Genomic DNA, 112,558 nt, shown 5'->3' on the forward strand with positions numbered 1-112,558 from the left:
CCAGGGCGGCGTCATGGAAGAGTTGGGTCGTCGTCGTGGTGATTTGCAAAACATGGAACCGGATGGCAAAGGTCGCGTACGTCTTGAATACCGTATTCCTGCACGTGGTCTGATCGGTTTCCAAGGCGAATTCATGACATTGACACGCGGCACTGGCTTGATGAGTCACGTGTTTGATGAATACGCACCAGTTGACAATACCAAGGCTGAATTGGGCGGTCGTCGCAATGGCGTATTGGTTTCACAAGACGATGGCGCAGCCGTTGCTTACGCTATCTGGAAACTGCAAGAGCGTGGTCGTATGTTCGTTAGCCACAATGATCCAGTGTATGAAGGCATGATCATTGGTATTCACTCACGTGACAATGATCTGGTCGTTAATCCGATCAAGGGCAAGCAACTGACTAACGTGCGATCATCAGGTACTGATGAAGCGGTGCGTCTGGTAACGCCGATCCAAATGTCTTTGGAATACGCGGTTGAATTTATTGAAGATGACGAATTGGTTGAAGTGACACCGAAGAGTATTCGTTTGCGCAAACGTCATTTGAAAGAAACAGACCGTAAGAAAGCATCGCGCGATTCTTGATTTGAGATGGCTGCTGGTGATCAACTCGCCAGCGCCTGATTGAACTGAGGGCGATGATCAACCCGATCAATTTGTGAGGCTAGCGCCACACTGGTATGTCGGGTTTTTTTACGTCTGCGGGAATGGTCCGACGGGCTGTGCTACGCGCGAAAACAGCGAATGAGGTAATCGCATTGCCCGCTTCTAACCGGAGAAAATGCCATGACAACCACTCCCATCAAGGCTTCACGTCAGCTGGGCAACTCCCCCTCTACACGTTCCCCCTCTGACATGTGGCGGCAATGTATTCAGCTGGACCGTCGACGAACCGACTTGGTTCTTGTTGCTCGACAAGATGGTCGATGCAGGCTTGAATTTCATTGATACCGCCGATGTGTATTCGCGCTGGGCGCGTACGCGCGTCTGATCGAGCAAGGCAAGGTCAGAGTGATAGGTGCATCGAATTATTCGGCAGCGCGCCTGCTGGAAGCTATTCAGGTCAGCAAAGCAGAAAACTACCCGCGTTATCAAACATTGCAACCGCAATACAATCTGTACGATCGTGCCGATTATGAAAAAACGCTGCAGCCGCTGGTGCTGGAACATGGGATTGGGGTTATCAATTACTACGCATTGGCAAGTGGTTTTCTGAGCGGCAAGTACCGCGGAACCGCCGATCTGACCAAGAACCCGCGCGGGCAGGCGGTAAAACGCTATCTGGATACGCGTGGTCTGCGCATCCTGGATGCGCTCGATCAGGTCGCGGCACGTCTCAATGCAAATCCCGCGCGGGTTGCTTTAGCTTGGTTATTTGCGCGACCCGGTATTACGGCACCGATTGCGAGTGCCACGACGTTAGCGCACCTGGATGACTTGGTCGCCGCGACCCGACTGACGTTAGACGTCGAAGCGATTTCACTATTAAATCTTGCCAGTGCCGAAAGTTAAGACGCTGACTGTGCAACCTAGATAACCGCCCCTTTCATAGCAGCATATTCGGCACGGTATGGACGGTGCGCACCAGCACAATAAAACGCATGCTATCGGCCGATGCCACATCGCCACCGTCCCAGGTACGCGCCAACGCGACTTTATTTTGGCTAGAGACCAACCTTGCGTTGCCATCGGTCAGCGTTTCATCGCGCATGTAGTTCTGCTCGACCCACGTCACTCGATCGCGCCGTAACGATGGGATGTCCTGACTGGTGAACGACTCGAAACCGGTATTGCAAGCCTGAGCCAGATTTGGAGGGCGATGGAAGCGCTGTGACGCTGGATTCCGGGCTCTGTAAATCCTTAAGTCGGTTCGCTGTTCCATTGCTCGCCAGGTCTTTTTATCTGAAATGGCATTATCGCTGACCGCTGCAACGCTATATTTTGGCCAACGCCTTGTTACGGCCGCGTATCCATTCCAGCGTCAGCAACAGACAGGTAGAAAATATGATCAGAATAGTTGCCAGCGCGGCGATCGTCGGGCTGATATTTTCCTTGATGCCAGTAAACATTTGCCGCGGCAAAGTGGCCTGCCCTGGACCTGCAACAAATAGGGTCACCACGACATCGTCGAACGACGTCGCAAAAGCAAACAACGCACCTGAAATCAACCCCGGCGCAATGACCGGCAATGTAATGCGGAAGAACGTCATCAGCGGATTGGCGCCCAGGCTGAGGCTGGCGCGCACCAGATTGTGGTTGAATCCTTGCAGCGTTGCTAATACCGTCGTCACTACAAACGGTGCGCCCAGCGCTGCATGCGCCAGAATCAGGCCGGCATAGCTGTCGGACAAGCCGATCTGCGCGAAGAACAAATAAACCCCGACCCCGATTACAACAACCGGCACCACCATCGGAGAGATCAGCACCGCCATCAGCAAACCCTTGCCGCGAAATTCCGCCTTGTTCAATCCGACCGCCGCCAGCGTGCCGAGTACTGTCGCCAGTACGGTTGCTGAAGGTGCCACGATAAAACTATTCTTGGCGGCGCTGATCCATTCATCCGAATGGATCAGATTCTGATACCAGCGAAATGAGTAGCTGTGAATCGGATAGACCAGGAAGGTACTATCGCTGAACGACAATGGGATGATCACCAGAATCGGTAGCAACAGGAACACCAGCACCAGTACATTGAATCCGCGAGACAAGAAAAACCAGGCGCGCTCGATGAACGAGAGATAGGGAGGGAATTGCGGAAATATCTTCATCATTTAAGCCATGCTCACATCAATTTTGGTAAAGCGGCGATATACCGTATACAACACTAGCGTAGCAGCAAACAGCAATGCACCGAGTGCGCAAGCCATGCCCCAGTTGATGGTGACATTGGTGAAATAAGCAATGTAATAACTCACCATCTGCTCGTTCGGGCCACCCAGCAAGGCCGGGGTAATGTAGTAACCGACCGACAAAATAAATACCAGTAATGCGCCAGCGCCAATCCCGGGATAAGTTTGCGGCACATACACGCGCCAGAAGGCGGCAAACGGATGACTGCCGAGCGATATTGCCGCGCGCAAATAGGTAGGTGGAATAGCTTTCATCACGCTGTACAGCGGCAGAATCATGAACGGCAACAGGATATGAGTCATGGCGATATACACGCCGATGCGGTTGAACAGCAACTCCAGCGGTGCCTGCGTCACGCCGATGGCCATCAGCGCCTTGTTGACCAGTCCTTCCGATTGCAGCAAGACAATCCAGGCGGCAACCCGCACCAACACGGAAGTCCAGAACGGGATCAAGACCAGGATCATGAACAAATTGGCGCGTCGGTCCGACATGCTGGATAACCAGTAGGCCAGTGGATAACCGATCACCACACAGGCCAGCGTCACCACCAGACTCATCCACAAAGTACGCGCAAAGATCTTTTGATATACCGACGCGCTGTCGTCGACTTTTTCGATATGGCCGTAGGGATTTTGCTTAAGGTCAAGCGCGGCCAATAAATAATAAGGCGAATAAGGCGTACCGTTTTTGGCGATCGCCCGCCAGTAATCCAGTTCACCCCATTGTGGATCAATATCGATCAAGGCCGGTTTTATTTGCGTGGCAGATACGGGCTGACCGTTGGCATCCACCAGTGGCAATGCTCGCGCGGTCTTCATGATGATAGAACGGGCACCGGAGATTTCCGAATTCAGGCGGCGTGCCAACGCACCAGTAGCACTATCCTGTCGCGCTTTCAGTAAATCGACCGCCAGCGCCGCATAGGCGGCGTCCGGCGGCGTACTCTTGCGATCCCAGCTCGCCAATGCGGCGACGGTATGCGGAAGCGTAGTGACAATCTCCGGGTTCTCCACTGCCCGCTTGAGCAGCATGGCAATTGGAACCAAAAATGTCAGCAGCAAAAATATCGCCAGGGGCGCAATCAGCGCCAGCGCAGCAGTACGCTTGCGAAACAGTGCCTGACGCAATTCCCGCTTGAGCTGCGTATTCGGCTGAGGGCTGGTGGGCTCGGTCGTCATATTAGGGACGGCAGCGCCGGATGGAATAGAATTCATAGTGATCTGGTATTACCAAAAAATACTGCTGCCATGATGTACGCAATGGCAAAAAGGCGACCGAAACATGGCGAGCAGTGGTCACAGGACGCCTGCGGCGTACCTCTTTGAAAAGCACTCCTCGCCACCTTTCCTCGAAGCTTAAATAGCACTACAAATTATTCCATTTCCACATCAAAGGTGAACGCGACGAAGCTAAGGACACGTTATTCATGGCAAGGATAACTCCTGCCCTATACATCCATGGGCAAGAGCGGACCTAAAACGCACGTTTGATATAAAAAAAATTACTTGGCAGCCCAGGCAGTGAAACGTTGTTCCAGCTCTTCACCGTGGTCGGTCCAGAACGACAAATTGAGTTGCAGCGCATCCTTGGCATTGGCCGCAGATGTCGGCAGGTTCGCCAGTGTTTTGGCATCCAGCATCTTCAGCGCATTATTGTTAACCGGACCGTAGGCAATGTTGCTAGCGTAATTTTTTTGCGATTCAGGGGTGCTGGCAAATGCGATGAATTTCTCTGCCTGCTCCTTGTTCGGCGTTCCCTTTGGAATGACCCAGAAGTCTAGCGTGTAAATACTGCCGAGCCAGCTCACCTTCAGGTTTTTGCCTTCGCGTTGCGCCGCGTCGATACGGCCATTGAACGCGGTCGACATCACGACATCGCCGGCCACCAGGAATTGCGGCGGTTGTGCGCCTGCTTCCCACCACTGGATGTTCGGCTTCAATTCATCGAGTTTCTTGAAGGCACGATCGACACCGGCTTTGGTGCTCAGCACCTTGTAGATATCCTTCTGGGCCACGCCATCGGCCATCAATGCGAATTCCAGCGTGTACTCGGCGCCCTTCTTCATGGCACGTTTGCCAGGGAATTTTTTGACGTTCCAGAAATCGGCCCAATCCTTCGGTGCCACTTTCAGTTTGTCGGCATCGTAAGCCAGCACGGTTGACCAAACGAAGGCGCCCATGCCACATTCATTAATTGCCGAGGGCAGGAAATCGGCTTTGTTACCGAGTTTTTTCACGTCGATTTTTTCCAGCAAGCCTTCTTCGCAAGCGCGTCCAATATCTCCAGCATCCACTTCCACGACATCCCAGCTGACTTTTTTGGCTTCGACCATGGCTTTGATTTTGGCCAGTTCGCCATTGAATTCCACCACGGTAATCTTGTCGCCGGTGGCCTTGGAAAACGGTTCGATGTAAGCAATTTTTTGCGCAGCACCGTTGGCGCCGCCGAAATTGACAATCGTCAGGTTAGCCGCGTGGGTCATGCCGACTGCTGCCACAGACAAAACTATACTGGTCAGAACAGGTTTGAATAACAATTTCATCACGTCTCCTAATGGGTGCAAATGTGGAAGTACAGATAATTAAGTGCTTACTATTGCCAAATGAAAGGTATCTCAAAAAACCGCCGCCTCAGCTGACGCTGACCTTGCCCAAGGAGTACGGCAACGTGCTATCCGGTTTCTTGCAACGCGGGGATCGGCGCAGTTGTCGAATCCCTCGGCAGGTTTTTAGAGATGCCTCAAATGAAAATACGCAAATGGTCGGGATTTATGTCCAGTACCACCTGAGTTCCTTCATGTAAACCTGCCAAGGCCGGATCGTTCAATGTCAGTTTGACAAAACAGTCCGCCTGTTGCGGGATTGCGCAGCGCACGCGCACGTGATCGCCGAAATAAATCAGGCTGGTGACATTGGCGCGCAGCGCACTCGGATGGGCACTATCGGATGGCAGTAGGCGTATGCGCTCTGGTCGTATGCAGGCGACTACCGCCTCATTAGCTCTGGCCTGGTTGGCATTGACGCCGGTCAGTTGTGCGCCGTTAGGCAAGCGCACCGTGCAGCGCTCTCCTTCGGTCGAAGCGATGACGCCGTTGAAGCGATTGTTATCGCCAATGAAACCGGCGACGAATTGATTTTCGGGATATTCGTATAAACGATCGACCACCGCCAGTTGCTGGATGATGCCCTGATCGAACACCGCGACCCGGTCCGACATTGTTAAGGCTTCGCTTTGATCGTGCGTCACATACACGAAGGTGACGCCGAGGCTTTTATGCAGCGCCTTCAGTTCGAGTTGCATGTGCTCGCGCAACTGTTTATCGAGGGCACCCAATGGTTCATCCATCAGCACCAGTTTCGGATCAAATACCAGTGCCCGTCCCAATGCAACGCGCTGTTGCTGACCACCTGACAACTGGGCTGGATAGCGGTCGCCGAACTTGCCCATCTGGACCATGTCGAGCGCCTTCTTTACCTTGTCAGCGCGTTCGCTACCGTTTATGTTGCGCACCCGCAGCGGATAGGCGACGTTTTGCGCTACCGTCATATGCGGAAACAGCGCGTAATTCTGAAACACCATGCCGATATTGCGCTTGTGTGGCGGTACTTTGTTGAGCAGTTGACCGTCAAGACGAATCTCGCCGCCCGTCGGAAACTCAAATCCGGCCAGCATCATCAAACAAGTTGTCTTACCGGAGCCGGACGGCCCGAGCAAGGTCAAAAATTCACCACGCTTGATATCCAGATTGAGATTCTTGACCACCAGACTTTCGCCGTCATAGGTTTTCTTGACACCCGAAAACTGCACCAGCGTATCCACACCGTTACGTGCGATATCGGCCAGATGGGGGGATAAATTTCCTTGTTTCAACTTGTACTCCTGCCAAATATGGAATGCCAGCGGTTTTGCGCCGCTCCGTTAGTATCTATTTTGCGCACTTTCTAATGCATTTCGAATACTAAGGCTTTCGTGGACTTACAATATAGAGCCACTTTCAATTATTTAACGGAGCCACTTTGCGCATCGCCTCTCTCTCTGAATTTCTGCTGATACGTATTGAGCGTCTTTTGGATAGCACTTTGGTAAAGCCGCGCAATACGCCGAAATCCGGGCTCTCAAGCGGCTCCTCCACCTCAAGCGCCGGCGCGCCACTGAACCGACAGATTTATCAAGCCATCCGTGAAGCCATCCTTGCGCAGCTGTTGCCATCCGGTTTGCAATTGCCATCATCGCGCGATCTCGCGCGCGAATTGGCAATATCACGCAATACCGTGACTTACGCCTATGAACAATTGATTGCCGAAGGCTATCTGGAAACGCGTGCGGGCTCCGGCACTTTCATCGCCGACACCACGCCAAATCAGATTCCCGGTGGCCGCTTAAACAAACCGCCACTGACCGATCCCAGCGGTCAATCGGAGCTCTCCGCTCATGGCGCGCAATTGATTCAACAAGCGGGTGTCAGCGATTTGCAATGGGGCGCGTTCATGCCCGGCGTTCCGGACGTGACGTTGTTCCCGAACAAAATATGGAGCCGCCTGCAAAATAAGCACTGGCGGCGTTCGCGTGCCGATTTGCTAACCTACGGTGAAGCGGGCGGCTATATGCCACTGCGCGAAGCGATCGCCGAATACCTGCGTATAGCGCGCTCGGTCAACTGTCATGCTAATCAGGTCATCATTACTACCGGCATCCACCAGTCGCTGGATATTGTTGTCAAATTGCTGGGTGAACATGGCGATAGCGCCTGGGTCGAAGATCCTTGTTACTGGGGTACCCGTAGCGTGCTCAACTCGCTCGGGATCAAGCCGGTCGCCATTCCGGTAGATACCGAAGGTATGCGCATGCGGCTGGCCAACCTGCGCCAACCGCCGCGTTTTATCTGCACCACACCATCTCATCAATATCCGCTCGGGATGGTAATGAGCCTGTCGCGGCGGCGCGCCTTGCTGGAGTATGCGGCAAGCCGCAAAGTCTGGATTATCGAGGATGATTACGACAGCGAATTCCGCTACGGAAGCCGTCCATTGGCAGCCTTGCAGGGGATGGATACGCATGACCGGGTGCTGTACATGGGGACCTTTAGCAAAACCATGTTTCCCAGTATGCGGATCGGCTTTATGGTGGTGCCAGAGTCACTGGCGGGCGCATTTGCCACCGGCGTGTCCGAACTGTATCGCGGCAGTCAGGTGTTTATGCAAGCGATCATGGCAGACTTCATGACCGAGGGACATTTTACCTCTCACATCCGACGCATGCGGATGCTGTATGCGGAGCGCCTGCAACTGCTACAGGATGCGATCGCACACCATTTCGGCGATCGCATCACGCTGACCGGCGGCGAGGCCGGTTTGCATCTGGCGATGGGCCTGCCGCCGCAATGTGACGACCTGGCCATCAGTCGCGTAGCGCGTGAGGCCGGTATCGTCGCCCGTCCTTTATCACGATATTATATGGACCCGGCCTTCTCGCAAAAAGGCTTGTTACTGGGCTACGCTTGCGTGCCGAGCGAACAGATACGACCTGCTTTCGATAAGCTGGCCACGATTATCAAGGCACACTGGAAGTGAACTCCGTCACGATACTGACGTATTTCTTCTCCTACAAGCGATCATGCGCTAGCAGTGCCCAAATCGTTTGCGTGATTTTTTTAATCAGCGCCAAACTGTTCTCTAATATGCGGTGCAGACTGGCGTGTCAGATGCCTAATTGCGCATCTAACTCTTTCAATACGGCCGCCAGCATTAGCCGGCGTTTCACAATCTTCAGACGAAAAAACCTCTACATTCCTTACGGGCTTTAGAGGGGTTTTTAATTGGCACTTAAAACCCAATACTTAGCCAGGCAGGCGCATCACGAAGGTGACAGCGCAAAAGACCAAGGTGGAATGGGCACAGTTTCTGCACGACATCGCTCAGCAGAGCCATCAGGCACCACGCATCACATTAGTCACGGACAACATCAACACCCACACGTCAGATGCATTGTACGAAGTATTTGAACCACAGCGGGTCAAGGCGCTGTGGGACCGCTTCGAGATCGGAGACCGTACAAAGCGGACGGTCAACGATGTAAGTTATCCGGCTCGGCGTAGTCGGGCCGGGGTTGAGGCGCCGAATAGTACATTCCCCAGCCGCAATTGTTGTTCACTCTTGAACCGTGTAGGTGGTCTCTTTGAACAATGCATTAATACGGTGGGCGGGAGTTTTTACATTCTCCTCGTAGCAACTCGCTGTGATCACAGTCATCAAGTCCAGATTGGGCACGACCTGTACCGCTGGATTCCGGCCTCCATAAATCCTTAAGTCGGTTCGCTGTTCCATTGCTCCCAAGTCCCAGAAACGGCGTAAAATACCTAAAGGCAATAAAATTGCTATGTTCATCTGTTGAGTGGCCCCATGTGATGGTGTCTTGTTTTTGAGAACCTCCACCGCATCCCCTCTTCAGCGATATTTTTTATTGGGGGCAGGTATGGAGTTCATTCCATTTGAAGTCGTCACGATCTCTGAAGCAAAAGCGGTCCTTGATATAGCTAGCGTAGCGGCTAAAGAAGAGCATTGGGAGACTGCGCGTAGGTTGGAGATTCCAGCCGACTTGAAGTTGAACGAGACAACTTATCAGTGGGTATTGACGCTTCCCGTTGAGGTTTGGCCTCTTTGGTTAATGAAATATTTCCCCCGTATTGCGAACCAATTTGCCAATACATGGACAAAACAATTAATCTGCGAAACTTTATTTATCCAACTTCTGATGGATCAAAGAGGTCATCGCAAAGGATTTCCGGTGGACGTATCCCGAGAAATTATGGCCTTAAAATCACACTTCGAAACATTAGCTTTCACGCCATTAAGCGAGCAATCTTTTAAAGGTTGACGCCGCGCAAACGCGGGATGCCTATACCCTCTAAAATATCTATCTGATTCGTCAATATGTGGAATCACATAAATCCAAGTTGCCTTTTGGAATGTGGGTTGCGAAGCATTCCTATGGCAAAGAACGTGATAATGTTTGGTGGCTTACATTTTAAGCAAACAGCTAAAAAAATGCTTACTCTCAAGTTTGATGAATCAGCAAATTATTCATTGCTTGAGGATGTTCGGCGCTGCTTGACCGTGCTGTCGGGTTTGATGAATGCGAACAAAATAAGACCAACAAACAGCTGATAAAAAGACAGGTGATACGATATGGAGCGAAATGAATTTGTAGAAATGATTGCCAAAGAAGGATTCGCAGAGGGCGTAATTGTAGAGAGGGAATCCAATGGATTTCTCGAAGCCCACGTGCATTCCTTTGAAGCAAAAGCACTCATCCTTGCAGGCGAATTGCGCATGCGGGTCGGAGAAGTAGAACAAGTCTATACACCTGGAAGTGTGTTTCACTTGTTAGCAAACGTATCCCATTCGGAGTTCTACGGTCCCGAAGGCCTTCAGTACCTGGTCGGCAGGAAAGAAGAGGCTAGCGAGTCGTAGAAATGTTATTTTGGGTAAATCGGCTAAGACTGGGCGATTTCGGCGTCACATGATGCGTTTACCGTTGACGACAACGCCTTGCGGCCCAAAGGTCGATTCCAGCGACAATTGCTTGCCATCGTCCTTGATATAACCTTGGTCGACATACATCTTCAACTGGTTTTCCTTCATCTGCCGTTGTGCAGATGCTGCGGCATTTTTTTGTTCGAATGCGTTCAGGAACACATCGCGCGCGAGCGTCAGCGAACCTTTGCCGGAAATTTTTTCCTTCAGCAGCACCATCACGTTGTCACCCATCAGCGCGTCCGGCGTCAAGCCTTTACCATCCATATTTATTTCAAAGGTGCCGGCTACTTCGCCGTTAGGAGTCTTCAGACTGAGGCGGTCGATGCGGAAGCTGGGGGAGCTGGCGACCAGTTCGCCGGCATGCTGCATCAGCATGGTCATCTGTGCCTTTTTCTGGGCTAGCTTGGCATCGGTGCTGTCGTTGCCCGCTGCTGGCGCTGCGACTGCAGCAACGTCGGCACCGGCGACTGGCGGGGCTTTCGCAGCCGCTTCGTAAAACGCCTTGGAAGCAGCCTGAATTTTCAGTAGCCCATCCTTGTTCAGGTTGAGATAGGAAAAATCGAAATGGATGTCGTCGGCAACAACGCCGTTGGCATCGCCGAAGATGCTCTTGTCTATCTTGGTCTGGTAAACTAGATCGAAATTGTTGCCGTGGTCTTTCAGGTCGGTCTCCATGACCAGGTTTTGTAGTTTCAGGACGGCGTTACCGTTTCTGGTAGCTTCGATACTATCTAGTTTGATGTGCCCGTCTTGTTGCCAGGTGTCAGTGGCGCTCTTCTCGTCCTTGTAGGTACCGCTCAGGTTGAGATTGCTCAGACTGACGTTGATCTGGCTACCAGCAGCAGTGGCGCTGAGGGATGGTAGATTGAGATCGTATTTTTGCGTTTCGCCGCTTTTCCCATGGAAGTTCAAGTTAAGGTTTTTACCAACGATATGCAGGCCTTCCTGGCTCTTCCAATCGATTTCCGGTGCTGCAACGCTGGTCGACAGGCCGCCGAAGAATAGCTTGTCGGTGCTGGCATTGAGCTTGATCGGTAATGGTGTTTCCACTCCTTTGTCGTCTACCAGCGCGATCGTGTGCGTGATCTTGGCCCAACGGTAAAACGGAATGGCGAATTGATTGACCTTGTGAGTTACCGTCAGGCGGACCGGCGGCACTAGCATCGAAATCGTGTATTCAGTCTTGGCTGTCGACGAGAACCAGCCGCGCTGGAACGAGGCCAGCTTGGTGCTGATCGGCAAGGAACTACTGCCCGATGTGTCCTGGCCAATTTTGCTAAATTCCGCTTTGGCGCGCATGCCGACTATGCCAGGAACCACGGCAACCCACGCGAGTACGACGACGCCGACGGCTATTTGAGAACGCTTCATGTTTTCTTTTTTTGAAAGAATAAAAGTTAATAATAAATTAAGTATTGCATTGGGTAAATGTTTTGGTGTTTTGCAGCGCGTACAGCGCCTAGGATAGCCTTGCTGGCCCAATGCGCCAACGAATTTGTATTCGGGGCAAAGCCAACATTGTAGGACCTGTACGCGAAGGTAACTGTTCAGTTCTCGCGTAATGTTGTGCCCGCGACACACGGCGGCTTAGATGGAATACGCGATAAAAATGCAGTAGAGTCCGATTTAGCTCGGCCCGAGCAACTCGAAACCTATGGCGAGCCGAAGTCGGATGCCGCCGACCTAGCTACAGCTTATGCGCATGGTTTAGTGCTCAACCATGGGTATAGCGACGGAAGCAAACGCACGGCTTGGGTTGTTGTGCGGGTTTTTCTTGCTGACAATGGCATCAAACTACGGTTTTCCGCAATCGAGGCGATTCGTGCGATGGAACAAACCGCAGCTGGCTCGCTCAGCGAGCAAGATCTGGCACAGTGGTTTCGGCAGTGTATTGTTGAATAATTTCGGAGTGCCTAAGCAAATCCTTCGCTCTTATTTGTGTGTGCCTAGCCAGCATCTTCCAATACCTGTGACCTGATACAAGTGCGACCTGCTCGATCCGATACCCTTGCTCAAATAGACGTGAAATTCCCTCATGACGTAAATCATGGAATCTTAGGTCAACAATTTTCTGAGCTAGTGCGGCCAAAAGGTTTAACGGCCTGCATTTCTCGTTTGTAACGATCAATTAGCTTTGAAACGGTAAAGGCGGACAAAGTACGACCGTCCTTAAAATCGGAGGTATGTATCTCATGTTCGATCTTGCGCGTCCATTCTTGCGCCATTGCTTTGGTCGGGAGCGACTTGCTGATAGCGCCCTGAGCCGGGCGCGGAGGGAATAGCTTTGCAATGGCGTGACGCAGTTTGATGCACCTGGAGCCTGTTATTGTGATGAGCAAAACTGCATATTACTAAATGTAGTTAAAAATATTACTTAATTTGAGTAGTGTTCGTAGCTGCAATAAATAAATGGAAATAACATTCGACGTTATCAAAGATGTTGTAAATGTAGGCCCCAACGCGTGGAGCCTTTGTTCATGCGAACAGCAGGTTTACTTGACCAGCTTACGGCGCCCCGCCACGGCCAAGCCAACTAGGCCCATGCCCAACAAGGCCAGCGAAGCAGGTTCCGGAACCACATTTGCATTCGTCGACAGGAAGTTGGCCGAAACGTATCGGTTGGAAGCGCCATTCAAGGAGGTGACGAACGTATCTTGCCCATTACTCCAAGCACCCTGCAGGTAGGAAATGTCGGAACTAGTATTGATACCGTTCACCTGATACAGCCAGTTCGCCTGGGAAACACCAACGCCCATCCGATACAGCTGACCAGCGGTGAGTGAAACCGTGTTGCTCAAGTTTGTGTAAATGAAATCGCCGATCACGTTGCCACCTACCGGAACTACCGCTGACGCAAGCAAGGTACCCGTATCGTTCCACAGGGAGACCGTTGTCGGTGCCGTCAGGCCATTGACGTCATAAGTACCAAGCGCGGTTACATTCAGATTTTGGCTTGCGGAAAACTGAAAGCCAATCGTCCAGTTGCCGCCAAAATAGCCTGAGCTGCTCTGCCAAGAATTGATGGCGGGTATCACGCTAGCGTGCGACGAACCTGCAAATCCCAACATCAGTCCAATAGCGGCCAGTAGCAGTTTCTTTTTGATTGTGTTCATAATTTTTCCTCTGGATTGGGCAGTGAGTGCTGTTTATAAAGCAATTCTTATGCCATAATATAAAACAGGAAAAATACTATACAAATCAGATGCTTAGCCGACTTACTCAGGATCGACAGGAAGCCACATGTAAAGAATTCCGACAATCAAACACTACAAGTAGTTAATACCTTTGCATCGATAGTTCCCGCCGAAATACGAACAAAATAGAAGTGCCACTTTGATGGTTAATTGTAAGGAGTGGCGACAATGGTTCGAATCATCCGGTTTCGGCTCACCATGGATCCCATAATTGTTTTGCTGCTTTTAAAACGGAACCCAAATAAGTTAGATCAATGCCAATAGTGACACCCCTAGCGCCCGGGCGATCAGAAGTAGCCGTGCTGCGCATCTTGATAAAGTCGACCAGCCTGTTTGTCGTCAGATCGGGCAAGAGGACGTCACCGAGCGCTATATTGAGCGATCCCAATACCGCGGCTTTATTTTTGCCGAAGGGTTTTTTTGCCCCAATCTCTATAGTATAACGGTCGATAAGAGTGCCTATGTCATCTCTGCTATGATACGTCCGTCCTGAAACTTCAATGAGCGCATGTCGGATTCGACCTTAGATGCCCATTCTTGGGCACGCGCTTTAGTATCGAACATGTCGCTTACAGCAGGAAAGCCTTGCTTGCGCACCCGAGCGCGCCAGCGCTTACCGATCTTTTGTATAGTTGCCATTAATATGAATTGTTGTCCAATTTGTGTCCAATGACAGATGTTAAACCATTAAATAACGTGAATTTCCGTGAGCTCTAAAATAGTTATCAATCCCTTGGAAACCCTTGCCACGCTTGATAAAGCGCCGAAATACGGGGGGCGTAAAATATCTGTTGCGCCCATGATGGACTGGGCAGACAAAACAAATTTTTCTCTATAAAACAATGGTTTAAGTTTTAGGTGATGCAAATTTGATGCAATGATTTTTTACGGCTCGCAAAAATAGAATAATCTTAAAAAAAGGCCGTTCCTGGCAGACCTTCTGCGTACCCACTAACTCAGATCATTCAATGTCTCAAGATAAAGTAAGCCAGATACTTGCGCTCCGAGTTTTGACTTTGCTCGCAGGCACGGTAAACGCGTCGCTCGACAAATTTTCTGGGTGGCTTATGGTTGGCACAGGAGGCGCTTTTTCGCTTTTGCTCACCAACATTGAAAAACTTGTTGGTTTCGTAAACGCTGGGAGCATTCGATTTGCTCTATCCCTTATGCTGGTTAGCCTGGCTGTTGGAGTCATTGCGAAATTTCTTTCTGCAATGATTTCGGCGAGCGTTGCCAGTAATGATGCAGCATTTGCAGTTGGTAAGGATGCAGTAAAGGATGGCTTCACAATAGATATTGAGGCGTACTTAATCGAATTTAAGCGAGGCTTGTTTTTTGTTCAACGTTTGGTTGCTGAAACGAGCTTTAAAAAACTCCGAGCAGGTGATTTGGCAGCAGGTGGCCGATTGGTTGCTAAACTCTCGCAGGTAAACGTGTGGATCGTATTATTTCAAGCAATATTGATATTATGGTCAGCGGTGGAGATTTTGGTGGGCGTTAAAATTTAGTCTACAACAACGGTTAAGCCAGCAGACAAAAAAAGGGCGGCTGGGAAATTTTCCCGCCGCCCTCATTAAACCTATCTGCGTATTGCGATTTTTACGTCCTGGACGTCTCTCTCAACCTGTCAAGATACTCCGCAACGTCTCTGATATCCGCAGTCAACGGATGACCCGCCATCGGTACGGGAAATTTCCCAAGTGAGCGATGGGTATAGCCAGTCGCTGTACTTATCCCAATCGATTTGCAGACCTCATCAATCGTTAAGCGTGGTTTATTGAAAATCGAAAGCAACAAGTATTCTGTCAGCATGGTGGCTCCATAACATGGAATTTTTTTAGAGGTAGGGCGACCGGAATTTGGTATGAACAATCGGTCGACGCGATCCGGGCATAGGACTGTGCGTTGCCGATGTGGCGGATAATTTCAATGACTGTTCCGGTTGCTGGTCTGTTATCGAGTTCGAAGCAGACGTTGTCGCCCACTGAGGGCGATTTATTTCCAGAAGTTGCATTATTCACTAATCGCTCCCCATAACATCCCGACCCACAGGCTGAGCCCCACGGCCACAGTCAACACCACATTAATCAGAAAGTTGAAACGCAGTTTCCATCGATCCAAGATCAAACTCAGCACGTCAGAAATCCCCCAAGCCGCAAACACCATAAATAAAAAGACGCAGGTCTGCATTAGCAATTTCATCACTCTTTCCTTTCATCAAAAATTCGGGGATACGGGCAGGCTTTTAGGGCTGCCCAGGCATCAATGAGCGCGGATCTGGCCTCCGGAGGGAATTTACTCACATCAGGAAACGACCAGTCCGGCTGTTTTTCTCTCGGTGCCGGTTCGGGGTGCGTACAGTTATTTACACGAGTCCGAGGAAGGGCAACTGCCGCCCCGTCGCATGCGGTGGCAGCCGATGCGACCGGCGTCCAGATGTGTCGCACCGACTTAAACACCACCCCAAACAACGCCGCACAATGCACACCGTATGGCGTCGACTTGATCGTCTCGCCATAGCGTCCGATGCAGGTGGTCACATCCTTGGCCAGCGTGATGACCAGATCTTTACGTGGGACGATGGGACCACCTTGTACCCGCATATACTCCGCAAAGTCAGCGCGCTTTTCGCCTTCGATCTTTTGCACAGCATTCCATGCACGCTTCATCGGTTCCGGTGCTTCCACCAGCATGTCGTCTTTGATGCGACGCAACTCACGCCAGACCGTGACCGGCGCGCCGCCCCATTGCTGAAACTGGCGAATGCCCCAACATGCGGCCCATGCTTCAATCCTTGCCGACGGGACCAGCTCTAAGTCGCCGACGCAATCCGGCACTACAACATAGCCATCCTTGGTTTTATGGTCGCCCACATGTGCGCCGTCGATATTCTTGGCGACATATTTCGCGATATATCCGGCTGCGCTACCTTTGTTCCAATCAATCCGGACGACTTCCAGCCGACGCTCAAACGCACCCGGTTCGCCCCGTTCAGCGGTCCACGCGTAGCGCTTCATCAGACGCGTGGCGCGACTGGCCACATCCACAATGTGCGTCGTTTTATACCTGGCGGTCGGTCGCACAAATAACAGCATGTGCCAATGGGGCGTGGCGTCATGATGCGGTTCGGCAATCCGAAAGCCATACAACCCAATCCCGCGCCGTGCCAGTGCCGATCGGAAACGCGCTGTTACTTTCTGTAGGTACGCATTCGCTTCGCGGGGTGTCGCCCCGCTAAATTTCGGGTTCGGCTTGCCACTATGCAACGTCGCATGAAAGTGAGAAGGACACGTCCACGTCACAAACAAGCCTTCATCTCCCAGTTCTTTTGCGATGGTTTCAAAGCCATTTAATCGCAGCATTAACTCTCCTCGTCGTATCGCTTTATTTGCCGTGGTGGTACCGGCCAGTTCAGCCAGCGTGAATTGCTGACCGAGTTCGTTTTCTAATTTCTGGCCGTCCAGCGCCAGTTCGTTACGGCGGTTTTGCGCCATTCGGGCGATCACCGTGTCGTGGCTGGCATAGGGTTCGCCGTGATAGTGGACATAGCCGAGGCGGATGTTGCCCGCCTCAAAGGCCCGACCGATGCGCTTACGTAACTGACCGCGCCACCAGTGCGGATTCACCGCCCGTGCGATCACATCTTTGAGTTCGTCAAATTCCGGTGCATCGATCCCGTACTCGGCACATTCACAGCGGATGACCTGCAACGCATGCAGGTCCGATTGCGCGCCCCATAGCGCCTCGACCACATGCGCCGCCGCTTTCTTGGCCGTCGCCACAATGTCCGCATCGTGCTGCGACAGATCGAGGCCAGCAGGCACATAGCGGTCAGCAAACTCACGAACAAAGTCCGTCGCCACCGACTCATAAATTTTGTACCAGGAGGACCACGCCATTTTGTCGAGTGCCTGACCGATGACGCGCTTGCGCCACTTGTAAGGCAACCGCGCTAATTCCGGCGCAAATCCTTCCGATTGTAAAAAGGTCAAATGCCGTTGACGGGCAGGCAGAACGACGTGTTTAGACTGCATGCATCACCCGTTCAAACATACCGACCGAGGCCACGACCGCCGCCTTAATGGCGGCCCGTTCCGATGGCTTAAAAGAATGAATCGGACTCTCCCACCGTGTCATTGACAGGCCAGCCACAAACAGCACATAGCGCCGTGCGTGTTCGGGTGTCGTTCCCCACGATTGCGCGGTCAGGCGCTGCAAGCGCGATCCATCCTGACGGGTTTTAATCTGCTGCCGCGCTAATAGCAGATTGGCCCGCGCATGATCCGGGGTAGTCAGCGTGGCCGTTGCGTCATCCCACACGGCAAACAAGTCTGTGACCGGCATAAACGACGGATGGTGATCAATCAGCGAGACGCCCATCACCAGACCCCCGCCATGCCGCCCAGCCGCGCCATGTACAGCGCCAGCTGTTCATTGAGTACCTCACCGACCGCGATGCGATGGCTGTCGCTTAACAAATGAGTTCGGGACATGAACCAGTTACGCAGGTCCAGTTTGTCTATCAGGAGGGCATGGGTACTTTTGGCGAACATGGCCTAGCCCTTAACCCAACCGAGCGCGACCGCAAAGGCCGGGGCAAACATGACGAAGCCACACAACAGGCCGGAGCCAAAAGTTTTAAGATGGGTTTTCATAGGGAGTCAGCTATCACGTGAGCTGTTTTCTTGAACATAGTTTCCTTGCGGATATACTTGCGTGCGTACCTGGCCAAGTCTGGTCGTGGTACGTCTTTTAAAACAACGGAAGGTATCTCTTGAAAACTACCCTCATCGCCACTCAACAAATTGGGAAATTTGACGCTGAAATTCTCAACAAACTTAAACCGCATTCCCTGGAAATAAGTACCGTCAGAAAAGAACGAATGATCATCGGCATCCGTAACGAACAGGGCGAGATCTACCGTGTTATCGGCGTCACCGGACTGACGCTGTTTATGGATGCCATCTATCAATTGGTTGAACTCAATATGATCGATGAGCTGGAAGCCCTGGACCACCCACAGGATGGTTATGACGCTATATTTAGCGCACGCTAACGCCATTTTTTTCGTGCTGTCCTGATCCTGCAGTACTGGGGTATTCACATATTCCATCGTGCTTTCCTTATTTAAGGGCGAAAAAATCCCGCATGCCTGATGTCAGGCATGACCGGGTACAACGTAAAAAGGGAAGCGCGCTAGCGGAAGATTACGGCGGCGCGGTAATGTGGTGAGCGGTCATGGTGTCCTCATTCACTCTTGAATAAAGCGAGTTGATTAGCGCAAGCATTACGGACGTGCTGCGACAAATGAATCCGTACATCCGGGTTCGGAATCGCGGACATCGATAACGTGCGCAATACTTCGAGACTCGCCACAAAGGTGTGACCACATTCCGGGTTCTGGCACATGTACGTGATCTCTTTCATTAGGTTGGACATCGTGCGGCTTTTAGCGGCCCGCACCCGTTCGCCGCAATGGGGGCAAGGCAAACTGATGACTCTCATAATGGCTTCCTGTCCACCGCATACAGCGCCCGGCCTCTGCCGGATATCTGCTTCGATTGCTTACGTATGCGCGACTTCACCAGCCACTCTGCCGCTTGCTCCACACTGTGCAGCCCTTGCTGCTGGCGCACACGATCCAACAAGTCATGTTCTGCATCGGTCACGATAATTTCTTGATCTGGCATCTTTTCGTCGGCTCTTTGTTAGCGCACTGCGGTCTCGGTTTAGGCCGCATTGCCGACTACTATGTCCTTGTCGCCAAGGCCTAATGCGAACGCCGCTTCGCGCAGTATCATCTGGCGTAGCAAGGTGGACGGCTGTTCGCCCTGATAATTGGCAAGTGCCTGAATCAGGTCATGCTCGTAATCATCAAAACGAAGAGTCAGCCGGTTGTGGCGAATGCGCTTGGTGTCGGGATACATGACGCGTCCTTTATGGATGACTGGAAGAGGCCAACTGGGTGGAGAGATCGGACAAACGGGCGGTTTCTTTCTCGTACGCGTCCAGACCGAGCAACGTCACGATACGTAAGAAATTAGCACGGGACCGATTGTCGGCAGCGGCATGTTGCTCGACGCGGGCCATCTCTTCGGTCCTAAGACGAAGGTATAGCGGGCCGCCCAGAATGCCTTTTGGTGAGCGACTAAGTTTTTGTTGTATTTTCATGGTGTAGAATTTGTCATTGCTAGGAATGGCTCAAATATATCACTCATTTGAGTGATTTAATAGGTTTATTATTTAAATGAGTAATATTTTTGATAGATTAAGGCTTGAACGGAAGCGCTTAGGCCTTAACCAAGACGAATTTGCGGCTATCGGTGGAGTTAAAAAAGGTGCCCAGTTTAATTATGAAAACGGTACCCGAAATCCAGATTCTTCTTATTTGGCTGCGATTGCTGAGGCCGGTGTGGATGTGCAATACGTGCTTACCGGAAAGATCGGGGCAGCAACTTTGGCAGCAGAAGAAAGTGAGCTTGTAGCAAGCTATCGTGCTTTAGACATTCGCGGTAAAGCGGGTGTACTCGGTATGATTGATGGTTTGAGCGATCCTAAACAACCGCCGGAATCACCAGCCTTTATTAATCATGGAAAAGTTGGTCAACAAATTGTTGGCGGAATAAACGCTCCCCAAACGTTTAACATGGGTGGTCGGAAAAAAAAGAAAAATACTATTCCAGAGTGACCGTCTATTGGCCAGCGATAGGCCAGCATTCCAAGGGGATGTTGGCCAAGTAGTTATCTGTGATGTACATCAATCCCACCTTCTTGATAAGCCCCTGTCCATCGTCCTGGTTGTTTTAACCTTGATCAGCAGTTGGGCGATGTATCAGATATCGCCAGACGCAGATGCAGGGGTCATGCCGCCGCTATTGGTTTGCACGGTAGAGCGCAAAGACTATCCCGTAGGGAGCGCCAAGGTGCTGGTCACCGGCCAAATTTTAGAATGTTTAAGTCCCGGTAAGAATCTCGCGCCGCAATGGCAAAAGATTGAAAGATCGCGGATTCGCTAATGTGATGGCTTTTATTGCCGTTCAACGCCGCGTACCCAATCAAACACTTGCATCACCTAGTCCCATGGTCGTAATTGAAAATGCAAAGTTGACTCAATTTTTCTGAAAGTCAGCATCTGTCAGTTTTCGCACAATTTTGCCCGCTAAGATCACCTAAGTTAGTGCTTTGCCATGATAAGCAATTACTGTGGCGGGACGGTAGATGCTCGTTAATATCACAACGGGCCGGGATTAGCCCAGTTATGAAAACTCTTTTTTCTCCGGTCCATGGCACGGAAGTAGTGCTTGCTGGCTTCGTACATTCGGGGAAAAAGCTCTACCGCTACGGGTTTTTCATACTCAAAACGTTTTGAAGTTCCCCTAACCTTTGTTTAGCCGTCCAACAGCAGTAACCGCTGCCGCTGGCCTGACACCCTTCCAACTGCCGCAACAATGTGATTACGCATTAAAAACGAGACGGTCTAAAAACTCCCCTAAAAGAAAGTATTTATGGATCAAGAAGAATTTTTCGTTATAGCTTATAAATTATATTCCAAGGAAAATCCCAATCATGGAAGCATCAAGCCTATATTTAAGCTCGATTCAATGGGCTTAACGGAAATTACAAACGAAAATTTCTGTCCTACCGGTAAAGTTTTTATCACGTCCTCCTACGACGAAATTGATAGTAAATATAAAGAATTCGAACTTTTTAAGATTCCTGTAATTGTAAGTGTTTTTCAAAGTGAAAAAGTTGATCAAACCAATGCATGTAAGTATGTGGCGCATGGAAAAAAGGCAGAGCGGTTAGTGCCAAAAGTATTAATGGAAGTGATATTTTCCGAACTACCAGACTGTAACAATAGAGTAATTGAATCTCTAACAATCACACCTAGCGTAAAGTATATATTCGTAAAATCTCCAAATAATGGTTGCTTTGGTCCTTTCGAGTGGGAAATTAATCCCGACAATGACTCAATAATTTTAGCTCTTTCAACAGCACCATTGCCAGGACGGCCATTAGAGCATGGGCAAATTTATCAGTTACAGGATGCTCAGTATGACAAGCAACTTCTTGATACTGATGTCAATCGAACCTACTTACATGACCTGGCAACAGTTATCCAAGGCGGCGGATTTTATGACTACGCGTCTGATCTTGAAATAATTCATTACTGTGGCAAGCAAGCTAGTGCATTTAAAACTTCTGCACTGGACAAGCGCAGTTTGAAGGCGTTAGAAATACAAGCCAAGGCAACGGCTAAGCCCTTAATTAAAACGCGTTGGGACCGATTTAATAACCTTGCCGCGACGATTATTAACAGTCAAGAGGATGTCACTAAATTGCTGGGAGAATATCTAAATAGCGAGAATGGTGAAATTATTGTCAAGAGCCACGTTGCACGTCATAGCGATAAATATTTGTCGGCGTTGATCGAAAAGCAGAAATTGCATATTACAGAAGAAACTGTAAAAATTTCTGATGAGTTACGGCAAGCTAGTGAGCGATTGCGTGAAATCAATGATCAGAAAAAACAGGCCACATTGGAGTTAGAAAATGCACGTGAGGAAAAAAAGAAACTTCCACAAATAACAGCAGCAGATTCTCAATTAATCCACGCTGAATATGATCAACTACTTAATAAGAAAAAAGATGAGATTACACAACTTGAGGATAAATTAAAAAAGTTAGCTCAAACTGATATTGCATTAGCCAATCTGGAATCAATCAAGCGTAAAACTTCGGAAGCTGATCGAGACTATGAGCGAATGATTGTCCTTAAGAATGAAATTGGAAAGACGATACACGAACTACAACGAGAATATAGTGATAGTGAGGACAAGATCAGTAAAAAACTTTCCATCATGACCCCAATGGTTAAAGCCATTAACGGATATACGTCGATTACGAGTAAGTCATTGCCAATAGTAAAGATTGATATAGTCAGCGCTATTAATCGAAATAATTTACGGTCAGAGCAGGAGCGTGTTTGTTCATCGATCGAGTGTTCTTTAGCAGCTCGTGGACGGTATGTTCCTTCAATCCAGGTAGCAAATCTCCTCATTTGCACTCAACAATCATTTATTACATTTCTCTCTGGCTTACCTGGTGCCGGAAAAACATCATTATCGCGTCTCTTGGCATCTTCGCAGTTTCTTAAATCTCGATTTAATGAAATATCGGTTGGCCGGGGCTGGACGAGTCAGAAGGATCTAATCGGTTTCTATAATCCGCTGGTGAATAAATTTCAAGCTTCTAATTCTGGTATGTACGAATTCTTACTGGCGTTAAAAAATGAAAGTGAAGAGAGTATCGTCTCGCCAATGGCATATATCCTGCTGGATGAAGCCAATTTGAGCCCAATTGAACATTATTGGTCTGCTTTTTTTGGAATGACAGATAGCGATGGGGTGAAGTCGTTGACGCTAGGCAATGATAATGTGGTCATCCCTCCCTACTTGCGGTTTCTGGCAACTATAAATCACGACGGTACAACTGAACCATTGAGCCCACGTACAATTGATCGCGCTCCTTTTATTGTAATGGAAAACCACACACTATTTCAGGACGATACCGTCGCGGTACAAGATTTAGCAAACGTCTTTCCCTTATCTTCTTCAGACATGGAATTGCTATTTGGAAATGAGGCGATGGTTCCTGCATTTAACGAGATGGAAGACCCAATCTTTAAATCCATTCGTCAAGTGCTATTAGATCCGGCCTCCGAGAGGGGACGGCCCATTATCATTTCAATACGTAAAGAAAATTCGATGCGCCAATATTGTCATAAGGCGCGCGCGCTAATGAATTTTGACAGTGACTTAATAGCCCTCGATTACGCTGTATTGCAGCACGTCTTGCCATTGATTCGTGGCGCAGGTACTAAATTCGCTAAGCGCTTAGAAGCATTGTTGAATATTTTTAAAGAGCAGAAACTAACAAGATCGGAACAGTATCTGACAAGAATGATTAATTTCGGTGCTGCGGAATTACATTCCTATGACTTCTTTTGTTGGTAACATCAATGGACTTTACGATAACAATCCAACTTAACGGGTTACCGATTACTTGGCAGCCCGGCGAAAACATTGCGGTTCGAGAGCGTGACGACGTTCAATTTTTCTTGAAAACACCTATTGGTATTGAACCGCCCGTTCTATATGTGGAAGACTATAAGGTTGGATTTGAGGAATCGATTATTATTGAACAAAATGCGCTCTATGTGACTCGCCGCGGGCCGCTATTTCGCGAGGTATTCGGTCTGTCAATGGTGCGTTGTCAATGTGGCTCAATAACCAAAATCCTTACCTTTGACGTTCTTATTCATAAGCTACAGGCTCACCAAATTGAAGAAATGATTCGCTATCTTTATTCACACAGCGATTCATTAATTCGTGTCTGCTTAGCGCGGTCAACACTTCCGACCGGATCTAAAGGTATAGGTAATGCCGACCCCGAAACGACGCTATCAACCGCAGAACGATTTGTTAGCACATTATTAAATAGTCGTCTGGAACTTCAGCATCAATTGCGCAAGCGGCTTGTTCCTCAAAAAATCCCCATGTGGCACGCTCGATCACATCAAGATCTTATTGATCCATTTGACGTATTGAGTCATCTTGATGTTTTAGTTTCCGTGGCAGGGGAAGGAGATATTTTTATTCAAGGAAGGCATTTCTTGATCAGCGGTCTTGACGTGACATCAATGGTCAATACAGCTAACGTATTTGAAAATTCGGTGATTGTAGGAGGCATCTATTCCATTCGATGTGGCATTGAAGCGCTTAATAATCTGATTAATGTTGGGCGAGGTGTGCATGGCGTTTCATCCCATGACCGTGAACACGAATCTTTAACCGAGGTCTTGGCACGGGTGACCATTGGTAGTATGCAATTACGTTGTACTACTCTTTTGATGCAACTTGATGATCTATTGCGTTATTTTCGTAAAGATCTGAAAATTGAATTAAAAGGTGAACTACAACCGGTCATTACCCCCTTTGTGCGGTCCTCTAGGGTGTATCGTAGCTTATTCGAGCAAATTCATGAATGGTATGGCTTAGGCGCTCCATCATTAGTCGGATTACACCTACTTTTAAAGCTACGAACTGTTTCGAAAATCTATGAATACTTTGTTTTGTTTAAATTACTTGAGTACTTCCAACAACGTAACTGGGAGTTGGTTCATGCAAAACCTCAAGCTGGTGAAGACAGCTTAATTCCAGAGCAAGTTGACTTTAATAATGGCACCTCCCAAGTGTCCTTATTTTACGACGTTCCGATTGCTCCATTTTCAAAAAATACCGCACACAATGACTTGGTGGATTTACGACACGTGTATAGCAATAGCTATTATTGGTGGCGACCTGACTTTGTCATCCGACTACATGTCGGTGAACATGTAAAATTCTTCATTCTGGATGCAAAGTACAGTACGCAAGGAACCGTCAAAAACCGCAGCCTTCCTGAGTTAATCGATAAATATTTTGTTGACACAGGAGTATTCGACGCTGCTTCTCGAACAATTAAAAGTGAACAAATTTTGGCGATTGTCGCGTTATTCCCCGGTACCCAACACATCAAGGGCATTTGGTCGCACTGGGAGACCAAATTCTTTAGTCCAGTACCACGCCTTCCTTTTGCCGCCGGTGCAACACTGTCTACGGCCGACGATACTGTCATGCATCAAGTTATGGATAAATTATTAGAAGTCGGGATAGGTGAAAATCAATCGTATAGAACAATACAAGTTACGTAGTATGTCTGGTTTAATTCGTCACGCAGCAATTTTATGGATATATAAATAGATGGATTTAAGATTGCGGTCACTTTGTAATAGTGCAACTCGCATGGGCCGCTTTGCAATCTACTAGCTTGACGTTCTAGGACGGTGCCGCGTAAAGGTGCATGCTTTGAGACAGGGATTTCGAATCCTCGGCTCATTAACCATACATATTTACTGAAGGCTATTTTCTTTAATAATCTCCCGCCACTCACGTATCTTTTCCCATTCGAGTTGGGTGGCGCGGGTGGCGCTCTGCTTGCTGACATAGAGGTGTTGCAGTGCTTTCGGATTGCCACGAGCGCCCGCCAGTTCCTCCCCTTTACGCTTGCTGAACTTATCGTGCCACGCTGCCGTGACGCCGGTGATCCCTTCATCCGGATCGGTCTGCTCTTCGCGTTCTGCTTCCGCTTCTTCTGTTTTGGTTTCCAGTTCGATAGCGGTAGTGAAGCCACTGCCATCGATGTTGTGCGTCATTTTCGCTGTCAGCCATTCGACGCTGTCTATCGCCGCTTTAAAGCCGGATACCGTGATCGGTGATTGCTGCATCAGTTCCGTATTTCCCACTGCCAATCACGTCGTAACTTCTGCCGAAACGCCGAATCACTTTCGCGGGTCTGAGCGTCTAAATAGCGGGCTGTTGACGTTGATTGTCAGAAAATATAACAATTAGTAGGCTTTTTATCATTTTTTAAAACTAATATAAATTTAGTTAGATTAGCAGCCATATTTTGATTGTGAAAAATAAAGTGGGGTCTAGTTACTTTCTGTTAGCGGCGGTTAAAAGGCTCAAACCAGACTCACCACTGTGGCATACGAGTCCACTCGATATTTACATATTGAAAAAGACTTTAAATTCAGTATTTATTAAGAAACAGGATTGCAATGAAAACCGTCTTACAATTTACGTTGCTGGCAACTGTGATAGCCGCCAGTTCCGCCGCTCACGCGACTCTTGTGACCTACGATTTCACCGATACCATAACATCGATGTTTGAATACAATGGGACCACGAAGGCAATTACAAATGTGACATCAAGTTCTATGTCAGGAGTGGCATTTTCCAATGGTGATACAGCCCATGGGACGTTTTCGTATGATACGGCTACCGTCCTTTCACCTTATTATCAGCCGCCTGCTCAGGCGCAAGGCAGTTACGTCCTTTACTATGGACCCATGTCTTCAACATTGACATTTGATAAAAGCATGTTTGTATATAATTCTGTTTCTGATGGTTTAATTCAAGTCGCTGATAATGCTTCATCGTTTTCAGGATGGGATGTGTTCTATTTAGGTACTGGGGCGGCCTACTCCCCGCTCACGTTTCAATCTATGACTCTCAACTTATTTGACTCATCAGGACAAGTATTTAGCAGCGCAGCAGTTCCACGAACGTTGCCTCTATCGGGCTTCAGCTATGCAGATGTTGACTACACTTGGCTTCGCCAAAGCGATGGAAGTCAAATGCATATTTCCAGCAAAATCACGTCTCTAGAAATGGAACCAAGTTTGCCAGTTCCTGAACCGGGTACCTACACCCTGCTGCTGGGTGGCCTCGGTTTGATGGGCTTCATGGGCAGGCGTCGCAAATTCTCATAACAACAAGTTGGTAACTCTTTGTTTCAAGACACAAGCCCCGTAAAGGGGATTTTTAACGCTTGGCAATCCATATTAATAAAAATCAAGCAAATATTTTTGTATTTATATTCGTATACATTATGGATATCAATAATCAACAGGACCATGCCGCATAAGGGTTTATGTTATTTTTTCAGTTCTTGCTTCCGCGGCAGATCCGAACTACCACACAAAAGAAACCGGTATATTGCATTCATTCAACGAATGCCTTGTTGCCGGCTATTTTCTTCAATAATCTCCCGCCGCTCCCGTATCTTTTCCCATTCGAGTTGGGCGGCACGGGAAGCGCTTTGCTTGCTGACGTAGAGGTGTTGTAGTGCTTTCGTATTGCCACGAGCGCCCGCCAGTTCCTCCCCTTGACGCTTGCTGACCTTATCGTGCCACGCTGCGGTAACGCCGGTGATCCCTTCATCCGGATCACTCTGCTCTTCGCGTTCCATTTCCGCTTCTTCCGTTTTGGTTTCCAGTTCGATGGCTGTGGTAAAGCCATTGCTGCCGATGCTGTGCGTGACTTTCGCTGTCAGCCAGTCCACGCTATCGATGGTTGCTTTAAAGCCCGATACCGTGACCGGTGACTGTGGCATAAATTCCGGATTGCCTACCGCCAGTGTCAGTTCAAACGTTGCCAGTCCGCGCTGGATGCGCAGCCATTCGGCGACCGCTGCCGTGCGGGCATCCGCTTCGTTGGCATAGGTGGTGCGCAGGCGTTTGGCGTTGCCTGCTGTCCCCGCCACCACGCTACGACGCAGGACTTGCTTGTCGTCTTGCCAGAACACCCGTACACCGGTATAGCTATCGCGTTCGGCACTGTGATAGCGGTGGCTGTCACCGAGTTGGCGCGTGATATCGATTGGGGGTAATGGTTTACCGGACATAGTCTGACTGCGGCTGGCGGGCATAAAGATCAGCGTATCGTTTTTCACGGTGGCGACCGCGTCGTAGCGTTTGCCGAGACGGCGCAGAAAGGCCGCATCACTCTCCCGCGTCTGATCGATATGCTTGATAGCAACGTTGCGCAGTGCCTCCGCGATGCCCGCAGTGAGTTGCTGTCGGAACGCGATCATTTCAATGATTGCACCCAGTGTGGTGTCATGAAAGCTATGTTCTTCGACTCGCCGGAAGGTGTCGATCAGATTCACCGTGCGGGCGCGTAACGTGATGGTATCGGGTGCGCCGCTGTGTTCGACTTCATCCACGGTAAAGGTGCCTTTGTCGACCAGGCCGCTATGTTTCCAGCCGATGTGTAAATGGATCTTTGCGCCTTTGGAGGGAATCGCTAGTTGACCGTCGGTATCGTCGAGCGCAAGGTCGAGCTGGTCGGCTGATTCGTTGCGGCATTCGGTCAGCGTGAGGCTGATCAGGCGCGGATGGATGATGGCGGTCAGGTCACGGCCATCTAAGGTGACACGGAAATCAGGGATAAGATCGGTCATCGGGTGACGAGTCCACTGAGCAAGCCGCCTATCCCATTGACCACGTTCACGTTGTTGGCCAGCCCATCAAGGGTGAGCATATCGCGCAGCGTGCCGATGTTGCCCAGATTGCGCAACGTATTGCGCACATCGTCGTCGGTGCATTTGAGCGTGATCGCAAACTCGACGCGGCCCGGATTGCCGTCGCTGCCGAGGTGGGTTTTGCCTTCGGTCATGCTGGTGATGATATAGGCACCATAAATCCGTCCGGTTCCCTGAATCAGTATCCATGACTTGCCGGTGTCGGCCATCAGGCGTAATGCATCGAGCGCATAGAGCGAGCCGGTCAGTTCGGGCGCTATCCAGCCGGAGAGCGTGATGGTGTCGTCGCCCTTGCCGGTGAACTGAAACGCGTCACGCGCTCCGACACGGGCGTTGCTGACGTGTTTCCATTCGGTTTGGCGTTGGAGTTCCTGATAGGCCAGCGTGGGGAGGCTGAAGACGAACATGCCGAGGGCCATCATCATGGTGTGCTTTCTTGTAATGGGTTAGTAGTCATGCAGGCTGGAACGCTGGCGTGCGCGCTTTTCGCGGTCGCGCTGGTCGAGTGCTTGTGCCACCGCTTGCGCAATCGCGTTGCCATCCATGGTGGGTGTGGTCTGGATGATGATCTGGATCGTGTCGCCCTGGAACACGGTGCCGCTGTTGCTACCACGCGCTGCCATTGGTGGGCGGGTATCAAACGCCATCGCGGGGATGGCGGCAGCACCGATGGCAATACCCGCGCCGAGTTGGGTTAGGCGTTTTGCCATAGTACCGATCTGCCTGACCGGTGCGTCTTCGCTGCGTTGCAGACCAAGGGCGAGGCCTTGCATCGTGTCGTCACCCAATGCCGCAAACACCCGACTCGGGCTTCGGATGCCGAGCTTGTCTTTGAACCAGCCAATGACGTTTTCCCCCGCGCCGGTGATCGTCGTTTTGACTGCCCCCAGTGCGCCGGACATGCCGTTGACTAAGCCGTGCATGATGTTGGCACCAAAACCGGTAAAGGTGGCGGGCAGATCGATCCCGAACCAGCGCAGCACGCCCTCGAACGCCCGATAGAACAATCCGACCGGCGACCAGTTCAGAATGCGGGCGCTGATGGCACCGATACCACCGCTAAACACGGCGGCAATGCCTGCCCACGCATCGGATAACACGCTCTTAATCGACGTCCAGTTGTTGACGATCAGATAGGCCGCTCCTGCGAGTGCCGCTAGCGCCGCCACAATCGCTAAGATGGTCAAGCCGATGGGATTGGTCAGTAGAAAGAGGAACGCGCCTTTCATTGCACCACCGACGAACAACAATGCCGCACCGATGCCTTTTAATACCGGGATCACGATCCCGCCTTGTAACCCGATGGCACTCAGCACAAAGCGCATGATCGCAAACGGGCCGAGTATGGCAGCGATACCGAGTGCCAGCACGCCCAGCACCACCAGTATGACGGCCAGCACGGCGGCAATTTTGAGGAGCGTACCCGTCAGTTGCGGGTTCGCCTCAATCCATACGGACAGGCGTTCGGTTACGCGCCCGACCGTCTCCATGATGTCGGTCAGTGCCGGTTTTAAGGTGCTGCCGGTCATGGCCGAGAAGCCGAATACTTTGTTTTGTAAAAGTTGCCATTTGGCCGATAAGGTATCGAGCCGCGCCTGAAACTCGCGGTCCATGCTGCCCTTGGCGGCTTCGCCGTTGGCCAGTTCCAGTTGTCGTCGGTATTCGCCGACGCCTCCGGCTAACTTGGCAATTGCGCCGCCCCAGTCTTTGCCGAATAAACGGGTCACCGCTTCCATCTTGGATTCGGTCGGTAGTGCGTTGATTTTATCGAGCACCGTCAGGATGGTCTTCTGCGCATCGGTAATCATGCCAAGTTGTAAATCTTTACTGCTCATGCCGATCATCCTGGCACCGACCTGAAACCGTTCAGGATTCATTTTCGCTATTTGCAACTGGCGCAGCATGCCGGACGAGGCGGTATCGGCCCGTTCAGGGGATTCGCCCAGTGTTAGCAGCGTGGACGCCAAGGCAGCGGCATTTTTTACCGACAGGCCGATGGTGGACGCGGCACCGGCCAGATCGCCTTGTAACACACCAATGATATCGGCCCCCTTGGAGATCGCGTTATCGTCCAGATAATTGATCGCGTCTCCGAGCTTGTCGAGGCTCTGGATTGGAATCTTAAAAATCCCTGCGATCTTGCCCATCTGGTCGCCGATTTCACCCGCAGGCATCTCGAAGGCGGTGGCCATCTTGGCATTGTTGGTGGTGAAGGCCAGCAGATTGTCTTTGCCCTGGATCCCCATGCGTGCACCGGCCACGGTCAGGTCAATCAGTTCCGTCGTCGCCATCGGAATCCGGGTCGCCAGTTCGCGCATCGCGCTACCCATGGCGTAATAGGTGGCAGTCAGTTTGCCATTGCCATCGCGTGCGCCGTCGACCTGTTTGGCAATCCCGACCATGCTGTCCTCATAGCGCATGAAGTCCTTGACCGTTTTAAGGATGGGCATGCCGCTGGCCACGCCTGCGGCGGTCATGCCTGCGCCCGCCATGGCGACATTTCCTGCGGTGGCACGGGTCGTATGCAGGCGCTGCCGTGCTGCGCCCATGCGCTCTTGCTGTCGTGCAATGCTGGTCAGTTTCTTTTGTTGCGCCGCTAATTCGGCGTTGGCATAGGCCACGCTGTCTTTGAGCCATACCTGTGCGTTGCTCAAATTTTTGGTACTCATGCCGGTGGCGGTGAGCGCGGTGTTGAGTTGTTTATTGGTCTCCAGATTAGCGCGGTAGGTCGTCTTGAGTTTCTCCACCACTGCTTGTGACTTCTTGTATTCGGTGCTGAGTTTCTTGACGGCCGCCGCCGCTGGGGACGCTTGGGCGGTCAGCGTGCCTAACTGGTCGCCGATGGCTTTGGCGTGCTGCTGCGCATTGCGTAGTTCGACCGACGTGGTTTTAAGGCCGCGCTTGAGTTCTAAAAATGCATTGAGTTTCTTTTGCTGGCCACCCAGTTCTTTGAGCCGGTCACTGGTCGCTTTGATGGCTTTCGCGGTCGGCGATGCTGCGGCCTGTATTTTTTTGAGCGGACCGGTGACTTTGTCGAGCGCGGTCATGATCACTTGGAGTCGGAGGTCCGCCATGGTTGCTTTCTATAACTTCTTTATTTATTGTTCTGCGGTGCTGCGTAGTCTGGCGTGTTCGCGCCAGTCCATCAGTTCACTTAATGTAAATGCCGCCATCGCCGCCGGGTCCCAGTGGAACACCACGGCGATATCGGCCATCGCGTTTTCTACGCGGTCGGGGAGACCATGTTCCGATCCGCTTTCTTCGCTAAAAAATACGCTACCTCGGCCCCCAACGCCATCAGATCGGCAAGGTCGAGATTATTGACATCTTGCGTGGTGAGAATTGGTTGCGTGATGCGCGGCAATACTTTTTGCAGGGCCATCACATCGAGGTTGGCAACATCGACCAGTGAGACGCCGCGTAACTCTCCGGCTTTTGGTTTGCGTAACTGGATCTCGGTGATGACGGTGTCGCCGCGCTGTAGCGGTTCGTCCAGGATGACGGTGACGTGGTTGGAGGAAACAGGTGCGGCGAAAGTTTTGACGGTGGACATGGTGTGCTCTTTTTGAATGGAATAAATAAAGGGTTGATACGGTTGACCTGGTGTTTACAAACCGATGGCTGTACGCAACGCATCGTTCATACTCACGCCATTGATGTTCTCGATACAGTTCATAAAATCGAGTTCAATCAGATCGACGTTATCGACCGTCAGTTTGTAATAACTGACGGCGGTACTGTACTTGTGGGTGGTGTCGTCGCCGACTTTACTGGATCCCATATCGATTTCTTTATGGCGTCCGCGCACCACGACTTCAACCGCCGCCACGTCGCCGGTATCGTCATTTTGGTAGCCACCGGCAAAGCGTAGTTGCACCGCGTTGTGGGCCTTGGCGGCGTACTGTTTTAAGGCGTCGACGATCAACCCGCCCGCAGTCCATTCGAGGGTGAGCGCTTCGTTCCCCATATCGACCATGATCGGGCCGCTCATGCCACCGGCACGGTATTCCTCCATCTTGCGGCTGAGTTTGGGGAGCGTCAATTCTGGCACCAGTCCCATGTAGGACGCGCCATCGTTGAACAGATTAAAATCTTTGAGTTTGTTGGGTAAGCCCATCAGTCTTTCTCCAAATAAAGGGTTGCCTGTAGTGGCTGATTACGCGGTGATCCGGCTCGCGAAATCGGCCAGATAGCGGTCGGTAATACGTTGCTGGAACACCAGATTTTCCAGCGGGGGAACGGGTGTGTAGTCGTAATCAATCGCCAGTTTTCCGGCTTTTAAGGTGTCTTTGCTGTTGAACGCTTCGTCGTACCACGCGCTGCCGTCGATGATGTAACCCTGTGCTTTCAGGTCGCGGAATTTGGCATTGATGCTTTCGATCAAGTCTTTGACCAGCGACGGATGCAGCGGTTTATCGACATACGTAAAATGCGCCTCGGCTATCGTGTCGGCCAGCACTTGGGCGGTGCGGGTGTAGTTTTCAAAAAAGAAGAATTCCGGCACTTCACAGGTGCGCGAACCCCAGAACCGGAAGCCACCATTGTTAATTAACGTGGTGACTTCTTTGCTGTTCAGGTATCCGGCGTCGGTAGCCGGATCCTGCAAGTCCCAGAACACATCGCTCGAAATCCCGGTCGGGCCGTTGACCGGCATATTCGACAAGGTTTTATGCCAGCCGATGGTCTGGTCGATCTTGGCGCGTAATCCCAATGCATAGGCGACCGCGGGAATGCTGGCTTCGGCATTGGTCGCCGTATCCCAACTCACAAAGTCCGGCCAAATCAGCATCAGTTCACGCTGACCGAAGTCTTTACGATAGGCGACCGCGTCTTCTTTGGTCAAACAACCCCACGCCGACGCATACACAAAACCACGCAACTGCTGCGCCACGCTGACCAGCGCATTCGTGACCGCCTGGGTGTCGAGTCCCGGCGCACCGAGGATGCGCGGCTTGATGCCGAGTTTTCCTTGGGCGGCCAGCAAGGCTTTGATGCCGGTGTATTTGCCGCTGGCGGTCACCGTGCCGATCACGTTGGTGGTGGTGGCTGCTTCATCGTCGCCTTCGGCCACGCGTACGACTATCGTAAATGGCTTGGTTTGCGCGCCGATGGCTTCCAGTGTGCGGCGCAGTGTTCCTTTCTTTCCGGCTTTGCCGAGGGCCGCAATCACGTTGGTCAGTAACACTGGCGTGTCGAGCGGAAACGTCATTGGGTCGGCATCGTCGGCGGTGGCAATGAGGCCAATGACGGCGGTGCTGATGGTGCGGATCGGGCGCGTGCCGTCGTTGATTTCGAGGACGCGCACGCCATGGTGATAATCGTCTGCCATAACAACTCCTGTGGGTGATAAGTAATAAGTAAAGCGTGATTAAAGAGAGATGACGTCCGGACAGACCGGCCACGTCAGACGATGCGGATAATCGGGCTGGTCGATGATCCGATTGAGACCGACACGGTAGGTTTTCCATGCTTTGAGCAAGGCGCTATCGGCCGGTGTGGCGTCGTCGATATCGACCCGGTCCTGATATTTGGTAATCGCCGTGGTGGCGATGCGCAAACCGTTGCTGATGCGCTCGATGGCGGTGGCGATCAGTTCGGTATCGCTCGGGTAATAATCCGGTACCGGTCCCCACCGACCGCTGTCACATTCGGCATAAATCGCGCGTCCATGCGGTTCGACATCGTCAGGCGTCGCTAAAAAGGACCAATAGTTTTCATTGGCGTCAAATTTGACGTCGCACCGGATCCCGTTGGCCTGCCGCACTGGCGTGCGCACATCCGCGTAGGTAAAGCGGTCGACCGGCAGCGCCGGTGGCACGATGGACGCCGGTGGTGTCGCTTCGTCCGGCATGGCCGTTGCTACAGCGTTCTTGTTTGTTTTTATTACTTTGTTGCGCGTTGCCATCATCCGACCCTTTGCCATAATGCTGCCCGTGTGCCGATACCACCATCGTTGCCGGTGCCGTTGTCATACGCCCAGCCGCGTAACTGCCATGCCCCGCCGACTTCCGGTGAGCCATGGTTTTTGTTTAAGCGGTAGGAGCCGATACTGTTTTCTTGCAGGCCCGCACCGACCAGCTGATGGGCATACGTCGCCACGCCCGCGCTGTTGGCATAATTCGTACTATTGGCGTAATTGACGTTGAAGGTGGCCGGGTTAAACAACGCACAATCACTGGGATTGTCGTAACCGCCATGCACCCACGTCGGCTGACCACCGCGTCCGTCCCATTGCAGCCGGATATTTGCGTTGCCGGTGACCTTGTAGCGCAATGCGTCGTTCAGTGCGCTCTGCAACACCAGCGTGCCAAGGTCGGAAACATCGACCGTTACCTTCAGGCCTTCGTTCTCGCTCCAGCCGATCTTGACCGGGTTCTGCGTCTGTCCGATGCCGGTGCCTTGCTGGACTGGCGTATAACCGAGCGTATTTTCTTTGCTGTCAGGGTTGAACGTCACGGTGTCCCACCCCAGTTTCCATGACCGGCCCTTGAACGTCGGCTCCTGCCCGGTAAAGCCGGTGCGTTCCCAACTGCGTTGGCTGGTGCCGCCTTCGGTATAGAGCTGGCGTACAAACTGACCACCGACGAGTGTGACCAGCGTACCAAAGCCATCGCCATCCAGCGGTAAATGGGTGGCCGCGAGGATGCCGCGGTCATTGGCCACCAGCACGTCGCGTACGCCAGTGGTCAGTAAGGTGTCGCAATCGGTGTCACTGTCGGTCACGGCGTCGAGTGTGCGGAAATACAGTGCGTCACCCCGTGCATCAGTGAGATAACCAGGATGCGGATCGATTTCTTCTTTGTGGTGATCGATAGCGTTGGCCAGCGCCGGTGTCAGTCCGGCTGGCGTCACCGCACGGGTCGGATCGCTTCCTGCCACGGTCTCAGTAAAAGTCGCCAGTTCGACCACGCCTTGGCGGGAGGTGGTGGCCGGGGGATTGGTAAAATTGGCGTTGCCAAAGGTTAAATTGGTGACATCAATCGTCGTAAAAATCGTGTCGGCCGACAACAGCAGCATCGACTGCGCGGACTTCTCCAGGATCGGGTCAGGCTGACCGTAGACACCAAGCAAGACACCATTACTCAACCAATAGCCGATCCCGCGCACCGTATAGGTGTCGGTGCCATCGTCGCGGATGGTGACGTGGATCGTGTCCGCAGCCACGACTTCCCCTGAGAGCGTATCGAGCCGTTTGAATTCGCCGGGTAGATCAACCAGGTCGTCGTCGGGCGTGAACACGGCGGCGGTGAGACCGATATGCGTCACGGTCAATGGTGCGGTGCCGTTGTGTTCGGCGTTGACTAAGGCGGCGCGACCGACTTTGGTGGTGATGATGGGGATTCCGGACATAGGATTAGGGTGCTTCCGTAAGGTGTAGTCGGGCGTAGATCACAGGACGCAGCGCGGTGACGACTGCAATCGCAGCAAAGGTATTCAACCCTTGGGTGAACGTAAAATGACTGCGCACCGGCTTGGTCCGGTTGACTTCGGCGATGACGTCGTCGACAAAGGCAGCGGTCGCGGATGCGCCGCCTGCGCCACTCAATGTCATCAATAAATCAAAGGTATGCGGTTCACCCTTGGGCGATTGTTGCCACCATTCGTTAAGCAGGATCGCGCCACCAAACGCGGCGACTACGTCTTTGACCGATTGGGTAGTGCCTTTCTGGCGGTGGATTGTCATGGCGCTGCGTACGCGGGCGCGCCGGACTTCTTCGCTCCAGTACGGTTTCCAGCTATCGACCGATAATTGCCACGCCAGCCACGGTAACAAATCGATGGGACACGTGCCGGGTTGACACAATGTGCGTAGCGGTACCGGAACGGCAGAGATGCGGGCGCTGGCCGCTTCTAGCGCGCGTTCTTGTGGCGTGGTGTTGGGTGGCAGTAATGATCGATACGGCAGTGGAATGTGCTTATTCATGCACACCGCCATAATCGATGACGATATCGTCACAGAACGGTGCCTGACGGCGCGTCACCGGGAGGTCCGTGGTGGGCGATGTCAACTCCACGCGTTCGACGCCGTCGACGTGTAAGGCGGCATAGATGCCTGACAAGGTCGGCACGCGTCCGATGCGGTGGGTATCGATCACGTATTGCGCCATGCGCTTCTGTGCTTCCAGGAGGACGACGGTCGCATCCGGACCGGGAAACGTAAACAAGGTGGCGCGAACCTGATAGCGCACAATCTCGACCGATTCGACCAGGACGTAATCGGTCAGCGGGCGCACGTTGTCCGCTCCGAGTCGGGCCGCCACGATAGCGAGCAAGGCTTGTGACGCGGACCCGTCACCTTCGCGTGACAGGATCGTCACGATCACTTGACCGGGCGACGGACTGGTCGCAGACGCATCGAGCACGCGACCATCGGCACCGAGTGCATGAAAGATATATGCGCCTTCCGGACCGGCGACCGAGAAGCCGTGCGGAGCCAGCTGGATACGCTTGCGCAAATCTGCATTCGATTCCATCACCGCATCGGTTCCCTTGTCGGGATCGGCAGGCGTGACGACCAGACGCGGCACGTCCATCAATGCGCCCAGGTGATCCAGATCGCTATCCATTGCATACGCCAGCATCAGGGCGCGGGCCGCTTCGTTGACGCGCTGGCGTATGTGTAATTCGCGGTAAGCCGTGACTTGTAAAACCTTCATGGCCGGATCGGATTCCTGCAAGCCGTCGAAGGTCGCGTCCCGAACGATCAGGTCATCCAGCTGTTCAGCGAGTATAGTCTCGAAGTCCAGCGCTTCGACGATGTTCGGTACCGGTAAGCGCGAGAGGTCAATCGCCGAGGTACTCATACGCCACCCTGACTAACCGGCACCGTCAGTTGCACACTTTGTTCAGCGGCCACGCCATCGAGCAGCAGGGTCGCTTTGCCATCGGCGTCGCGCTGTAGTTGTAAGCCGGTTAAATTAATGCGGGGTTCCCACAGGCGCACCGCATGGGCGGTGGCCGCATAGAGGCGTAAGGTCGTGGCGCCATGCAGCGGCTGATCGATCAGGTCCGGCACTTCCGATCCATAACCACGACGCATCACGCGGGATCCTATCGGCGTGGTCAGAATATCGGCCAGCGACTGACGGATATGCGCGAGGCCGGTTAATGCACGGCCAGTGCTGCGATCCATGCCGCTCATTGCGGACCGTCCGACACGTCACCACCGCGCTCAATGCCGCCGTGCGGGTGGTTTATCAGACTGATGTTTCCCGCCACTACGTCGTCGGTCGCGGTCAATGTACCGTTGATCACGGCTGCCGCACCACCACCCGCGCCGGGGGTGACCGCCATGCCGCTGTTTAGTGAACTCATGCCGGTCACAATTAGATTTTTTAAAACGGTGAGATTGCCCGTGCAGACCGTGTCGTCCGCGTTGGAGGTGACTTTGCCGGGTGTGACGGTCACGCTGGTGCCATCCGGTAATGTGGCGCTTAAGGTATGGGCGGCGCTGTCGTACTGGATCAGTGCGCCATCGCGATAGCGTGTGGTGTGATGGTCAGGGTTCGTCGACGGTGGCGCATGCTGATCGGAGTACACCGCAGGCAAAATAATAGCGTGATCAAAGCTCCCTTCCGGTGAGAGCAACACCACCTGTTCGCCTAACGACGGTGGCCACCATGTTTGTGCATCGCCGGCGCGGGTCGTCGCCCATGGTCGCCAGTCGGTCAGATTGTTGCCACTCTGGACCCGCACGTGGTGGGCGTCGTGATCGATCTCGGCAATGGTGCCAAGACGGATCAGGTTCAGGAGTAAGCGGAGGATTTCGGAGAGGTCGGCAGTCATGCGATGCATGGTGCCGTGTTGCGTTTCGGAATGCATCCGGCAGCGAGTTGCTAAGCCGCTTATCAGCTCAGAGGCCCTATGGCACCGTGCGCACGCGTGAGAAAGTAGCGCTTAAGACGCGGCGACGTGGGCAGTGCATCAACACTGACCACGCCACCGTACCAGCAGACGTACCTGCAAGTAAAGCCAAGGCCGCGCACCTGTACAGGCGGCGCAAGGCTAGCATATTTCGCAGGTTTACCCAAATGAACACGATTCGATGCGGGCATTGTGCTCGCAATCTCGGTGAGGGAGAGTATATTTCCCTTGCCATTAAATGTCCGCGTTGCGGCACGTTAAACCACTTTACGATCCCCCTCCTTGAGAGCCACGCGCTCCGTACCAGCATGCCAGCGAGCATCCGACAAAGAATCCCCGTATGGATGCCACACCGATCATTCCGTGGCTGGGCGGCAAACGCCGACTAGCTGACAAACTCATTCCGTTGTTTCCCCCGCATGACTGTTATGTTGAAGTGTTTTGTGGTGGTGCAGCACTGTATTTCCTGCGACCGGTACCGGCGCGTACCGAAGTCATCAACGATATTAATGGCGAACTGGTGAATTTGTACCCGGTTGTCCAGCATCACATGACCGAGTTCGTGCGCCAGTTCGACTGGGCGGGGGCGCCTAGCCGATGACGAGTCGGGCCATTTTTAAAGCACACCAGTCGGTGCGTCCGGAGACGCTGACCGATGTGCAGCGTGCCGCCCGGTTCTATTATCTGCAACAGCACGCCTTCAGCGGCAAGGTTACCGGCCAAAGCTTCGGGACCTCTACTACCGGTCCGGCGATTAATTTATGCAGGATTGAAGAGAATCTACGCGCTGCGCAGGTGCGGCTGGCCGGGACCTATGTGGAGAACTTGCCGTGGCTGGAATGCATGACGCGCTATGACCGGGCGCATTCATTCTTTTATCTGGATCCACCGTATTGGAAAACCGAAGGTTATGGCGTGGAGTTCGGCTTCGAGCAATATCAGCAGATGGCCGACTTTATGCGTAGCTGTAAGGGCAAAGTCATGGTCAGTATTAACGACCACCCGGATATCAGGGCGGTGTTTGCAGGTTTTACGATGATGGGGCTGGATATCAAATATAGCTTGGGCAGCGTGCATGGCCAGCCGGGGAGCAGCCGGGAACTGGTAATTACCAACTGGGATGCATGGTCTGTAGGGCAGCTTTTTTGAAATAATGACCTGATGTTGGCCTTTCAGGCGAGCGGTCAGTGGCTTCACCGCAGGCACGATTATGCGCATCCGCTGGAGCAAAGTCGACACGCTACTTTCAGTAGCGTGTCGCTCTTTTGCTTGTGAGTAATTTTCAAACTGAAAATTGTTTTGAGCGCATTTTATGCTAAATTATTACATCATTCGACGTCTTAGAAGCAAAGCGAAAGGACCGCTTATATTTTTTTGATTGGAGTGCACATGTTAATAACTCACGATGAAAGTTTAATCCTTCTTTTTGTTTTTAAAGTGCAACGCTTAGCCGGGCGGGCAGATGCCGGGCATAACGTCGCTGCAGAAATTAAAGCACTCGTTGAAGAGGCATGCGATTGTTTCGCCACAACATTAAACACTGATGCAACGGCGAATCGGGACGCCTTTAAGTACCGGTTAAAGCTTTACGCGGCACTGGCCCACAGCAGCCGTCCTCAGCTTAAAAATGCGTTTGAATTTGCAGCTTCACTGGTAAATGGAACTCACCCGCGATGACATTGGAATATGCCTAGGGGTAAAATTCAAATGTATATCACCATCGGCAAAATATCGGCAAAATATCGGCTTATTTTGGCGCTGAGTCATCGAGGACATCGGGTAAAAACATCCTGTGTTAGCTGCTTTGCACATTCGGAGGATATCTGGGTAAAACGGGTAAATTACTTGTATTCATCGCCGCGATAGCGATGTCCATGATCGCGTTTATTGGGTTTTTCATCCTATTTCTGGCCCTCATACCCGACCTTGAGCAATCTGTAGAAAAGTACACATTATTTTTTATGTTGGCGGCGCTAGTGTTGTCACTTGGCGTGTTCGCGATCGTTCATCAACGTCGAAGAAAATATTTAAAAAAAATATTACAGAGAACACCCAAGACCATGCAATAACCTGGGGATAGCACCGGCCATCTCTATCCTCTTATACATTAGAAATATAGTGAAGAAGTGCATCGCGGATTAAGGTCTGATCGGCAACACTAAACCCCAGCAACGGCCGGGCCGCATAGCGGACTTCCGGCCCTTTCTTTGATACCTTGTCCGTCAGTCCCTCCTGATGCACCCGTGCAATGCGCGCCACGCGTCCAAAGAAACCGACCGATAGCTGATTTTCATCCTGCTGAATTGTGAGGCTTTTTTGTTTGCGTATCTTCGCAAACATCGCGGCCTTTTGGCGTTTGATGCGACCGCTTTTGCCGCGTAGGTTCTTGCGTTGTTTGCGCGCCGTATAGGCCTCGCCATCCGGTGTTTGTTGGCTGGCAATGCGTTTGACCTGGCTACGGCGTAAATCCTGCGCGACTTTTTTATTGACGGCGCGGCGCTGGGCGGGCGCAAGTTTTAATAACAGCGCACCAGCCCATTCTTCAATCGTCTGCAAGTCGTTGTTCATGCCAGTTGAACAGGCGTGTGCCATTCAGCGAGTAACGACTCGCCCTGGTACAAGGCCCAGAAGTCGTCGCTGTAGTCGGGCGTGGGTTGTGCCTCGGGTGGATGGCGGATAGCGAGCCTGCCACCTTCGCGTTTGACGATGACGCGTTCGGTCAGGTCCAGCTTGAGCGACAGATCAATCGTTTCATGATTATTAAAATCCACGTCAAAGCCGATACCGGTTTGTCGTAACGTCGGATTATTCAGTAAATCACTTTGATGCAGCGCAATCCATGCCAGCAACGGCACTATGATCGCGTCCGGATCGCCGCTGTAGTCGGTGAGGATGATGTTGAGCTTGTAACGGTATTCAAACGATAGCGATCCGGATCCGGTAGCGACCACATTACCCTCGTCGGCGAATACCAGCAGCTTGTCGGGGTTCTGACGCAAATCCGGATTGGCCGCGATCAGATGGTTTTGTAGGCTAGTGGGCTTGAGCATCATGTTCTTCCTATTGGCATGCAACGATCATGTCGACCTGGGCGGCACACATGGCCCACGCGGCCTCGGTGCGTTCGAGCGCAAGGTGCAACGCGCCGTTAGTGGTCGGGGCTGTTGCTGGTAATTGGCAGCGGGTGACTGGCGGACAGCCAGTGACGATAAGCGTCGGCACCGATGAGGGAGGGACGCTGGCGCAGCCCGGCAATAGCGTCAGGCAAAGGAGCAACAGCCCAAGGGCGAATGGAGAGGTCATGGTGGAGTTGCTCGATTAGGGTTTCACGTTCGGACAAGGTGACGGCCATGCTGGCCCGCGCCGCTTGCAGTTTGATGGTCGCCTGACGCTGTTTGAGGTTGGCGGCTCCTAAGGTGGCGATAAGGCGGTTGCGGTCGGTCACCCCTCGCTCGGCGCGAGCGGCCTGTTCCCTGACGGCGATCAGGCTGGCGCGTTGACTAACAATGACGGTTGCCATGCTACCCATTAACAACACACCAACGAGAATTTTGACGATCAGTTCCATAACCCGGCCCTCGTCCCTTTGTGATCGATGGTCAATACCTGACGCCGTGGTGTCACCCCTTCGGCCGCAATACCCAGATGTACCCAGATTGCGGACCCGGCGCGTTCGTAGATAAGTTGATCGAACTGTAAATAGGAGTGTTCGAGCTTGTGACAGATCGCCATCGGTGTGCCGAATTCGACTGCCGTAAAATCATTCGCCAGCCCGTCGAGGTGCGCACTGTTGCGTGCGCCGCCGACCGCCCGGTTCAATGAGGAACAACGAAACCCGCTCGAAATGCGCATCGCTGCACCGCCCAGTTCGAGCCGGACCAGTTCATCAAACTTGGCCAGACGCCGTAGGTTCACGGTGATGGCTGGTGGCGGTGTGTTATCGATGCCGAGGGTGCGGGCGGTGTCGCTGTGCACGAATTCTGTCAGCGCAAAGTGTTCAGTGAGGTGGTCAGCGGAGTGGTCACTCGAGATAGCCATATGGATCTTTCAAAAGGTGGGCGACATTGCCCCTGGCACGGCATACGATGATGCATAAGGTAAAAGCCAGTCCGGCTTGCGCCAGCGACACCGGTGCGTCCCCGAGCAGAATATCCAGGGCACAACTACCGGTCAGGGCAATGAGCAACCACGCCAGCGACGACAGGTGGATCCGGTAGTTCGCCAGACCGCGCCGATAGCACAGTAGTTGCCCGCACGCTGCGAGATAACAGCAAAAGGCGATAGCAGTCACGACTTGTTGCGCGGTATCAATCATGGCGTTTCCCCTTGCGCAACCATTCCGGTAAGGCAATGGATTTGATTAAATCAATACCGTGCAAGGTCAGCGCGATCACCGCTGCCGAGGCTAAAAAAGCAGCCACACCGGATTGTTTGAGTGGTGTGTTGTTCATGACTTCCGGCGCGGCCAGATAACCAATGGCCAGCGAAATGACCATGTAGACCAGTCGCTGCAACAGCGGCAAATTCTTGCTTGTAATAGCCACCAAAGTCGCACCGGCAAAGGCACCGATCAAGGCATTGCCATCGATCCCCGGAAAGATCGAGGACAGACCGATGCCTGCGGCGGTGGTGATGAATAACGAGGTGCTGCCAGGTTCGGCCATAGTGTTTCTCCCTTAAAAATCACAAGTTAATCCCACAGACTAATGGTCTGGCGGGGAGGTGTGGCGGTAGCAGCAGGTTCCGGTAAGGTGATGAGCCGACCGTGGGCAATAAACGGTCCGCCGTCGGCCAGACCGGGATTCATTTCCAGCACGGCTTCGACCACGCTGGCGGTTGCGCCCAGATGCCGCCAGCACAGCAAATCAAGCGTGTCGTATTGTTGAGCGCGGACCAGCATGGTTATCCTTGTTAAATCAACTCGACCGTTAAATGATGCCGTTGCAAGATGTCGGCAATCGCCCAGTGCGCGTTACGCCGTTGTTCACCGGGACCGTCGTCCAAATACCCCATGGATTTCTTGTCGGCCATGGATGACGCGGTGGTGTCGTAATCTCGGTATTTTTCCAATAGGTCGGCTTTGGCGATGCTGTAGACGGCACGCCGGTAATGAATCAATAACTTACTTTCACGGTTGATCTTTTTAGCGGGGACAACTTCCAAGGTGCTGAAGCCGTTCTCTAGCTGTTCGTCCTGCCATGCGTCCAGTTCACCATTCACGTATAGGATCGCTTCGGCCACGGCCTGGACTAAGCGCGGCGTGGTGACCGTGCCGTCGAGCCGCATCGCGTCCCGCATGTGATGCAGATCGATAGCCGGAAACCATCCGTCGTTTTCGACGATAGTCGGATCCGTGGTCTCGTTGGTGGTCAAGGGCATGGGGGACCTGGCGATAAAGCTCATGATCACTTTCAAAATAGACGGCGGTGGGCGGGAGTCAGAGCTGTCACATCAATGTGCAACTCATCGACCCGCGCCGCCGTGCGCCGTTGGGTGCTTGGGATTACGCCTTACCCTTTGCCAGTGTGGCGGTGGTCTTTTTGAGACGACAGGTCAGGCGTTCAATATCTTTTTTAACGCCGACTCGGCTGTCAAGTGCGAGGGCGCGGGTCAGGTGCGGCAAGGCCAGATGGATCGCCGCTGGTGCGGCATCGGCGACGTTATCGGCGGCGATGGCACTTTTGTCCAGCAGCGCATAGGCCAGTCCTTTATGCAATTTGGCCCGCGCCTGATCCGGTGCGTCCCGGCTTTCGGTGAGCGTAATAACCAAAGGTAAGATCGTGCGACCAATTGCGGGTGTCATCTGGCCCGACAACATGGCTTCCGCAAACTCGTCCATCAGCATGGTCGGAATATCGCGGTTGTACTGATCCGGTAAGGTCAGCGCATGGGTGATCGCATAGGCGGCAATGCGTAACGCCTGCGCATAGTCGCCGACATCGATGTGCCAGACTAACAAGGTGGTCAGCACGTCATCCTGTGCGCCTTTCCCCGCGCTCAACACCCCGTCGATCCAGTCCTGGTACTCGGGCAGGATTTCTGCTTTCAGCGCGATCTTTTGTTTCACGGACTGGATCTGCTTTAAGCGTCGACGGTCCTCGGCCAGCTTGTAGAGCATCAGCTCGTAGGCGCTGCCTGCGGTCAGGTGCCCTTCCGGGGCGTTCGCTGCGGCTTTCGCGGCCAACGCCCGTGCCTTGTGCCGCAATGCGGGAGAAAGGTCGCCCATGGTTATGCTTTCGGCGTCGTGGCGTCAACCAGCACAATGTTTTCTATCATCGCACCGAGGCCAAAATCTTCGACGACATACGCGTCATTCGACGACTCGTAGTTTTCAATGCGGTCACGCTTGGCTTCATCGACCACGCGACGGCGGCGGGCCGACTCCTGCCAATAGATCGACAAGTTGTCAAAGCGGGTGATCAGGATCGCGTTGTCGGGGAAATATGGGACGCTGACCGCTTGCAAGCCGCCTAAGCGCTTTTGGCTGACGATGATGTCGGCGGCGAGTGTTTCGGTCGGAGCCTGATTAATGTTGATCAGTGGAAAATATTTGTCGTGCAGCAGTGCCCGACCGACGATGGCGACTAAGCCATTGTCTTTCTGGTACCACGGATCGAGCAGGTGGATTGCGTCATATACGGCGGCGTCCAGATTGACATAATCGCCGATGATGTCGGCATTGCTGCCGATGTACATTTTGCCGGGGGTATGACCCTCTTGCATCACGCGCTCGGGCGCTTGTTCACGGAAGTGCTGCGGCCAGCCTTTGTTCACGTCCTCCAACATCGGATGGGCGACGATATCCGTATCGGTGGCGATGCTGATGCCATTAAAACCGATCACCATGCGGTCGAGCGCCTGACGTTTCAAAATGGTGTTCGCAATGCGACTCTGGAAGTCCGGAAATTTGGCCCATGCATCCAAGGTCTGGTACTTGATATGGGTATCAAAGTTAGTCTTTTCACAGCGGTATTTATGGCCGTCGAGCGTGGTCAGGTCGCGAGTCTGGCGATCCTTATTGGATGTGTTGGTGCGGCTGGCCACCGGTCCCGAGATGCCGAGGCCCAGCTTTTCGCCTTCTAATTCAGTGACCCCGATGATGTTGATCTTGCCGAGAAACTCGCTCGACTCCTGCATCTTGGTTTCCAGCTTTTGTTGGATGGTCGGGGCGACGGCAAAGGTCGACGCGGCGCTGGCCGTGTCGTTCAGTACTTGCAGGCGGGCGGTGTAATGGTCAAAGGCGACACGGGTAATTTTTTTCAAGTTATAAACTCCTGCAATACGGTTAAAAGAGAAAGGCGGTGGAACGGAAGCGCGCTTAAAACTCGGTCTGTTCCATGCCGTGACCACCTGTCGCGGCGGGTCGTTTGGATGAGTCGCCGTCCTGAGACTCCATCTGCTGTTTGAACGTGTTGAACGCTGCGGTGGTGACCGTCAGTTCCTCTTGCAGGGCGGTAATCTGCTTTTGTGCGGCGGCGAACTGGGTCGTGAACGATTGCGCCGTGTCGCTGGCATGCAGCGCGACAGCTTCTAACGCGTCGCTGACATCGTTAAAACGGGCATCGTCGCCGTTTTCTTTTTGGGTAAAACGTTTCAGGATATTGTTGATGGTCGTCGTAAATTTACTGGGTACCGGATTGGCGATCTCTTCAAACTCCAGCGTGACTTCGACCGCTTCAGAAAATACGTTATCGGCATGTTGTTTGCGTTCTGCGAACAGGTTAATGGCGCTGGTGGAAGCGAACGTCAGGACGCTGGTCCCGAGACTGGCCGGGCTGTCGGTGATGCCAAGACCCACCAGATAAGCCTCATTGCTGCCAGCAAACGTGGGATTGATCTCAATGCTGGTGTAAATCTTTTGCCGTTCTTTGCTCATGGCCACCAGCGACGGAGTCGGGTCAATCTGCGCGAACAGCGCCAGTTTGGTCACGCCATCGAGTTGAATTTCTTCGGCTTTGACGGCGGTCACGTCACCGTAGGCACGGAACGGACTGTCGGGCAGCGCACTGCGAATATGCTCCATCCAGATCCGTGCTCCGTATTTGTCGGGATTAAAGGTCTTCGCCATTTGCGCAATTTGCTGGCGCGTGATCTCGCGCCCGTCGGTGGTGGCACCTTCGATGGCGACACGGAAAAATGTGGATTTAGTAGGCATGGTGTGCGCTGGTCAGCGTAAAAGTGGTCAGATGTCGCCATGGTCAACGACAGCGCGCCCTGATTCAATGCGCAGGGGGTTAGTAAGACGCTTAGTGGCGCTTTGCTAGAAGCGTTCTACGCGCGTGACCCCTACGCTTGCGGTATGTCAGAAACCACCCCTTTCACTGCCGCTGAAACTGATCCCAAAACGGATCCGCGCCGACTCGCCAAATTTTTATATTGGCAGGGATGGCAAATTTCGGCCGTCGCCGCTTATCTGACACTGAAACGTTCCACCGTCGAAAGCTGGAAGCAGCGCGATGGCTGGGACAGCGCGCCCGTATTGGAAAAAGTGGAGGCAGCACTGGACGCCCGCTTGGTCCAGTTGATCGCTAAAGACGGCAAATCCGGCGGTGATTTTAAAGAGATCGATTTGCTGATGCGTCAGGTGGTACAGACCGCCCGCGTGCGTCGCTATGAAGCACCCGGCGGCAATGAAGTGGATCTCAATCCGAAGCTGGCCAACCGCAACGCAGGACCCAAGAAAAAGCCGATCCGCAATGAATTCAGCGACGAACAGCGCATCCAGTTGCTGGACGCCTTTCAGGATTCCCTGTTTGATTATCAAAAGGTCTGGCACCGCAACAGTGACCAGCGTACGCGGGTGATTCTCAAATCGCGGCAGATCGGCGCGACCTGGTATTTTGCCCGCGAGGCGCTGGCCGATGCGATTGAAACCGGGCGTAATCAGATTTTTTTATCCGCCTCCAAAGCACAGGCCCATGTCTTTAAGCAATACATTATTCAATTCGCCAAGGACGCCGCCGGGGTGGAGTTGAGTGGTGACCCGATTGTGTTACCGAACGGCGCGCACCTGTATTTCCTCGGCACCAATGCGCGCACCGCGCAGGGCTATCATGGCAACTTTTATTTCGATGAATTTTTCTGGACGCATAACTTTGCCGAGTTGAACAAAGTCGCCTCCGGCATGGCGCTGCATAAGCAATGGCGCAAGACCTACTTTTCGACACCGTCGTCGATTACCCATCAGGCCTATCCGTTCTGGAGCGGCGACGGGTTCAATAAACGCCGCGCTGTGGCCAATCAGATCGCCATCGATCTGTCGCACAAACGCCTCGCAGCCGGCTTCACTGGCGAGGACAAAATCTGGCGCCAGATCGTCACCATTCTGGACGCCGAGCGCGGTGGCTGCAATCTATTCGATATCGACGAATTGCGTAATTTCGAATACAGCTCGGACCAGTTCGAAAACCTGCTGATGTGTAATTTTATCGACGACACCCAGTCGATTTTTCCGCTGATGGAGTTGCAGCGCTGCATGGTCGATACCTGGGTCGAGTGGTCCGACTTTAAGGTGTTTGCGACACGGCCCTTCGGCAACCGGCCAGTCTGGATCGGTTACGACCCGTCATTGACCGGCGACAGTGCAGGGTGCGTAGTGCTGGCCCCACCCTTGGTTGCTGGTGGCAAGTTTCGCATCCTGGAGCGCCATCAGTGGCGTGATATGGATTTTGAAGCACAGGCCGAAGCCATCCGGCACATGACGCTCCGTTATAACGTGGAATACATCGGCATCGATACCACCGGCATGGGGATAGGCGTCTTTCCGCTGGTGCGCCAGTTTTTCCCTGCCGCCACCGCCATTACCTATTCGGTCGAAGTGAAGACCCGCATGGTCCTGAAAGCCAAAAACATTATCAGCAAAGCCCGGCTCGAATTCGACGCCGGATCGATCGATATCGCGCAGGCCTTTATGGCGATCCATAAAACGCTCACCGCCAGCGGTCGGCAAGCCACCTACGAAGCAAGTCGCACCGATGCCACCGGCCATGCCGATCTGGCGTGGGCGTGTATGCATGCACTTGACCACGAGCCGTTTGAAGGCGGTCATTCCAATACCCAATCCTTTATGGAGATTTATACCTCATGAGCAATAAGCAACAGGCACGATTCCGTGCCGACAACATGGGCACGGCTACCACCACCGACCTCGCTACCACCGCAATACCGGCGACGAGCGACAAGACAGCAAATGCCGCGGCAGGCTTCGAAGCCTTCACGTTTGGCGATCCGACCCCGGTACTCGACCACGCCGAGATCCTTGATAGTTTGGAATGCTGGTCGAACGGGCGCTGGTATGAGCCACCTGTCAATTATGCCGGGTTGACAAAATCGTTTAACTCCAGCGTCCACCACAGCAGCGCGATCTACTTCAAAGCCAACATCCTGACCTCGACGTTTGTGCCGACACCTCTACTGTCACGCGATGCCTTCAAACGGCTGACGCTGGACTTTTTAACCTTTGGCAATGCGTACCTGGAGAAGCGGGTCAGCCGCAGCGGCAAGCTGTTATCGCTGGCGCATGCGCTAGCCAAATACGTGCGGCGCGGGCGCGATCTGGACCAGTATTATTTCGTGCGCGGCTGGCAGGAAGAATACGCGTTTCGCACCGGCTCACTGTGTCACCTGATGGACCCCGACGTGAATCAGGAAGTCTACGGCGTGCCGCAATATCTGAGTGCGCTGCAGTCCGCATGGCTCAATGAAGCGGCGACCTTATTTCGGCGCAAGTATTACAAGAACGGCTCCCACGCCGGATTCATCTTTTACATGACCGATGCGGCCGCAAACAACGCCGACGTGGACAACCTGCGTCAGGCCATGCGCGACAGCAAAGGGCCGGGTAACTTCCGCAATCTGTTCATGTACGCACCGAACGGTAAGAAAGACGGTATCCAGATTCTGCCGGTCTCGGACGTAGCGGCGAAGGATGAATTCTTCAACATCAAAGGCGTGACCCGCGACGACGTCCTGGCCGCACACCGCGTTCCACCTCAGCTGCTCGGCATCATGCCCAATAACACCGGCGGCTTCGGAGCCGTCGAACCGGCAGCGCGGGTGTTTGCCCGTAACGAACTGGTCCCGCTGCAATCGCAATTTTTAGCCATCAATGACTGGGCCGGACAAGAGGTTGTGAAGTTTGACGACTATGTACTGGTAACCGGCGAATCCAAGACCAATGAAAGGGCAGCATCATGAGCGACATCGCGGACCGCGCCGATAAAGTAATCGCGCTGGCTTTACAGCATTCGCTGGCGGCAACACGTCAACAACAAATCGTTGCACCAGATGGTCATTGCTGCTTTTGTGACGAGCCGGTGGTTTTTCCAGGGCGATTTTGTGACGTGGATTGTCGGGATGATTACGATGGAGAACAGGCCGCATTGGTACGGGCAGGGAAGTGCTTTTGAGGGATATCAGCGTTGATTGTATAACGGATGAATGTCTGCAATGGGGGATTCAAGCGGTGAATGCAACATACTAAAAACGGTTGTGGCGCAGTTATGTTGCGCCGACTTCATCGATTTTACTCAGTAATTTATTACTTGTACGAAAAACTTTTATGTGACAGAATTTTGTACTAGCACATGCACCCAAAATTTATCGACGCACATTCCGTCCTCGTTCGTGGAAGCGAAATCCTGCCATCAATTTACCCCGGCTAGCACATTATCCCGTCCCTGATTTCGTCTGATCTGATCCTAAAATTTTTTCTCAATCGTGTTTTTGGAGGGCAAGATGTCATTCATTCGTGGCGATGAAAATTACCTGCTTACCTTGAAAATTATCCGTGGAGCCCCAGGTTTTTCTTGGCAAATTGTAATTACTGAACATCGAGGGGGCCAAAATATTCAAACGAAAGAGCTTTCGGCTCTTTCGTTTGGTTCGGCTAAAGCGGCTACATCCGACGGGAAAAATCAAATGTTTAAGATGCTTACAAAGCATACCTCCCACTGACCGGGCTTGATACTGACTTTTTAATAATGTTTAGGAGATTGTTGAGGTCACCTGTCGATGTTAGTAGGGATTCTTATCAAAGTGATGGCTTTCTTGTTGATTGGTGAATATATTTTATTCTTCGATGGCACCAAGGCGCTTTCAGTGGGCATATATTCTAAATTATTAAAATTATGGATAATTTTATGCGATGAAGCTTTGTTTAATATATCGCTCAAATTATTTCAACATGATGCAGGGTCGATTTAATAAGCTGCCCTTGTTATGGCGATACCTCCATGTTAGCAATGAAGGAAAGTTGATGACCCGACGAGACATAGTAGTAATTGGTGGATCGGCTGGCAGTCTGAGTGGATTGAAAATTCTCATAGCCGGCCTGCCGTCAACGCTACCGGCAGCTTTGCTTATCGTTACGCACATACCGTCGAATATGCGTAGTTTTTTGGGAGAGATACTTAACCGCACTGGTTCCCTTCCTGCAATACATCCTGTTAATGGTGATCCCGTCATCAATGGATATATCTATCTGCCAACAGCTGGCAAGCATCTTTTAGTAGAAAATGGCCGAATTCTATTGTCGTGTGCTTGCAAAGAAAAGTTCTCACGTCCCTGTATTGATGTGTTGTTTCGTTCGGCCGCGACATGTTACGGGTCTAGAGTAATCGGAATTGTGCTGTCGGGCGCTCTGGATGATGGAACTGCCGGACTGGAGGTAATCAAAAAGCATGGCGGGATTGCGTTAGTCCAGTCGCTAGATGAGGCACCTTATCGTTCTATGCCGAGTAACGCGATCGAACGCGTTGCCGTAGATGGCGTCATGAAGATGGCGGACATGGCAAATGCCGTCGTACAATTTGTCCAGCCAAAGCTATACGGGACTGCGTAAGCCTTGCAATTATGCTGACAGCGAAATTGCGGGATGGTTTACAGCGAAGATGTTGGATACCGTTGATGTATTTTTTTTAATGTCGGACATTGAAAAGCGGATGACATCAGGGGACTAAGATAATGTTATTGAATCGAATTATTTCTGCCCTACTGAAGGGCAGAAACCGATGGTGGATTTAACCGGTCGATCAGGTGATCGCGCTGGCCATACAACACTCCTTGGCGGCAGCACGTCAAAGACAAATCATTGCACCAGACAGTCAATGCTGTTTTTGTGATGAGCCGTTGGTTTTTCCTGGGCGCTTTTGTGACGTGGAATCTAGGGATGATTTTGAAAAAGAATATGCGGAAATAGTTCTTTCAGGAAATCTTTTTGGTTCTATTTAAAGGTAAATCGCGTTCTTTTTGAATGCGGCTCTAGTCCGGGAATTCTAGTCGCTGACACCGAAATTTTTTCTATGGTCGCCCATTAACCCCCTTAATTCGCCGACTGTTAGCCCACTTTCTTCGTGCATACGGATTAGTGATGCTGCGCTAATTTGCAAACTTCCATTCCGGATTTTACTTATCAATGGCGGGCTGACACACAGTACGCGACACAACGCTGCGTCGTTTTTTAAATGGAGTATCTCGATTAACACATCTAGAAGGTGTCCGGGGTTAAAGGAGGCTTTATCGTCGGCGCTGTCGCCTGAGTTTACTACCAAGGCGGATTTATTATATTTCATGAATAGTGTGCGATCTTAAGGAGCGCTAGGTCGTGACAATATGACTTCAGTCCTTATCGGATTAAATTCAGGGAGGTTTCGTATAGCGTAGCACAATTCATTGGATAAATGACGGCATGCCAGCTTGTCGGAACGGATACTCTCCGTCCTCCGATAACTCTAAAAGGAATGGGCACGCCGATCATGCCACCCCCTCCGCAGTGAACGCTCTTTTTACTCCATATATTTAGTTGCATTTTTAATACCATTTATCACTTATCAACCAGTACTTGCGCCGCGCACTACCCACCACGCCTGCGAGCTTCGTTAGGTGCGCCGGTATTAGTGCACTCTGACACTCCCCCACAGCCCCGCCCATAGCGGGGCGCGGAGGGATTGATCCTGCATCAGGGTGATGCACTCTGATGCACCTGGAGCCTGTTTTGCTAGTCGTTAGTGACGGTGCGCCAAACCGAATTACTGCACCGAAACTGAGATTTTAAAAACTGATGCATGCAGCTAAAACGTACCTAAGTCGACGAAGGCTCGTGGAGCATTAAATTGTTATCTAGCTTTTCATTTTTTCTGACATATGCATCCCACGCTTAAATAGATCGAGTAGTTGCTCAACTTTCGTCAAAGTATCTCCATCATATTGAAATGCTCCAACCATGTTAATAGCCAAACGCTTCATTTGAGACTCATCGTCTAGAATGGCAATTAATTTCTTGTAAGTTTCCCCGTTCGCAAGAGTGGCGATGTCGTTACCCAGCAGGCATACCCCAGCACGGACCGGATCATACTCCGCGGCCTCAAGAATGCTAAATTCATCGCCATATAATCGATCCATATTTCCTGCGTTCCCATAATTCTGCATAATTTGGTACAAATCTTGAGCATCCTTAGAATTGACCAAACCCCGATCTACCCAAGCAAATAATTTTAGTATCGAAAGTCCTGCTAAAGATGCCACACGAACAGTTTGATTGGGAGATACCTCGACTTCTTCGGTTGCTTTTAACACTTCGCCATACCCCGTAACGTTCATCATGACGGACATGTCTGGAGGCCAAGCAATAATATTATCCGATTCTTCGACGCCACCGAATGGAACAAGATCAAACGGATAACCTTCCTCGAATCCGGTATTTTGACTTCTAAAAAACATTCGATGGTTCATTCTTTGTGATGCGTAAAAGCCGTCTATTTGTATCAGTCTGGTTTTTATATTTTCGAATTGCTCCCAATCCTTAACAGCAATAGCAAAATCGACATCGGACGTTGCACGGCGAACGTCCATTCCAAATACGTGGGTAAGGAGAATGTCTCGAGCAGTGGCGCCAACAATAAAATAGTCAACGTTACATTCTTTTGTTACGCGCGCGACTGTTCGTAAAATCGTTAAGGTAAGTGGGTCTAATGGACGATCAGTTTTTACAGATAGCATTGTCAATATTTCTTTCTTTGATCATTTTGGCCACTTCGATATTTCGAGGTTCTAATGATGCAATGAGATCTGCGTATATCAAAATAGGAGGGGCTATATCTTGGTATTTGTTTTCTGTCGAAGACCTCCAAAATTTCTCAAGAATTTCGATTGGTCCTTCTGGATCGGGTAATAATCTGAACTTTTTTATGAGGAGCGGTAACTCAGTCGCCATCGCACTTTTTTTTATATAAAGTGTCTGTGTGGCAGGATGAAGATATTTTGTAAGACGTTGAGCACCAACTTCCCCCCCCCAACATACGTCCAAGCCATCAAACTGCATATCCTTCCACCAATTGGTGTCAGGTGATCGAAATCTTCGCGGATTGAGTTTAGGACGTAACGTAATCGGATAGTTGATTACCCACTCATTAAGTAGCCGTGATGGATCGAGAAGTTTTCGGTCGTTTTTTTTGCCAGAATCTATCAATAGCCCACGTTTCGCTAAATCAGAAAATACAGTGCCTACAGCTCCTAATGCAATGTCTGCCTCCTCTACGATCTCTCTGTATGAGGCTTGTAGCAATTTTGGTTGACATAGCAACGCAAAAATCATTCTCATTGTTGTTGGATTGTTGGTTGTACGTTCAATCGATGTTTGACTGGTCAAGCCTTTCAGGCCCTTTATGAAGACATATAATCCAGGCGCATTTAGATAAGCGTTTCCTGCAGCATCTATGAACTCTAGATTTACGGTGCGACAGTAGTCAGCCATTTCCGCGCTCAAATATGGTGCAATCAGAAGCCCTTTAGGTGTTAACTTTTCAAGTTGTGCTTTCACATTAGCAACGATTATCTTTCGGTCCACGGCGGATTTGCACTCAACAATGTATTCATATTGTTGATCACCTGCCTGAAGTTCTATGACTGCATCGGCACGGTAATCGGGGCTGATTATTTTTTGAGTTTCAAGAATATGGCCTATGAGACCAGCGTTGCTTTCTAGTGCGGAAAGCGCTGCTTTCGTAAATTCGGCTTCTTTGTAAGAAAAATCATTGATTGATGCCATATCGCGCCTTATGTTCAAAAAAATAATATTTTCACGTAACGTGAACAGTATTATATTGCGAACAAATCATTTCCAGTTCAAGAAATAAATATATTCACGTTACATGAACAATTAAAATATATGAACAAAATAAGCTGCAGCTTGTAAAGCTGGAGATCTTCACGCCCTCTCAGCGAGAACTTATGGAGCGTTCCATCTTACTTTTCGGACCTGTGCAAATCTTTCGCTCGTATTTGCGTGTATCTTGCCAGCATCTTCCAATCTTTATGGCCCGATACAAGGGCGACTTGCTCAACACGGTACCCTTGTTCAAATAGACGTGAAACTCCCTCGTGCCTTAAGTCATGAAATCTCAGGTCAATAATGTTTTGAGCTTTGCAAGCGCGAGGGAAAAGACTACTAATTGTTCCATCAGTCACTGGAAAGATACGTAGATCACCTGTACGCGGTTGTCGCATAGCAATAGTAAATGCGTCATTTAGTAACGGGACCTCTTGATCATTACCCATTTTTTCTTGTGGATGCTTCCGATCTCGGATAATGATGGTTCTGTCGATTTCGTTTAGGTCGCACCACTTTAGGTTAATGATTTCTCCCGCACGCATAGCGGTTGCCATTGCAAAATGGATTAAATCAGGCATCGGAACCTTCTGCCTATTACCCTTAGCGTTAAACCACTCGCAAATTAACGTGACTTCATTCGCGGTCGGGCGGCGATCTCTTTCGGTCGACTTTGTCCGTATTCCCAGATATTTTATGCTGGCTCTTGTTTCGGCAATAACATTCAGGTCGATTGGCATTTTCCAAAGTTGCTTTGCCGCGTGAAATACACTTCTTAAATAGGTTAACTCGATCCCAATAGTTACTCCGCCTGCGCCCTTGGCCCCATCCGCCTTAAGCTCCTGTCGCATTTTGATATGCGTCAAAAGACGTTCGGCGGTGATTTTCGGAACGGTCAAATCCCCCAAATCTTTTCGAAGTCGCGCTAATACATCGAGTTTGTTGCGTCCGAATGCTTTAGTAGACTGCATCTCTTTAGAATAACGATCAATTAGTTCAGAAAGGGTAATGGCTGAAAGGGTGCGCCCGTCCTTAAAGTCCATCGTATCCATCTCATGCTCAATTTTGCGTGTCCATTCCTGCGCCATTCCTTTGGTGGGGAACGACTTGCTGATAGACTTATGTCCTTTTCGTCGAATCTGAGCGAACCAAGATATTCCACGCTTCGTAATAGTTGCCATGTGCTTGATGTAATTTTGATGCAATGAGGCATCAAAATAACACATAAATCAACAAGTTAGCACATAAATTGCATCAATAACTAACGATTAAAATCAGTATAAATATCAATGAAATCAATAAATTACAGAAAAAGGCGTATAGCTGTCGCCCCGATGATGGACTGGACCGATAGACACTGTCGCGTATTCCACCGTCAAATCACGCGTCATACCTGGCTTTATACGGAAATGGTGACAACGGGAGCGTTGTTGCACGGCGATGTGCCGCGTCATCTTGATTTCAACGACGAAGAGCATCCGGTTGCCTTGCAGTTAGGTGGAAGCGATCCGGCTGATTTGGCGAAAAGTGCCAAACTGGGTGAGCAATGGGGTTACGATGAGATCAACTTAAACTGCGGTTGCCCCTCTGAACGCGTACAAAAGGGTGCTTTTGGCGCTTGTTTGATGGCTGAAGCGGATCTTGTCGCTGACGGGGTGAAGGCAATGCGTGATGTCGTTGATATCGACGTAACGGTCAAGCACCGAATTGGGATTGATCAAATTGAGTCGTACGATTTTGTCCGTGATTTTGTAGGCACGATAGCGGAGGCGGGTTGTCAAACGTTTATTGTCCATGCGCGCAACGCTATTTTGAAGGGCTTGAGTCCGAAGGAAAATCGTGAGATTCCTCCGCTGAAATATGACTTTGCTTACCAGTTAAAACGCGATTTTCCGCATCTTGAAATTATCATCAATGGTGCAATCAAAACCACCGCTGAAATCGACCTTCACCTGGCACACGTGGATGGCGTTATGTTGGGACGCGAGGCGTATCACAATCCCTATTTGATGGCGGATTTCGACGCACGTTACTACGATGATGAAAAAGTAACTCCGAAGTCCCGTGCTGAAGTCGTGGAAACGATGATGCCTTACATTCGTCGTCAGCTTGAGTTATATGGTCGCGACGGTAGTGGCCTGCGTTTAAACAGTATTACGCGTCATATGTTGGGTTTAATGGCTGGTTTGCCGGGCGCGCGAGGATTTCGGCAAGTGTTGTCAGACTCGAAAAAGCTGGCGACGGGTGATCCTGCGCTATTGTTAGAGGCTTTGAAACGTATGCAATTAGTGGCTGCGTGACTTCAGCTATTAATTTTGCAAAAAGTTATCAATTTTGAAATTAAATGTCGTTTTTCACTTCTCAGAAAATGTTGGTATTGCTAATGAAGGTTTTGTCTATGCTTCGCAAACCGTGTTTTTAGCGTGCTATAAAGCCTGCTATAACGCACTATTTTTTCCAATTTCGAAGCGTGATTGTCAGTAAGCGCTTATTCGCTAAGCGTCCTTGACGGATAAATCTATTAAAATAGCGACCTACCATTAGGTTATATCCGTTCAATACAGGCCTATTTCAGGGCAATAACATGTCAATTGCACCAACAGAAGAAATCATTGCCGAATTGCGCGCTGGTCGCATGGTGATTTTAATCGATGAAGAAGATAGAGAAAATGAGGGCGATTTAGTTCTTGCTGCGGATTTTGTGACGCCTGAAGCTATTAATTTCATGGCGAGATACGCGCGTGGTTTAATTTGCCTGACGCTGACAGAGGAACGTTGCGCCCAACTAGACTTAGGAATGATGACCAGTCGAAACGGTACGGCTTACGGAACCAATTTCACTGTCTCAATCGAAGCCGCAGAAGGTGTGACCACCGGTATCTCCGCAGCAGATCGGGCGCGCACGATTCAGGTCGCGGTTGCAAAAAATGCCAAGGCTAGCGATATTGTTCAGCCTGGACATATTTTTCCAGTTAAGGCAAAGAAAGGCGGCGTTTTAATGCGGGCCGGCCACACTGAGGCGGGGTGCGATCTGACGCATATGGCGGGATTGACGCCAGCTTCAGTCATCTGTGAAATTCTTAAAGACGACGGTAGTATGGCGCGCTTACCAGACCTGTTGGTGTTTGCCAGTGAACATAATCTTAAGGTTGGTACAATTGCCGATCTGATTCATTACCGCAGCCATCATGAGAGTGTGATTGAACGTCTGGCTGAGCGCACCACGCATACTGCACAAGGAACGTTCAAGACAATTGCTTATCGCGACACGCCTAGCGGTGGCGCGCATTTGGCCTTGTTGCATGGTACGCCAACCCCCGATGTAGAGACGTTGGTTCGGGTCCATCAACCGGTTTCAATACTCGATTTGCTGGAAACTCAGGCGACCAATCATTCCTGGAATATGACATCGGCATTAGAAGCGATTGCATCTTCACCTTGTGGTGTTGTGGTTCTCTTGAATTGCGAACAATCGTCGGAGCAGATATTTGCGAAGTTTGCAGCGTTAGCCGATTGTGCCGATGGCAATGTTTCCTTGCCACGCCTCGATTTGCGGACTTACGGAATTGGCGCGCAGATTTTAAAAGATCTTGGAGTAGGCAAAATGAAGCTTTTAGCCAGCCCGAGAAAAATGCCATCGATGGTCGGGTTTGAGCTTGAAGTTACTGGCTACCAAAATAAGCCGAATAGCTAAAAGATGCGATGGTAAGTAATTGCATTGCTTTAAGGAATTTCGGAAATTTAGCTTTCGCTTTGTACTTTTGCTTGGTGGAGAGCGTTCGACGCAACTTATAAGCGTTCCACCTAGATTTTTGATATTAGTTGTCTTTATTTGTTGTGTTCATTTGTTAACGTATCAACGCGCAGTGCGCATAAAGGAAAAACCATGACAGTCGGAACTTACGAACCTAATCTGGATGGCGTCGGTCTGCGGATCGGTATTGTGCAGGCGCGTTTTAATGAGGATGTTTGCCACGGGTTGCTATCGGCTTGTCTAGGTGAATTGAAACATCTGGGTGTTGTGGATGAAGACGTTTTACACGTCAGCGTCCCGGGTGCATTGGAGATCCCACTGGCGTTACAAAAGTTAGCTGAAACTGCACAATTTGATGCATTGGTGGCAATCGGCGCAGTGATTCGTGGCGAGACCTATCATTTCGAACTGGTTTCAAATGAAGCAGGTGCCGGAATTAGCCGTGTTGGTCTTGAGTTTGGTATTCCTATAGCAAACGCTGTATTGACGACTGAAAATGACGAGCAAGCCGAAGTCAGGATGGCAGAAAAGGGTATCGATGCCGCGCGCGTAGCCGTCGAAATGGCTAATTTGTCGATCGCGCTGGAAGAGTTGGCGGAATCGACCAGCGATGAGGACTAAGGTCTGATATTTAATCGATAACAGATAGCTGTGACGGTCTGAGCATGAATCGGCGCAAAAAATGCGCTGCTTATATATTGCGTCAAAGAGATCGTTATTGCGTGTGCCAAAAGGCTTTTATAGAAGTAATCAATGCAAATAACCAATAAAAAAAGCAATAAAAATAAATAAGTAATAAGTTGCGCAACAGTCGTGCGTATTTAAATGGATTACCGCTAGCCGTGAGGCTGGAATATAAGTCGGAAAATTTATGACCAACAAATCTCAAGAACATCCTAAGCACGCCAACCCAAGCAAAAGCCGTACACCGCGTCATCGAGCGCGTGAGTTCGCTTTGCAGGGACTTTACCAATGGCTGCTCAATAATGAAGATGTGTATGCCATTCAGGCGAACATCCGTGAAGCGCACGGGTTCGATAAAGCCGATGCCGAGCATTTTAATTCGGTGTTGTACGGTGCGATTAAGGATGCGGCCACTTTACGTGGCGAACTAGCACCATTGATCGATCGAAAAATTAGCGAACTCTCGCCGGTAGAACACGCAGTACTGTTAATCGGTGCGTTTGAGTTACAGAATCACCTTGAGATTCCTTACAAAGTTGTGATCAACGAGGCGGTAGAGTTGACTAAGTCTTTTGGCGGTATCGACGGTCATAAATATGTCAACGGCGTTTTGGACAAATTTGCGGCTAAGGCCAGAGAAGCGGAAGTCAATGCTGGTCGCCGTTCTTAATTATTTTTCGATTAAACGATAAGCCGAATGCTTAAGTCAAGCCGACGCAGGTAGTTGATAGAGGGCATAGGCATCGTCGTTTAATGGTGCACGCTGTGATGCCTGTTAGTTGCGCTCCTTTACCTCTTTCAGTCCTTTTTAACGGATATGACGCGCAGCTGATGCTGCCGACTTCCATTCATTGGAGTAGTTCAGAATTACTCGCTATCGTAGCGCTTCGTAACCGCTTCGTAACCGCTTTGTAAGCGCATCGTATTGCGCTTCCTCCTCTAGTTAATTGCAAAGACGTTTTAATGAACCTCTCCAACCTCGCTTCAAGGCTAGATAACATAGCGCCATTTCATGTCATGGAGTTGGCAAAAATGGCGGTGGCGCTCGAACACCAGGGTCGCGACATTATTCATATGGGTATCGGTGAACCGGACTTCACGGCACCGCCAATGGTCGTTGAGGCCGCTACCGCAGCGATGCAAGCCGGCAAGATGCAATACACTTCCGCCACCGGATTGCCAGCCTTACGAGAAGCTATTTCCAAGCATTACGCCCAAGTCTATGGACTGGATATTGCGCCATCGCGCATTGTGGTGACTGCGGGCGCGTCGGCAGCATTGCTGTTGGCTTGCGCCGCATTGGTGGAAAAGGGCACCGAGGTTTTGATGCCCGATCCGTCGTATCCTTGCAATCGGCATTTTGTGGCGGCGTTTGAAGGTTCGGCAAAAATGATTCCAAGCGGTCCGGCTGAACGCTTTCAGCTCTCCGACGCGGCCGTGCAATCGCATTGGAGTGAGGCGACCCGTGGGGTATTGTTGGCTTCACCGTCTAATCCCACTGGCACTTCCATCCTCGCTTCAGAACTTGCGAAGATCGTTGCAACGGTGCGTAGTCACAATGGTTTTACCATCGTGGATGAAATCTATCAGGGCCTTACCTACGATGCTGCTCCATTTTCTGCGCTATCGTTAGGCGACGATATTATTGTAATCAATAGCTTTTCCAAATATTTCAATATGACCGGCTGGCGACTGGGCTGGCTCGTTTTGCCAGAGACACTTGTGCCGCATATTGAGAAACTGGCACAGAATTTATTTATATGCGCTTCTTCGATTGCGCAACACGCGGCCATTGCCTGCTTTGAACCAGCGTCAATTGCAATTTATGAGGCGCGTAAGGCCGAGTTTAAAGAGCGTCGCAATTATCTCGTCCCGGCATTGATCGCGCTAGGATTCAAGGTCCCTGTAACACCAGATGGCGCATTTTACGTGTATGCCGATTGCAGTGACCTGAGTGATGACGCCGACCAGTTGACAAAAGAGATTCTTAACGAGGTCGGAGTCGGAGTCGTTTCTGGTCTGGATTTTGGCCCTTTCACTGCGAGTAACTATATCCGACTGTCGTACGCAACTTCGATGGACAATTTGCGAGAAGCAGTGCGGCGCTTGGCAGTATTTTTCGGGAAATAACAGGGAAAGAACTTACGCAAAATCGCCCAGCAGTGTTGCGCTTTTCTAGCCAACTACGCGGCCTGATACTGACATGCTGTATTCTTCGCAGGCTCGGCAGGTTCGTAGTCTAGTTGGAATAATTTTGTGTAAGCCTGTTATTTGATCTGTTCTTTATGCTGCTGTACTTAAAGCAGCATCCTCTTGTAACTAAAGGAGCTTTTCATGGAATTCGTTTTTTCACCGCAGCAAGCGGTCGTGCCGGTTGAGGGCAGTGGTGAATTATTTCCGGTTCATCGGATTTATTGTGTCGGGCGTAATTATGCAGAGCACGCAAAAGAAATGGGCGATAGCGGACGCGAAGCACCATTCTTTTTTATGAAGCCGGCGGATGCGGTATTGCCTGTAGCGCAGGGAAGCGTCGGCGAGATGGCCTATCCAACGATGACTAAAGATCTGCATCATGAAATTGAATTGGTCGTCGCGCTCGCCAGCGGTGGAAAAAATATTTCTGCTGCCGAAGCGGTGAAACACATTTATGGTTACGCCGTCGGTCTGGATATGACGCGCCGTGATTTACAGGCTGAAGCTAAAAAGCTTGGTCGGCCTTGGTGTACTAGCAAAGGGTTTGATCAGTCAGCGCCGATTTCAGCCATTCGTCCGATTAGCGTTACCGGCCCGATTGAGCGTGGTCCAATCCAACTTAACGTCAATGGTCAGCTACGTCAGCAAGGCGATATCAATCAGCTAATCTGGAGCATCGCAGAAACGATAGAACAACTTTCCAACTTCTATGAACTGCATGCGGGCGATCTGATTTTTACCGGCACGCCAGCGGGAGTCGCAGCCGTTGTCAAAGGTGATCTGCTGGAAGGCAGCGTTGAGGGTGTCGGTGATTTACGTTTGCGCCTTGTATAGTTATTAAGGCATTCACGATGCCAGCTTGGCGCCAGCGGACTTAGCGCAACCTAAGTGAGCGCATTTGAAGTTTGCGCATCATCTAATCAGGTCATAAATAAGGAGACCATGCGCCTTGCGAGTGAATGGTTGAGTTGGCATCATTTTTGATAGCAAGGCAATAGACCAAACAAGTCATATTGTTCATCGTTACTTCCATCAAACCGCGCCAGATAAGCGTTTTATAATGTGCTCCGGTAGAGCGTTAAGCTGCCCGTTTGAATCATAAGCCACGATATTAGTGCTTCTTTGCGCAACGATATGCATCACCAGTTCATAGGAAAATGGATGAAACTCTATAGTTATTTTCGCAGCTCTGCCGCCTATCGGGTGCGCATCGCGTTAAATTTGAAAGAGTTGCCTTGTGATATCGTTCCTGTGCATTTGGTGAAGCATGGTGGAGAGCAGTTAAGCCCGATGTATCGTCAACTGAATCCAAGTGGCCAGGTGCCAACAATGGTCGATGAAGAAGCGTCCGAGGGGCGAGCAGTTCTTACCCAGTCGTTGGCGATTATTGAATACCTGGATGAAATGTATCCTCACGTGGCGTTATTGCCCCCAACACCGCTGGATCGCGCTTTTGTGCGTAGTATTGCCCTGATGATCGCATGCGATATTCATCCGGTTAATAATCTGCGTGTTTTACGGTATTTGGTGCGCGACTTGAAAGTTGAAGAGGAAGCCAAAAATACCTGGTATCGTCATTGGTGTGAGTTGGGTTTGACAGCGCTTGAAACGACGCTCGCCGCGGACGCACGCGTGGGCAAGTTTTGCTTTGGTGATACGCCGACTTTGGCCGATTGCTGTCTGGTTCCGCAATTGTTTAACGCACAACGGCAGAAGTGTGATTTGTCGGCCTTTCCGACATTGCTACGCATTAATGATAACTGCCGCCAACTTGACGCTTTCGTTATGGCTGCACCAGAAAATCAGATAGACGCTGAAATCTGAGTTTTGGCCATTCATTACGTATTCATTATGCATCCATGATGAAGTGCATGTTCAGCACAACACCGAGGCGCCGCATCATTGTTACCAGCTGACTGCTATAACGCCTTCTTATTTCGCCTCATTGGTACATGGCGATAGCATTGCTTCGTCGACTTTCGGCTCACCGTTGATCCTGCTGTCTTTATCTACTGCGCATCCATCGGCCTGAGAGTCACGTTTCTACAGAATTTATTGGAGTATTCGTATGTTTGGCCTGTTTGAAAAACTGATATACCCCTATCCTGAAACAGTCATTGCACCTCCACCACGCGGATTTGTCGCGTTTATCTGGGCATGCACTAAAGGCCTGCGTCGTTACATTATTGCAATGACCTTGCTGACAGCAACGATTGGTGCATTTGAGGCCGTATTGTTTGCGATGATGGGGAAAATTGTTGATTGGCTCAGCCATGTTCAACCCTCGCTTTTGTGGACGCAGGAACGGAATAATTTAATATTGCTTGGCATCGTGCTGATCGCTAGTATTGTCGTCGTAGCTTTCCAGACGCTGTTTAAACAGCAGGCCTTGGCAGGTAACTTTCCGATGATGCTGCGATGGAATTTTCACCGTCTGATGCTCAATCAAAGCATGGAATTTTATCAGGATGAGTTCGCCGGACGTGTCGCTGCCAAGGTCATGCAATCTGCGTTAGCCGTACGTGATATTTGTATGATTTTGGGGGATATCCTCGTATTTGTGCTGATCTACTTCGTCACGTTGGTTGCGGTCGTGGGCAATTTTAATCTGTGGATGTTGTTACCGTTTCTTGGTTGGGTTGTGCTTTACGGATTCGCTTTGCGCTATTTTGTGCCGCGCCTCAGTCGCGTAGCGCAATCGCAAGCCGATGCACGGTCGCTGATGACCGGGCGCATTACGGACGCTTATACCAACATTGCGACGGTTAAATTGTTTTCACATGCCGGTCGCGAGGCTGGCTATGCGCGTTCCGCGATGCAGGAATTTTTACAAACAGTGCACCGCCAGATGCGACTGGTGAGCGGCTTTGAGATCGTCAACCACATCCTTAGCATGTTGTTGATTATCAGTACCGCAGGGATGGTTCTGTGGCTCTGGACGCAAGGACAGGTTGGAATCGGTGCGGTCGCAGCCGCCACCGCCATGGCGTTGCGTCTGAGCGGTATCTCACATTGGGTTATGTGGGAAATGGCATCCTTATTTGAACAAGTTGGTACGGTTCAGGACGGTATCAATACGCTATCGCGCTCGCATACGATTAATGATCTTCCCGATGCAAAGGCGTTAATCGTTACGCAGGGTGAAGTGCGGTTTGAAGATGTTGATTTTTCATACGGCGGCCCTCGTCCGGTGATTCAAAATCTGTCGTTGCGTATTTTACCCGGGGAGAAAATCGGTTTGGTGGGACGTTCTGGTTCAGGCAAATCGACCATCGTCAATCTACTATTGCGGTTTTATGATGTCGAGCAAGGGCGCGTACTCATCGACGGTACCGATATTCATCATGTTACGCAGGACAGCTTGCGAGCGCAGGTTGGTATGGTGACTCAGGACACGTCTTTGTTGCATCGTTCTGTGCGCGATAACATTCTCTATGGGCGTCCTGACGCAACCGATGTGGATATGATCGCCGCCGCTAAACGCGCGGAGGCGCATGATTTTATACTGAACCTAATGGATGCTAAGGGTCGTATTGGTTACGATGCGCATGTTGGAGAGCGTGGTGTTAAATTGTCGGGCGGTCAACGGCAGAGAATTGCGATCGCTCGCGTGATGTTGAAAGACGCACCGATTTTGTTGCTCGACGAAGCTACAAGTGCACTCGATTCTGAAGTCGAGGCCGCCATTCAAGCGAGTTTGTACCGATTGATGGAAGGTAAAACCGTGGTCGCCATTGCGCATCGCCTATCAACCATCGCAGCGATGGATCGCCTGATTGTATTGGATAAAGGGCGGATTGTAGAACAGGGAAGCCATCGTGAATTACTTGCTAGTGGGGGACTTTATGCGCGGTTGTGGGCACATCAAAGTGGCGGATTTTTGGGGGAAGAGGCAGAGGATGAATCTGTGGCGGAAGCGGCTTAATAGTTAGCTTATGCGTGTATTTAAGGTACGTAATTAAGTCGTATAAATAGGGCTATTAACCCATGTAGGTAACTTATGTGCGTAACCGATGACTATTTACTTTGAAATCTCAAAGTGTGTCGGTGTTTTATAACGTGCTTACCGATGGCGCAATAAGTGAACTTAAGAGGATTAAACCGAATTTTTCGGCATCATATGTTCTGTCGAACAATTTTTTATAAGGTACATAAAATCTTGAAAGTGACTTCTTCAAGGTTTGTTTGCAGGTTTAAGTAATCTATCTAAATCCCTCAGCACAATTCTTCAGTACGTACTTTTAACAGTATGAAATGACGACTTTTTCGGTCACAAATTTAGCGTCCCCTGCTTCCTTCAATATCTACATAATAGGTTTTTTGTGGGCCGCAAAACCCCTGTATTTTCTGCGTATTGTTGCGTGCCGCTGATCATCATGAGCATTGTTTTTTTCCGCTTGTCCTACAAAGTAAACAGCGCCTGTCCTATGTCAGGTAGGTACGTCGGTTGTTAGACTTATTCCATCGCATTAGTGCTTTCCCATGCTTTGCCTCGAAAATTTTTTAACGTTACTTGAGGTGATATCTGAACTGCGCTCAGTTATTTTAAAAATCGAGTAATACCTGCTCACGCAGCTGTCCACATCGCCTTGTTAACTGTCTCTGATGAAAGAGCTCAATCATGCGCAATAATTCTTTAGAAAACATCGAGCAAGACATGCAAAGTTTGGTGCGCGAAGCACTTAAGACTCTACGGGAAGCTTCGTTCGAGACAGGTGAAAAAGCGACTAATCTGATCAATAAAGGGATTGGTTTACTTGATGATACCTTGGCTAAAGCCCAGCAAGTGCAAAGCGCTGCCATAGATGGTGGGCGGGCGGCGATTACTTCAACAGACGAATATGTTCATGAAAACCCATGGCGTGTAATCGCGATTTCTTTAGCGGTTGGGGTACTTGCAGGCGTCTGTGTGTCACGTAAATAGAAAAGGCTAAGTGCGTTAAATCCGTTTGCCGATAGTTGCAATTTGCGTTTAATGTATTTGGTTCTTGTTCCATTGCACTACGACCAATGACAACCACATTCCAATCTAAAGCTATCGTTAGTTAGTCGACTATTTTAAGAAAGTAGGATGGTTATGAATGCCGAAAATAACAAAGCTAGTAGCAAGCCTCGCGTGACTACCGCAACGCCTATTGACACGGCGGCGATCAGAGCGGCTGCGCAAAAGTTGGATGATGGCGCGGTAACATCCGGCTATCAAGGTAATCGTGAAGAAGTCATCGCTTTGTTGAACAGTGCTCTCGCGACAGAGTTGGTGTGCGTAATGCGATACAAGCGGCATTACTTTACGGCAAGCGGACTTGAAAATAGCGCTATCAAAGCGGAGTTTTTAGCGCACGCCGGAGAGGAAGAGCAACACGCCGATATGCTTGCAGAACGGATAGTGCAACTGAACGGTAAACCAGATTTTAATCCTGTCGGGATTGCTGAGCGGAGTCATGCCGAATATGACGATTCAAGCGACATAAAGAGCATGATCAAAGCAAATTTAATTGCAGAACGGATTGCGATCGAAACCTACCGCCAAATGATTGAGCGTATTGGTGACACTGATCCAACAACACGCCACATGTTAGTAAATATTATGGCGGTTGAAGAAGAGCATGCCGATGACATGCGCGATTTACTTGGCTAGTTGAATTCGCTATAGCGGCCTCAATCGCATTGCAAATCACCGGCTGATTTAGCATTGACACCAGCAAGAAGTATTCACTGATGGTTGACGATCACCACTAATCAGCACCACTCACTGCAGGAGATGACGATGAATTGGGACATTATTGAGGGTAACTGGAAGCAGCTGAAAGGCAACATTAGACAGCAATGGGGCAAATTGACAGATGACCATATCGATATGATTGCGGGTAAACGCGATGATCTTTCGGGAAAAATCCAAGAGGCTTATGGGGTTAATAAAGATGAAGCTGAAAAGCAAATAAAAGCATTTGAAGAGAACCATAAAGACTATCGTCCCTAACTGGTTCAGGTTTCGCGTTGATCTGTTGATGATGAAAGCAACCCAGCTCTTGCACTGGCGTGATAGCTAGAAGCTAGTTTAAAGACGCATTGTGAGGGATGTGGCATGCGTAGTTTTGTACGACCTTGTAGTTTTATATATTACTTTTAGGAGAATTCTATGACATCAATCACCAAACGTTTCGCTGGTTTCTTTTTCGCGCTATTCATGTTGTCTCTGGCAGGTTGCGCAGCGACAGCTACGCATGAAGGCACTGGTGGTTACGTCGACGATGCGGTGATTACGACCAAAGTGAAGGCGGCAATTTTCAATGAGCCAACATTGAAGTCGGCTGAAATTAATGTGGAAACCTATAAGGGCATAGTGCAGTTGAGTGGTTTTGTGGCGCAGCGTCAGGATGCGGCGACCGCGGCAAATGTAACAGCTGGCGTTAAAGGTGTTCAGTCTGTGAAAAACGACATTCGTCTGCGTTAAAAATTCAGCTAAATCAAGCTAGCCAAATCAAGCAGAGCTAAAACAACGCTGAATGGTTTGGTCGCGCCGGGATCTTCGATAGAAGACTCCCGGACTTTTTGCAATTGGAAAGAACAGATATGACTTAAAAATACTTATAGGATTTACATTTATTTTAGGTCAATTAACACAAAATAGTGTAAAACTGATAAGGCGAAAGAATCTGCTTGATCATGGATTAAAATAAATAACTTTTTAAAAGTAATTATCAACCTGTGAACAGTTGTCGTGATCGGGGTTTTAAAAAATGTTGAAACTATGATAAAAATTTTAGTGGTTGACGACCATGCTGTCGTGCGCGCAGGCGTCCATTACTTTATTGCCGATGTGCCCAATATGGAAATAGGAGGCGAGGCGGCCAGCGCGGAGGAGGCCATCCGGATGGTGCGCGCACATGAGTGGGATATTGTCCTGCTGGACATTGCGATGCCCGACAAAAGCGGGGTTGAAGTTTTGAAGCAGATCAAACGTGAGAAGCCAAAACTTCCAGTCTTAATACTCAGCATGCATCCCGAAAGCCGTTATGCGGTGCAAGTACTTCGTAGTGGCGCAAATGGTTATGTGCAGAAAGAGGCCCTTGCCACGGAATTGGTCAAAGCGATTAATACAATTCTGGATGGGCATAAATACATTAGTTATGGCGTCGCGGAGCTATTAACCGCTGATCCTGATACAGATGATCAGAAGCCGTTACACGAGTTATTGTCTGAGCGTGAATATGAGATTTTTTACAAGCTAAGCCTAGGCGAGGGAGTAACAAAAATCGCCGACGAGTTATGTCTTAGTGTGAAGACTGTGAGTACTTATCGTACCCGTGTTTTACAAAAGATGAGTATGACTAACAATGCTGACATTATTTATTATGCAATTAAGAATAATTTGATCGATTGATAAGATTGATCGATGCATTGAAGTAGTTTAGTTGCGCGGTAAATTTGATGTAAAGACAATTGAAAAATGTTCCAGAACCTAAGGCGATTGCAGATAGGCTCAGCTCTATTTATTGTGCTTTATTATTCGTAATGTTGGTTTCCGTTACGGCTCGGGAAGCGCCATTATCAATGCTAAAGATAACTATGGATGCCGTTGAAGTTTGTCAAATACTCATGAAAAAAACTCTCACTTCCGCGCCTGAAAAAAATCACTCAGCACCGCTGCGAATTTTTTTGGTGGAAGATTCCGTCGATGTACGCGATTGGATTATTGAAACCGTCAATGGTATTCAAGGGGTGATATTGGCTGGATTTTCGGCGGAGGAAAATGATGCGCTTGAGAAAATTGATGCTGAAAGTTATGATATTTTGATCCTCGATATAGAGTTGAGGCAAGGCAATGGTATGAACCTGTTGAAGACGTTATCCAAATCGAATAAAAGTATTAACCATCTTAAGATAATTTTCAGTAACAATGTCAGCCAAGTCTACCGGCGGGCTGGAGAGCAATACGGTGTCCGCTTCTTTTTTGACAAAACTTCCGAATTTACCAAGTTGCGCACGCTACTTGAAGAATTAGGTTCCAGTATGCATTGATGTGCTTTTGTTACGATAGCAGTGCATTCTGTTTATCAGTCTTATGATACACGCCAGTCGTTCATACGCTGCGCAGTAGCAAAAAAATCCACAGTATGATGTAGTGAAAAACGTTCAGCTACGCTCATTAGGCGTTTGCGGTTTTTTTCTTTGTGCGCGCAAAATCCCCCGTATTTTAGTTGCATGAGTGATACTGTTTGCCTTAGCATAAAACCCCGGATTATAGAGATGATGTTTATCTGCGATGGTGATCAGTTGGACGAGAGGGGCAAGAAAATATGAATAAAAAAAAATCGCCAGATGAAAAGGAAATAAGCGACGACCATCCGCATTACCAATATCTGCTTAAAAGCCGCGCACTTGAGCGCTTTGCGCTATCCGGCATTTACGTATCTCGTACTATCGCCACCGCAGTAACCTTAATATTGGTTGTCATGGTGGCTTCGTGTCTGACTCTGGTATGCGCTTTATACGGGGTGAAAGGTAGCGGAGTACTGTTGCAGTTTAGTACTTTGCAACCCAATGTTGTCCTGGGATTCTTGATGGGCGGGGCAGCTCTTCTACTTCAATGTTCGCCGTTAGCCGACAAGTGGCCGATCAAGTTTTTGACGCAAATATTGGCCGTATTGATGCTAGTGCCAGCCATCGCTGTATTGGCCGAGCAACTGCTTGGGTCTGCTAGCCAGTTCGAACATTTTTTTCTGCTATTTACCTGGAGCGGGATGTCCGGCTTTGCCGAAATGCATCCATTCGTTGCGGTTGGTTTTATCTTTTCTGGGGTCGCTTTGCTGGTCCTCGACTATCGAACTCAGAGACAACATTATCCGGCTGAATATCTGGCAAGTGTTTTGATTTTTTTGAGCACAATTCCATTGTTTGGCTATCTATATGATGTCGACGTCTTGACTCATATGATGTACGAAAGAGGCGTGCCGTTAGTCGCTGAGTTGTGTTTCTTGTTATTTGGATTGGCCTTGTTAATGTCTCGTCCACGCCATTTATTGATGGCGATTATTACGCGGCATGCGCCTGGTGGACAAATATTGCGGCGCTCATTACCGCAGATGTTGATTTTGTTAGCGGTGTTGAATTGGTGTGTAGATTGGGGCGCCCGCGAAGAATTATATGACTACAATTTGGTGCCACCTTTATTGACTATCATTGGCGGTGGACTGTTCTTGTTTATTTTTTGGCGAACGGCAGGAAAGGTCGATCAAGAATATAGCGCGCGTTTAAAAAGTGCTGCCGAATTAGCGGAAGCGAGCGCCTTATTAATCGCGGTTAGTGACAATACTAACGATCCAATATTTGTTAAAAATCGGACTGGGAATTTAATTTTTGCAAATCCGGCGTGTCTTCGACAATTCGATATGAGTTGGAGTGAGGCTAAGCTTCGGCGGAGTCGTGATCTATTTTTGCGTCAGGAAGATGCCGACCGGATAGATCATGACGATGTAGGCATTATGGAAGCCGGTGTGTCCCAAACCATAGAGCAAACAATTCTTCTCAAAAGCGGCATTGTGACATTTCAAGTGACCAAGTCGCCCTGGTCCGACTCGCAAGGAAAGATCATGGGAATCGTCGGCATTGCGACCGATATTACTGAGCGGAAGCATGCAGAAGATTCACTCAGGCGAAGGGAGTTGGAACTGGAACGCACCATTTTTCAACGTACCGCTTTACTGCGCGATCTGACGAATCATATTGAAGATGTCCGCGAAGAGGAGAAGCGCGCCATTGCACGGGAGTTGCACGACAACATGGGGGCTGCGCTTACCGCATTAAGTATGCATTTGGAAGGCGTCTATAAAGTTTTCCCGGATGATCCTGTATGGGAAGAGCGCCAAACCCGTATTCAAGAATTACTCAGGTCATTGGTTGCTACTACGCGGCGTATTCAAACTGAACTTCGTCCGAATATGCTTGATCTTTTTGGGCTGAAGGCAGCGATCACCGAGCAATTGGAAGATTTCGGGCAACGTACAGGAATTATTTGCCGCGCCAGTTTGCCGGACGAAAATATTTCCATTAATCATAAGATCGAAATCGCTGTTTATCGCATGCTTCAGGAGATATTAAATAACGTCGCCAAACATGCGCAAGCTACCAAAATTAACGTAGTACTCGATGTGGATGAAGATCGGCTGGCGCTGACAATTTGTGACGACGGTATCGGCATGTCGCAAGAGTGTATTGACAATACCCATACGCATGGGTTGCGCGGGTTAAAAGAACGCGCAAGTTTTCTCGGTGGACGGGTGATGTTTAAGCCGGGTCGGGTTAATGGATTAGAGGGGGGCACGAGAGTAGAAATCGAGGTGCCACTGGTTTCGCGGTTGGGTGACGCCAGCGATGGTGAACACCTGAATTAGCGGATCGATAAAAGTTAATGTTGACTGGACTTCATAATCTCCTACGTGCTTATCGGAGGATGTCTGATGGATTTTACTGCGCAGTTTAATTAACCTAAGAGTACATTCAGGGCCGAGATTACACGGCGATGTAAATTTTGCCAAAAGCCTTTATGTGTAACGAAACCAAGTTATATCCAGCAATATCGCCACACTCAGTATGGTTGTAGCTGGTTTCTCCCAATGTGTTTTATTCACTCAGGAGTAAAAAATGAATAAAGACCAAGTCAAAGGTAGCGTCAAAGAAGCTGCAGGGAAAATCCAGGAAAAAACTGGAAAATTGGTTGGTAGCCACAATCAACAAGCAAAAGGTCTTGAAAAACAAGTTTCTGGTAAAGTCCAAAAAACTGTTGGTGACGTTAAAGAATCCGTAAAGGATGCACAAAAGGGTCATTAATCCTTGGTCGGGTGACGAATTAACGTGCACAAAGAAAGCAGCAGGATGTTTGTGTTCGTTAGCTTGTTCAATGTATTTTGATCTTCACTGGGCCTGATCGATCTCTACGCTTAACTAAACTCGATAAAAAAACGCGCTATTTGTTACATTTTTTTAACGCGTTTTGAAGATACGATTAGCGGCCCACGTTTTATTTATATGAGGATTTGACCGTCGAAAAAAAAGCCCAAAAAAAGAGCCCGTGTGATAACGGGCTCTTTGCATTTATACTCAGGAATCTGACGCCACGAGAATACTGCACGGAATCTTTTCTACTAAAAGGCTATCGGTGGAGCCACGCCACCATCGTAACGCCAACGGCTTCTTGCGTGAATGAGCAATGATCACCAAATCAATCCCAAGTTGCGTCACTAAATCGCTAATGACATTGATCGGCTCACCGCTTTCAAAATGGGTGATGACATTTAGGCCGACATCGCTGAGCAGCTTATGTCCTTTGGTGAGCTCTTGTTCCAATAAAGCTTTTTCTGACGTAATAGCGGATTCAGCGACGAATTCCCCAGCCATCAGGTAGGTCGCAAGATTTATAACCCCTAATAAATGTACTTCTACTTCAGAACCGGGAGCAAGGCGGATGCACGCGTGGAGCGCGCAGCGACTTTCGGGTGTGCCATTGTAAGCGATAAGAATTTTTCGGTACATATGCCCTCCGGTGGTGGTCGGTTTTTTAGCAGTTTCTTACTAGTCCTGCTAATCATAGCGCAGACTGGGAGTAGTCACCAGACGTATGCTGCGGGTGCGGCTGGTTTGATCTAACAGCATGCTTCTATTGCCTTGGTTGCATATCTCAAAGTAGACTGTTCAACGTAGACTATTAGCGGTATCTCAAGATAACACTAAAGGGCTATGGCGGTGAAAGGGTTGGGAAGGTTATAGCGCGCTATTTTCGGCATCGATTTTTAAGCTAATCACTGTTGGTAGTGATATTGGACAACAATTCAATGTACTAAGGTAGTAATGTATCAAGAGAAGGGGAAATCGATGTCAAATGAAAATGAGAATCTGGTGCTGGCGCAGGTTGCGAACCAGACTACAGCAGCATCCAACGAAGTCGTCATAGTCGGTGGTGGCGCAGGTGGCCTTGAACTGGCTTGTAAGTTGGGCCGTAAACTGGGGCATGGTCATGTCACTCTGGTTGATCGTACCCTTTATCATATCTGGAAGCCCTCTTTGCATGAGGTTGCGGCGGGAACGCGTGATATCCACCAGGAAGGTTTGTCCTACCAGATGTTGGCGCATGATAATAAATTCCGTTTTGTGTATGGTGCTTTGACCGCCCTTGATGCAATTAACAATACCATTACAGTTGATGCGATCAATGACGAGGCTGGTGTAGAGGTCGTGCCGCCACGACAAATTGCCTTTGGCCGACTGGTTATTGCAGTGGGAAGTGTCTCCAATTATTTCGGGCTGAACGGCGCCGAGAAAAACACCATTTCACTTAACTCAACCGAGGACGCGGAGTATTTTCGCCGTCGATTGCTCAAATTGCTGACGCTGGCCGACCTCAAAAAGGAATTTTCACCGGATGCCGGTATTGATATCGTGATCGTGGGAGGCGGTGCTACCGGTGTTGAACTAGCAGCAGAATTACGTGAAGCCAGCGGCGTGTATACAGATTACGATTTTCCGAGATTGCATCCCGATAAGGATGTGCGTATTACGATCCTTGAAGGCGCACCGCGGCTGCTGGCCCCTTTACCGGAACGTGTCGCTAATGCGGCAACCAAGTTGCTGAGGGAGAGGGATGTGCGCGTAGTCACGGGCTGTCGCGTAGCCAGTATTGCGGAACAATTTGTCACTGACGCAAACGGTAACGATTACGCTTTTGATCTCTGCGTTTGGTCAGCCGGCATCAAGGCACCCGATTTATTAAAAACATTGGGATTGCCCGTAACCGGGTTGGGCCAACTCCAGGTTGACGGCGGTTTAAAGGTGAAAGATAGTAAGAATATCTACGCATTAGGCGATTGTGCTGCCTGCGTGAGCGCTGATGGCAGACTCGTGCCGCCCAGAGCGCAAGCGGCGCATCAACAAGCCGACTATTTGTTAGCGATATTTGTTCGTGAGCATAAAGGTCAACCAGTGAATACGGCCGCCTACGTTTATACAGACCACGGTTCGCTTGTGTCTTTTGGGAGAAGTACGTCGGTTGGTACTTTAATGGGTTCGCTATCAAAACTGGGCTGGTTTGTTGATGGTTTTTTTGCGCGCATGATGTACACCAGTTTGCATTTGTTGCACTTGAACGCACTCTTAGGGCCGATTCGCACTGGTGTTACGGCGACCGCAAGCAGCTTGATGAAGCACGCTAAACCTTCGGTCAAACTGCATTAAAAACACATCAACCCCGTACACGTTTGCACGTGTACGGGGTTGATGTGTGGATATTTCCGGTTGGATGGTATCGGGATGTCGGCCCGTTATTGTATGCGTAGCTGATTGAGTGCGGCATGTTTAGGAGCTAACACTTTATTTTCCAATTTGATTGCCAACCACGCCACCAACGGCGGCACCACCCACAGTACCAAGTGCGCTACCGCCGGTTAATACAGCACCAGCAACTCCGCCAACTCCGGCACCGACGGCCGTATCAGCGCCGCGGTGAGACATGCCGCTGCAACCGCTTAGTGACGCAACAAATGCTAAAGCAAGAGTCCCAACTAACATGTGGTGTAGAGTTTTCATGATGCATCCTTTTAGGGAAAGTGATCGGGAGGGTTCCCGACAAAAAATTGCATTCAGGCCTAACTGACATTTTTTGATATTTTCTGAGAATGACGGTTTATATTCGTATTATTTGCCTTTGCAGATGCAATGGCTATCGGTCAACCACGCATTGCTTTGTAGGACTTTTCCCTCATGGAAAATGATTAGTCGTATAAAGATCACGCTATTTTGTTGTAATGCTGAGGTGTTTTTGTGTTGATAGCCGAGATGCTGACTGGGCGTGAGGGGAGGTGAATGGCTGTATCTATTTTTGTATAAATCTTAACTTATGGAAAGTTGCAAAGTTGATATGAAGGTGGCAGTAATCCAACCAATTACACAATACTTATCCCGCTTCGCCCTTCAGTCGAGGGGCGGATTTTTTGTGCTGGCAATGGCATTTGCTGGTGGCGTTAGCGCAGCTGACTTGTCGCGCCATGAAGGTCTGTTTCTGCGTCACGTTGCCGAGGGCGGCTATACCGAAGTAGAGGCAAGTAAGTTAGCACAGAGGCGTCTTAGTAGTCCTGAAGTGAAAAAATTTGCTGCCGCGCTAATCGCTGATCAAGATGTAATAACAACAGAATTGGGACGATTGGCCTTGGCCAAGGGAGTGATACTTCCCTTGAATCCCAATAAGATGCAGCGGGCAACCATTTTGAAATTATCAAAACTTAGCGGAATTCGTTTTGATAAAGAATTCAGTCGAGAGATCGGTGTCCTGGCGCACAAGGACCGGATCGCATTGTTTGAGCAGGCGCAAAAAAGAGCGAAAGATGCCGATGTTAAGGAGTTTGCGATTAAGACGCTGCCAATGCTCGAGCAGCAATTGACACAGGGGCAACTGCTGAAGCTGATCGTCGATAAACGCAAGGTGCGAAATTAGTCTTAAATTAGTCTTCATTGCTCTGTTCGATGTGGACGTTTGTTATTTTGCTGCGTCTAAGGCGGCTACTCGTTCGCAATTTCAACTCATATCTCAACACGCTCTGGCACGTTAAAAATGTAGCTAGACGCGGTAAATCGTAAAAAGCATCAAAACGTAACCAATCTCTCGCAGGTGTAATAGTCTGTTTCGAAGCGCTTTACTTGGTTCTAACACTGCTATATTCAATTCAACGCATCGTGAATAGGTAATTTAAAGCTTATCAACGATGTTTTTGGGAATATCAGCCTGGCTGAGTTAACCATAAGAGTCGCACCGTATGTCGATCCTGAAAGGACTATTTCATGTTAACCAAAAAAGTAATCATCTCCGCGCTGTTTATTGCTGCAGCTACTACTGTTTCTGTCTCGGCGTCAGCGTATGACCAAGGGACTAATCTGGTAATCGGTGGTGTCGCGGGAGCTGCTATTGGTAGCGTCGTTGGTGGTCGGAATGGCGCGGTTTTAGGTGGTGTGCTGGGTGCAGTGGTTGGCGCGAGCGCGGGTGGCAATCAAGGTCGAGGTTATCACGATCGTGGTTACTATGATCGCGGCGATTACAACCGCCGTTCAACTGCTTATTACGCGCCTCCCGCAGTCTATGTGCGTCCTGAACCAGTTTATTATCGCCCGGCACCGCAAGTCTATTATCAACCAGCACGGGTTTATGAGCGTCAAGATTATAATCATCGAGACTATGAACCGCGCTACGATCATGGCTATTACGAGCGTTAAAGCAGGGTGATTATTAAAGGATGAGTGCGTCGTTGCGTAATGGCGTTTTCACCCTGGCAGCTAATAAGAAATGACGTAATACAACAAATGCCGATCTGGGAAGCCCCCGCATCGGCATTTTCGTTTTTATAAGCAGTGCTTGCCATTGACCGTATTCGGAGGATACTTAGTTGTCAGGACTTACGCAAAAATGCTCTAGCGTCGTTGTGCTTTCCTTGCCGTCAACGTGGCGCAGTACTAGCGTACTGTCTGCGCCGGCATGGTTGGCAAGCACGTTGCTGGGACAATTTTGCGTAAGTCCTGATTATATTGTTTTATGGCTTTTGATATAGTAAAAAGGTAGCCTGAACAGTCTCAGTGCGGACTATTTGGAAGAAAAAATCCTGTGTATCGAATTGCCATTGTTATATCAATAGGAGGATCTCATGCCTGAAAGTAAACAATCGCCTAAGTCCGCAGTCATACCAACTGAAGTAGAGAAAACCAACTCGTCACGACGGGCATCATCACATCGTCAATCTGCGTTTGGTCACGCATTGGATGGGAGTCAGCAGCTTGATATCCTGGAAGAGCAGGTCTACGCGAATACCGACGCACCCGGTAAGGATCGTCCCATGGTGTCAACGGAAGTACGCGATTCCGATAAAAAGTAGAGTGCGCCTGTCACCATGGCACGTTATTTTTGCTGAATAGTTACGGCTCGCCCCGCCCCGCTTGCTGTGACAGCTTGATGCTGTACGTTTTTTAATGACGTGCAGTATTTCATCTATCATCCTCCCATCGCGCGGTTTTTACGCCGTCGTTATCATCATTGACCGCTATGTCATCGCGATATGTTGCATGCGACATATGCTGCGACTGCGATTTCACAATACAGTGCACCGTCTTATTTGCCGAACATTGGTATACTCCGAGACTGTTTTTATTTCATATTCTATGATTGTGTCCTTACTCTCTATTCGCTCACTGATTCTTGTTCAATGGCACGGCTTGGCGTGCGCCGCAAACAATACGAGATCGGGGAGGCTAGCTAGGTTGTTAGAAGAAGGTGTGCTCTTTTGGATGGCGCAAATCACAAAACACTGTAAAACAGGCAACTTCCCACATGCAAAGTAATCGCCCGAAAGATGGTTAAACCAATGTTAATTCGTCTCAACACGCAAGCGTTACATCGTGCGTGGCATGCGGTAGTGCGCGTTAGCATATGCGTTGTTTTGTCCTGTAGTTGCGTTGGCTTTGCCGCGCAGGCTATCGGAGCCAATGCCGTCCCCGTTGTGGATGTTGATCAAGCATCGGTTCCGGATACGATCGGACAGCGATTGTTGGCCTGTACCGCGTGTCACGGCAAGCAAGGACGCGCCGCCAGCGACGGTTATTACCCGCGTATCGCCGGTAAACCGGCAGGCTATCTGTACAACCAGCTCGTCAACTTTCGCAGCGGACGCCGACAATATCCGATGATGACTTATATGGTCGATCATATGTCTGATACTTATTTACGCGAAATAGCCGATTACTTTTCAGATCAACATCCACCTTATCCGCCACCACAACCATTTACGCTATCGACTGCCGATTTTCAGCGTGGACAAACTTTGGTGCAACATGGCGACGTTAGCAAAAAAATCCCCGCATGCATTGCCTGTCATGGCACGGCAATGACTGGCGTTCTGCCGGCAACTCCGGGGTTACTTGGCTTACCGCGTGATTATCTGGTCGCGCAGATCGGTGCCTGGCAGACCGGCGTGCGGCACGCTGCGGTACCGGATTGTATGTCGCAAGTGGCGAAGCGACTAAGCGCTGCCGATATCGGTGCGGTCGCCTCCTGGCTAGCTGCGCAACCTGTTCCTGAAGGCGCGACTGCGGCCGCTCCCTCAGCGCTAAAACTTCCGCTTGCCTGTGGCAGCGTTCCACATTGAGCGGAGAGATGCATGACACGTTTTAAGCGTATTTTGTTATGGAGTATTGGCAGCCTGGTCCTGCTGGCGATTATCATCATCGGGTGGCTGGCGTTTATGAATATCGACGATGCTGATCCGCGCGCCACGCAGATAGCAGCACCACTAGCTCCACTAGCACCGCATCAACTTGCCGATCAAATTGCGCGCGGTGCTTATCTCACCCGTGCCGGAGATTGCATGGCTTGCCACACCGTTCGCGGTGGGCAAAAATATGCGGGCGGGCGAGCAATTGTTACGCCATTCGGCGCGATTTACGCACCGAATCTGACACCTGATCAGCAAACCGGAATCGGGCGTTGGAACGCAAACGATTTTTGGCGCGCGCTACATAACGGCAAGTCGAAGGATGGCAGTTTGTTATACCCCGCTTTCCCCTATACCAATTACACAAAAGTATCGCGATCGGACGCCGATGCCATGTTTGCGTACTTGCAAAGCATGCCAGCAGTAAAGCAAAAGAACACTGCGCCACAGTTACGATTTCCGTATAACAATCGTGTTTTGCTTTATGGTTGGCGCGCTCTATATTTTCGGCCTGGTGTGTATCAGCCCGAAAGTGCGCAATCGGTGGAGTGGAACCGCGGTGCCTATCTGGTTCAGGGTCTCGGCCATTGCAGCGCCTGCCATTCAGCGCGTAACGCGCTGGGAGGACTCAATCTGAAAGGCGAACTCGGCGGTGGCTTTATTCCTGTCGTGAACTGGTATGCACCATCATTAACGTCCGACGTCGAGATCGGTTTGGGTGATTGGGAGATATCACATATCGCGGCGCTGCTAAAGACGGGTGTATCGTCGCGCAGTGCAGTGTTTGGGCCCATGGCCGAAGTGGTGTCGGCCAGTTTGCAGCATTTGCATGATAAGGATATTACTGCAATGGCGGTCTACCTAAAAACGTTACCTCGTTCAGATGGCCGGCCGGTTGCAGAGAAGGAATATGCGCGGCCGCATGAGATCGATCAAGTCCTTGAATTAGGCGCAAAGGTCTACAAAGACAATTGTGTTGCATGTCACCTTACTTCCGGCAAAGGTGCGCCTTCAGCCTATCCGCCATTGAAGGGTAATCGTGCTATTACGATGCCATCTGCGGTCAACGCGATACGGGTTGTCATGTACGGTGGTTTTGCGCCGACAACGGTTGGCAATCCGCGCCCTTACGGAATGCCGCCGTTCGCGCAGGATTTAACGGATGCAGAAGTTGCGGCCGTAGTTTCCTACATTCGCAACTCCTGGGGTAACAGCGCTACGTTGGTATCACCATCCGAAGTGAATCGGTATCGCAGTGTGCCCTTAGATTAATGGTTTCGGTAGTGTAAGATAGTGTTAGATAAGTATTGTCGTTATTAAAAAAGCAGCCAGATGGCTGCTTTTTTAATTGGTACCATAAGCAACGCTTCGTCTCAATTGATAGTCTCAATTATTGCATATCCATTATTGCTGCTGATCCTTTGGCCCATCGATCGTCAGCATAATTTTGCCGATATGCGTGCTGCTCTCCATCAAAGCATGCGCTTGCGCAGCCTGTTCGAGCGGGAAGGTTTTAAAGATCACCGGCTTAATTTCTCCAGCTGCCAACAACGGCCAGATGCGCGTTTGTAGTTGGGCCGCGACAGCACCTTTGAAAGCAATCGGCCGCGGTCGTAACGTTGAGCCGGTGATGGTCAGACGGCGCATCATGATTTTACTAAAGTTCAGCTTGGCACTATTTCCACCTAGCGTCGCAATGAAAACGAGACGACCGTCTTCAGCCATGCAATCTATTTCGCGCGGTGCATAATCACCTGCCACCATATCCAGAATGACATCCACGCCTTTCCCAGCGGTCAATGATTTCACCACCTCTACAAAATCTTCAGTGCGGTAATTGATAGCCCGAACAGCACCCAGATCTTCACAAGCCCGGCATTTTTCGTCCGAACCAGCGGTGGCAAAAACCTGGTGTCCAAGCGCTGTGGCAATTTGTATCGCGGCTGCACCGATTCCCGAACTACCGCCTTGAACCAATAAGGTTTCGTTTCCCGTTAATCTGCCCCGCTCAAAAACATTACTCCATACAGTAAAGAAGGTCTCAGGTAAGGAGGCGGCCTCGAGCACGGTCCAATTCTTGGGAATAGGTAGACATTGCACAGCAGGCGTGGTGCAATATTCCGCGTATCCGCCGCCAGGAACCAATGCACAAACTAGATCGCCTTTTTTAAAGTGTGTTTCAGAAAAGTCTCCATCGACTATTTCGCCGGCGACTTCCAGTCCGGGCAAATCCGAGGCATCAGGTGGGGGCGCGTAGTTGCCACTGCGCTGAAACACGTCTGGACGATTGACGCCAGCTACCTGGACCTTGATCAGCAATTCACCGGCCTTAAAAACGGGAATAGGGCGTTCACGGATTTGTAATACGTCTGGCCCACCATGTTGTGTAATTTCAATAACGCGCATTGGGATTTCTCTCTTTTCTTGGCTAGATGGGTAGTATCGAAGACTTTATCGGCGATGTCTTCATATCTCCACTTAAGTTGAGTCACTTAATTTCGTGCACTTAAATTCGATCCCGACCAATAACCATGGTTTGTTTGATAATGGGATGCGTTATTGTATGACGACTTCTGTTCCTACGCTGTCGCCACGCTATCCGATGATATTAAAATATCATTTAAGAAATTTGAATGAGTCTATTTTGGTCGATGCGGAACTTTGCTACTTACGGTACAGTCAATGCATTGCTTCAGAGGCAACGAACAACCATGAGCGTATGAAAAATTCAAACACCCCTATTCGCTATACAACAACCGCTATCAGGATGCACTGGTTGGTCGCACTATTAATTTTTGCAGCGTTTGGGATGGGCTGGTATATGACCGGCATCCCCGGCCTTACGCCGCAAAAACTGAAGTTATTTTCGTGGCATAAATGGCTCGGCGTGACGGTCTTTGGCTTGGCGGTGATCCGCGTTGCATGGCGCTTATTACATCCAGCTCCGCCTTTGCCGATGGGTATTCCTCGTTGGCAGCAGAAAGCTGCGCATCTGGTACATCAACTGTTGTATGTGTTGATTATCGCGATTCCGCTGACGGGTTATTTTTACAGCGCCGCATCAGGGATTCCTGTGGTGTATTTGGGTTTGTTTAAAATGCCCATGCTGATTGAAAAAAATGATCAGCTAAAATCTATTTTGGGACCGACGCATGTCTGGTTGAATTATTTGATGGCGACAATTGTGTTAGCGCATGTTCTGGCTGCATTGAAGCATCAGTTGATTGACCGTGATGGTACGTTGAGTCGTATGCTGCCATTTCTAAAGTAAGTTTTTTCACTTCCTGATCAGGGATAAAAGAAACGCCCTTGAAATGATTCGAAAAATAATGAAGGAGTAATGTTAGTGAAAAATTTTCTTATGCAATCGACGATAGCAAAATCGACGATAGTACTGGCTCTGATTGGTGCGATAGCCGGGATGGCTAATACTGCCTGGGCACAACTTGATGTGGCTAAAAGTTCGGTCAGCATTGTAGCCAAACAATTGGGCGTCCCGATGGACGGTAAATTTAAAAAATTTGAAGCAACGGTAGATTTCAATCCAGCTAAGTTGGCGCAATCAACAGCCAAGGTCGATATCGATATGGCGAGTTTCGACATTGGCGCGGAAGAGTACAACAAAGAAGTACGCGGTAAGGACTGGTTTGATACTGCTAAATATCCTAAAGCGACGTTTGTTTCCAGCAGTATTAAGCAGGGCGTGTCTGGCAAATATGACGTTGTCGGTAAACTTACCATCAAGGGCCGGACGCAAGATGTTGTAATTGGTGCGAGCTATAAGCAGGATGCTGGGGGTAACGTGTTTGAAGGCGTATTGCCGATTAAACGCAACGCGTTCAGCATAGGCGAGGGCGATTGGAAAGATACCTCAGTTGTCGCTGATGAAGTACAGATCAAATTTCGTATTGTCACTGCAGTAAAAAAATAAGTGTCCGTCAAACCTCGTAAGCAAAAGGTCTGCAAATTTTGAGGGACTAAGTTGATGCATTAAGTTGATGCGCTAAGAATTTTTATGACACACGGCTAAGTTTTGAGGCCATTCATTCAATGAAAAGGAAAACGATGAAACTACGTACTTTGGTTGCTGCCTTTGCGGCACTGTTTGCAACCGCTGCAATGGCTGCTCCCGCGACCTATAATCTGGATCCGACTCATACGTATCCAAGTTTTGAGGCCGATCACATGGGCGGTTTGTCTAAATGGCGTGGCAAATTCACGAAAAGTAGCGGTACCGTGTTGCTCGATCGTGCTGCCAAAACAGGATCAATCGAGATCAAAATTGATCCTGCATCAATCGACTTTGGTAATGCCAAGCTGAACGATCACGCTAAAAGCGCCGATATGTTTGACGTCGCTAAATTTCCTGAGGTTACCTATAAAGGAAAGTTCATCAAGTTTGACGGCGACGTCCCGAAAGAAGTTGAGGGCGAACTGACGATGCACGGCTTCACTAAGAAAGTGAATCTTAAGATTGACGATTTTCTTTGCAAGATCAACCCAATGTTGAAGCGTGAAGTGTGCGGTGCCGACGTTGACGGTAAATTTAATCGTGATGATTTTGGCATCGACTACGGCAAAAAAATGGGTTTCAAACAGGAAGTAAAATTGAAGATTCAGGTTGAAGGTATCAATCAGAACTAATGCTGTACTTTTCTAAAAAAACCGTTGCCATCTATTGCAGCGGTTTTTTTATTTCCTCTAATGTTGAATCCAGGCTTCACCAGTAATGTTGTCGACCCGCGAGGCGAGGCAATGGTGGTCGTGCCCTATTTTGTTGACGTCAGACCGGCTTGCACTCGCACTCCCCATTAAGCGCTTCCTGTTCCTTCTGACGTCCTTTTAAGTGCCGTGCGGCAGAGTTTGTATCAATATAAAATACGGCTAACCAGCAAAACTCATCTATATCGTCAGAATGTGAATAATCGCTATCCGATGGATTATAGGACCGCTGCAACTTTTAGATTTTAAAAAAATGAGATGTCGACTAAATCGCCAACCGTTGCCAACTGGGTAGCTGGTTGTGCTTAGCGATTAGGGTGATCCAAAAATCTCCCATACTCCGATCAAAAAAAGTGGTGAAACAAATGGTGATACGAGTGGTGACGCAAACGGAAATGCAGGCGGTGATACCAACGAAGGTGCAAACCGAACGGGCGGCACAACAATCTGACCCTGCGCACAATAATCATCCCGCACAGGAACCGCCATCGGTGCGGGCATTATTTTTAGGGTTTCTCGGGTTGGGATTGATCGGATTTGGTGGAGTGCTACCTCTGGCACGCCGTATGTTGGTTGAGCAGCGTCGGTGGCTAACCGATGCGGAGTTCACTGATCTTCTTGGTCTGTGTCAGTTTCTGCCCGGTGGCAATATCATTAATCTCTCGGTAGCGATCGGATTGCAGTTTCGTGGTATCCGAGGTGCGCTTGCCGCTCTGCTGGGATTGATCGCGGCGCCGACTGCCATTGTGATTGCCCTTGGGGTTATTTACGAGCGCTTTCAGAATGATACCCATATCGCGCATATGTTTGCCGGTCTCGCGGCGGCGGCGGCGGGGTTACTTATATCGACCGCTTTAAAGATGGCAACACCGCTACGCCGCAAACCGTTAGGGATCTTGATAGCAGCCACCTTCTTCGTCGCGATTGCGTTGTTGCGTTTGCCGTTATTACCAACAATGTTGGTCTTGGTTCCTGTCAGTATTCTTGTTACATGGCGGTGGGCGGCATGATTGCAGTTCTTCTTTCCCTTGCTGCCATTTTTTCAGAACTTTCATTGCTTGCCTTTGGCGGTGGCAATACCATACTGCCAGAGATGCAGCGTCAGGTTGTCCATATTCATCACTGGATGTCGGCGCAGGAGTTCAGTGCCATGTTCGCGCTGGCGCAGGCCGCACCGGGGCCAAACATGATGGTGGTGACGCTGGTTGGCTGGCATGTAGCAGGGTGGCCAGGCGTGATTGTGACGTCAATCGCAAAATTCGGCCCGTCATCGATACTCACCGGCATTACCTTGCATTATTGGCGACGGTTTAAGGATGAGCCTTGGCGCGGTATTGTGCAGGCTGGTCTGGTTCCTGTGACGGTTGGTTTGGTGGCGGCGAGCGCGTCATTGATCACGGAGGCATCCGTTCATGCCTTGATATTGGGAGCGATCACACTGGGTTGCGTCGTGGGTACGTTGAAAACCCGATTACATCCATTATGGTTTTTGGCTGTCGGTGCGTTAGTTGGATTGACTGGGTTTGGTCAGTGATCTCAAAAATATTGGTAAAGCTGAGAGCCTGGATTAAAAATAGCCGTGTGGCTTACTGGGAAAAGTGTGATGGCTTTTTAAGGTAGAGACCCGGTGCCGAAAACGACGTCAACATGACAGAAGCAACGGCTGAACAAAATAGAGGATGAAGCAGAAATACAAAAGGGTTCCAGATCGAAATCTGGAACCCTTTTTATTTTGGTAGGCCGTGCGGGATTCGAACCTGCGACCAACGGATTAAAAGTCCGCTGCTCTACCAGCTGAGCTAACGACCCAAAACAGTGCTGCTAAGTGCAATCAAAAAAGCCGTCTTTTGTTCACACTTACTTAAAAACTAAACGACGTTATTTCTGAAAATTTCTGAAATAACAAAGGGTTTTAGATTTCGTCTAAAACCCTTTTTTATTCGTGGTAGGCCGTGCGGGATTCGAACCTGCGACCAACGGATTAAAAGTCCGCTGCTCTACCAGCTGAGCTAACGACCCGAAAGAACGCTATTATAGAGAAGGTGTAGGCACTATGTCAAACTACTCTTGTCTTTTTATTTCATCTTCGTGAAAAGACTGCTTTTAATTCACTTTGCACCGGCTAAACGTTCTTTAGCAGTCACAGCCGCAGGCGTGTTTGGATATTGAGAGATGACTTGCTCAAGTGATTTTTTTGCAGCGCCCTTGTCCTTCAACTCAGTGTAACTACTCGACATGTTCAAAAGAGCGTCAGCCGCTTTCGGATTGTCGGGATATTTTTTGATCACCACTTGCTGTGCCGCTATGGCGTTTTTATAGTCGCGTTGCGCAAAGTACGAATTGCCCAACCAGTATTGTGCCGAAGGCGCAAAGCCTGACGCTGGATAGCGCCTCAGATAATCGGAGAACGCCGCGGTAGCGCCTTTGTAGTCGCCACCCTTGAAACTGGCTAGCGCAGCGTCATACGATTTCTGCTCGTTAGGATCAATGCTGACTTCCTGGCCATCAACGTTGACTTTTTGCGGCTCCAGTTTACGCAAACGATTATCCAGATCGACATAAAAATCTTTCTGGCGTTGCTGCGTATTGGCAACCTCGTTGGTCAACACTTCAATCTGTCCTCGTAGCTTGGCGATCTCTTGATTCAATTGATCGTTTTGATCAGCCAGACTAAGTGAGCTGCTCTTATCCGCTTTACCGTCGACGCGGGCATTCACCGCATCAATTCTGCTGCGAATATCAAGAATTGCGCGTCGTGCTTCAGCATCGTCAAACAAACCGGCGTGGGCTATCGGTGCAAAGCAACCTGCGGCCAGCAAGGCCGCAGTCAGCGTTGATTTAGAAAAAATCCGCATGATCATCACTTGGTTTATTAATAAACGATATCTGCGCGACGATTCTCAGCGAAAGACGCTTCGTCGTTGCCCAGTGCTTTAGGCTTTTCTTTGCCCAGAGAAACGGCTTCTACCTGTGCATCAGGAACACCTAGCAATGCCATTGCTTTACGAACTGCTTCAGCACGTTTCTGGCCCAGTGCCAGATTGTATTCGCGACCGCCGCGGTCATCGGTATTGCCTTGAATGATGATCTTACGACCCTTGTTAGCGATCAGGTATTTAGCGTGCGCTTCAACAACAGAGCGGAACTCTTCTTTGACCGAATAGCTATCGTAGTCGAAATAAATGCTGCGCTTGGACAGAACGCCTTGCGGGTCATTCAATGCATCGCTTGAACCAGCGTTGACCGGGTTGACGGAACGTGGATCTGCTCCACCGGTCATGCTGCCGCGGTCTTCGATCTTAGCCTTGTCGTCAAGCTTGACAGGGGATGAGCATGCGGCAAGTAAAACGGCGCTTGAAACGATAAGGGCAAAGCTACTGAGGTGGCGCATTATTATTCTCCAGAGAGGTGAGTTGTTCAGGACTTCTGCAAAATCGCCCCAATGGGGTTGTGCTTTCCTAACGTTCTTTGTCGGCAGGGTTGGCAAGCCCGCTGCTGGGACAATTTTGCGTAAGTCCTATTGTTTTACTTATTACTTAACTTTAATACACATCGCGATGGAACTACTACTTGGTAATTACTTCATAAACGGGCCCCAGGTCGGCTCCCTGATATCGCCGGCCTGAACGGTCAATCGTTGTTTGACACGGCCATCGACTGAGACAACCGCGAGCGATCCACGACGGCCGCCAGACTCGGTTGCATACATAATGTATTGACCGTTTGGCGAGAAGCTTGGGGACTCGTCTTTAACCGTATCCGACAAACGCTGCTCTTGGTTGTTACCTAAATCCATGGCGTACAATTGGAAGCCACCGCTCCGACGAGAAATATACGCCAATGTTTTGCCATCTGGCGAAATTCGAGGACTGATGTTGTAATTACCGCTAAAAGTCACGCGTTGGGCCTCTCCCCCATTAGCACTCATCTTGTAAATTTGCGGGCCACCACTGCGATCGCTGGTGAAGTAAATACTTTGTCCGTCAGCAGAGAATTGCGGCTCGGTGTCAATGCCGGAAGTATTTGTCAAACGACGCAGGCTGCTACCATCAGCATTGACAACGTACACTTGGGTCAGGCTGTCGCGCGCCAGGGCAATCGCGATTTTGGTGCCATCAGGCGACCAGGATGGGGCCGAGTTACTACCCTTGTAGTTAGCAATAATAGTGCGTTGTTTTGTCACTAGATTCTGCACGTACACAATCGGTTTTTTTGCTTCAAATGACACATATGCTACCTTGGTTCCATCAGGCGACCAAGCTGGCGAAATGATAGGTTCGTTGGATCGCAGAGCGACTTGCGTACCTTCGCCATCTGCATCGGCAATTTCCAAACGATATTCTTTACCAGATTTAGTGACGTACGCAATACGCGTAGCAAAAGCACCACGAATGCCGATCAGTTTTTGATAAATATCGTCGGCAATTTTATGCGCTGAAACGCGGGTGTATTGGGCAGACGACGACAGTGACAGTCCAGAAAGCTGGGCTGACTTAACTGTATCGAGCAACTTATAGCGGACGTCGAACCGGCCATCGGCTAATTTTTCTACACTACCCACAACCAAGGCGTCGGCCCCACGTGATTTCCAATCACCGTAGTTGATTTGCGATGCGTCGGAGACCACGTCGCTGGTATCGATAATCTTAAACATGCCGCTACGCGACAAATCAGCTTTAATGATCGCTGTAATTTGTTGCGGTGCCAGATTTTCATTGCTAAAACCAGCGATTGCGATAGGAATTTGCGTGGCGCCCACGCCTGCAGTTTCAATGCGTAACTGGGCATACACCAATGGCGTCGATATCAGGGCTGTGACGGCTATACCGATCACGGCAATTGAGCGTACTGAATGTCGTATCCAAGTCCCGATTAACGGGCTTGATGGGTTCTTTTTCATAGTTTATTGATCTTTCGGTTTATGGATTCCGATGAAGCTAGAGGGAACAGAACCCGATTTATCTTTTGGATAAGGTGCAGATCTCTCAATTGCACGCTTTACCGCTTCGTCGAAACCCGAGACACCTGAGGGTTTTCGCAAGTGAATACTGGCCACTGATCCATCTGGAAGTAGCTGTACTTCATATTCTACCGACGGATTTCCAGCCATGCCATCGGGCACGTTAAAGTTGATAAATCCTTTTATTTTGGCACCAACTTTTTGGGCGTAACCAGGATCGCCACGCGGTCCTTGAGATTGTGCGGCGGTGCCGGTGCTATTCGATGCGCCATTGCCGGTAGCCTGTCCCAGTAACCGCTTCATATCATCATTATGTCGTTTGTCGGAAGCTGCATCGTCGGCCTTGCGTTGTTTGTCGATAGCAGCTTTTTTAGCCGCCTCTTTTGCCGCCTCCTGTTTCTGCTTCAATTTGTCGTCTGCTTCCGCTGCTTTTTTTGCATCAGCATCCGCTTTTTTCTTATCGTCAGCCGCTTTCTGCTTCGCAGCCAGCTTATCGGCTAATTTTGCGGCATCTTTTTTCTCCTGCGCTTTTTCCTGTTCGTCGGCTTTACGCTGGCGTTCTTTATCCTCAAGAACCTGCTCGGCATGATCTCGATCCTTCTTCTCTTGTACTTTCCGCTTTCGCTCTTTTTCTAATGCAATTTCGGGATCAGGCACGACCGGCTGAACCACTTTTGGTGGCGGTGGTGCTTCCGTTGCAACGGGTTTCTGCACGGGTTGCGGGACTGGTTTTTCTATCGGTTCTGGCGGCGGCGTTGGTGTTGGCGGCGGCGGTGCCGCTTCCCGTACCTCCGGGCTCCATACTTCTGCCTCAACGGCTACGGGTACTTGGCTTTGCCAATGGACGCCGATCCACAGGAATACGATCAACGCCGCATGCACTGCTGCTGCCAGAGCGATAGCGCGCCATCGACCCGGTTCTTTTGGTATTGAGTAAGGGATGCGATCTGTCATGAGCAGACTGTCAATTTGCGGCAGTTCGTCACTTGGTCGCCAATCCAACACGGTTGATACCCATTATTTTGGCTTCAGAAATAACCTGTATGACCTCATCATACTTAATATCTTTTTCTGCCGAGATCATCACTGGCATATCAGGATTGTCATCGTGAAGCGATTGCAATTTGGCTTTCAGTTTATTTTTTTCGACTGTTTCGGCTTGGCTGCCACCAGTTTTCTTGCCATTGATACGCACGCTTGAATCGCCATTGGCTTTCAGTGCGATTTCGATGTATTCCGTAGGCGGCGCGACAGACTTAGCAGCGGTGGGTAAGTTGATGACATTGGGATTGACCATCGGGGCCGAAACCATAAAAATCACCAGCAAAACCATCATGACGTCGATATACGGCACGACGTTGATTTCTGCTTTGAATTTGCGCGGACGTCCTCCGCGCATGGATGAGAAGCCCGTCATTAGCGTGCCTGCCGTTGCAAGATGTTAGAGAATTCTTCGATGAAACTTTCAAAGCGGATCGCCAAACGGTCTACATCATGCGCAAAACGGTTGTAAGCAACAACCGCCGGAATCGCGGCAAAAAGACCAATCGCGGTGGCGATCAACGCTTCGGCAATACCCGGAGCAACGGCCGCCAATGTTGCTTGCTGGACATTTGCCAGGCCACGGAACGCATTCATAATGCCCCACACGGTGCCGAACAAACCAACGTAAGGCGAGACCGAGCCGACTGAAGCCAGGAACGCCAGATGAGATTCTAGCGCATCCATTTCACGTTGATACGCGGCACGCATCGCTCGGCGCGAACCATCTAGCAACGCAGCAGAATCAGTACTGGCTTTATGTCCGGCGGATGCTTTGATTTTGCTGAATTCATCCATTCCAGCGGCAAAAATACGTTCCATCGCACCTGTTGCACCTGCGCCACGGCGACGATTTGAGGTCGTTCCCTGATACAACTCGGTGAGATTTCCGCCTGACCAGAAGGCCCGTTCGAACTCTTCTGTTTGGGCGCGCGCGCTTCTGATGGCGAACATCTTGCGGAATATGTATGTCCAACTCATCACAGAGACTGCTAACAATAGCAGCATGACAAGTTGCACAAGCACAGAAGCATTGGTGATGAGAGTGAGAAACGAAAGATCTTGAGTGACGGTCATGTAGGCAGTCTGGATAAATGGTCTTGGGCAGCTGTCTTAACTAACGCCATTCAAAGTGTTAGCAAAACGATCTGTGGTTTTATATTAGCGCTAAATGATGATTAAATTTCTTGAGAGCACTGAGGTGCGTAAAGAGTGATTGTAATCGTTACCAGGTGCTTTCAGTTTCTGATCAGCATTTAGCAGCATTGATAGATTGGATTGTCGTGTCTGGAGCGCAATTAAAAAGGTGCGTTCGTTATGTCATTGATGGAAATTTGTGTGGGACGAATTTGGTCTAATACTCTTTGTGGAATTGCCGCAGGTCGAAATGTATGGGTATTAACACACACTACTTTAATGCGACCAGTTGCTAATAATTTTGGCGTCTCTTCGTCATAACGCCAAGCCTGTTGTATGAAATCAACGGCAACACGGCCAATTTTTTCGACAATGACGGTCAAATTAAGTTCATCGTCAAGACGCGCTGGGGCTTGATAATCGAGTGCGGTGCTTTTGACAACAAACATGACTTCATCGGTTTTGACCAACTGGCTCTGTTCAATTCCCGCCGTGCGCAACCATTCAGTGCGTGCGCGCTCGAAAAATTTCAAATAGTTTGCATAAAAAACAACTCCGCCGGCGTCAGTGTCTTCGTAGTACACGCGGATGGACCAGTTGAAGTCTTTTGCTGTCTCAGATAATACTGCGTTCATGGTGTGTTGGCTGATGTGCTCTGTATGGTTACAGTGAACCGAAATGGGTAAGTTTAATACGTAAAAAGCATGCATGACTAGCTAAGTATTAAGACTAAGGTTTAAGACTGTCGATGAAAGTGCATCTTTAATCTTGTTTTTTAGCAATGAAACTGACCGTGTGAGTGATCATTCCCGTGCTGCGGTGCAAAATAAGTAGAAATTGTAGCCCAAACCCGTGGTTTTAAAAACTAGTATCGCCCATGAGATGGTGCTCCGACCGCCTTTGTCGGCTTTTGACAATCTTGCTCTATCGATGCCCTTCACTTACAATACGTCTACCATTTCGTCTCACGTAACTGGCGAAAACCGGACCGATGCAATCTGCTTCGACTCCGGGAAAGATGGGCAACCATCGGGAAGCGTGAGATTTTACCGCCGTGCGCCTGGGCAGCCCGAATGGAACGTACGACTGAGGCTGCCGCATTCCCCCTTCTTTTTGGCCCTCATTCGATGCAGAACCTGAAAAGGTTAACCTCTATCGATTGGAATCATCATGTTTGAAAAAAACCATACCATCTCTAACGTCGATCCAGAATTGTGGACCGCCATTCAGAATGAAAATCATCGTCAGCAAGAACATATCGAACTGATCGCGTCGGAAAACTATTGTTCGCCAGCAGTAATGGAAGCGCAAGGGACACAACTCACTAATAAGTACGCCGAAGGTTATCCGGGCAAGCGCTACTACGGCGGCTGTGAATTTGTCGACGTGGTTGAGCAACTGGCCATTGATCGCGTAAAAGCGCTGTTCGGGGCAGAAGCAGCTAACGTGCAGCCCAATTCGGGCTCGCAAGCAAATCAGGGCGTTTTCTTTGCAGTATTGAAACCCGGCGACACAATCATGGGCATGTCACTGGCTGAAGGCGGTCACTTGACACACGGCATGGCGTTAAACATGTCTGGCAAATGGTTTAATGTGGTTTCGTACGGTCTCAATGAAAAAGAAGAAATCGATTACGAGGCGCTGGAGCGCCTCGCACACGAAAGTAAACCAAAGCTGATCATCGCCGGTGCTTCCGCCTATGCGTTGCGAATCGATTTTGAGCGAATTTCCAAAGTCGCTAAAGCGGTTGGTGCTTATTTTATGGTCGACATGGCGCATTACGCTGGCTTGATCGCGGCGGGCGAGTATCCGAACCCGGTGCCTTACGCTGACTTCGTTACCTCGACAACGCACAAGTCTTTACGTGGACCACGCGGCGGTATTATTTTGATGAAAGCGGAATACGAAAAGATCATCAACTCGGCGATTTTCCCTGGTATCCAGGGCGGTCCGCTGATGCACGTGATTGCGGGAAAAGCTGTTGCCTTTAAGGAAGCGCTGACACCAGAATTCAAAACCTATCAACAACAAGTCGTGAAGAACGCCGATGCATTGGCTAAAGCGTTGATTTCTCGTGGTTTGCGCATTGTTTCCGGTCGTACCGAGTCGCACGTCATGCTGGTTGATTTGCGCGCTAAAAATATTACAGGTAAAGAAGCGGAAGCCATTCTCGGCTCCGCGCACATGACTTGTAATAAAAATGCTATTCCAAATGATCCGGAAAAACCATTCGTCACTTCCGGTATTCGTGTCGGTAGTCCAGCGCTGACAACGCGCGGATTTAAGGAGGCGGAAGCGACCAAGATCGGACATTTGATCGCCGATGTGCTGGATAACCCGCACGATGCGGCGACGATTGAGCGCGTTAAAGTTGAAGTCAAGAAATTGACTGACGCATTTCCTGTGTATGGCTGATCCTTTAGTTTGATGTATTTGTTTGCCGGTATGCAATAGATTATTTTTTTGACCCCGCTAATACTTGAACGGTATTAGCGGCGGTTAAGGCGATTTTATTTGCGCCTCCGTTCTCGGCATTCACTATCAGCATTTATACCGATACTCGATACCAGGATCAGGTCTAGGCATTAAGTATCATCAGTCCTAAGCGTAAGCATTAAGTCCGGGTCCATTCTGGTTTTTAACTAAAATGGGCCCCTATAATATGGCGATAGCAAAAGAAAAATAATGTGCTAGCCAACAGAGCGTCGATCAACCGTTATTTAGATTGCTGCCATCATGAAATGTCCATTCTGCCACCATGAAGAAACCCAGGTTCTGGACACGCGTGTTTCAGAAGAAGGGGATGCCATCCGTCGTCGTCGCCGTTGTACTAAATGCGATAAGCGATTTACGACTCACGAACGGATTGAGTTGGTGATGCCGGTGATCGTCAAAAAAAATGGCAGTCGTACCGAATTTGATCCTGAAAAATTGCGTGCAAGTTTGATGCTCGCGCTACGTAAGCGCCCAGTCTCTGCAGAATCGGTGGATGAGGCATTGCAAAAAATAAAAGAAAAATTGCTTGCCAGCGGTGAGCGTGAAGTCATCACCGGTCGTGTGGGAGAACTGGTCATGCATGAGCTGAAGCAACTTGATAAAATTGCGTATATTCGCTTTGCGTCAGTGTATAAAAGCTTTGAGGACGTGGCAGAATTTCAAAATATGATCGAAGAATTTTCAGGGCCGACCCGAAAAAAATAGCACTCAACTTCCTAAGTTCTGCACTCTGCCCGGCGCAGGATTAAGTCCGCGATTAATCCTAGGCTTAAGTTGGTCCATTTTCCTCGTCGAAAGTGGTTCAGTTGTAATAAAAGACGATAGTATTCGCTCCTCCTTCATTCGATGCGAGGCTGTCTTTGATACCGCATTCTGCCGTTGTTTCTGTTCCATTGTCCTTTCCAGCATTCACATTGCGTTATGGTTTTACCCTGATTGAGATAATGATCGCGATGCTAGTCGTGATCATATTGCTCGCCATTGGTGCGCCATCGATGCGTGCTTTTATTATCGAAACGCGGATGAGCATATACGTGAATCAATTTGTTGCCGCAGCAACGCTGGCACGCACGGAGGCCATCAAGCGCGGCCGTTCAGTGGTGATTTGTCGTAGTGTTCATGCTGAATCGAAACCGGTATTATGCATCTCCAGCGCCAGCGAGGGACGTCCCGATGACGATTGGGGTAGCGGTTGGATTGTGATGGTACCAGGTGAAAAGGTGGCCTTGCTCCGACATGCCGCATTACACCGCAATACCAGCGTCATCGGTCAGAATAAAGTGATCAAGTACGACGGTTTGGGGCGTCCCGGAGCGAGTTTTACCAAGCTGGTATTGCGTCACGAGGGTAAATTTGAGCGGGTTATTTGTTTGAGCCGAAGTGGTCGCATGAACGTACTGGTAGGCACCTCAGAATGCGGATAATATTTTTCAGGCGACAAAGACTGGCGCGCGCCCCCGATTTATATCGTAAGGTTTGCAAGGCGCGTGAAGGCGGCGTCACCATTGTTGAATTGATGGTGACGATGATGATTAGCGTTGGATTAATCGCAGCGGTAGGCAGTTTGTATTTTGGTAGTAAGACGAGTTACCGGATGAATCAAAACCAGCTTCGGTTGCAGCAAGATGGTCGCTATGCCATGCAATTGATGGAGTTAAACTTGCGGCAAGCCGGTTTTGGGCATTTGACGTCTGCTAGTGTCAACGCTGCTGAAGTCGATAAAACAGATTTTGTTGGCCTAAACGGTAAACCCGGACAGGGCTTGCGAGGCTGTGACTCTGGGTTTACTAAACCGTTGTCGCACGGATTTGTTTGCAACAGCAGTGATGAGGGAGCGGCTGCATTTGAAGTCGCCTATCGCGTGGCAGATACGTTTGATTTTGATAATGGTGCAGGCGCTGATTGCAACGGTTCTCAGGCTGGTGTAGTTGCTTTGCCTGAGAGTCACCCCGGCTACAGCGCTAGTAAGGCTGTGGCGATAGCCAGCAATAGATTTTTTGTTGCCACGCCGTCAGGTCGAAAAACGACATCCTTGTATTGCCAAGGTAATAGCGGCAATGGCCGTAGTATTGCGCAGCCCATACTTAATAACGTAGAGAATATGCGGCTTGTTTTTGGTGTGGCGGCGATTGATGGATTTTCTGTGAAACAGTTTTTGACCGCGACACAAGTTGATGGATTATCGCCAGACCAGCATCAAAATTGGAAAAGGGTGGTCCGCGTCAAATTGTGTTTGCAATTACATGCCAGTGAGCGCAATGCCAGCACGCCGCAGCGTTACGTTGATTGCGATGGCGTGGAGCAGATGGCGACGGACGGTAAATTGCGGACTGTTATGACGAGTATTGTTACACTACGTAATAATGCGGCTACTACGCAGTCTGAGCCAACTTGGCCAAGTTAGCGCAATGAAGCGGCTTATGCGGCTCATAACTTATCTGCTGCTTAATAACAACTTGCTACTTCTTATTACTTTCAACAGGTTCACTATATGACGCACGCTGATGTATTTATGGCCCACGCATTGCGACTGGCAGAACAGGGATTGTTCACCAGTGCGCCAAATCCAGCCATCGGTTGTGTCATCGTCAAAGATGGTTTGATTATTGGCGAAGGGCATACACAATCGCCTGGCGGCAATCATGCTGAAGTTGAAGCGCTTAACGATGCACGTTCCAAAGGGCATGATGTGCAGGGTGCAACCGCTTATGTGACTCTTGAACCTTGTAGTCACTTCGGGCGCACACCGCCTTGCGCGGATGCATTGGTGAGCGCTGGCCTGGCAAAAGTGGTGGCAGCAATGGCCGATCCTAATCCTTTGGTTGCCGGTAAGGGTTTTGAACGACTCAGGGCTGCAGGAATTGTCGTAGAAACTGACGTTCTGGCAGAACAGGCACGGGAGCTGAACATTGGTTTTTTCTCTCGTATGCAGAGTGGGAAGCCATGGGTCAGACTCAAGGTCGCCGCGAGTCTGGACGGTAGAACGGCGCTCTATAATGGACAAAGTCAGTGGATTACCTCTTCTCAAGCACGTGACGACGGGCATCTCTGGCGCGCCCGCGCTGGTGTAATTTTGACCGGAATCGGGACGGTAAAGCAAGATGATCCGCAACTGACCGTGCGGGCCATTTCGGTGGTACGGCAACCATTGCGTGTCATCATCGACAGCAAACTGGGTATTGACCCGAAAGCGCGCATTTTAAGCGGTGAGCCGACATTAATTTTCTCCGCCGTCGGCAATACCGAAAAGGAAGCACTTCTTCAAGAAAGAGGGGCAGAAGTCGTTGTGATCCCCAACGCGCAAGGCAAAGTCGACTTGCCACAAGTCATTTTGGCGCTGGGCAAACGCCAAATTAATGAAATACACGTCGAAGCGGGTGCTAAGTTAAATGCGTCATTAATCAGGGAAGGATGCGTCGACGAACTACTTGTTTACCTTGCACCGACGATTTTGGGGGATGCACGGGGTATGTTTGATCTTCCTGGTCTAGATAACTTGCAGGATAAATTTTTGTTGAAATTTTACGAGATCAAGCAAATAGGCGAGGATTTGCGTATCCTTGCCAGATTCACTTAACTTTTTATTCCTCCACTTATGTTTACAGGCATCGTCGCAGCAGTCGGCAAAATTACTTCAGTACACACACAGGGCGACGGCCCGGAAGACGGCGTTCGGCTGGACATTGATGCAGCAGATTTGCCGATGGGCGATGTCGCACTTGGCGATTCGATTTCACTGAACGGTGCCTGCATGACCGTGACAGGAAAATCCGCCACCACTTTCAGCGTTGATGTCTCGCGAGAAAGTCTCAATTGCACCGTTGGTCTGGATGCTGTGGGCGAGGTTAATCTGGAGAAAGCATTAACATTGGCAGAACGTTTGGGAGGACATTTAGTGTCCGGTCACGTCGATGGACTGGGTTTGGTGACGAAGTTTGAGCCAGTCGGCGAATCGTGGGAACTGGTTATACAAGCCTCGCGTGATCTCGCGAAATACTTCGCTTACAAGGGCTCGATCGTGGTCAACGGTGTATCGCTCACGGTCAATCGAATTGAAGATACAGCGGACGCGTGTCTGTTTTCGATTAACCTGATTCCGCACACAATTCAAGTCACGACATTACGACATTTGGCGGTCGGTAAACGGGTTAATCTGGAGGTTGATCTGATTGCCCGATATGTCGAGCGAATGTTGTCCGTATCCAATTCGACGCATAACCCAGCACCGAATTGAAGCTTAATTGAAGTTGCGGAATTGAAGGTGATTTAAGGCTGAAATGTAAAGCTGAAATTTTCCACGGTTCACTTGCAATACTTCATCGACATGAGGTCCACTACTACATTTATGATCCACTCCATTTCTTTGAGTGTTGTGGGTTGAATAAATGTAGTTTGTCTAAATACTTACTGCACGAAACCCAAGATCGATACCCCCGCTAATGTATAAGATTCACAATACGGGGAGGTGGATCACATTGTCGACAATTCAAATAAGATTGGTGCCGATATGATGCGTGGAAAACGTGAATTTCGCTCTAATCCTGTCGCGGTTTTTTCCGTCAATCAGCAATCTCATTAAAGCTTTATCGTTTCAAGAAAAAATCTCGTGTTACCGATAGTGCGGCCTCGACCGCTTCTTTGGACGCGTCCAAATGGGTAACCCAGCGTTGCTGGGTCGCGGTGTATGCCGATGTCACGCCGATGCCGTGCAAGGCCAAATGGGTCGAAAACGGCACTGCAATATCCGCAGCGACATTGACGAAGACCATATTGGTATCCGGCATGGCTACCGTCAGTCCCGAGAAACTTGATAGACCGGTGGCAAGAAGTGTAGCGTTGGCGTGATCCTCGATTAACCGCTCCACGTTGTGTTCCAGAGCATACAAGCCCGCCGCCGCGATAATGCCCGCCTGCCGCATTCCACCGCCAAGCATCTTCCTCAATCGTCGCGCCTTGGCAATAAACGGAGCAGAACCTACCAGCACGGAACCGATCGGCGCGCCCAGTCCTTTTGACAGGCAGACCGAGATGGAGTCGAACGGCGTTGCTAGTGATGCTACAGAAACGCGCAGCATTACAGCTGCATTAAACAAACGTGCTCCGTCCAGATGACAAGCAAGCCCATGACGTCGCGCCAAGGCCGTGGCAGCATTGACGTAGGCCACGGGCAAAACCTTCCCGCCGGTGGTGTTTTCCAGAGCAAGAAGTCGCGTCCGTGCGAAGTGCGAATCGTCCGGCTTGATCGCCTCTTCAATTTCCGCAAGGAGCATCGTACCGTCTGACTGATTGTTCAAGGGTTGAGGTTGAATACTTCCCAACACCGCCGCACCACCTGCTTCCCAACGGTAGCAATGTGCTTTCTGACCGACGATATACTCATCTCCGCGCTCGCAGTGGGACATCAGCGCGATGAGGTTGGCTTGCGTACCTGATGGTAGAAACAACGCAGCTTCTTTGTCTAGCATCTCTGCGGTAGCGCTTTCAAGTCGATTGACTGTCGGATCGTCACCAAATACGTCATCACCGACTTCTGCAGCGGCCATAACAGCGCGCATTGAAGGGCTGGGCCGAGTGACAGTATCGCTTCTGAAATCATGTCGGATTACGGTGCTCATCGGATCTCCTTGAAAAGAGTCCATATCTTGACACTCCGATCACCGCAAATCAATACGCAAAAGCAGAATTTTTCACGTCAACGCCGACAAGGGCTTTGGCTTTTTGCAGCTAAATTTTAGCTAGCTTGGCTCGGATAACAGCAAATAAATCCCGCAATCTCATCGCATTCACAAAAAGAATTTTCTCTTTAGCTGGAACAAGATTGAAAAAAAATAATACTTTTGGCAACGGAATAATCAAGGAGGCGCCATTCTTAACGTGGAAAGTATTTGACGATTCCTTCAAGGAGCATACGAAAATCGCCGAACAGCGTACCTATTTCAACTGTAATGATGAACAGGGTTGCCTGAAAGGCGGCAGGATAACGATTTAACACCAGAATGCAGCGCGGCCCATATAGTTTTATCACGCTTGCACGGTTGCTCAACACCACACATCCGAATCCTAAAAGTCCACCAGCCAAAATATCAGTAGGGTAATGCAAACCGAGATAAATACGTGGCAGGGCAATAAAGATAAAAACATATAGATAAAGCATAAAACCGGTCAACCTCGAAATGAGGAAAATGCCACTGGCGAGACCAAAAAACAAAGTGGCATGATCGCTAGGGAAGGAGCTCCATATATATAAAGCCTGACTGTCCGCTGCCGGTAACCCGATATGTTCAGGATAGGCGAGTGCCAAATTGGCGAAGGGGCGCGGTTGAAATGGCCCGATATTGTTGGCAATTCTGGCAATGAAAACGGCCACGACGCAGCCGAGCAGACTCGCGATAATACTTTGACGTGTGTTGGATGTTGAGTCGCTATCCCTGAACCAAAAGTACCAAAGCATCCCCATGATAGGAACGCCTTTGAATAGATTTGAGCCGGCAATAAAGTGAATAATTTGATTGAAAGGCGCCGACATTGATGTGAATTGGCCCAGCCAATGCATCACAGCAAGATTCACATAATTATTCCACATGATATCCACTCCATCTATGATCAGACTGTTTTGCTATCTGGCCCCTTTTTTAACTTGAACGCTTTCCTGTTTTTCTTGGATTTTTGGTCAGTATCTGCAGCCTACAGCTTAGTAATGACTGTAATTGATGTGACGATTACTACGCTATTTTGTGCATCGAATAGCACAAGAAAAGTGAGCTATCCTGATGAAAATCAGGATAGCTCTTCACATTCTATTTTGGTCTCGCCTTAAGTGAGATGCGGCTTGCGGAACGGGGGCACATTTTATTACTGTATGCATTCATGTTAATGAATTGAATACGATTGTGAATTCTTCATGTCGTTCTGATGGCTAATGGCTGCCAGGGGTTTATTTAGCCCGCTCTGGCACAAGCGCCTGGAACTTCGATGCCGCTATCGTTTTCAAAATAGTCTGTCACTTGATGCGTCAGCTAAAGGGTACAACGCTACGATACAGTTTGTTACATGCCTTACGACTTCAGCATGGAAGGATGGCGAATTTTTAGGTTAAATGAGGTTGTGCCTTACCTCATTTAATTCATTTGGAATAATCATGAAAAAAGCCTTACGCATTGCAGCAATTAGCTTACTAGCTACTGCTAGTTTGCTTTGGTCCGCAACACCGGCGATCGCGCGAACACAAGTCGATTGGTCGGTCAATGTAGGTGTGCCTGGCCCAGAATATTATCCGCCGCCACCGCCTGTATATTACGCGCCACCGCCACCTGTTTATTACGCGCCGCGCCCTGTGTATGTTCAACCGCCGCCAGTATACGTTGAGTCGTATCCCCGTCCTTATTATCGGAACCCCGGCTATTATCGCCATGGCTACGGATGGCGTGAACGGGAGTGGCGCGAGCACGAATGGCGCAGAGGATATGATCGTTAATTTGAAAAAAATATAGCCGAAATTGCACAAATTTCGGCTATTTTAATTTTCGCAAAAATACAACTACGATCCATATAGCTGTATGTATGCACAGTAGTTATGGTAAGGTATTAGCTCCTGTAACGCGTCGGTGCTAATAAAATGAACAATACATCTATCACTTCGGGCTCCCGATTTGGCGTAGAGTCCACGCCTTACTCAATCTTGTTGCGGCTTGGTAAGCGCGAGCTGTTTATCTGTCGCGATTATTACAAACGCCTGTATAGAAGCAATCTGATAATGGAGTGTACGGCGGGCGTCCAGCCAGGCCATCTTCAGATACTGCTATTTCGGCGATGGTTGCTTATCATGTCTCGAAGCTATTGATCGGACGTGTTGATAGCCCGTTTCGAGCAATCGCATTTAGCAACATTAGATGCCTCTTAGCCGCATCGTCTTGCTTTGTGCGTTTTCGACCTCAACGTGCATCCAAGTCGCGTTATGATGCGTCACAGATAATAAGATGATGGAAACCGTATGGCGAAAATTGACGATATTGTAAAAAAGCAAAAAGAAGGCGCTAAATTTGTTATTTCCGGCGCTATGCTAGGCCTCGAACCTGAAGAATTCGATACCGTCGCCAAACTATGGGCAGAGGAATGTAATCACGGGTTTGTAGTTACCGGCGTACCGCATAGAAAATGTATTGATGGCGAATTTTTTATTGACAGGATTACAGTGATTAGAGCCGGATCACCCGATCAATAGTATGATTCTCACGCAAAACCGACCTATCGGCGTTGCGCTCTCCCAACCACTTACGCTGCCCGAAACTCCCAGATAAGCTTTGCAGGGAGAGTTTGCGTAAGCTCTTTAAGAGTTCAGCAGGGCCGCAAAATTGCTGCCTTCTTTATACTTAAGCAAGTGATGTAGTGTGTGTAGCGAACCCCAATTATTGGACGTATGGCTGTGATTTATAACCAGGATGTTGGATCGACAATTCCGATTGCCTGAAATGCGGGCTTGCAAAAAAGATAGCCTTGCATCAAATCGATCCCCGCATTATGCAGATAGTCGCGCTCAGCGATAGTTTCAATACCTTCTGCTAAAACGCGTACATCTAACGCAGCACAGATTGAAACAATACCATTGACGATAGCCTGTTTTGGCTTGCTGGTATCAATATCACGTACCAGCGCCATATCGATTTTTATAATATCCGGCTGATATTCAGCCAATAAACCTAGCCCAGCATAGCCCGCGCCAAAGTCGTCAATAGCGGTGCGAAAGCCAAAACGGCGGTATTCACGGAAGATATTCACCAGATGAGCACGATCATGTATTTGCTCACCCTCAGTTACTTCGAAGATAATTTGTTCAATTGGAAAATGATATCGTTGCGCTGCCTCGAAAGTGCTCCTGATGCACACGTCAGGGCGGTAGACGGCGTTGGGCAAAAAATTAATCGAGAGCAATTCATTCATCCCAAGCTCTGAAGCCCCGCGGATTGCCTTGACTCTGCAAGCCTGATCAAACCGATAGCGGTTGGCCTCCGTGACTTGCGAGAGTATAGAGAAGGCAGACTCCCCGTTCGGCCCTCGAACCAACGCTTCATGTGCGTAAATCGATCGTGTGTCGAGATTGACGATGGGCTGATAAGCAAACACAAAATCGAAGTCCAATTCCTTTAAATCTTTGCATTCCACGCATTTACCGCTCAATGCTGACGCGTTTGACTGGGTGACATGAATAGGTGACATTTGGCGTTTTTCTTATTAAGTATTAAATAACGAGCGTTGCCCTTTACTTGTATCACAATTTTTGTCCTGTCATTTTTCGTAACGCAAATGGGGAGGTTGCCTTCTGTTCGATGTTGTTAAATCAATACAAACCTGCTTTATTAATATTGGCTGGCTTCACTCGCCATCGAAGGTCATAGCGACGGCGGTGATACCAAGGCTTATTCTGGTCCAAATTTACCGAGGGAATCAGAAGCATCTAGCAGAAGAGCCCAATGACATTATTTACTATGCACTACTATTGGAGACCGTCGCAGCCTTGCGCCTGTCAAAGGCGATAAATATGAGCGCCATAACTAAGAATCCGATGAGTATACCGAGGCTATTTATCAGTACAGCACCATATCCGAGTGTAGTGACATCGATAAATGGATAGGCATAAACTCCTGATAGCGCTCCGTGAACCAATGCATAAACAAGGTATAAGATCGGATAGATCGCCCACGTCAGTGCGTCCCTCCACCGGAGTCCCGTCTTGGCTACATACAAGCACCAATAGATAACGAAACCAATCGGCACAACGACGTGAAGTAATTCGTCAGCGACGCGTGCCCATCCGGTTGGGTGCCAAAGCTGTCGCAATACCAGGTTATAGACGATCCCCACCAGCGCAATGCTGGGTGCGATACCGCCAAGAATAAAGGGGCTTGCCAGAAAATTCCACACTCTCGATTTTTTAATGCCATCTGTACGTTTACCGTGTACTAACGCAACCGCGGTGAAGGCACATGCCACGAGAATATTGGTGAGAATCGTGAAGAAGCTAAAAAACAAAATGAGCGCGTCTTGAAAGTGGCGGCCCTGTGACAATATCCGCCCGAGCGTTATAAAAAATTCAAGGCCTATTCCGATCCAACTGACTAAAGCCCCCACTACCGAATAGCGTACGTTCCATTGATGACGTGTCATTCCGTTTCCTTGAGGAATATTAATTGATCGATTGTGGCACGGGATAAGACGCTGACGATGGACATCATAGGCGTATTTGCTATCGATTGTGACTTTTTAAGAAATGAACTATGATTCATTTCATTGTAATTAATGCGACATTTCCCATGGTTTATCGACGTAGTGAACAGGTGGAAGCCCATCTTGCCCAAAATCGTGCGCGCATTCTGGCTGCTGCCCGGCGTCTGGTGAGCGAGGGCGGCTGGCAAGAGGGTCAAGTCGCCAGCGTGGCCGCCGCCGCCGGATTGGCCACTGGCACTGTATACCGCTACTTTTCATCTAAAGCCGAATTATTCGCAGAAGTGCTCGCCATTGTTAGTCAGCGTGAGGTGACTGTGATTGCTGAGATCATCAATGGAGATGGCAGTCCAACCGAGCGTTTGCAGTGTGCCGTGCGCACGTTTGTAAAGCGCGCCATGCGTAATCGCCGCCTGGCATTTGCACTGATTGCCGAACCCTGTGATCGTGAAATTGACGAGGCCCGTTTGGTATGGCGCTTTGCCATCGGGCAAGAAATTGTCGGGATCATAGAGGAGGGCCAGCGCAGTGGCGAATTTCGCAGCGGCTTGAGAGCAAACGTCGCTGCCGCCATTATCGTAGGCGGCTTTATGGAGGCACTGGTCGGTCCGCTATCACCTTTGTCGCCCCACCTTGACACAGAATCCCCGGTCGCTGCGGGTTTGGCCGACGAAATCGCCGTTATTTGCTGCGCGTCCGTTTGCACAGCCCATCCGACGACACACATATAAATTCGCCCCATGTCTACACAATAAAAATCATTACACCAAAGGAGAAGATGCGATGAATGCCCCGATTCATGATCAACTGGCGAGCCTCACCGATCGCTATGCAACGCATGAGGTACGCAATCAGGCCGCGCCATTAGAAGGGTTTAACGCTTTTCTAGGCGACGCCGTAGTGTCAGCCGCAATTGCCCGAGACGCGCCGTGGGCGGCTGCACGTTGCACAGAACTTGGCGCCGTCGCCGGTGATGCCGCGGTGCAGGAAGCAGCACGCCTCGCCAATAAATATTCGCCCGAATTACGCACACATGATCGATTCGGCAATCGTATCGACTGGGTTGAGTTCCATCCAGCCTGGCACCAACTGATGACGTTAGCCTGGCATCACGAGGTCCATTCACTCGCATGGACCGTTAAAGAACCTCACGGTCATTTTGCCCGCGCGGTGTTGTCGTTTTTGTGGAATCAGGTCGAGCAAGGGACAGGCTGTCCCACGGGCATGGCGTATGCCGCCTACGCAGGATTGGTGGCAGAACCGGCCTTGAAGCTCTGGGCCGAAAAAGCAACGGGCAATCAATACGATTTCGGTCGCAAAGAAGTGAGCCAGAAATCCAGCGTCGTCTTAGGCTACGCTATGACCGAAAAACAGGGCGGCTCCGATCTGCGAGAGACGCAAACCACCGCCGTCTTTTCGCATACCGAGGCCTATCATGGCGGGCAAGCCAGTTGGTATTCGCTGACTGGACACAAATGGTTTTGCTCCGTCCCGGTGGCAGATGGCTTCTTTACGCTCGCAAAAGTGAGCGGTAGCGTGACCTGCTTTTTTCTCCCGCGTACCTTGCCGGATGGCAGTTTCAACCGATTCTTCATCCAGCGCCTGAAAGACAAGTGTGGAAACCGCTCCAATGCATCGAGCGAAATCGAATATGCGGGATCGCTGGCGATTCTGGTGGGGCAAGAAGGCCACGGCATACGTGAGATTCTGTCCCATGCGCATTTGACCAGACTTGATTTTGCGGTGGGTTCCGCTGGGCTCATGCGTCAATCCCTCAATCTTGCGCTCAACCACACAACGACTCGACGTGGTTTCAAGCTACCGCTTGCCGAACAGCCAATGATGGCTAATGTACTGGCAGACATGGCGATCGAAGTAGAGTCAGCCACCCTGATGGCGTTGCGCGTGGCCCGTGCCACAGATCATCTCGATGACGACGAGCATGAACGTGCATTTGCCCGGATTGCGACACCGATGGCAAAATATTTCAATTGCTCGCGCGCCCCCGCAATTGCGTATGAAGCATTGCAATGTCATGGAGGAAATGGATTTATTGAAGAAAGCCCCATGGCGCGACTATATCGCGAAGCACCTCTCAATAGCGTCTGGGAAGGTACGGGCAATATGATGTGCATGGACGTGCGGCGAGCGATGATCAAGGACCGGACGACCAGAGATGCCTTTGTTGCAGAAATATCCAAGGCAAAAGGTGCGGATCGACGTTTTGACGTGTACATTGATCAAACTGCGCAATTGATGGATGCCGCATGCGAGAACGAGTATCTGGCTCGCCCCGCGACCGAGGCGATGGCAAGGGCTTTACAAGGTGCTGAGTTGATTCATCATTCAACCCAGGATACTTCGGATACCTTTATATCGAGTCGGCTCTCGGGTTTGAGCGGCAGTTGGGGAAGTATGTTTGGGACTATGGGAATGGGGTCCGATATTGCGCAAGCACATCGGATCGTCCGCAGAGCGCGGGTGATACCTATTTAAAGTAGAGCGGTTTTGGTATTCGTTGGTGGCGTCTGTTTTTCGGGCTTTCAACCGCCGGAGGAGCAATCATTTAATCGGGCTGAACATCTGACAACAGAACAGATGGCGGCCGGGCACTTCGATTTGAGCGTAGTGTTGGTTGGTGTTGGCATCAATGGTAAGGGCTGATAAACCAATGCGGGTCAGGCTGGGTTGGAAAACCTATTCATACTTAACCTGCGTTATTCCTGAGCAATTGGTACTAGCGGCTTATCTCACAACGTTGAACTCGAAATGCTTTTTTTGGGAGACAAAAAGCATGAAGACGACAATAAAAAAACTTACACTGGCGGCTGTTCTGCTGGGCGCAAGCATCACATCCGCCTTCGCCCAGATCAGCAATAACGTCGTCAAGATCGGTATACTGACCGATCTTTCTGGCCTGTATTCAGACCTGTCGGGTCAGGGTTCAATCGTTGCTGCCAAAATGGCGATTGCTGACTTTGGTGGCACTGTTCTAGGCAAGCCTATCGAACTCATTAGTGCGGATAGTCAAAACAAGGCCGACGTCGCTGCACTCAAAGCACGCGAATGGATCGATGAGCAAAACGTCGATGTTTTGATGGATTTAGTGCCGACTAATGTGGCGTTAGCCGTCCTGGACGTGGCACAGAAAAAGAACAAAATTGCGATCGTGGTTGGCTCGGCATCAAGCACTATTACCAATGAAAAATGTACGTCGACTGGCATACATTGGATGTATGACACCTATTCCAGCTCAGTTGGGACCGGCAAAGCATTGGTCAAACGCGGTGCCGATAGCTGGTTCTTTTTAACTGCTGATTACGCCTTTGGCAAGTCGCTGGAAAAAGACGTGTCGGACGTTGTGATCGCTGGTGGCGGCAAAGTGCTGGGTTCTGTCAGGCATCCACTCAATTCCCGTGACTTCTCCTCTTTCCTGCTGCAGGCGCAAAGCTCTAAAGCAAAAGTGGTCGGCTTGGCGAATGCCGGTGGCGACACCGTCAACTCAGTCAAACAAGCGACTGAATTTGGTATTGCTGCCAAGGGCCAGATCGTCGCCCCTTTGCTGATGTTTATCAGCGACGTGCATGCGATGGGCCTCAATATCGCGCAGGGCATGTATCTCACGGAAGGCTTCTACTGGGATTACAACAAGGACAGCCGTGCCTGGTCCAAACGCTTCTTCGACGTTCAAAAACGCATGCCAACCATGGCGCAAGCCGGTATGTACTCAGCGGTCATGCATTACTTAAAATCAGTGAAAGCCGCAGGCACGGATGAAACCACCGCCGTACTGAAAAAAATGCATGAGTTGCCCATCGCTGACGTGGTGATACCAAAGGGAACGTTGCGAGAAGATGGTCGCGTGGTGCACGACATGTTACTGCTGCAAGTCAAAAAACCTGCCGAGTCGAAGACGCCTTGGGACTATTACAACGTGGTGGGAGTTGTTCCGGGTAACGAGGCATTCCGCCCTTTGTCACAATCGAGCTGCCCGCTGCTGAAAAAATGATATCGGTGTTATCGCCGAGATGATGGAGAAACCGTTCGCATCGGCAACCAACTGTACATCAGTTGATTGCCGATGCTTGCAATGGATCGGGGACTTCTAAATGGAAGTGCCCAACCGTCAAGCGTTACTTAAATGCGTTCAATGATCGCCGCAATACCTTGACCGCCACCGATACACATTGTGATCAAACCATAGCGTTTGTTCGTGCGGATCAATTCATACAAACATTTGATCGTGATGATTGCACCGCTTGCGCCCAGCGGATGACCAAGTGCAATGGCGCCGCCATTGACGTTGGTAATTGCCGGGTCCAGACCGAGACCTTTGCAGACGCCTAAAGATTGCGCAGCAAAAGCTTCGTTCGACTCAATGACATGCATGTCGTTCAAGTTAAGACCGGCACGTTTCAACGCTAATTGAACGGCTGGGATCGGGCCGGTTCCCATGATCGATGGATCAACACCGGCTACGGCGTAAGACACCAAACGGGCGAGTGGTGTCAGGCCAGCACGCTCAGCCGCACCCGCTTCCATGAGCACACAAGCAGCTGCGCCATCGTTAATGCCGGACGAATTACCGGCTGTGACAGTACCACCGTCTTTTTTGAACGCTGGCTTCAGTTTAGCCAATGATTCGATCGTGGTGTCGGCTTTTGGATATTCATCCGTGTCAAACAGAACAACACCCTTGCGTGTTTTCAGCTCAACCGGCACGATTTGCGAAGCAAAGTGACCGGCTGCAATCGCCGCCGTCGCACGCTTTTGGCTTTCAACAGCGAACGCATCTTGCTCTTCACGCGAGATGCTATATTTCTCTGCCACGTTTTCAGCAGTGATACCCATGTGACCGCCGCCAAAAGGATCGGATAAAGCACCAACCATCATATCGACCATTTTGATGTCACCCATACGTGCGCCAAAACGCGCCGCTTGGGTTGAATACATCGCCCGGCTCATATTTTCAACGCCACCACCAACAGCGATATCGGTCTCATTGAGTTGAATCGCGTTTGCCGCCGAAACAATCGCCTGAAGTCCAGAGCCGCATAGACGGTTAAGTGTCAACGCAGTAGATTCCTTGCTCATTCCGGCGTTGATACCCACCACGCGCGATACGTACATGTCACGGGTTTCAGTATGGATCACGTGACCGAACACGATTTGACCTGCTTGGGCTGGATCAACTTTGGCGCGGGCAAAAGCTTCCTTGACGGCAATGGCGCCTAGTTCACTTGGTGCAAGATCCTTCAACGAACCGCCGTAAGTACCGATTGCTGTACGCGCTGCGCCGACGATTACTACTTCTCTTGTGTTAGCCATAATGATTAGTCTCCGGAATGAAGTGTTAATGAAGTCAAACCGCGCCGGTAAAGAACGCTGGTTGATAGTTATCTGTCTACGCTTTTTGCTTTTGGTATGCACCTGATTTTACATCAAGTGCAGTGAGGTTATGTCAATGCGGGGTGCTAATAAGTCATGTTTTTGTTCTTGGTTTGATCACGGTAATGGCAAAAATGAGACCTCAAGCAACCTCTTAAATGATCGTTTGCCACGCTGATAGCAACGACTTAAACATGAGTATACCGGAGAGTAGCACTTTTTTGCATGCCCGGTATTGTTACCGGTGCTCTCAATCTTTCAGGAAGTGGCGCTTTAAAGCATGGCAAATCTCCAACGCAAGTTCCTCTTGTACGGCAATCAAGAGCGGTCCACAACGATCAAACTGCTCAGACCAAGCAATGCAACCCGGAGTATCTATTAGTCTTAACGCGGCACGTATAAAACCGTCTTGAAATCGAATACTTCCTTCCAGCCGATAGTGAATTTTCGGCGACATCGGCGCAGTGGTGTCGAGAAACGTATGCGACATGATTCTTGTGCCAAATATTTTAAATAATTGGAACGTCAGTTCCTCGGTAAATCCAGAGGTGAAAGCAGCACCTTGGGTACTGTCGGAAAGGTGCAGCATTGGTACCACGGTCAGCAAGGAGTCTGACTGAAAAATAGCGTCTGGGATTGAATGTTTGTGGATCAATGGCATATAACTACCAAGCGGGATAACGAACATCAGATCCGTGTGCACTCCCTCGGCCGCGTAATGCGCTTTCAGTTTTTCTCGTAACCGACCGATTTGAACGCGCACGATGGGATCATGATCAGTGCGATAGGTAGCCGGATCACGATCAAATACGCCAATCCCGATAGCATATTCACTGGTTTCCCGGACTTCACCGGATAAGGATTTTTCCACCAAAAAGCCTAGCAGGCGACTCGTTCTCTTCGCTTTGAAGAATGCTTTACTGGCTAATACAAGGTTGAGAGCTGACTGTACGTCGCTTGGTAAAAATACGTTATTTCTCTGAAGGCTCAGTTCGGCATCAGGCGGTAAAAGTGCGGCATTCAAATGTTCGAGAGAAAAGATGGGATCAGTTTTCATGTGAACCCGGTGAGCTTCTTTACTGATGTTGCTTGAGATGAGCGCAGTCTCCATATTTTTTTGGCGTTCAGAGGTTTAATTTCGCTACTGCGACTTGGGTCGAGCGGTTTAGTTTTTGTGCGGGAGAGTAATGATTAAAGATTGAATTATTGGTATTCGTGAAGATCCACCTGATTCCGTGCTGCTGTATCTATTCGACGCGGCAACTCTGTTATGAAAGCTTATCGTGCCAACAAAAGGGTGTCAGCAATACTATCAATTACTATATTTTCTGACATTTTGTTTGCAGACGGAATTATTATTGTGTTGCGTTGAATTTGGTATACGGTCGGTTCGAAGGGTTTGTTGCCTTTCGGAAGGCCGCAACAGACGGCTTGGTTTAGTCGCTCCAACAAAACCAAAAAGAACGTACTATCTCGCTACAAAAACCAAATAACCAACAAGGGACAAAATGAAGGCAATCACCAAGTCAACCATGATCGCGATTACGATGGCAATCTCATGCAACATGACCGCACAAGCGGCTAGCCGACTTCCGACAATTTCACCGGAGAAATACACCGACGAGCAAAAGCAAGCCGCGGACGCATTTCTTGCTTCCCGCAAGGTCCCGGTTTTTGGCCCCTTTGAGCCGTTGATGTATAGCCCGCAAGTCATGAGTCAGGCGCGGGCGATGGGGGATTATTTGCGGTATAACTCGGCCCTTGGCAACACACTGAGCGAATTCGTCATTTTGATCACTGCACGGGAGTGGGGCCAGGATTATGAATGGTATGTACATCATCCGATTGCGTTAAAAGCCGGTATCAAACCAGAAGTCGCTGATGCCATCGCTGATGGGCGCCGTCCAACCGGCATGACCGACGACGAGGAAATCGTCTACAATTTTTCGACCGAGCTGCACAAAAACAAACGTGTATCAGATACCACCTACAATCGGGCCGAAAAACGATTTGGCAGCAAAGGGATAGTCGACCTTACCGGTATCAATGCCTATTACACTTTATTGGCGATGCAACTCAATGTGGCGCAATATCAAATGCCCGCAAATGGAAAAAGACTGAGCCGCTTTCCAGAGTAATTTCTGTGCTTGACGTCATCCTCGATTCACTGCCATCGTTTTGTAAATGAACCGGTGATTGCAATGCATTACACTCTGTGTCAAGCCGCAGTCAAGCCAGTGTTAAGCTGGTGTAACAAGGTATCTAACGGTGCCGCAGAGTATTTAGCGTCAGGTCGCTTACTACATGGCGTTAACTTGGTTTTCACGTTCCTCGGCGGCAGTTCCATTTCGCTACGCCATTAGCGCATCAATCAGGAGGTTCAGTTGACAGAAAAATTCATGCAAGCAGCTGCGTATTCTGGTCAACGTGACCGCTCATTCTGGCCGATCGTGACCGCTGCGCCTGCGATGTTGTTACGCGGTTAAATTGTAATGTCTGCGGTCACGATGGGTCGATAGTTTTCTCCTTTTTGCTGGTTTTAGGTCGTTCTGCGCCACGCAGTGAATCGCCGGTCAGTGTCAGCCGATGATTGCGCTGCAGAATGCGGTCCAGGATGGCGTCGGCAATAGTGGCGTCGCCAATCCAGGCATGCCAATGGTCAACAGGAAGTTGACTGGTAATAATCGTCGCTCTGTTTGCCGCCCGGTCGTCAATCATCTCCAGCAAGTCGGAACGGGTCGTGCTGTCGATCGCGCCCATGCCCCAGTCATCAAGTACCAAGACATCGATCTTGGCGAGTTGGAGCAGCCATTTCCCAAAGCTGCCGCTGCCGTGCCGGATGCGTAGTTCTTCCTGTAGACGGGGTACGCGTTGATAAACAGCAGAGTATCCGCGCCGACAGGCGTACTGTGCCAGTGCGCAGGCCAGCCACGATTTGCCAGCACCGGTCGGTCCGGTAATGAGAATGCTGTGGCCAGCACTGACCCAATCTCCCAGCGCCAGACTCATCACTTCACGGCGGTCGATGCCACGCCCCGAGCGGGCATCAATGTCTTCAATCGCCGCTTGTGCGTATTTCAGGTGGGCGTTCTTAAGCAGGCGCAGGAGCTTGCGGTCATTGCGGCAATGGACTTCGCGATCAACCAAGAGTGCCAGACGTTCCTCGAAACTCATCGCCGCCATACTGGCCTGCGTCAATTGTTCCTCCAGTCCGGTCGCTAAGCCATCGAGTTTTAAGGTCCGCAATTGGGCCAGAGTGGTATGCATCATCATCGTTGACATCCTCATTGATAGTAATCAGGGCCACGCACATGGGCATGGTCAGGACTGACCCAATCGCCAACTGGGGCACACGGTGTGCGATCACGGTTATTTTTGAGAATGTCACGGACGTGGCGGTATTGGCAGGCACCGAGCTGTAAGGCCAGCATGCATCCTGCTTCAAGACGTGGCTTGCCGTAGCGCTTGGCCAATGACAGCAGACCAAGACAGGCACGGTAGCCGTGCTCGGGATGTCTGTTCTCGGCCATCAGACGCGTCACCGCCTCCGCTGTCGCCGTACCGATGGTCTGTCCCCAGTGAATCAGTCGCTGTGGCGTCCATTCCAATTGCGCACGATGCGCCACCGGCATATGCAGGGTGTCGGTGGTGAACCCGCCTTCGCCACTGTTGCGCGGATGACTGGCGACACGTTGACCGCGATGCAGGATTTCCACTGTCGTCGCTGTCATCCGGGCTTCCAGCACCTGACCGACCAGGGCTTGCGGCACACTGTAGTGATGGCGGCCGATCTCAACGTGGTAATCGTTATGCACCCTGACAGTCTTGAAATGCGCCATCTCATAACATTGCAATGGCAAAGGCCGTAGCGCCGGGACATCGAGTTGGGCAAACGCACTGGCGCGACTACCGGGTAGCTTCTGAAACGGCTTATCGTTAAGTACGCTCAGCAGCGGTGCGATGGCGACATCGACCTCGTGGACGCTGCTAAATTGCTGATGTCGCAGACGCGCCATGATCCAGCGCTCGACGATCTGCACTGCTGATTCGGCCTTCGCTTTATCCTGAGGATGACGCGGACGGGCTGGCAAGATGGAGGTGCCGTAGTGGCGCGCAAAATCGCGTACGGTGTCGTTACTGCGTGGTTCGTAGCGATTGGCGTCGGCGATCATAGCCTTCGGATTATCGGGAACAATCAACTGCGGTACCCCGCCGAAGAAGCGCAGCGCACGCGCTGTC

General features: G+C 50.0%; 119 protein-coding genes, 2 tRNA genes, 5 pseudogenes and 1 riboswitch (2 of these 127 running past the window's edge). Of the genes and pseudogenes, 60 read left to right on the top strand and 66 right to left on the bottom strand.

Annotated features, from left to right (window positions below; all coding sequences use genetic code 11):
* Both typA and RGU75_RS13420 read left to right on the top strand, forming a co-directional pair.
* Positions 1-589: the final stretch of a translational GTPase TypA gene (typA, locus tag RGU75_RS13415; RefSeq protein WP_322236692.1), read on the top strand. 1,247 nt of this gene lie to the left of the window's left edge; 589 of the gene's 1,836 nt are visible here — the last part of the coding sequence; its start codon lies off the left edge, out of view; its stop codon occupies positions 587-589.
* 265 nt (positions 590-854) lie between these two features.
* Positions 855-1,516, top strand: a pseudogene (locus RGU75_RS13420) (aldo/keto reductase).
* Positions 1,517-1,562: 46 nt separating this feature from the next.
* On the opposite strand, the pseudogene RGU75_RS13425 reads toward RGU75_RS13420, so the two are convergent.
* From RGU75_RS13425 to RGU75_RS13445, 5 genes and pseudogenes are all read right to left on the bottom strand, one after another.
* A pseudogene (locus RGU75_RS13425) lies at positions 1,563-1,811 on the bottom strand (Tn3 family transposase); the annotation flags it as partial.
* Between the two features lie 127 nt (positions 1,812-1,938).
* Positions 1,939-2,772: an ABC transporter permease gene (locus tag RGU75_RS13430; RefSeq protein ID WP_322240514.1), complete on the bottom strand. Its 834-nt coding sequence runs from the start codon at positions 2,770-2,772 to the stop codon at positions 1,939-1,941.
* A gap of 3 nt (positions 2,773-2,775) precedes the next feature.
* Positions 2,776-4,035: an ABC transporter permease gene (locus RGU75_RS13435; RefSeq protein ID WP_322240517.1), complete on the bottom strand. Its 1,260-nt coding sequence runs from the start codon at positions 4,033-4,035 to the stop codon at positions 2,776-2,778.
* A gap of 323 nt (positions 4,036-4,358) precedes the next feature.
* Positions 4,359-5,399 carry an ABC transporter substrate-binding protein gene (locus tag RGU75_RS13440; RefSeq protein WP_322236694.1) on the bottom strand — a complete coding sequence of 347 codons (1,041 nt, stop codon included), beginning with the start codon at positions 5,397-5,399 and terminating at the stop codon, positions 4,359-4,361.
* A 197-nt stretch (positions 5,400-5,596) separates the two neighbouring features.
* Positions 5,597-6,727, bottom strand: a complete 1,131-nt coding sequence (locus RGU75_RS13445; RefSeq protein ID WP_322236696.1) for an ABC transporter ATP-binding protein — start codon at positions 6,725-6,727, stop codon at positions 5,597-5,599.
* Positions 6,728-6,936: 209 nt separating this feature from the next.
* On the opposite strand from RGU75_RS13445, the gene RGU75_RS13450 reads away from it, so the two are divergent.
* The 4 genes and pseudogenes from RGU75_RS13450 (at position 6,937) to RGU75_RS13465 (ending at position 10,326) form a co-directional block, all read left to right on the top strand.
* Positions 6,937-8,427 carry a PLP-dependent aminotransferase family protein gene (locus RGU75_RS13450; protein WP_416186868.1) on the top strand — a complete coding sequence of 497 codons (1,491 nt, stop codon included), beginning with the start codon at positions 6,937-6,939 and terminating at the stop codon, positions 8,425-8,427.
* Between the two features lie 273 nt (positions 8,428-8,700).
* Positions 8,701-8,895 (top strand): annotated as a pseudogene (locus RGU75_RS13455) (transposase); the annotation flags it as partial.
* Between the two features lie 379 nt (positions 8,896-9,274).
* Positions 9,275-9,730 carry a hypothetical protein gene (locus RGU75_RS13460; RefSeq protein ID WP_322236700.1) on the top strand — a complete coding sequence of 152 codons (456 nt, stop codon included), beginning with the start codon at positions 9,275-9,277 and terminating at the stop codon, positions 9,728-9,730.
* Between the two features lie 311 nt (positions 9,731-10,041).
* Positions 10,042-10,326: a cupin gene (locus RGU75_RS13465; protein ID WP_322236702.1), complete on the top strand. Its 285-nt coding sequence runs from the start codon at positions 10,042-10,044 to the stop codon at positions 10,324-10,326.
* Between the two features lie 45 nt (positions 10,327-10,371).
* On the opposite strand, the gene RGU75_RS13470 is transcribed toward RGU75_RS13465, so the two are convergent.
* Entirely contained in the window at positions 10,372-11,763 is a 1,392-nt protein-coding gene (locus tag RGU75_RS13470) for a DUF945 family protein (protein WP_322236704.1), read from the bottom strand.
* A gap of 195 nt (positions 11,764-11,958) precedes the next feature.
* Between RGU75_RS13470 and RGU75_RS13475 the strand changes: the two genes are divergently transcribed.
* Complete coding sequence (locus RGU75_RS13475) at positions 11,959-12,294, top strand: type II toxin-antitoxin system death-on-curing family toxin (protein ID WP_322236706.1); 336 nt, start codon at positions 11,959-11,961, stop codon at positions 12,292-12,294.
* On the opposite strand, the pseudogene RGU75_RS13480 reads toward RGU75_RS13475, so the two are convergent.
* From RGU75_RS13480 to RGU75_RS13490, 3 genes and pseudogenes are all read right to left on the bottom strand, one after another.
* Positions 12,245-12,460 (bottom strand): annotated as a pseudogene (locus RGU75_RS13480) (hypothetical protein); the annotation flags it as partial. The gene RGU75_RS13475 and the pseudogene RGU75_RS13480 sit on opposite strands and share 50 nt — an antisense overlap.
* Positions 12,461-12,884: 424 nt before the next feature.
* Positions 12,885-13,505, bottom strand: coding sequence for a DUF4082 domain-containing protein (locus tag RGU75_RS13485; protein WP_322236708.1), 621 nt, complete (start codon positions 13,503-13,505; stop codon positions 12,885-12,887).
* Between the two features lie 540 nt (positions 13,506-14,045).
* Positions 14,046-14,225, bottom strand: coding sequence for a hypothetical protein (locus tag RGU75_RS13490; RefSeq protein ID WP_322236710.1), 180 nt, complete (start codon positions 14,223-14,225; stop codon positions 14,046-14,048).
* 329 nt (positions 14,226-14,554) lie between these two features.
* Here RGU75_RS13490 and RGU75_RS13495 point away from each other — a divergent pair, with 329 nt between their 5' ends.
* Complete coding sequence (locus RGU75_RS13495; protein ID WP_322236712.1) at positions 14,555-15,094, top strand: hypothetical protein; 540 nt, start codon at positions 14,555-14,557, stop codon at positions 15,092-15,094.
* Between the two features lie 91 nt (positions 15,095-15,185).
* Here the strand turns inward: RGU75_RS13495 and RGU75_RS13500 are convergent, their stop codons facing one another.
* The 5 genes from RGU75_RS13500 to RGU75_RS13520 form a co-directional block, all read right to left on the bottom strand.
* Positions 15,186-15,398: a hypothetical protein gene (locus RGU75_RS13500; protein ID WP_322236714.1), complete on the bottom strand. Its 213-nt coding sequence runs from the start codon at positions 15,396-15,398 to the stop codon at positions 15,186-15,188.
* A 201-nt stretch (positions 15,399-15,599) separates the two neighbouring features.
* Positions 15,600-15,788, bottom strand: coding sequence for a hypothetical protein (locus RGU75_RS13505; protein ID WP_322236716.1), 189 nt, complete (start codon positions 15,786-15,788; stop codon positions 15,600-15,602).
* On the bottom strand, positions 15,788-17,620 hold the full coding sequence (locus RGU75_RS13510; RefSeq protein WP_322236718.1) for a replication endonuclease: 1,833 nt from the start codon (positions 17,618-17,620) through the stop codon (positions 15,788-15,790). The genes RGU75_RS13505 and RGU75_RS13510 overlap by 1 nt, the downstream gene beginning before the upstream one ends.
* On the bottom strand, positions 17,610-17,966 hold the full coding sequence (locus tag RGU75_RS13515) for a hypothetical protein (RefSeq protein ID WP_322236720.1): 357 nt from the start codon (positions 17,964-17,966) through the stop codon (positions 17,610-17,612). Before RGU75_RS13515 ends, RGU75_RS13510 begins: the two co-directional genes overlap by 11 nt.
* A complete protein-coding gene (locus RGU75_RS13520; RefSeq protein ID WP_322236721.1) occupies positions 17,966-18,139 on the bottom strand; it encodes a hypothetical protein in 174 nt (57 codons plus the stop codon). The genes RGU75_RS13515 and RGU75_RS13520 overlap by 1 nt, the downstream gene beginning before the upstream one ends.
* A gap of 221 nt (positions 18,140-18,360) precedes the next feature.
* Here RGU75_RS13520 and RGU75_RS13525 point away from each other — a divergent pair, with 221 nt between their 5' ends.
* Positions 18,361-18,642, top strand: a complete 282-nt coding sequence (locus RGU75_RS13525) for a hypothetical protein (RefSeq protein WP_322236723.1) — start codon at positions 18,361-18,363, stop codon at positions 18,640-18,642.
* Between the two features lie 191 nt (positions 18,643-18,833).
* Here RGU75_RS13525 and RGU75_RS13530 read toward each other — a convergent pair whose 3' ends face one another.
* From RGU75_RS13530 to RGU75_RS13545, 4 genes are read right to left on the bottom strand one after another with little or no spacing between them, the layout of a single operon-like run.
* Positions 18,834-19,091, bottom strand: a complete 258-nt coding sequence (locus tag RGU75_RS13530) for an ogr/Delta-like zinc finger family protein (protein WP_322236725.1) — start codon at positions 19,089-19,091, stop codon at positions 18,834-18,836.
* Positions 19,088-19,276 carry a hypothetical protein gene (locus RGU75_RS13535; RefSeq protein ID WP_322236727.1) on the bottom strand — a complete coding sequence of 63 codons (189 nt, stop codon included), beginning with the start codon at positions 19,274-19,276 and terminating at the stop codon, positions 19,088-19,090. The genes RGU75_RS13530 and RGU75_RS13535 overlap by 4 nt, the downstream gene beginning before the upstream one ends.
* 39 nt (positions 19,277-19,315) lie before the next feature.
* The gene (locus RGU75_RS13540; RefSeq protein ID WP_322236730.1) at positions 19,316-19,513 is read right to left on the bottom strand and encodes a hypothetical protein; all 198 of its coding nucleotides are present in this window, start codon (positions 19,511-19,513) and stop codon (positions 19,316-19,318) included.
* Between the two features lie 10 nt (positions 19,514-19,523).
* Positions 19,524-19,757, bottom strand: coding sequence for a hypothetical protein (locus tag RGU75_RS13545; protein WP_322236732.1), 234 nt, complete (start codon positions 19,755-19,757; stop codon positions 19,524-19,526).
* A gap of 76 nt (positions 19,758-19,833) precedes the next feature.
* Between RGU75_RS13545 and RGU75_RS13550 the strand changes: the two genes are divergently transcribed.
* From RGU75_RS13550 to RGU75_RS13560, 3 genes are all read left to right on the top strand, one after another.
* Positions 19,834-20,274 carry a helix-turn-helix transcriptional regulator gene (locus RGU75_RS13550; RefSeq protein ID WP_322236734.1) on the top strand — a complete coding sequence of 147 codons (441 nt, stop codon included), beginning with the start codon at positions 19,834-19,836 and terminating at the stop codon, positions 20,272-20,274.
* An 817-nt stretch (positions 20,275-21,091) separates the two neighbouring features.
* A complete protein-coding gene (locus tag RGU75_RS13555) occupies positions 21,092-23,602 on the top strand; it encodes a hypothetical protein (RefSeq protein ID WP_322236735.1) in 2,511 nt (836 codons plus the stop codon).
* A gap of 5 nt (positions 23,603-23,607) precedes the next feature.
* Positions 23,608-25,341: a hypothetical protein gene (locus RGU75_RS13560; protein ID WP_322236737.1), complete on the top strand. Its 1,734-nt coding sequence runs from the start codon at positions 23,608-23,610 to the stop codon at positions 25,339-25,341.
* A gap of 198 nt (positions 25,342-25,539) precedes the next feature.
* Here the strand turns inward: RGU75_RS13560 and RGU75_RS13565 are convergent, their stop codons facing one another.
* On the bottom strand, positions 25,540-25,932 hold the full coding sequence (locus RGU75_RS13565; RefSeq protein ID WP_322236739.1) for a hypothetical protein: 393 nt from the start codon (positions 25,930-25,932) through the stop codon (positions 25,540-25,542).
* 318 nt (positions 25,933-26,250) lie between these two features.
* On the opposite strand from RGU75_RS13565, the gene RGU75_RS13570 reads away from it, so the two are divergent.
* Entirely contained in the window at positions 26,251-26,964 is a 714-nt protein-coding gene (locus tag RGU75_RS13570) for a PEP-CTERM sorting domain-containing protein (protein ID WP_322236741.1), read from the top strand.
* A 236-nt stretch (positions 26,965-27,200) separates the two neighbouring features.
* Here RGU75_RS13570 and RGU75_RS13575 read toward each other — a convergent pair whose 3' ends face one another.
* From RGU75_RS13575 to RGU75_RS13635, 13 genes are read right to left on the bottom strand one after another with little or no spacing between them, the layout of a single operon-like run.
* The gene (locus tag RGU75_RS13575; RefSeq protein WP_322236743.1) at positions 27,201-28,436 is read right to left on the bottom strand and encodes a phage late control D family protein; all 1,236 of its coding nucleotides are present in this window, start codon (positions 28,434-28,436) and stop codon (positions 27,201-27,203) included.
* The gene (locus RGU75_RS13580; protein ID WP_322236745.1) at positions 28,433-28,942 is read right to left on the bottom strand and encodes a phage tail protein; all 510 of its coding nucleotides are present in this window, start codon (positions 28,940-28,942) and stop codon (positions 28,433-28,435) included. Before RGU75_RS13580 ends, RGU75_RS13575 begins: the two co-directional genes overlap by 4 nt.
* A 21-nt stretch (positions 28,943-28,963) precedes the next feature.
* Positions 28,964-31,564, bottom strand: coding sequence for a phage tail tape measure protein (locus tag RGU75_RS13585; RefSeq protein ID WP_322236747.1), 2,601 nt, complete (start codon positions 31,562-31,564; stop codon positions 28,964-28,966).
* A 51-nt stretch (positions 31,565-31,615) separates the two neighbouring features.
* The gene (locus tag RGU75_RS13590) at positions 31,616-31,732 is read right to left on the bottom strand and encodes a GpE family phage tail protein (protein ID WP_322236749.1); all 117 of its coding nucleotides are present in this window, start codon (positions 31,730-31,732) and stop codon (positions 31,616-31,618) included.
* An 8-nt stretch (positions 31,733-31,740) separates the two neighbouring features.
* Entirely contained in the window at positions 31,741-32,070 is a 330-nt protein-coding gene (locus RGU75_RS13595; RefSeq protein ID WP_322236751.1) for a phage tail assembly protein, read from the bottom strand.
* A gap of 54 nt (positions 32,071-32,124) precedes the next feature.
* A complete protein-coding gene (locus RGU75_RS13600) occupies positions 32,125-32,634 on the bottom strand; it encodes a phage major tail tube protein (protein ID WP_322236753.1) in 510 nt (169 codons plus the stop codon).
* A gap of 39 nt (positions 32,635-32,673) precedes the next feature.
* Positions 32,674-33,846: a phage tail sheath protein gene (locus tag RGU75_RS13605; protein WP_322236755.1), complete on the bottom strand. Its 1,173-nt coding sequence runs from the start codon at positions 33,844-33,846 to the stop codon at positions 32,674-32,676.
* Positions 33,847-33,885: 39 nt separating this feature from the next.
* Positions 33,886-34,440, bottom strand: a complete 555-nt coding sequence (locus RGU75_RS13610; RefSeq protein WP_322236757.1) for a tail fiber assembly protein — start codon at positions 34,438-34,440, stop codon at positions 33,886-33,888.
* The gene (locus RGU75_RS13615; RefSeq protein ID WP_322236758.1) at positions 34,422-35,867 is read right to left on the bottom strand and encodes a hypothetical protein; all 1,446 of its coding nucleotides are present in this window, start codon (positions 35,865-35,867) and stop codon (positions 34,422-34,424) included. Before RGU75_RS13615 ends, RGU75_RS13610 begins: the two co-directional genes overlap by 19 nt.
* Before the next feature lie 4 nt (positions 35,868-35,871).
* Positions 35,872-36,441: a phage tail protein I gene (locus RGU75_RS13620; RefSeq protein ID WP_322236760.1), complete on the bottom strand. Its 570-nt coding sequence runs from the start codon at positions 36,439-36,441 to the stop codon at positions 35,872-35,874.
* Positions 36,434-37,321 carry a baseplate assembly protein gene (locus RGU75_RS13625; RefSeq protein ID WP_322236762.1) on the bottom strand — a complete coding sequence of 296 codons (888 nt, stop codon included), beginning with the start codon at positions 37,319-37,321 and terminating at the stop codon, positions 36,434-36,436. Before RGU75_RS13625 ends, RGU75_RS13620 begins: the two co-directional genes overlap by 8 nt.
* A complete protein-coding gene (locus tag RGU75_RS13630; RefSeq protein WP_322236763.1) occupies positions 37,318-37,659 on the bottom strand; it encodes a GPW/gp25 family protein in 342 nt (113 codons plus the stop codon). The genes RGU75_RS13625 and RGU75_RS13630 overlap by 4 nt, the downstream gene beginning before the upstream one ends.
* Entirely contained in the window at positions 37,656-38,339 is a 684-nt protein-coding gene (locus tag RGU75_RS13635) for a phage baseplate assembly protein V (RefSeq protein ID WP_322236765.1), read from the bottom strand. The genes RGU75_RS13630 and RGU75_RS13635 overlap by 4 nt, the downstream gene beginning before the upstream one ends.
* A 209-nt stretch (positions 38,340-38,548) precedes the next feature.
* Between RGU75_RS13635 and RGU75_RS13640 the strand changes: the two genes are divergently transcribed.
* The 3 genes and pseudogenes from RGU75_RS13640 (at position 38,549) to RGU75_RS13650 (ending at position 40,058) form a co-directional block, all read left to right on the top strand.
* Entirely contained in the window at positions 38,549-38,770 is a 222-nt protein-coding gene (locus tag RGU75_RS13640; protein WP_322236767.1) for a Com family DNA-binding transcriptional regulator, read from the top strand.
* Positions 38,722-39,530, top strand: a pseudogene (locus RGU75_RS13645) (DNA adenine methylase). The gene RGU75_RS13640 and the pseudogene RGU75_RS13645 overlap by 49 nt, the downstream one beginning before the upstream one ends.
* Positions 39,531-39,770: 240 nt before the next feature.
* Positions 39,771-40,058 (top strand): hypothetical protein, encoded by a 288-nt coding sequence (locus RGU75_RS13650; protein ID WP_322236769.1) that lies wholly within the window; start codon positions 39,771-39,773, stop codon positions 40,056-40,058.
* 423 nt (positions 40,059-40,481) lie between these two features.
* Here the strand turns inward: RGU75_RS13650 and RGU75_RS13655 are convergent, their stop codons facing one another.
* The 11 genes from RGU75_RS13655 to RGU75_RS13705 all read right to left on the bottom strand — a co-directional run bounded on the left by RGU75_RS13655 (position 40,482) and on the right by RGU75_RS13705 (position 46,536).
* A complete protein-coding gene (locus RGU75_RS13655; protein WP_322236771.1) occupies positions 40,482-40,949 on the bottom strand; it encodes a phage virion morphogenesis protein in 468 nt (155 codons plus the stop codon).
* Positions 40,946-41,434 carry a phage tail protein gene (locus tag RGU75_RS13660; RefSeq protein WP_322236773.1) on the bottom strand — a complete coding sequence of 163 codons (489 nt, stop codon included), beginning with the start codon at positions 41,432-41,434 and terminating at the stop codon, positions 40,946-40,948. Before RGU75_RS13660 ends, RGU75_RS13655 begins: the two co-directional genes overlap by 4 nt.
* A 7-nt stretch (positions 41,435-41,441) precedes the next feature.
* Entirely contained in the window at positions 41,442-41,684 is a 243-nt protein-coding gene (gene lysC / locus RGU75_RS13665; protein ID WP_322236775.1) for an Rz1-like lysis system protein LysC, read from the bottom strand.
* Between the two features lie 255 nt (positions 41,685-41,939).
* Positions 41,940-42,419, bottom strand: a complete 480-nt coding sequence (locus RGU75_RS13670) for a D-Ala-D-Ala carboxypeptidase family metallohydrolase (protein WP_322236777.1) — start codon at positions 42,417-42,419, stop codon at positions 41,940-41,942.
* A complete protein-coding gene (locus tag RGU75_RS13675; protein WP_322236779.1) occupies positions 42,403-42,696 on the bottom strand; it encodes a phage holin family protein in 294 nt (97 codons plus the stop codon). Before RGU75_RS13675 ends, RGU75_RS13670 begins: the two co-directional genes overlap by 17 nt.
* Positions 42,689-43,045: a putative holin gene (locus tag RGU75_RS13680; RefSeq protein WP_322236781.1), complete on the bottom strand. Its 357-nt coding sequence runs from the start codon at positions 43,043-43,045 to the stop codon at positions 42,689-42,691. Before RGU75_RS13680 ends, RGU75_RS13675 begins: the two co-directional genes overlap by 8 nt.
* Positions 43,046-43,071: 26 nt before the next feature.
* Positions 43,072-43,281: a tail protein X gene (locus RGU75_RS13685; protein WP_322236783.1), complete on the bottom strand. Its 210-nt coding sequence runs from the start codon at positions 43,279-43,281 to the stop codon at positions 43,072-43,074.
* A gap of 11 nt (positions 43,282-43,292) precedes the next feature.
* Positions 43,293-43,760 (bottom strand): head completion/stabilization protein, encoded by a 468-nt coding sequence (locus tag RGU75_RS13690; RefSeq protein WP_322236785.1) that lies wholly within the window; start codon positions 43,758-43,760, stop codon positions 43,293-43,295.
* Between the two features lie 124 nt (positions 43,761-43,884).
* Positions 43,885-44,607: a phage terminase small subunit gene (gene gpM / locus RGU75_RS13695; protein WP_322236786.1), complete on the bottom strand. Its 723-nt coding sequence runs from the start codon at positions 44,605-44,607 to the stop codon at positions 43,885-43,887.
* Positions 44,608-44,609: 2 nt separating this feature from the next.
* The gene (locus RGU75_RS13700) at positions 44,610-45,644 is read right to left on the bottom strand and encodes a phage major capsid protein, P2 family (RefSeq protein ID WP_322236788.1); all 1,035 of its coding nucleotides are present in this window, start codon (positions 45,642-45,644) and stop codon (positions 44,610-44,612) included.
* Between the two features lie 55 nt (positions 45,645-45,699).
* Positions 45,700-46,536, bottom strand: a complete 837-nt coding sequence (locus RGU75_RS13705) for a GPO family capsid scaffolding protein (protein WP_322236790.1) — start codon at positions 46,534-46,536, stop codon at positions 45,700-45,702.
* 144 nt (positions 46,537-46,680) lie between these two features.
* On the opposite strand from RGU75_RS13705, the gene RGU75_RS13710 reads away from it, so the two are divergent.
* From RGU75_RS13710 to RGU75_RS13730, 5 genes are all read left to right on the top strand, one after another.
* Positions 46,681-48,468 carry a terminase ATPase subunit family protein gene (locus RGU75_RS13710; protein WP_322236792.1) on the top strand — a complete coding sequence of 596 codons (1,788 nt, stop codon included), beginning with the start codon at positions 46,681-46,683 and terminating at the stop codon, positions 48,466-48,468.
* A gap of 35 nt (positions 48,469-48,503) precedes the next feature.
* Positions 48,504-49,577, top strand: coding sequence for a phage portal protein (locus RGU75_RS13715; RefSeq protein WP_416186869.1), 1,074 nt, complete (start codon positions 48,504-48,506; stop codon positions 49,575-49,577).
* Entirely contained in the window at positions 49,574-49,789 is a 216-nt protein-coding gene (locus RGU75_RS13720; RefSeq protein ID WP_322236796.1) for a hypothetical protein, read from the top strand. Before RGU75_RS13715 ends, RGU75_RS13720 begins: the two co-directional genes overlap by 4 nt.
* A gap of 328 nt (positions 49,790-50,117) precedes the next feature.
* On the top strand, positions 50,118-50,336 hold the full coding sequence (locus RGU75_RS13725; RefSeq protein ID WP_322236798.1) for a hypothetical protein: 219 nt from the start codon (positions 50,118-50,120) through the stop codon (positions 50,334-50,336).
* 301 nt (positions 50,337-50,637) lie between these two features.
* Positions 50,638-51,222: a chemotaxis protein CheB gene (locus RGU75_RS13730; protein ID WP_322236800.1), complete on the top strand. Its 585-nt coding sequence runs from the start codon at positions 50,638-50,640 to the stop codon at positions 51,220-51,222.
* 1,277 nt (positions 51,223-52,499) lie between these two features.
* Here the strand turns inward: RGU75_RS13730 and RGU75_RS13735 are convergent.
* The 3 genes from RGU75_RS13735 to RGU75_RS13745 all read right to left on the bottom strand — a co-directional run bounded on the left by RGU75_RS13735 (position 52,500) and on the right by RGU75_RS13745 (position 55,667).
* Entirely contained in the window at positions 52,500-53,378 is an 879-nt protein-coding gene (locus RGU75_RS13735) for a nucleotidyl transferase AbiEii/AbiGii toxin family protein (RefSeq protein WP_322240519.1), read from the bottom strand.
* Positions 53,359-54,426 carry a type IV toxin-antitoxin system AbiEi family antitoxin gene (locus RGU75_RS13740; RefSeq protein ID WP_322236802.1) on the bottom strand — a complete coding sequence of 356 codons (1,068 nt, stop codon included), beginning with the start codon at positions 54,424-54,426 and terminating at the stop codon, positions 53,359-53,361. Before RGU75_RS13740 ends, RGU75_RS13735 begins: the two co-directional genes overlap by 20 nt.
* Positions 54,427-54,623: 197 nt before the next feature.
* On the bottom strand, positions 54,624-55,667 hold the full coding sequence (locus tag RGU75_RS13745; RefSeq protein ID WP_322236804.1) for a site-specific integrase: 1,044 nt from the start codon (positions 55,665-55,667) through the stop codon (positions 54,624-54,626).
* Between the two features lie 108 nt (positions 55,668-55,775).
* Here RGU75_RS13745 and dusA point away from each other — a divergent pair, with 108 nt between their 5' ends.
* The 16 genes from dusA (at position 55,776) to RGU75_RS13825 (ending at position 71,947) form a co-directional block, all read left to right on the top strand.
* Positions 55,776-56,786, top strand: coding sequence for a tRNA dihydrouridine(20/20a) synthase DusA (gene dusA / locus RGU75_RS13750; protein WP_322236806.1), 1,011 nt, complete (start codon positions 55,776-55,778; stop codon positions 56,784-56,786).
* A gap of 284 nt (positions 56,787-57,070) precedes the next feature.
* Entirely contained in the window at positions 57,071-58,180 is a 1,110-nt protein-coding gene (ribBA, locus tag RGU75_RS13755; protein WP_322236808.1) for a bifunctional 3,4-dihydroxy-2-butanone-4-phosphate synthase/GTP cyclohydrolase II, read from the top strand.
* Between the two features lie 192 nt (positions 58,181-58,372).
* Positions 58,373-58,861 carry a 6,7-dimethyl-8-ribityllumazine synthase gene (gene ribH, locus RGU75_RS13760; RefSeq protein ID WP_322236810.1) on the top strand — a complete coding sequence of 163 codons (489 nt, stop codon included), beginning with the start codon at positions 58,373-58,375 and terminating at the stop codon, positions 58,859-58,861.
* Positions 58,862-59,111: 250 nt separating this feature from the next.
* Positions 59,112-59,594: a transcription antitermination factor NusB gene (nusB, locus tag RGU75_RS13765; RefSeq protein ID WP_322236812.1), complete on the top strand. Its 483-nt coding sequence runs from the start codon at positions 59,112-59,114 to the stop codon at positions 59,592-59,594.
* Positions 59,595-59,887: 293 nt separating this feature from the next.
* Positions 59,888-61,054, top strand: coding sequence for a pyridoxal phosphate-dependent aminotransferase (locus tag RGU75_RS13770; RefSeq protein WP_322236814.1), 1,167 nt, complete (start codon positions 59,888-59,890; stop codon positions 61,052-61,054).
* A 204-nt stretch (positions 61,055-61,258) separates the two neighbouring features.
* Positions 61,259-61,951 (top strand): fumarylacetoacetate hydrolase family protein, encoded by a 693-nt coding sequence (locus RGU75_RS13775; protein ID WP_322236816.1) that lies wholly within the window; start codon positions 61,259-61,261, stop codon positions 61,949-61,951.
* A gap of 327 nt (positions 61,952-62,278) precedes the next feature.
* Entirely contained in the window at positions 62,279-62,941 is a 663-nt protein-coding gene (gene maiA / locus RGU75_RS13780; RefSeq protein ID WP_322236818.1) for a maleylacetoacetate isomerase, read from the top strand.
* 244 nt (positions 62,942-63,185) lie between these two features.
* Entirely contained in the window at positions 63,186-65,042 is a 1,857-nt protein-coding gene (locus RGU75_RS13785) for an ABC transporter ATP-binding protein (RefSeq protein ID WP_322236820.1), read from the top strand.
* A 696-nt stretch (positions 65,043-65,738) separates the two neighbouring features.
* On the top strand, positions 65,739-66,041 hold the full coding sequence (locus RGU75_RS13790; protein ID WP_322236822.1) for a DUF883 family protein: 303 nt from the start codon (positions 65,739-65,741) through the stop codon (positions 66,039-66,041).
* 153 nt (positions 66,042-66,194) lie between these two features.
* Positions 66,195-66,755 (top strand): ferritin-like domain-containing protein, encoded by a 561-nt coding sequence (locus tag RGU75_RS13795; protein WP_322236824.1) that lies wholly within the window; start codon positions 66,195-66,197, stop codon positions 66,753-66,755.
* A gap of 129 nt (positions 66,756-66,884) precedes the next feature.
* Positions 66,885-67,097: a CsbD family protein gene (locus RGU75_RS13800; RefSeq protein WP_322236826.1), complete on the top strand. Its 213-nt coding sequence runs from the start codon at positions 66,885-66,887 to the stop codon at positions 67,095-67,097.
* A 159-nt stretch (positions 67,098-67,256) separates the two neighbouring features.
* Complete coding sequence (locus tag RGU75_RS13805; protein WP_322236828.1) at positions 67,257-67,571, top strand: BON domain-containing protein; 315 nt, start codon at positions 67,257-67,259, stop codon at positions 67,569-67,571.
* 297 nt (positions 67,572-67,868) lie between these two features.
* Entirely contained in the window at positions 67,869-68,501 is a 633-nt protein-coding gene (locus RGU75_RS13810; protein WP_322236830.1) for a response regulator transcription factor, read from the top strand.
* 59 nt (positions 68,502-68,560) lie between these two features.
* Positions 68,561-69,139, top strand: coding sequence for a response regulator (locus RGU75_RS13815; protein WP_322236832.1), 579 nt, complete (start codon positions 68,561-68,563; stop codon positions 69,137-69,139).
* Between the two features lie 278 nt (positions 69,140-69,417).
* Positions 69,418-71,511, top strand: coding sequence for a PAS domain-containing sensor histidine kinase (locus RGU75_RS13820; RefSeq protein ID WP_322236834.1), 2,094 nt, complete (start codon positions 69,418-69,420; stop codon positions 71,509-71,511).
* 250 nt (positions 71,512-71,761) lie between these two features.
* Positions 71,762-71,947 (top strand): CsbD family protein, encoded by a 186-nt coding sequence (locus RGU75_RS13825; RefSeq protein ID WP_322236836.1) that lies wholly within the window; start codon positions 71,762-71,764, stop codon positions 71,945-71,947.
* Between the two features lie 270 nt (positions 71,948-72,217).
* On the opposite strand, the gene RGU75_RS13830 is transcribed toward RGU75_RS13825, so the two are convergent.
* Positions 72,218-72,649 (bottom strand): universal stress protein, encoded by a 432-nt coding sequence (locus tag RGU75_RS13830; protein ID WP_322236837.1) that lies wholly within the window; start codon positions 72,647-72,649, stop codon positions 72,218-72,220.
* A gap of 339 nt (positions 72,650-72,988) precedes the next feature.
* On the opposite strand from RGU75_RS13830, the gene RGU75_RS13835 reads away from it, so the two are divergent.
* Positions 72,989-74,344: an NAD(P)/FAD-dependent oxidoreductase gene (locus tag RGU75_RS13835; protein ID WP_322236839.1), complete on the top strand. Its 1,356-nt coding sequence runs from the start codon at positions 72,989-72,991 to the stop codon at positions 74,342-74,344.
* A gap of 135 nt (positions 74,345-74,479) precedes the next feature.
* Here the strand turns inward: RGU75_RS13835 and RGU75_RS13840 are convergent, their stop codons facing one another.
* Positions 74,480-74,695 carry a glycine zipper 2TM domain-containing protein gene (locus RGU75_RS13840; protein WP_322236841.1) on the bottom strand — a complete coding sequence of 72 codons (216 nt, stop codon included), beginning with the start codon at positions 74,693-74,695 and terminating at the stop codon, positions 74,480-74,482.
* A 310-nt stretch (positions 74,696-75,005) separates the two neighbouring features.
* Here RGU75_RS13840 and RGU75_RS13845 point away from each other — a divergent pair, with 310 nt between their 5' ends.
* The 5 genes from RGU75_RS13845 (at position 75,006) to RGU75_RS13865 (ending at position 79,629) form a co-directional block, all read left to right on the top strand.
* Entirely contained in the window at positions 75,006-75,599 is a 594-nt protein-coding gene (locus tag RGU75_RS13845; RefSeq protein WP_322236843.1) for a DUF4142 domain-containing protein, read from the top strand.
* A gap of 344 nt (positions 75,600-75,943) precedes the next feature.
* Positions 75,944-76,372 carry a glycine zipper 2TM domain-containing protein gene (locus tag RGU75_RS13850; RefSeq protein WP_322236845.1) on the top strand — a complete coding sequence of 143 codons (429 nt, stop codon included), beginning with the start codon at positions 75,944-75,946 and terminating at the stop codon, positions 76,370-76,372.
* 425 nt (positions 76,373-76,797) lie between these two features.
* Positions 76,798-77,025 (top strand): hypothetical protein, encoded by a 228-nt coding sequence (locus RGU75_RS13855; protein ID WP_322236847.1) that lies wholly within the window; start codon positions 76,798-76,800, stop codon positions 77,023-77,025.
* A 486-nt stretch (positions 77,026-77,511) separates the two neighbouring features.
* Complete coding sequence (locus tag RGU75_RS13860) at positions 77,512-78,291, top strand: c-type cytochrome (protein ID WP_322236849.1); 780 nt, start codon at positions 77,512-77,514, stop codon at positions 78,289-78,291.
* A 12-nt stretch (positions 78,292-78,303) separates the two neighbouring features.
* Complete coding sequence (locus tag RGU75_RS13865) at positions 78,304-79,629, top strand: c-type cytochrome (RefSeq protein ID WP_322236851.1); 1,326 nt, start codon at positions 78,304-78,306, stop codon at positions 79,627-79,629.
* A 132-nt stretch (positions 79,630-79,761) separates the two neighbouring features.
* On the opposite strand, the gene RGU75_RS13870 is transcribed toward RGU75_RS13865, so the two are convergent.
* Positions 79,762-80,763 (bottom strand): NAD(P)H-quinone oxidoreductase, encoded by a 1,002-nt coding sequence (locus RGU75_RS13870; protein ID WP_322236853.1) that lies wholly within the window; start codon positions 80,761-80,763, stop codon positions 79,762-79,764.
* A 313-nt stretch (positions 80,764-81,076) separates the two neighbouring features.
* On the opposite strand from RGU75_RS13870, the gene RGU75_RS13875 reads away from it, so the two are divergent.
* The 5 genes from RGU75_RS13875 to RGU75_RS13895 all read left to right on the top strand — a co-directional run bounded on the left by RGU75_RS13875 (position 81,077) and on the right by RGU75_RS13895 (position 84,613).
* A complete protein-coding gene (locus RGU75_RS13875; protein WP_322236855.1) occupies positions 81,077-81,628 on the top strand; it encodes a cytochrome b in 552 nt (183 codons plus the stop codon).
* Between the two features lie 150 nt (positions 81,629-81,778).
* Complete coding sequence (locus tag RGU75_RS13880; protein WP_416186870.1) at positions 81,779-82,288, top strand: YceI family protein; 510 nt, start codon at positions 81,779-81,781, stop codon at positions 82,286-82,288.
* A gap of 134 nt (positions 82,289-82,422) precedes the next feature.
* Positions 82,423-83,001, top strand: coding sequence for a YceI family protein (locus RGU75_RS13885; RefSeq protein WP_322236859.1), 579 nt, complete (start codon positions 82,423-82,425; stop codon positions 82,999-83,001).
* Positions 83,002-83,444: 443 nt separating this feature from the next.
* Positions 83,445-84,089, top strand: coding sequence for a chromate transporter (locus RGU75_RS13890; protein WP_322236861.1), 645 nt, complete (start codon positions 83,445-83,447; stop codon positions 84,087-84,089).
* Positions 84,086-84,613 (top strand): chromate transporter, encoded by a 528-nt coding sequence (locus RGU75_RS13895; RefSeq protein WP_322236863.1) that lies wholly within the window; start codon positions 84,086-84,088, stop codon positions 84,611-84,613. Before RGU75_RS13890 ends, RGU75_RS13895 begins: the two co-directional genes overlap by 4 nt.
* Positions 84,614-84,812: 199 nt before the next feature.
* Here the strand turns inward: RGU75_RS13895 and RGU75_RS13900 are convergent.
* From RGU75_RS13900 to ybgC, 9 genes are all read right to left on the bottom strand, one after another.
* Positions 84,813-84,888, bottom strand: a tRNA-Lys gene (locus RGU75_RS13900).
* Between the two features lie 134 nt (positions 84,889-85,022).
* Positions 85,023-85,098, bottom strand: a tRNA-Lys gene (locus tag RGU75_RS13905).
* Positions 85,099-85,187: 89 nt separating this feature from the next.
* Entirely contained in the window at positions 85,188-85,934 is a 747-nt protein-coding gene (gene ybgF / locus RGU75_RS13910) for a tol-pal system protein YbgF (protein ID WP_322236865.1), read from the bottom strand.
* A 17-nt stretch (positions 85,935-85,951) separates the two neighbouring features.
* Positions 85,952-86,470, bottom strand: coding sequence for a peptidoglycan-associated lipoprotein Pal (gene pal / locus RGU75_RS13915; RefSeq protein WP_322236867.1), 519 nt, complete (start codon positions 86,468-86,470; stop codon positions 85,952-85,954).
* Positions 86,471-86,656: 186 nt separating this feature from the next.
* Entirely contained in the window at positions 86,657-87,979 is a 1,323-nt protein-coding gene (gene tolB, locus RGU75_RS13920) for a Tol-Pal system beta propeller repeat protein TolB (RefSeq protein ID WP_322236869.1), read from the bottom strand.
* 3 nt (positions 87,980-87,982) lie between these two features.
* Entirely contained in the window at positions 87,983-88,993 is a 1,011-nt protein-coding gene (gene tolA, locus RGU75_RS13925; RefSeq protein WP_322236871.1) for a cell envelope integrity protein TolA, read from the bottom strand.
* Positions 88,994-89,021: 28 nt separating this feature from the next.
* Positions 89,022-89,456 carry an ExbD/TolR family protein gene (locus tag RGU75_RS13930; RefSeq protein ID WP_322236873.1) on the bottom strand — a complete coding sequence of 145 codons (435 nt, stop codon included), beginning with the start codon at positions 89,454-89,456 and terminating at the stop codon, positions 89,022-89,024.
* Positions 89,456-90,157 (bottom strand): protein TolQ, encoded by a 702-nt coding sequence (gene tolQ, locus RGU75_RS13935; RefSeq protein ID WP_322236875.1) that lies wholly within the window; start codon positions 90,155-90,157, stop codon positions 89,456-89,458. The genes RGU75_RS13930 and tolQ overlap by 1 nt, the downstream gene beginning before the upstream one ends.
* A gap of 221 nt (positions 90,158-90,378) precedes the next feature.
* A complete protein-coding gene (ybgC, locus tag RGU75_RS13940) occupies positions 90,379-90,852 on the bottom strand; it encodes a tol-pal system-associated acyl-CoA thioesterase (RefSeq protein ID WP_322240521.1) in 474 nt (157 codons plus the stop codon).
* Positions 90,853-91,176: 324 nt separating this feature from the next.
* A riboswitch (ZMP/ZTP riboswitch) is annotated at positions 91,177-91,290 on the top strand.
* 97 nt (positions 91,291-91,387) lie between these two features.
* Here ybgC and glyA point away from each other — a divergent pair.
* The 6 genes from glyA to RGU75_RS13970 all read left to right on the top strand — a co-directional run bounded on the left by glyA (position 91,388) and on the right by RGU75_RS13970 (position 96,947).
* Positions 91,388-92,632 carry a serine hydroxymethyltransferase gene (gene glyA, locus RGU75_RS13945; protein ID WP_322236877.1) on the top strand — a complete coding sequence of 415 codons (1,245 nt, stop codon included), beginning with the start codon at positions 91,388-91,390 and terminating at the stop codon, positions 92,630-92,632.
* Between the two features lie 321 nt (positions 92,633-92,953).
* Positions 92,954-93,418: a transcriptional regulator NrdR gene (nrdR, locus tag RGU75_RS13950; RefSeq protein ID WP_322236879.1), complete on the top strand. Its 465-nt coding sequence runs from the start codon at positions 92,954-92,956 to the stop codon at positions 93,416-93,418.
* A 155-nt stretch (positions 93,419-93,573) separates the two neighbouring features.
* Positions 93,574-94,137 carry a GspH/FimT family pseudopilin gene (locus RGU75_RS13955; protein WP_322236881.1) on the top strand — a complete coding sequence of 188 codons (564 nt, stop codon included), beginning with the start codon at positions 93,574-93,576 and terminating at the stop codon, positions 94,135-94,137.
* Positions 94,128-95,117: a PilW family protein gene (locus RGU75_RS13960; RefSeq protein WP_322236883.1), complete on the top strand. Its 990-nt coding sequence runs from the start codon at positions 94,128-94,130 to the stop codon at positions 95,115-95,117. The genes RGU75_RS13955 and RGU75_RS13960 overlap by 10 nt, the downstream gene beginning before the upstream one ends.
* Before the next feature lie 87 nt (positions 95,118-95,204).
* The gene (ribD, locus tag RGU75_RS13965; protein WP_322236885.1) at positions 95,205-96,290 is read left to right on the top strand and encodes a bifunctional diaminohydroxyphosphoribosylaminopyrimidine deaminase/5-amino-6-(5-phosphoribosylamino)uracil reductase RibD; all 1,086 of its coding nucleotides are present in this window, start codon (positions 95,205-95,207) and stop codon (positions 96,288-96,290) included.
* An 18-nt stretch (positions 96,291-96,308) separates the two neighbouring features.
* The gene (locus RGU75_RS13970) at positions 96,309-96,947 is read left to right on the top strand and encodes a riboflavin synthase (protein WP_322236887.1); all 639 of its coding nucleotides are present in this window, start codon (positions 96,309-96,311) and stop codon (positions 96,945-96,947) included.
* A 349-nt stretch (positions 96,948-97,296) separates the two neighbouring features.
* Here RGU75_RS13970 and ltaE read toward each other — a convergent pair whose 3' ends face one another.
* On the bottom strand, positions 97,297-98,328 hold the full coding sequence (gene ltaE, locus RGU75_RS13975; protein WP_322236889.1) for a low-specificity L-threonine aldolase: 1,032 nt from the start codon (positions 98,326-98,328) through the stop codon (positions 97,297-97,299).
* A gap of 254 nt (positions 98,329-98,582) precedes the next feature.
* Entirely contained in the window at positions 98,583-99,296 is a 714-nt protein-coding gene (locus RGU75_RS13980; protein WP_322236891.1) for a phosphatase PAP2 family protein, read from the bottom strand.
* Between the two features lie 555 nt (positions 99,297-99,851).
* Here RGU75_RS13980 and RGU75_RS13985 point away from each other — a divergent pair.
* Positions 99,852-100,187 (top strand): hypothetical protein, encoded by a 336-nt coding sequence (locus RGU75_RS13985; RefSeq protein WP_322236893.1) that lies wholly within the window; start codon positions 99,852-99,854, stop codon positions 100,185-100,187.
* Between the two features lie 516 nt (positions 100,188-100,703).
* Positions 100,704-100,934 (top strand): hypothetical protein, encoded by a 231-nt coding sequence (locus RGU75_RS13990; RefSeq protein WP_322236895.1) that lies wholly within the window; start codon positions 100,704-100,706, stop codon positions 100,932-100,934.
* Positions 100,935-101,140: 206 nt separating this feature from the next.
* Here the strand turns inward: RGU75_RS13990 and RGU75_RS13995 are convergent, their stop codons facing one another.
* Positions 101,141-101,926, bottom strand: coding sequence for an EAL domain-containing protein (locus RGU75_RS13995; RefSeq protein ID WP_322236897.1), 786 nt, complete (start codon positions 101,924-101,926; stop codon positions 101,141-101,143).
* 267 nt (positions 101,927-102,193) lie between these two features.
* Positions 102,194-102,874: a Pr6Pr family membrane protein gene (locus RGU75_RS14000; RefSeq protein ID WP_322236899.1), complete on the bottom strand. Its 681-nt coding sequence runs from the start codon at positions 102,872-102,874 to the stop codon at positions 102,194-102,196.
* 110 nt (positions 102,875-102,984) lie between these two features.
* Here RGU75_RS14000 and RGU75_RS14005 point away from each other — a divergent pair, with 110 nt between their 5' ends.
* The 3 genes from RGU75_RS14005 (at position 102,985) to RGU75_RS14015 (ending at position 106,940) form a co-directional block, all read left to right on the top strand.
* The gene (locus RGU75_RS14005; protein WP_322236901.1) at positions 102,985-103,662 is read left to right on the top strand and encodes a TetR/AcrR family transcriptional regulator; all 678 of its coding nucleotides are present in this window, start codon (positions 102,985-102,987) and stop codon (positions 103,660-103,662) included.
* Between the two features lie 52 nt (positions 103,663-103,714).
* Positions 103,715-105,427, top strand: coding sequence for an acyl-CoA dehydrogenase family protein (locus RGU75_RS14010; RefSeq protein ID WP_322236903.1), 1,713 nt, complete (start codon positions 103,715-103,717; stop codon positions 105,425-105,427).
* Between the two features lie 298 nt (positions 105,428-105,725).
* On the top strand, positions 105,726-106,940 hold the full coding sequence (locus tag RGU75_RS14015; protein WP_322236905.1) for an ABC transporter substrate-binding protein: 1,215 nt from the start codon (positions 105,726-105,728) through the stop codon (positions 106,938-106,940).
* Between the two features lie 128 nt (positions 106,941-107,068).
* Here the strand turns inward: RGU75_RS14015 and RGU75_RS14020 are convergent, their stop codons facing one another.
* Both RGU75_RS14020 and RGU75_RS14025 read right to left on the bottom strand, forming a co-directional pair.
* Positions 107,069-108,259: an acetyl-CoA C-acyltransferase family protein gene (locus RGU75_RS14020; RefSeq protein ID WP_322236907.1), complete on the bottom strand. Its 1,191-nt coding sequence runs from the start codon at positions 108,257-108,259 to the stop codon at positions 107,069-107,071.
* A gap of 310 nt (positions 108,260-108,569) precedes the next feature.
* Positions 108,570-109,376: a hypothetical protein gene (locus RGU75_RS14025; protein WP_322236909.1), complete on the bottom strand. Its 807-nt coding sequence runs from the start codon at positions 109,374-109,376 to the stop codon at positions 108,570-108,572.
* A 451-nt stretch (positions 109,377-109,827) separates the two neighbouring features.
* On the opposite strand from RGU75_RS14025, the gene RGU75_RS14030 reads away from it, so the two are divergent.
* On the top strand, positions 109,828-110,457 hold the full coding sequence (locus tag RGU75_RS14030) for a carboxymuconolactone decarboxylase family protein (RefSeq protein ID WP_322236911.1): 630 nt from the start codon (positions 109,828-109,830) through the stop codon (positions 110,455-110,457).
* 364 nt (positions 110,458-110,821) lie between these two features.
* On the opposite strand, the gene istB is transcribed toward RGU75_RS14030, so the two are convergent.
* Positions 110,822-111,592, bottom strand: coding sequence for an IS21-like element helper ATPase IstB (gene istB, locus RGU75_RS14035; RefSeq protein WP_322232626.1), 771 nt, complete (start codon positions 111,590-111,592; stop codon positions 110,822-110,824).
* An 11-nt stretch (positions 111,593-111,603) separates the two neighbouring features.
* Positions 111,604-112,558, bottom strand: partial view of an IS21 family transposase gene (istA, locus tag RGU75_RS14040; RefSeq protein ID WP_322240175.1) — the 3' portion only. Its footprint extends 569 nt past the window's final position; 955 of the gene's 1,524 nt are visible here — the last part of the coding sequence; its start codon lies off the right edge, out of view — the gene reads right to left on this strand; the stop codon is at positions 111,604-111,606.

The organism is Glaciimonas sp. CA11.2, assembly GCF_034314045.1.
In the GTDB taxonomy this organism is placed as follows: Bacteria; Pseudomonadota; Gammaproteobacteria; order Burkholderiales; family Burkholderiaceae_D; genus Glaciimonas.

What these genes read in the sequence shown, in the direction of transcription:
- RGU75_RS13540 (WP_322236730.1), bottom strand. Translation starts at nt 19,513, where the DNA reads ATGTATCCCGACACCAAGCGCATTCGCCACAACCGGCTGACTCTTCGT.
- RGU75_RS13575 (WP_322236743.1), bottom strand. Translation starts at nt 28,436, where the DNA reads ATGACCGATCTTATCCCTGATTTCCGTGTCACCTTAGATGGCCGTGAC.
- glyA (WP_322236877.1), top strand. Translation starts at nt 91,388, where the DNA reads ATGTTTGAAAAAAACCATACCATCTCTAACGTCGATCCAGAATTGTGG.
- RGU75_RS13740 (WP_322236802.1), bottom strand. Translation starts at nt 54,426, where the DNA reads ATGGCATCAATCAATGATTTTTCTTACAAAGAAGCCGAATTTACGAAA.
- RGU75_RS13735 (WP_322240519.1), bottom strand. Translation starts at nt 53,378, where the DNA reads ATGCTATCTGTAAAAACTGATCGTCCATTAGACCCACTTACCTTAACG.
- RGU75_RS13490 (WP_322236710.1), bottom strand. Translation starts at nt 14,225, where the DNA reads ATGGCAACTATACAAAAGATCGGTAAGCGCTGGCGCGCTCGGGTGCGC.
- RGU75_RS13675 (WP_322236779.1), bottom strand. Translation starts at nt 42,696, where the DNA reads ATGATTGATACCGCGCAACAAGTCGTGACTGCTATCGCCTTTTGCTGT.
- RGU75_RS13650 (WP_322236769.1), top strand. Translation starts at nt 39,771, where the DNA reads ATGTTAATAACTCACGATGAAAGTTTAATCCTTCTTTTTGTTTTTAAA.
- RGU75_RS13865 (WP_322236851.1), top strand. Translation starts at nt 78,304, where the DNA reads ATGACACGTTTTAAGCGTATTTTGTTATGGAGTATTGGCAGCCTGGTC.
- nrdR (WP_322236879.1), top strand. Translation starts at nt 92,954, where the DNA reads ATGAAATGTCCATTCTGCCACCATGAAGAAACCCAGGTTCTGGACACG.
- ltaE (WP_322236889.1), bottom strand. Translation starts at nt 98,328, where the DNA reads ATGAGCACCGTAATCCGACATGATTTCAGAAGCGATACTGTCACTCGG.
- RGU75_RS13820 (WP_322236834.1), top strand. Translation starts at nt 69,418, where the DNA reads ATGAATAAAAAAAAATCGCCAGATGAAAAGGAAATAAGCGACGACCAT.
- RGU75_RS13985 (WP_322236893.1), top strand. Translation starts at nt 99,852, where the DNA reads ATGAAAAAAGCCTTACGCATTGCAGCAATTAGCTTACTAGCTACTGCT.
- tolB (WP_322236869.1), bottom strand. Translation starts at nt 87,979, where the DNA reads ATGAAAAAGAACCCATCAAGCCCGTTAATCGGGACTTGGATACGACAT.
- RGU75_RS13600 (WP_322236753.1), bottom strand. Translation starts at nt 32,634, where the DNA reads ATGGGCTTACCCAACAAACTCAAAGATTTTAATCTGTTCAACGATGGC.
- RGU75_RS13485 (WP_322236708.1), bottom strand. Translation starts at nt 13,505, where the DNA reads ATGAACACAATCAAAAAGAAACTGCTACTGGCCGCTATTGGACTGATG.
- RGU75_RS13870 (WP_322236853.1), bottom strand. Translation starts at nt 80,763, where the DNA reads ATGCGCGTTATTGAAATTACACAACATGGTGGGCCAGACGTATTACAA.
- RGU75_RS13860 (WP_322236849.1), top strand. Translation starts at nt 77,512, where the DNA reads ATGTTAATTCGTCTCAACACGCAAGCGTTACATCGTGCGTGGCATGCG.
- RGU75_RS13440 (WP_322236694.1), bottom strand. Translation starts at nt 5,399, where the DNA reads ATGAAATTGTTATTCAAACCTGTTCTGACCAGTATAGTTTTGTCTGTG.
- RGU75_RS13810 (WP_322236830.1), top strand. Translation starts at nt 67,869, where the DNA reads ATGATAAAAATTTTAGTGGTTGACGACCATGCTGTCGTGCGCGCAGGC.
- RGU75_RS13585 (WP_322236747.1), bottom strand. Translation starts at nt 31,564, where the DNA reads ATGACCGCGCTCGACAAAGTCACCGGTCCGCTCAAAAAAATACAGGCC.
- RGU75_RS13850 (WP_322236845.1), top strand. Translation starts at nt 75,944, where the DNA reads ATGTTAACCAAAAAAGTAATCATCTCCGCGCTGTTTATTGCTGCAGCT.
- RGU75_RS13875 (WP_322236855.1), top strand. Translation starts at nt 81,077, where the DNA reads ATGAAAAATTCAAACACCCCTATTCGCTATACAACAACCGCTATCAGG.
- RGU75_RS13930 (WP_322236873.1), bottom strand. Translation starts at nt 89,456, where the DNA reads ATGACGGGCTTCTCATCCATGCGCGGAGGACGTCCGCGCAAATTCAAA.
- RGU75_RS13580 (WP_322236745.1), bottom strand. Translation starts at nt 28,942, where the DNA reads ATGATGATGGCCCTCGGCATGTTCGTCTTCAGCCTCCCCACGCTGGCC.
- RGU75_RS14000 (WP_322236899.1), bottom strand. Translation starts at nt 102,874, where the DNA reads ATGACACGTCATCAATGGAACGTACGCTATTCGGTAGTGGGGGCTTTA.
- RGU75_RS14025 (WP_322236909.1), bottom strand. Translation starts at nt 109,376, where the DNA reads ATGAAAACTGATCCCATCTTTTCTCTCGAACATTTGAATGCCGCACTT.
- lysC (WP_322236775.1), bottom strand. Translation starts at nt 41,684, where the DNA reads ATGACCTCTCCATTCGCCCTTGGGCTGTTGCTCCTTTGCCTGACGCTA.
- RGU75_RS13880 (WP_416186870.1), top strand. Translation starts at nt 81,779, where the DNA reads ATGGCTAATACTGCCTGGGCACAACTTGATGTGGCTAAAAGTTCGGTC.
- RGU75_RS13625 (WP_322236762.1), bottom strand. Translation starts at nt 37,321, where the DNA reads ATGAGTACCTCGGCGATTGACCTCTCGCGCTTACCGGTACCGAACATC.
- RGU75_RS13545 (WP_322236732.1), bottom strand. Translation starts at nt 19,757, where the DNA reads ATGAAAATACAACAAAAACTTAGTCGCTCACCAAAAGGCATTCTGGGC.
- tolQ (WP_322236875.1), bottom strand. Translation starts at nt 90,157, where the DNA reads ATGACCGTCACTCAAGATCTTTCGTTTCTCACTCTCATCACCAATGCT.
- RGU75_RS13805 (WP_322236828.1), top strand. Translation starts at nt 67,257, where the DNA reads ATGACATCAATCACCAAACGTTTCGCTGGTTTCTTTTTCGCGCTATTC.
- RGU75_RS13555 (WP_322236735.1), top strand. Translation starts at nt 21,092, where the DNA reads ATGGATCAAGAAGAATTTTTCGTTATAGCTTATAAATTATATTCCAAG.
- RGU75_RS13885 (WP_322236859.1), top strand. Translation starts at nt 82,423, where the DNA reads ATGAAACTACGTACTTTGGTTGCTGCCTTTGCGGCACTGTTTGCAACC.
- RGU75_RS13790 (WP_322236822.1), top strand. Translation starts at nt 65,739, where the DNA reads ATGCGCAATAATTCTTTAGAAAACATCGAGCAAGACATGCAAAGTTTG.
- RGU75_RS14030 (WP_322236911.1), top strand. Translation starts at nt 109,828, where the DNA reads ATGAAGGCAATCACCAAGTCAACCATGATCGCGATTACGATGGCAATC.
- RGU75_RS13840 (WP_322236841.1), bottom strand. Translation starts at nt 74,695, where the DNA reads ATGAAAACTCTACACCACATGTTAGTTGGGACTCTTGCTTTAGCATTT.
- gpM (WP_322236786.1), bottom strand. Translation starts at nt 44,607, where the DNA reads ATGGGCGACCTTTCTCCCGCATTGCGGCACAAGGCACGGGCGTTGGCC.
- RGU75_RS13960 (WP_322236883.1), top strand. Translation starts at nt 94,128, where the DNA reads ATGCGGATAATATTTTTCAGGCGACAAAGACTGGCGCGCGCCCCCGAT.
- RGU75_RS13995 (WP_322236897.1), bottom strand. Translation starts at nt 101,926, where the DNA reads ATGTCACCTATTCATGTCACCCAGTCAAACGCGTCAGCATTGAGCGGT.
- RGU75_RS13980 (WP_322236891.1), bottom strand. Translation starts at nt 99,296, where the DNA reads ATGTGGAATAATTATGTGAATCTTGCTGTGATGCATTGGCTGGGCCAA.
- RGU75_RS13590 (WP_322236749.1), bottom strand. Translation starts at nt 31,732, where the DNA reads ATGGCCGATATCGCCGTGGTGTTCCACTGGGACCCGGCGGCGATGGCG.
- RGU75_RS13610 (WP_322236757.1), bottom strand. Translation starts at nt 34,440, where the DNA reads ATGGCAAAGGGTCGGATGATGGCAACGCGCAACAAAGTAATAAAAACA.
- RGU75_RS13570 (WP_322236741.1), top strand. Translation starts at nt 26,251, where the DNA reads ATGAAAACCGTCTTACAATTTACGTTGCTGGCAACTGTGATAGCCGCC.
- RGU75_RS13845 (WP_322236843.1), top strand. Translation starts at nt 75,006, where the DNA reads ATGGAAAGTTGCAAAGTTGATATGAAGGTGGCAGTAATCCAACCAATT.
- RGU75_RS13595 (WP_322236751.1), bottom strand. Translation starts at nt 32,070, where the DNA reads ATGTCCACCGTCAAAACTTTCGCCGCACCTGTTTCCTCCAACCACGTC.
- RGU75_RS13560 (WP_322236737.1), top strand. Translation starts at nt 23,608, where the DNA reads ATGGACTTTACGATAACAATCCAACTTAACGGGTTACCGATTACTTGG.
- RGU75_RS13615 (WP_322236758.1), bottom strand. Translation starts at nt 35,867, where the DNA reads ATGTCCGGAATCCCCATCATCACCACCAAAGTCGGTCGCGCCGCCTTA.
- RGU75_RS13770 (WP_322236814.1), top strand. Translation starts at nt 59,888, where the DNA reads ATGAACCTCTCCAACCTCGCTTCAAGGCTAGATAACATAGCGCCATTT.
- RGU75_RS13730 (WP_322236800.1), top strand. Translation starts at nt 50,638, where the DNA reads ATGACCCGACGAGACATAGTAGTAATTGGTGGATCGGCTGGCAGTCTG.
- RGU75_RS13465 (WP_322236702.1), top strand. Translation starts at nt 10,042, where the DNA reads ATGGAGCGAAATGAATTTGTAGAAATGATTGCCAAAGAAGGATTCGCA.
- pal (WP_322236867.1), bottom strand. Translation starts at nt 86,470, where the DNA reads ATGCGCCACCTCAGTAGCTTTGCCCTTATCGTTTCAAGCGCCGTTTTA.
- RGU75_RS13515 (WP_322236720.1), bottom strand. Translation starts at nt 17,966, where the DNA reads ATGGGCGTCTCGCTGATTGATCACCATCCGTCGTTTATGCCGGTCACA.
- RGU75_RS13530 (WP_322236725.1), bottom strand. Translation starts at nt 19,091, where the DNA reads ATGAGAGTCATCAGTTTGCCTTGCCCCCATTGCGGCGAACGGGTGCGG.
- RGU75_RS13785 (WP_322236820.1), top strand. Translation starts at nt 63,186, where the DNA reads ATGTTTGGCCTGTTTGAAAAACTGATATACCCCTATCCTGAAACAGTC.
- RGU75_RS13680 (WP_322236781.1), bottom strand. Translation starts at nt 43,045, where the DNA reads ATGGCCGAACCTGGCAGCACCTCGTTATTCATCACCACCGCCGCAGGC.
- RGU75_RS13655 (WP_322236771.1), bottom strand. Translation starts at nt 40,949, where the DNA reads ATGAACAACGACTTGCAGACGATTGAAGAATGGGCTGGTGCGCTGTTA.
- RGU75_RS13630 (WP_322236763.1), bottom strand. Translation starts at nt 37,659, where the DNA reads ATGAGCGGCATGGATCGCAGCACTGGCCGTGCATTAACCGGCCTCGCG.
- RGU75_RS13835 (WP_322236839.1), top strand. Translation starts at nt 72,989, where the DNA reads ATGTCAAATGAAAATGAGAATCTGGTGCTGGCGCAGGTTGCGAACCAG.
- RGU75_RS13635 (WP_322236765.1), bottom strand. Translation starts at nt 38,339, where the DNA reads ATGCATTCCGAAACGCAACACGGCACCATGCATCGCATGACTGCCGAC.
- istB (WP_322232626.1), bottom strand. Translation starts at nt 111,592, where the DNA reads ATGATGATGCATACCACTCTGGCCCAATTGCGGACCTTAAAACTCGAT.
- RGU75_RS13710 (WP_322236792.1), top strand. Translation starts at nt 46,681, where the DNA reads ATGTCAGAAACCACCCCTTTCACTGCCGCTGAAACTGATCCCAAAACG.
- RGU75_RS13990 (WP_322236895.1), top strand. Translation starts at nt 100,704, where the DNA reads ATGGCGAAAATTGACGATATTGTAAAAAAGCAAAAAGAAGGCGCTAAA.
- RGU75_RS13605 (WP_322236755.1), bottom strand. Translation starts at nt 33,846, where the DNA reads ATGGCAGACGATTATCACCATGGCGTGCGCGTCCTCGAAATCAACGAC.
- nusB (WP_322236812.1), top strand. Translation starts at nt 59,112, where the DNA reads ATGACCAACAAATCTCAAGAACATCCTAAGCACGCCAACCCAAGCAAA.
- RGU75_RS13550 (WP_322236734.1), top strand. Translation starts at nt 19,834, where the DNA reads ATGAGTAATATTTTTGATAGATTAAGGCTTGAACGGAAGCGCTTAGGC.
- RGU75_RS13640 (WP_322236767.1), top strand. Translation starts at nt 38,549, where the DNA reads ATGAACACGATTCGATGCGGGCATTGTGCTCGCAATCTCGGTGAGGGA.
- RGU75_RS13620 (WP_322236760.1), bottom strand. Translation starts at nt 36,441, where the DNA reads ATGAATAAGCACATTCCACTGCCGTATCGATCATTACTGCCACCCAAC.
- RGU75_RS13685 (WP_322236783.1), bottom strand. Translation starts at nt 43,281, where the DNA reads ATGCTGGTCCGCGCTCAACAATACGACACGCTTGATTTGCTGTGCTGG.
- ribH (WP_322236810.1), top strand. Translation starts at nt 58,373, where the DNA reads ATGACAGTCGGAACTTACGAACCTAATCTGGATGGCGTCGGTCTGCGG.
- RGU75_RS13435 (WP_322240517.1), bottom strand. Translation starts at nt 4,035, where the DNA reads ATGACGACCGAGCCCACCAGCCCTCAGCCGAATACGCAGCTCAAGCGG.
- ybgC (WP_322240521.1), bottom strand. Translation starts at nt 90,852, where the DNA reads ATGAACGCAGTATTATCTGAGACAGCAAAAGACTTCAACTGGTCCATC.
- RGU75_RS13520 (WP_322236721.1), bottom strand. Translation starts at nt 18,139, where the DNA reads ATGTTCGCCAAAAGTACCCATGCCCTCCTGATAGACAAACTGGACCTG.
- RGU75_RS13495 (WP_322236712.1), top strand. Translation starts at nt 14,555, where the DNA reads ATGTCTCAAGATAAAGTAAGCCAGATACTTGCGCTCCGAGTTTTGACT.
- RGU75_RS13715 (WP_416186869.1), top strand. Translation starts at nt 48,504, where the DNA reads ATGGGCACGGCTACCACCACCGACCTCGCTACCACCGCAATACCGGCG.
- RGU75_RS13725 (WP_322236798.1), top strand. Translation starts at nt 50,118, where the DNA reads ATGTCATTCATTCGTGGCGATGAAAATTACCTGCTTACCTTGAAAATT.
- RGU75_RS13720 (WP_322236796.1), top strand. Translation starts at nt 49,574, where the DNA reads ATGAGCGACATCGCGGACCGCGCCGATAAAGTAATCGCGCTGGCTTTA.
- RGU75_RS13510 (WP_322236718.1), bottom strand. Translation starts at nt 17,620, where the DNA reads ATGCAGTCTAAACACGTCGTTCTGCCTGCCCGTCAACGGCATTTGACC.
- RGU75_RS13830 (WP_322236837.1), bottom strand. Translation starts at nt 72,649, where the DNA reads ATGTACCGAAAAATTCTTATCGCTTACAATGGCACACCCGAAAGTCGC.
- tolA (WP_322236871.1), bottom strand. Translation starts at nt 88,993, where the DNA reads ATGACAGATCGCATCCCTTACTCAATACCAAAAGAACCGGGTCGATGG.
- RGU75_RS13795 (WP_322236824.1), top strand. Translation starts at nt 66,195, where the DNA reads ATGAATGCCGAAAATAACAAAGCTAGTAGCAAGCCTCGCGTGACTACC.
- RGU75_RS13660 (WP_322236773.1), bottom strand. Translation starts at nt 41,434, where the DNA reads ATGATGCTCAAGCCCACTAGCCTACAAAACCATCTGATCGCGGCCAAT.
- RGU75_RS13690 (WP_322236785.1), bottom strand. Translation starts at nt 43,760, where the DNA reads ATGCCCTTGACCACCAACGAGACCACGGATCCGACTATCGTCGAAAAC.
- RGU75_RS14010 (WP_322236903.1), top strand. Translation starts at nt 103,715, where the DNA reads ATGAATGCCCCGATTCATGATCAACTGGCGAGCCTCACCGATCGCTAT.
- ybgF (WP_322236865.1), bottom strand. Translation starts at nt 85,934, where the DNA reads ATGCGGATTTTTTCTAAATCAACGCTGACTGCGGCCTTGCTGGCCGCA.
- RGU75_RS13705 (WP_322236790.1), bottom strand. Translation starts at nt 46,536, where the DNA reads ATGCCTACTAAATCCACATTTTTCCGTGTCGCCATCGAAGGTGCCACC.
- ribD (WP_322236885.1), top strand. Translation starts at nt 95,205, where the DNA reads ATGACGCACGCTGATGTATTTATGGCCCACGCATTGCGACTGGCAGAA.
- RGU75_RS14005 (WP_322236901.1), top strand. Translation starts at nt 102,985, where the DNA reads ATGATTCATTTCATTGTAATTAATGCGACATTTCCCATGGTTTATCGA.
- RGU75_RS13970 (WP_322236887.1), top strand. Translation starts at nt 96,309, where the DNA reads ATGTTTACAGGCATCGTCGCAGCAGTCGGCAAAATTACTTCAGTACAC.
- RGU75_RS13855 (WP_322236847.1), top strand. Translation starts at nt 76,798, where the DNA reads ATGCCTGAAAGTAAACAATCGCCTAAGTCCGCAGTCATACCAACTGAA.
- RGU75_RS13430 (WP_322240514.1), bottom strand. Translation starts at nt 2,772, where the DNA reads ATGAAGATATTTCCGCAATTCCCTCCCTATCTCTCGTTCATCGAGCGC.
- RGU75_RS13500 (WP_322236714.1), bottom strand. Translation starts at nt 15,398, where the DNA reads ATGCTGACAGAATACTTGTTGCTTTCGATTTTCAATAAACCACGCTTA.
- RGU75_RS13800 (WP_322236826.1), top strand. Translation starts at nt 66,885, where the DNA reads ATGAATTGGGACATTATTGAGGGTAACTGGAAGCAGCTGAAAGGCAAC.
- RGU75_RS13745 (WP_322236804.1), bottom strand. Translation starts at nt 55,667, where the DNA reads ATGGCAACTATTACGAAGCGTGGAATATCTTGGTTCGCTCAGATTCGA.
- RGU75_RS13825 (WP_322236836.1), top strand. Translation starts at nt 71,762, where the DNA reads ATGAATAAAGACCAAGTCAAAGGTAGCGTCAAAGAAGCTGCAGGGAAA.
- RGU75_RS14020 (WP_322236907.1), bottom strand. Translation starts at nt 108,259, where the DNA reads ATGGCTAACACAAGAGAAGTAGTAATCGTCGGCGCAGCGCGTACAGCA.
- maiA (WP_322236818.1), top strand. Translation starts at nt 62,279, where the DNA reads ATGAAACTCTATAGTTATTTTCGCAGCTCTGCCGCCTATCGGGTGCGC.
- dusA (WP_322236806.1), top strand. Translation starts at nt 55,776, where the DNA reads ATGAAATCAATAAATTACAGAAAAAGGCGTATAGCTGTCGCCCCGATG.
- RGU75_RS13505 (WP_322236716.1), bottom strand. Translation starts at nt 15,788, where the DNA reads ATGAAATTGCTAATGCAGACCTGCGTCTTTTTATTTATGGTGTTTGCG.
- ribBA (WP_322236808.1), top strand. Translation starts at nt 57,071, where the DNA reads ATGTCAATTGCACCAACAGAAGAAATCATTGCCGAATTGCGCGCTGGT.
- RGU75_RS13470 (WP_322236704.1), bottom strand. Translation starts at nt 11,763, where the DNA reads ATGAAGCGTTCTCAAATAGCCGTCGGCGTCGTCGTACTCGCGTGGGTT.
- RGU75_RS14015 (WP_322236905.1), top strand. Translation starts at nt 105,726, where the DNA reads ATGAAGACGACAATAAAAAAACTTACACTGGCGGCTGTTCTGCTGGGC.
- RGU75_RS13535 (WP_322236727.1), bottom strand. Translation starts at nt 19,276, where the DNA reads ATGCCAGATCAAGAAATTATCGTGACCGATGCAGAACATGACTTGTTG.
- RGU75_RS13895 (WP_322236863.1), top strand. Translation starts at nt 84,086, where the DNA reads ATGATTGCAGTTCTTCTTTCCCTTGCTGCCATTTTTTCAGAACTTTCA.
- RGU75_RS13670 (WP_322236777.1), bottom strand. Translation starts at nt 42,419, where the DNA reads ATGGCTATCTCGAGTGACCACTCCGCTGACCACCTCACTGAACACTTT.
- RGU75_RS13890 (WP_322236861.1), top strand. Translation starts at nt 83,445, where the DNA reads ATGGTGATACGAGTGGTGACGCAAACGGAAATGCAGGCGGTGATACCA.
- RGU75_RS13775 (WP_322236816.1), top strand. Translation starts at nt 61,259, where the DNA reads ATGGAATTCGTTTTTTCACCGCAGCAAGCGGTCGTGCCGGTTGAGGGC.